Annotated in this window: 109 protein-coding genes, 1 pseudogene and 1 riboswitch (2 of these 111 only partly in view); of the genes and pseudogenes, 55 read left to right on the top strand and 55 right to left on the bottom strand. The window is 54.6% G+C overall.

Annotation, left to right across the window (positions count from 1 at the left end; all coding sequences use genetic code 11):
• Positions 1–305 carry the start of an aspartate/glutamate racemase family protein gene (locus AC5TBW_RS04820; RefSeq protein WP_495510984.1) on the bottom strand. Its footprint begins 385 nt before the window's first position, so 305 of the gene's 690 nt are visible here — the first part of the coding sequence; the start codon lies at positions 303–305; the stop codon falls past the left edge of the window.
• 106 nt (positions 306–411) lie between these two features.
• Between AC5TBW_RS04820 and yghU the strand changes: the two genes are divergently transcribed.
• Positions 412–1284, top strand: a complete 873-nt coding sequence (gene yghU / locus AC5TBW_RS04815; RefSeq protein ID WP_495510983.1) for a glutathione-dependent disulfide-bond oxidoreductase — start codon at positions 412–414, stop codon at positions 1282–1284.
• 74 nt (positions 1285–1358) lie between these two features.
• On the opposite strand, the gene AC5TBW_RS04810 is transcribed toward yghU, so the two are convergent.
• The 13 genes from AC5TBW_RS04810 to AC5TBW_RS04750 form a co-directional block, all read right to left on the bottom strand.
• Entirely contained in the window at positions 1359–1673 is a 315-nt protein-coding gene (locus AC5TBW_RS04810; protein ID WP_035559504.1) for a DUF6693 family protein, read from the bottom strand.
• Positions 1674–1774: 101 nt separating this feature from the next.
• Positions 1775–2296 (bottom strand): DUF421 domain-containing protein, encoded by a 522-nt coding sequence (locus tag AC5TBW_RS04805; RefSeq protein ID WP_495510982.1) that lies wholly within the window; start codon positions 2294–2296, stop codon positions 1775–1777.
• Positions 2297–2396: 100 nt separating this feature from the next.
• Complete coding sequence (locus AC5TBW_RS04800) at positions 2397–2717, bottom strand: hypothetical protein (protein WP_495510981.1); 321 nt, start codon at positions 2715–2717, stop codon at positions 2397–2399.
• A gap of 60 nt (positions 2718–2777) precedes the next feature.
• Positions 2778–3770 carry a lipid A deacylase LpxR family protein gene (locus AC5TBW_RS04795; protein WP_495510980.1) on the bottom strand — a complete coding sequence of 331 codons (993 nt, stop codon included), beginning with the start codon at positions 3768–3770 and terminating at the stop codon, positions 2778–2780.
• 201 nt (positions 3771–3971) lie between these two features.
• The gene (locus AC5TBW_RS04790) at positions 3972–4511 is read right to left on the bottom strand and encodes a YaeQ family protein (RefSeq protein ID WP_495510979.1); all 540 of its coding nucleotides are present in this window, start codon (positions 4509–4511) and stop codon (positions 3972–3974) included.
• Between the two features lie 69 nt (positions 4512–4580).
• On the bottom strand, positions 4581–5276 hold the full coding sequence (locus tag AC5TBW_RS04785; protein WP_495510978.1) for a glutathione S-transferase family protein: 696 nt from the start codon (positions 5274–5276) through the stop codon (positions 4581–4583).
• A 54-nt stretch (positions 5277–5330) separates the two neighbouring features.
• Positions 5331–5948, bottom strand: a complete 618-nt coding sequence (locus AC5TBW_RS04780) for a LysE family translocator (RefSeq protein ID WP_495510977.1) — start codon at positions 5946–5948, stop codon at positions 5331–5333.
• Positions 5949–6048: 100 nt separating this feature from the next.
• Entirely contained in the window at positions 6049–6822 is a 774-nt protein-coding gene (locus tag AC5TBW_RS04775; RefSeq protein ID WP_495510976.1) for an enoyl-CoA hydratase/isomerase family protein, read from the bottom strand.
• A 112-nt stretch (positions 6823–6934) separates the two neighbouring features.
• The gene (locus tag AC5TBW_RS04770; protein WP_495510975.1) at positions 6935–7783 is read right to left on the bottom strand and encodes a 3-hydroxybutyryl-CoA dehydrogenase; all 849 of its coding nucleotides are present in this window, start codon (positions 7781–7783) and stop codon (positions 6935–6937) included.
• A 70-nt stretch (positions 7784–7853) separates the two neighbouring features.
• On the bottom strand, positions 7854–9482 hold the full coding sequence (locus tag AC5TBW_RS04765) for an acyl-CoA synthetase (protein WP_495510974.1): 1629 nt from the start codon (positions 9480–9482) through the stop codon (positions 7854–7856).
• Positions 9483–9612: 130 nt separating this feature from the next.
• Complete coding sequence (locus AC5TBW_RS04760) at positions 9613–11400, bottom strand: acyl-CoA dehydrogenase (protein WP_495510973.1); 1788 nt, start codon at positions 11398–11400, stop codon at positions 9613–9615.
• A 123-nt stretch (positions 11401–11523) separates the two neighbouring features.
• Entirely contained in the window at positions 11524–12897 is a 1374-nt protein-coding gene (locus tag AC5TBW_RS04755) for an MFS transporter (RefSeq protein WP_495510972.1), read from the bottom strand.
• Between the two features lie 182 nt (positions 12898–13079).
• Positions 13080–13766, bottom strand: coding sequence for a class I SAM-dependent methyltransferase (locus AC5TBW_RS04750; protein WP_495510971.1), 687 nt, complete (start codon positions 13764–13766; stop codon positions 13080–13082).
• Between AC5TBW_RS04750 and AC5TBW_RS04745 the strand changes: the two genes are divergently transcribed.
• From AC5TBW_RS04745 to AC5TBW_RS04730, 4 genes are all read left to right on the top strand, one after another.
• Positions 13765–14148 (top strand): VOC family protein, encoded by a 384-nt coding sequence (locus tag AC5TBW_RS04745; protein ID WP_495510970.1) that lies wholly within the window; start codon positions 13765–13767, stop codon positions 14146–14148. The genes AC5TBW_RS04750 and AC5TBW_RS04745 overlap by 2 nt on opposite strands.
• A 101-nt stretch (positions 14149–14249) precedes the next feature.
• The gene (locus AC5TBW_RS04740) at positions 14250–14639 is read left to right on the top strand and encodes a DUF4870 family protein (RefSeq protein WP_495510969.1); all 390 of its coding nucleotides are present in this window, start codon (positions 14250–14252) and stop codon (positions 14637–14639) included.
• Positions 14640–14641: 2 nt separating this feature from the next.
• Positions 14642–15577 carry a lysophospholipid acyltransferase family protein gene (locus AC5TBW_RS04735; protein ID WP_495510968.1) on the top strand — a complete coding sequence of 312 codons (936 nt, stop codon included), beginning with the start codon at positions 14642–14644 and terminating at the stop codon, positions 15575–15577.
• A gap of 16 nt (positions 15578–15593) precedes the next feature.
• The gene (locus AC5TBW_RS04730; protein ID WP_495510967.1) at positions 15594–15941 is read left to right on the top strand and encodes a DUF4870 family protein; all 348 of its coding nucleotides are present in this window, start codon (positions 15594–15596) and stop codon (positions 15939–15941) included.
• Positions 15942–15959: 18 nt separating this feature from the next.
• Here AC5TBW_RS04730 and AC5TBW_RS04725 read toward each other — a convergent pair whose 3' ends face one another.
• Positions 15960–17369 carry a mannose-1-phosphate guanylyltransferase/mannose-6-phosphate isomerase gene (locus AC5TBW_RS04725; protein ID WP_495510966.1) on the bottom strand — a complete coding sequence of 470 codons (1410 nt, stop codon included), beginning with the start codon at positions 17367–17369 and terminating at the stop codon, positions 15960–15962.
• A 2-nt stretch (positions 17370–17371) separates the two neighbouring features.
• Complete coding sequence (locus AC5TBW_RS04720; RefSeq protein ID WP_495510965.1) at positions 17372–19036, bottom strand: alkaline phosphatase family protein; 1665 nt, start codon at positions 19034–19036, stop codon at positions 17372–17374.
• A gap of 319 nt (positions 19037–19355) precedes the next feature.
• On the opposite strand from AC5TBW_RS04720, the gene AC5TBW_RS04715 reads away from it, so the two are divergent.
• Genes AC5TBW_RS04715 through AC5TBW_RS04705 form a run of 3 tightly spaced genes read left to right on the top strand, consistent with a single transcriptional unit; the run spans position 19356 to position 22466 of the window.
• A complete protein-coding gene (locus tag AC5TBW_RS04715) occupies positions 19356–20840 on the top strand; it encodes an OpgD/OpgG family glucan biosynthesis protein (protein WP_495510964.1) in 1485 nt (494 codons plus the stop codon).
• A 48-nt stretch (positions 20841–20888) separates the two neighbouring features.
• Positions 20889–21671: an FkbM family methyltransferase gene (locus AC5TBW_RS04710; RefSeq protein ID WP_495510963.1), complete on the top strand. Its 783-nt coding sequence runs from the start codon at positions 20889–20891 to the stop codon at positions 21669–21671.
• 21 nt (positions 21672–21692) lie between these two features.
• A complete protein-coding gene (locus tag AC5TBW_RS04705; protein ID WP_495510962.1) occupies positions 21693–22466 on the top strand; it encodes a creatininase family protein in 774 nt (257 codons plus the stop codon).
• A gap of 48 nt (positions 22467–22514) precedes the next feature.
• On the opposite strand, the gene ribA is transcribed toward AC5TBW_RS04705, so the two are convergent.
• Positions 22515–23618 carry a GTP cyclohydrolase II RibA gene (ribA, locus tag AC5TBW_RS04700; protein ID WP_495510961.1) on the bottom strand — a complete coding sequence of 368 codons (1104 nt, stop codon included), beginning with the start codon at positions 23616–23618 and terminating at the stop codon, positions 22515–22517.
• A gap of 139 nt (positions 23619–23757) precedes the next feature.
• Here ribA and AC5TBW_RS04695 point away from each other — a divergent pair, with 139 nt between their 5' ends.
• Entirely contained in the window at positions 23758–24624 is an 867-nt protein-coding gene (locus tag AC5TBW_RS04695; RefSeq protein WP_495511913.1) for a RibD family protein, read from the top strand.
• 60 nt (positions 24625–24684) lie between these two features.
• On the opposite strand, the pseudogene AC5TBW_RS04690 reads toward AC5TBW_RS04695, so the two are convergent.
• The 4 genes and pseudogenes from AC5TBW_RS04690 to AC5TBW_RS04675 form a co-directional block, all read right to left on the bottom strand.
• A pseudogene (locus AC5TBW_RS04690) lies at positions 24685–25623 on the bottom strand (lysylphosphatidylglycerol synthase transmembrane domain-containing protein); the annotation flags it as partial.
• Between the two features lie 4 nt (positions 25624–25627).
• Entirely contained in the window at positions 25628–27592 is a 1965-nt protein-coding gene (locus AC5TBW_RS04685; RefSeq protein ID WP_495510960.1) for a glycosyltransferase, read from the bottom strand.
• Positions 27589–27987, bottom strand: a complete 399-nt coding sequence (locus AC5TBW_RS04680) for a 6-pyruvoyl trahydropterin synthase family protein (protein WP_495510959.1) — start codon at positions 27985–27987, stop codon at positions 27589–27591. The genes AC5TBW_RS04685 and AC5TBW_RS04680 overlap by 4 nt, the downstream gene beginning before the upstream one ends.
• 34 nt (positions 27988–28021) lie before the next feature.
• Positions 28022–29041 (bottom strand): zinc-dependent alcohol dehydrogenase, encoded by a 1020-nt coding sequence (locus AC5TBW_RS04675; protein WP_495510958.1) that lies wholly within the window; start codon positions 29039–29041, stop codon positions 28022–28024.
• A gap of 382 nt (positions 29042–29423) precedes the next feature.
• Here AC5TBW_RS04675 and AC5TBW_RS04670 point away from each other — a divergent pair, with 382 nt between their 5' ends.
• Positions 29424–30161, top strand: a complete 738-nt coding sequence (locus AC5TBW_RS04670) for a CDP-alcohol phosphatidyltransferase family protein (RefSeq protein ID WP_495510957.1) — start codon at positions 29424–29426, stop codon at positions 30159–30161.
• Here the strand turns inward: AC5TBW_RS04670 and AC5TBW_RS04665 are convergent.
• The 3 genes from AC5TBW_RS04665 to AC5TBW_RS04655 form a co-directional block, all read right to left on the bottom strand.
• Positions 30158–30628: a GFA family protein gene (locus AC5TBW_RS04665; RefSeq protein WP_495510956.1), complete on the bottom strand. Its 471-nt coding sequence runs from the start codon at positions 30626–30628 to the stop codon at positions 30158–30160. The genes AC5TBW_RS04670 and AC5TBW_RS04665 overlap by 4 nt on opposite strands.
• A 154-nt stretch (positions 30629–30782) precedes the next feature.
• Positions 30783–33974 (bottom strand): efflux RND transporter permease subunit, encoded by a 3192-nt coding sequence (locus AC5TBW_RS04660; protein ID WP_495510955.1) that lies wholly within the window; start codon positions 33972–33974, stop codon positions 30783–30785.
• A gap of 6 nt (positions 33975–33980) precedes the next feature.
• Positions 33981–35165, bottom strand: coding sequence for an efflux RND transporter periplasmic adaptor subunit (locus AC5TBW_RS04655; RefSeq protein WP_495510954.1), 1185 nt, complete (start codon positions 35163–35165; stop codon positions 33981–33983).
• A gap of 504 nt (positions 35166–35669) precedes the next feature.
• On the opposite strand from AC5TBW_RS04655, the gene AC5TBW_RS04650 reads away from it, so the two are divergent.
• Complete coding sequence (locus tag AC5TBW_RS04650) at positions 35670–36629, top strand: AraC family transcriptional regulator (protein WP_495510953.1); 960 nt, start codon at positions 35670–35672, stop codon at positions 36627–36629.
• Between the two features lie 16 nt (positions 36630–36645).
• Here AC5TBW_RS04650 and AC5TBW_RS04645 read toward each other — a convergent pair whose 3' ends face one another.
• Positions 36646–37989, bottom strand: coding sequence for a diguanylate cyclase domain-containing protein (locus tag AC5TBW_RS04645; protein WP_495510952.1), 1344 nt, complete (start codon positions 37987–37989; stop codon positions 36646–36648).
• Between the two features lie 590 nt (positions 37990–38579).
• Here AC5TBW_RS04645 and AC5TBW_RS04640 point away from each other — a divergent pair.
• From AC5TBW_RS04640 to AC5TBW_RS04630, 3 genes are all read left to right on the top strand, one after another.
• Complete coding sequence (locus AC5TBW_RS04640) at positions 38580–39140, top strand: manganese efflux pump MntP (protein ID WP_495510951.1); 561 nt, start codon at positions 38580–38582, stop codon at positions 39138–39140.
• A gap of 381 nt (positions 39141–39521) precedes the next feature.
• On the top strand, positions 39522–41174 hold the full coding sequence (locus AC5TBW_RS04635; RefSeq protein WP_495510950.1) for a sodium:solute symporter family protein: 1653 nt from the start codon (positions 39522–39524) through the stop codon (positions 41172–41174).
• A gap of 71 nt (positions 41175–41245) precedes the next feature.
• On the top strand, positions 41246–41377 hold the full coding sequence (locus AC5TBW_RS04630; protein ID WP_235272403.1) for a putative transporter small subunit: 132 nt from the start codon (positions 41246–41248) through the stop codon (positions 41375–41377).
• A gap of 75 nt (positions 41378–41452) precedes the next feature.
• Here the strand turns inward: AC5TBW_RS04630 and ilvY are convergent, their stop codons facing one another.
• A complete protein-coding gene (ilvY, locus tag AC5TBW_RS04625) occupies positions 41453–42331 on the bottom strand; it encodes an HTH-type transcriptional activator IlvY (protein WP_495510949.1) in 879 nt (292 codons plus the stop codon).
• A 230-nt stretch (positions 42332–42561) separates the two neighbouring features.
• On the opposite strand from ilvY, the gene ilvC reads away from it, so the two are divergent.
• Positions 42562–44034 (top strand): ketol-acid reductoisomerase, encoded by a 1473-nt coding sequence (gene ilvC / locus AC5TBW_RS04620; protein ID WP_008958262.1) that lies wholly within the window; start codon positions 42562–42564, stop codon positions 44032–44034.
• Positions 44035–44151: 117 nt separating this feature from the next.
• The gene (gene modF / locus AC5TBW_RS04615) at positions 44152–45669 is read left to right on the top strand and encodes a molybdate ABC transporter ATP-binding protein ModF (protein ID WP_495510948.1); all 1518 of its coding nucleotides are present in this window, start codon (positions 44152–44154) and stop codon (positions 45667–45669) included.
• 51 nt (positions 45670–45720) lie between these two features.
• Here modF and AC5TBW_RS04610 read toward each other — a convergent pair whose 3' ends face one another.
• The 3 genes from AC5TBW_RS04610 to AC5TBW_RS04600 form a co-directional block, all read right to left on the bottom strand.
• Positions 45721–45891: a hypothetical protein gene (locus AC5TBW_RS04610; protein WP_495510947.1), complete on the bottom strand. Its 171-nt coding sequence runs from the start codon at positions 45889–45891 to the stop codon at positions 45721–45723.
• Between the two features lie 177 nt (positions 45892–46068).
• Entirely contained in the window at positions 46069–46473 is a 405-nt protein-coding gene (locus tag AC5TBW_RS04605; protein WP_495510946.1) for a VOC family protein, read from the bottom strand.
• 102 nt (positions 46474–46575) lie between these two features.
• On the bottom strand, positions 46576–46995 hold the full coding sequence (locus AC5TBW_RS04600) for an ester cyclase (RefSeq protein WP_495510945.1): 420 nt from the start codon (positions 46993–46995) through the stop codon (positions 46576–46578).
• Positions 46996–47274: 279 nt separating this feature from the next.
• Here AC5TBW_RS04600 and AC5TBW_RS04595 point away from each other — a divergent pair, with 279 nt between their 5' ends.
• Genes AC5TBW_RS04595 through AC5TBW_RS04580 form a run of 4 tightly spaced genes read left to right on the top strand, consistent with a single transcriptional unit; the run spans position 47275 to position 50182 of the window.
• On the top strand, positions 47275–48096 hold the full coding sequence (locus AC5TBW_RS04595) for an aldo/keto reductase (RefSeq protein ID WP_495510944.1): 822 nt from the start codon (positions 47275–47277) through the stop codon (positions 48094–48096).
• 51 nt (positions 48097–48147) lie between these two features.
• A complete protein-coding gene (locus AC5TBW_RS04590; protein ID WP_495510943.1) occupies positions 48148–48561 on the top strand; it encodes a hypothetical protein in 414 nt (137 codons plus the stop codon).
• Positions 48558–49517, top strand: a complete 960-nt coding sequence (locus AC5TBW_RS04585) for an aldo/keto reductase (RefSeq protein WP_495510942.1) — start codon at positions 48558–48560, stop codon at positions 49515–49517. The genes AC5TBW_RS04590 and AC5TBW_RS04585 overlap by 4 nt, the downstream gene beginning before the upstream one ends.
• Entirely contained in the window at positions 49514–50182 is a 669-nt protein-coding gene (locus tag AC5TBW_RS04580; protein ID WP_495510941.1) for an MFS transporter permease, read from the top strand. The genes AC5TBW_RS04585 and AC5TBW_RS04580 overlap by 4 nt, the downstream gene beginning before the upstream one ends.
• Positions 50183–50250: 68 nt before the next feature.
• Here the strand turns inward: AC5TBW_RS04580 and AC5TBW_RS04575 are convergent, their stop codons facing one another.
• Together AC5TBW_RS04575 and AC5TBW_RS04570 are read right to left on the bottom strand one after the other, a co-directional pair.
• Positions 50251–50760: a hypothetical protein gene (locus AC5TBW_RS04575; RefSeq protein WP_495510940.1), complete on the bottom strand. Its 510-nt coding sequence runs from the start codon at positions 50758–50760 to the stop codon at positions 50251–50253.
• Position 50761: 1 nt separating this feature from the next.
• Entirely contained in the window at positions 50762–51847 is a 1086-nt protein-coding gene (locus AC5TBW_RS04570; RefSeq protein ID WP_495510939.1) for a DUF262 domain-containing protein, read from the bottom strand.
• 258 nt (positions 51848–52105) lie between these two features.
• Positions 52106–52262: riboswitch (TPP riboswitch) on the top strand.
• Positions 52263–52352: 90 nt separating this feature from the next.
• On the opposite strand from AC5TBW_RS04570, the gene tenA reads away from it, so the two are divergent.
• The 3 genes from tenA to AC5TBW_RS04555 all read left to right on the top strand — a co-directional run bounded on the left by tenA (position 52353) and on the right by AC5TBW_RS04555 (position 56915).
• Entirely contained in the window at positions 52353–53021 is a 669-nt protein-coding gene (gene tenA, locus AC5TBW_RS04565) for a thiaminase II (RefSeq protein ID WP_495510938.1), read from the top strand.
• A gap of 27 nt (positions 53022–53048) precedes the next feature.
• Complete coding sequence (thiC, locus tag AC5TBW_RS04560; protein ID WP_495510937.1) at positions 53049–54947, top strand: phosphomethylpyrimidine synthase ThiC; 1899 nt, start codon at positions 53049–53051, stop codon at positions 54945–54947.
• A gap of 258 nt (positions 54948–55205) precedes the next feature.
• Positions 55206–56915, top strand: a complete 1710-nt coding sequence (locus AC5TBW_RS04555; protein WP_495510936.1) for a hypothetical protein — start codon at positions 55206–55208, stop codon at positions 56913–56915.
• Between the two features lie 131 nt (positions 56916–57046).
• Here the strand turns inward: AC5TBW_RS04555 and AC5TBW_RS04550 are convergent, their stop codons facing one another.
• The 6 genes from AC5TBW_RS04550 to AC5TBW_RS04525 form a co-directional block, all read right to left on the bottom strand.
• Positions 57047–58126: an NAD(P)-dependent alcohol dehydrogenase gene (locus AC5TBW_RS04550; RefSeq protein ID WP_495510935.1), complete on the bottom strand. Its 1080-nt coding sequence runs from the start codon at positions 58124–58126 to the stop codon at positions 57047–57049.
• Positions 58127–58361: 235 nt separating this feature from the next.
• Positions 58362–58547, bottom strand: coding sequence for a CsbD family protein (locus AC5TBW_RS04545; RefSeq protein WP_495510934.1), 186 nt, complete (start codon positions 58545–58547; stop codon positions 58362–58364).
• A gap of 132 nt (positions 58548–58679) precedes the next feature.
• Complete coding sequence (locus AC5TBW_RS04540; protein ID WP_495510933.1) at positions 58680–59780, bottom strand: DUF2955 domain-containing protein; 1101 nt, start codon at positions 59778–59780, stop codon at positions 58680–58682.
• Complete coding sequence (locus AC5TBW_RS04535) at positions 59770–60831, bottom strand: HlyD family secretion protein (RefSeq protein WP_495510932.1); 1062 nt, start codon at positions 60829–60831, stop codon at positions 59770–59772. Before AC5TBW_RS04535 ends, AC5TBW_RS04540 begins: the two co-directional genes overlap by 11 nt.
• 234 nt (positions 60832–61065) lie before the next feature.
• Positions 61066–61575, bottom strand: coding sequence for an outer membrane beta-barrel protein (locus AC5TBW_RS04530; protein ID WP_495510931.1), 510 nt, complete (start codon positions 61573–61575; stop codon positions 61066–61068).
• A gap of 118 nt (positions 61576–61693) precedes the next feature.
• Positions 61694–62614, bottom strand: a complete 921-nt coding sequence (locus AC5TBW_RS04525) for an EamA family transporter (protein WP_495510930.1) — start codon at positions 62612–62614, stop codon at positions 61694–61696.
• Between the two features lie 38 nt (positions 62615–62652).
• On the opposite strand from AC5TBW_RS04525, the gene AC5TBW_RS04520 reads away from it, so the two are divergent.
• On the top strand, positions 62653–62838 hold the full coding sequence (locus tag AC5TBW_RS04520; protein ID WP_495510929.1) for a hypothetical protein: 186 nt from the start codon (positions 62653–62655) through the stop codon (positions 62836–62838).
• 46 nt (positions 62839–62884) lie between these two features.
• Here AC5TBW_RS04520 and cyoE read toward each other — a convergent pair whose 3' ends face one another.
• From cyoE to AC5TBW_RS04490, 6 genes are all read right to left on the bottom strand, one after another.
• On the bottom strand, positions 62885–63808 hold the full coding sequence (cyoE, locus tag AC5TBW_RS04515; protein WP_290696351.1) for a heme o synthase: 924 nt from the start codon (positions 63806–63808) through the stop codon (positions 62885–62887).
• Positions 63766–64095 (bottom strand): cytochrome o ubiquinol oxidase subunit IV, encoded by a 330-nt coding sequence (cyoD, locus tag AC5TBW_RS04510; RefSeq protein ID WP_495510928.1) that lies wholly within the window; start codon positions 64093–64095, stop codon positions 63766–63768. Before cyoD ends, cyoE begins: the two co-directional genes overlap by 43 nt.
• 1 nt (position 64096) lies before the next feature.
• A complete protein-coding gene (cyoC, locus tag AC5TBW_RS04505) occupies positions 64097–64708 on the bottom strand; it encodes a cytochrome o ubiquinol oxidase subunit III (protein ID WP_495510927.1) in 612 nt (203 codons plus the stop codon).
• Between the two features lie 5 nt (positions 64709–64713).
• Positions 64714–66753 carry a cytochrome o ubiquinol oxidase subunit I gene (cyoB, locus tag AC5TBW_RS04500; RefSeq protein ID WP_495510926.1) on the bottom strand — a complete coding sequence of 680 codons (2040 nt, stop codon included), beginning with the start codon at positions 66751–66753 and terminating at the stop codon, positions 64714–64716.
• Between the two features lie 3 nt (positions 66754–66756).
• Positions 66757–67782 (bottom strand): ubiquinol oxidase subunit II, encoded by a 1026-nt coding sequence (cyoA, locus tag AC5TBW_RS04495; RefSeq protein WP_495510925.1) that lies wholly within the window; start codon positions 67780–67782, stop codon positions 66757–66759.
• 302 nt (positions 67783–68084) lie between these two features.
• Positions 68085–68867 (bottom strand): DeoR/GlpR family DNA-binding transcription regulator, encoded by a 783-nt coding sequence (locus tag AC5TBW_RS04490; protein WP_495511912.1) that lies wholly within the window; start codon positions 68865–68867, stop codon positions 68085–68087.
• A gap of 311 nt (positions 68868–69178) precedes the next feature.
• On the opposite strand from AC5TBW_RS04490, the gene AC5TBW_RS04485 reads away from it, so the two are divergent.
• From AC5TBW_RS04485 to AC5TBW_RS04450, 8 genes are all read left to right on the top strand, one after another.
• Positions 69179–70045 (top strand): outer membrane protein OmpK, encoded by an 867-nt coding sequence (locus AC5TBW_RS04485; protein ID WP_495510924.1) that lies wholly within the window; start codon positions 69179–69181, stop codon positions 70043–70045.
• 168 nt (positions 70046–70213) lie between these two features.
• The gene (locus AC5TBW_RS04480; RefSeq protein ID WP_495510923.1) at positions 70214–71497 is read left to right on the top strand and encodes a NupC/NupG family nucleoside CNT transporter; all 1284 of its coding nucleotides are present in this window, start codon (positions 70214–70216) and stop codon (positions 71495–71497) included.
• A 100-nt stretch (positions 71498–71597) separates the two neighbouring features.
• Positions 71598–72392: a deoxyribose-phosphate aldolase gene (gene deoC, locus AC5TBW_RS04475; RefSeq protein ID WP_495510922.1), complete on the top strand. Its 795-nt coding sequence runs from the start codon at positions 71598–71600 to the stop codon at positions 72390–72392.
• Positions 72392–73747, top strand: a complete 1356-nt coding sequence (gene deoA, locus AC5TBW_RS04470; RefSeq protein WP_495510921.1) for a thymidine phosphorylase — start codon at positions 72392–72394, stop codon at positions 73745–73747. The genes deoC and deoA overlap by 1 nt, the downstream gene beginning before the upstream one ends.
• Positions 73744–74988, top strand: coding sequence for a phosphopentomutase (locus tag AC5TBW_RS04465; protein WP_495510920.1), 1245 nt, complete (start codon positions 73744–73746; stop codon positions 74986–74988). Before deoA ends, AC5TBW_RS04465 begins: the two co-directional genes overlap by 4 nt.
• A gap of 158 nt (positions 74989–75146) precedes the next feature.
• Entirely contained in the window at positions 75147–75872 is a 726-nt protein-coding gene (gene deoD / locus AC5TBW_RS04460) for a purine-nucleoside phosphorylase (RefSeq protein WP_495510919.1), read from the top strand.
• 56 nt (positions 75873–75928) lie between these two features.
• Positions 75929–76336, top strand: coding sequence for a cytidine deaminase (gene cdd, locus AC5TBW_RS04455; protein ID WP_495510918.1), 408 nt, complete (start codon positions 75929–75931; stop codon positions 76334–76336).
• 135 nt (positions 76337–76471) lie between these two features.
• On the top strand, positions 76472–77599 hold the full coding sequence (locus AC5TBW_RS04450) for an aminotransferase class V-fold PLP-dependent enzyme (protein WP_495510917.1): 1128 nt from the start codon (positions 76472–76474) through the stop codon (positions 77597–77599).
• A 70-nt stretch (positions 77600–77669) separates the two neighbouring features.
• Here the strand turns inward: AC5TBW_RS04450 and AC5TBW_RS04445 are convergent, their stop codons facing one another.
• Positions 77670–78359 (bottom strand): CBS domain-containing protein, encoded by a 690-nt coding sequence (locus AC5TBW_RS04445; RefSeq protein WP_495510916.1) that lies wholly within the window; start codon positions 78357–78359, stop codon positions 77670–77672.
• Between the two features lie 206 nt (positions 78360–78565).
• Positions 78566–79996 carry a hypothetical protein gene (locus AC5TBW_RS04440; protein ID WP_495510915.1) on the bottom strand — a complete coding sequence of 477 codons (1431 nt, stop codon included), beginning with the start codon at positions 79994–79996 and terminating at the stop codon, positions 78566–78568.
• A gap of 106 nt (positions 79997–80102) precedes the next feature.
• On the opposite strand from AC5TBW_RS04440, the gene AC5TBW_RS04435 reads away from it, so the two are divergent.
• On the top strand, positions 80103–81116 hold the full coding sequence (locus tag AC5TBW_RS04435; protein WP_495510914.1) for a J domain-containing protein: 1014 nt from the start codon (positions 80103–80105) through the stop codon (positions 81114–81116).
• A gap of 110 nt (positions 81117–81226) precedes the next feature.
• A complete protein-coding gene (locus AC5TBW_RS04430) occupies positions 81227–81655 on the top strand; it encodes a hypothetical protein (RefSeq protein WP_495510913.1) in 429 nt (142 codons plus the stop codon).
• Here the strand turns inward: AC5TBW_RS04430 and AC5TBW_RS04425 are convergent.
• Complete coding sequence (locus AC5TBW_RS04425; RefSeq protein ID WP_495510912.1) at positions 81575–84052, bottom strand: mechanosensitive ion channel domain-containing protein; 2478 nt, start codon at positions 84050–84052, stop codon at positions 81575–81577. The two genes, AC5TBW_RS04430 and AC5TBW_RS04425, sit on opposite strands and share 81 nt — an antisense overlap.
• Positions 84053–84212: 160 nt before the next feature.
• Between AC5TBW_RS04425 and AC5TBW_RS04420 the strand changes: the two genes are divergently transcribed.
• Positions 84213–85223: an amidoligase family protein gene (locus AC5TBW_RS04420; protein WP_495510911.1), complete on the top strand. Its 1011-nt coding sequence runs from the start codon at positions 84213–84215 to the stop codon at positions 85221–85223.
• 60 nt (positions 85224–85283) lie between these two features.
• Positions 85284–85964, top strand: a complete 681-nt coding sequence (locus AC5TBW_RS04415) for a gamma-glutamyl-gamma-aminobutyrate hydrolase family protein (RefSeq protein ID WP_495510910.1) — start codon at positions 85284–85286, stop codon at positions 85962–85964.
• Between the two features lie 46 nt (positions 85965–86010).
• Here the strand turns inward: AC5TBW_RS04415 and tpx are convergent, their stop codons facing one another.
• Positions 86011–86511 (bottom strand): thiol peroxidase, encoded by a 501-nt coding sequence (gene tpx, locus AC5TBW_RS04410; RefSeq protein ID WP_495510909.1) that lies wholly within the window; start codon positions 86509–86511, stop codon positions 86011–86013.
• A gap of 137 nt (positions 86512–86648) precedes the next feature.
• Here tpx and AC5TBW_RS04405 point away from each other — a divergent pair, with 137 nt between their 5' ends.
• Positions 86649–87365 carry a glutamine amidotransferase gene (locus tag AC5TBW_RS04405; RefSeq protein ID WP_495510908.1) on the top strand — a complete coding sequence of 239 codons (717 nt, stop codon included), beginning with the start codon at positions 86649–86651 and terminating at the stop codon, positions 87363–87365.
• A 6-nt stretch (positions 87366–87371) separates the two neighbouring features.
• On the opposite strand, the gene nfi is transcribed toward AC5TBW_RS04405, so the two are convergent.
• From nfi to AC5TBW_RS04390, 3 genes are all read right to left on the bottom strand, one after another.
• Positions 87372–88064: a deoxyribonuclease V gene (gene nfi, locus AC5TBW_RS04400; protein ID WP_495510907.1), complete on the bottom strand. Its 693-nt coding sequence runs from the start codon at positions 88062–88064 to the stop codon at positions 87372–87374.
• A gap of 119 nt (positions 88065–88183) precedes the next feature.
• Complete coding sequence (locus tag AC5TBW_RS04395; protein ID WP_495510906.1) at positions 88184–89899, bottom strand: DEAD/DEAH box helicase; 1716 nt, start codon at positions 89897–89899, stop codon at positions 88184–88186.
• A 91-nt stretch (positions 89900–89990) separates the two neighbouring features.
• Positions 89991–90179 (bottom strand): hypothetical protein, encoded by a 189-nt coding sequence (locus tag AC5TBW_RS04390; protein WP_495510905.1) that lies wholly within the window; start codon positions 90177–90179, stop codon positions 89991–89993.
• Between the two features lie 252 nt (positions 90180–90431).
• On the opposite strand from AC5TBW_RS04390, the gene AC5TBW_RS04385 reads away from it, so the two are divergent.
• Both AC5TBW_RS04385 and AC5TBW_RS04380 read left to right on the top strand, forming a co-directional pair.
• A complete protein-coding gene (locus AC5TBW_RS04385) occupies positions 90432–90629 on the top strand; it encodes a CsbD family protein (RefSeq protein WP_495510904.1) in 198 nt (65 codons plus the stop codon).
• A 153-nt stretch (positions 90630–90782) separates the two neighbouring features.
• Positions 90783–91265, top strand: coding sequence for a PRC-barrel domain-containing protein (locus AC5TBW_RS04380; protein ID WP_495510903.1), 483 nt, complete (start codon positions 90783–90785; stop codon positions 91263–91265).
• A 116-nt stretch (positions 91266–91381) separates the two neighbouring features.
• Here the strand turns inward: AC5TBW_RS04380 and AC5TBW_RS04375 are convergent, their stop codons facing one another.
• Positions 91382–92380, bottom strand: coding sequence for a glutathione S-transferase family protein (locus AC5TBW_RS04375; protein ID WP_495510902.1), 999 nt, complete (start codon positions 92378–92380; stop codon positions 91382–91384).
• 92 nt (positions 92381–92472) lie between these two features.
• Positions 92473–93396: a LysR family transcriptional regulator gene (locus tag AC5TBW_RS04370; RefSeq protein WP_495510901.1), complete on the bottom strand. Its 924-nt coding sequence runs from the start codon at positions 93394–93396 to the stop codon at positions 92473–92475.
• Positions 93397–93834: 438 nt separating this feature from the next.
• Here AC5TBW_RS04370 and AC5TBW_RS04365 point away from each other — a divergent pair, with 438 nt between their 5' ends.
• Complete coding sequence (locus AC5TBW_RS04365) at positions 93835–95562, top strand: peptidoglycan DD-metalloendopeptidase family protein (protein ID WP_495510900.1); 1728 nt, start codon at positions 93835–93837, stop codon at positions 95560–95562.
• 175 nt (positions 95563–95737) lie between these two features.
• Here AC5TBW_RS04365 and AC5TBW_RS04360 read toward each other — a convergent pair whose 3' ends face one another.
• Positions 95738–97372, bottom strand: a complete 1635-nt coding sequence (locus AC5TBW_RS04360) for a L,D-transpeptidase family protein (RefSeq protein ID WP_495510899.1) — start codon at positions 97370–97372, stop codon at positions 95738–95740.
• A gap of 107 nt (positions 97373–97479) precedes the next feature.
• Here AC5TBW_RS04360 and AC5TBW_RS04355 point away from each other — a divergent pair, with 107 nt between their 5' ends.
• From AC5TBW_RS04355 to AC5TBW_RS04315, 9 genes are all read left to right on the top strand, one after another.
• Complete coding sequence (locus AC5TBW_RS04355; protein WP_495510898.1) at positions 97480–98202, top strand: murein L,D-transpeptidase catalytic domain family protein; 723 nt, start codon at positions 97480–97482, stop codon at positions 98200–98202.
• A gap of 170 nt (positions 98203–98372) precedes the next feature.
• A complete protein-coding gene (locus AC5TBW_RS04350) occupies positions 98373–99503 on the top strand; it encodes a CZB domain-containing protein (protein ID WP_495510897.1) in 1131 nt (376 codons plus the stop codon).
• 167 nt (positions 99504–99670) lie between these two features.
• Positions 99671–100690: a patatin-like phospholipase family protein gene (locus AC5TBW_RS04345; protein WP_495510896.1), complete on the top strand. Its 1020-nt coding sequence runs from the start codon at positions 99671–99673 to the stop codon at positions 100688–100690.
• A gap of 368 nt (positions 100691–101058) precedes the next feature.
• Positions 101059–102411: an MFS transporter gene (locus AC5TBW_RS04340; protein WP_495510895.1), complete on the top strand. Its 1353-nt coding sequence runs from the start codon at positions 101059–101061 to the stop codon at positions 102409–102411.
• A gap of 94 nt (positions 102412–102505) precedes the next feature.
• Positions 102506–103789 carry a nitrate- and nitrite sensing domain-containing protein gene (locus tag AC5TBW_RS04335; RefSeq protein ID WP_495510894.1) on the top strand — a complete coding sequence of 428 codons (1284 nt, stop codon included), beginning with the start codon at positions 102506–102508 and terminating at the stop codon, positions 103787–103789.
• 109 nt (positions 103790–103898) lie between these two features.
• Entirely contained in the window at positions 103899–104585 is a 687-nt protein-coding gene (locus AC5TBW_RS04330) for an SDR family oxidoreductase (RefSeq protein WP_495510893.1), read from the top strand.
• 152 nt (positions 104586–104737) lie between these two features.
• Positions 104738–105730, top strand: a complete 993-nt coding sequence (locus AC5TBW_RS04325) for an LLM class flavin-dependent oxidoreductase (RefSeq protein WP_495510892.1) — start codon at positions 104738–104740, stop codon at positions 105728–105730.
• A gap of 23 nt (positions 105731–105753) precedes the next feature.
• Positions 105754–106248, top strand: coding sequence for a GNAT family N-acetyltransferase (locus AC5TBW_RS04320; protein WP_495510891.1), 495 nt, complete (start codon positions 105754–105756; stop codon positions 106246–106248).
• A 230-nt stretch (positions 106249–106478) separates the two neighbouring features.
• The gene (locus AC5TBW_RS04315; protein ID WP_495510890.1) at positions 106479–108134 is read left to right on the top strand and encodes a sensor domain-containing diguanylate cyclase; all 1656 of its coding nucleotides are present in this window, start codon (positions 106479–106481) and stop codon (positions 108132–108134) included.
• Here AC5TBW_RS04315 and AC5TBW_RS04310 read toward each other — a convergent pair.
• Positions 108131–108676 (bottom strand): DUF1415 domain-containing protein, encoded by a 546-nt coding sequence (locus AC5TBW_RS04310; RefSeq protein ID WP_495510889.1) that lies wholly within the window; start codon positions 108674–108676, stop codon positions 108131–108133. The genes AC5TBW_RS04315 and AC5TBW_RS04310 overlap by 4 nt on opposite strands.
• A gap of 75 nt (positions 108677–108751) precedes the next feature.
• Positions 108752–109438 carry a GntR family transcriptional regulator gene (locus tag AC5TBW_RS04305; RefSeq protein WP_495510888.1) on the bottom strand — a complete coding sequence of 229 codons (687 nt, stop codon included), beginning with the start codon at positions 109436–109438 and terminating at the stop codon, positions 108752–108754.
• 179 nt (positions 109439–109617) lie between these two features.
• Here AC5TBW_RS04305 and AC5TBW_RS04300 point away from each other — a divergent pair, with 179 nt between their 5' ends.
• The 6 genes from AC5TBW_RS04300 to AC5TBW_RS04275 form a co-directional block, all read left to right on the top strand.
• A complete protein-coding gene (locus AC5TBW_RS04300) occupies positions 109618–110187 on the top strand; it encodes a chromate transporter (protein ID WP_495510887.1) in 570 nt (189 codons plus the stop codon).
• Positions 110184–110714 (top strand): chromate transporter, encoded by a 531-nt coding sequence (locus AC5TBW_RS04295; RefSeq protein ID WP_495510886.1) that lies wholly within the window; start codon positions 110184–110186, stop codon positions 110712–110714. Before AC5TBW_RS04300 ends, AC5TBW_RS04295 begins: the two co-directional genes overlap by 4 nt.
• Positions 110715–110855: 141 nt before the next feature.
• Entirely contained in the window at positions 110856–111836 is a 981-nt protein-coding gene (locus tag AC5TBW_RS04290; protein WP_495510885.1) for a Bug family tripartite tricarboxylate transporter substrate binding protein, read from the top strand.
• Positions 111837–111893: 57 nt separating this feature from the next.
• Positions 111894–112364, top strand: a complete 471-nt coding sequence (locus AC5TBW_RS04285; RefSeq protein WP_495510884.1) for a tripartite tricarboxylate transporter TctB family protein — start codon at positions 111894–111896, stop codon at positions 112362–112364.
• Positions 112365–112377: 13 nt separating this feature from the next.
• Positions 112378–113892: a tripartite tricarboxylate transporter permease gene (locus AC5TBW_RS04280; protein ID WP_495510883.1), complete on the top strand. Its 1515-nt coding sequence runs from the start codon at positions 112378–112380 to the stop codon at positions 113890–113892.
• A 46-nt stretch (positions 113893–113938) separates the two neighbouring features.
• Positions 113939–115343, top strand: partial view of a gamma-glutamyltransferase family protein gene (locus AC5TBW_RS04275; protein ID WP_495510882.1) — the 5' portion only. 203 nt of this gene lie beyond the right edge of the window; 1405 of the gene's 1608 nt are visible here — the first part of the coding sequence; it begins with the start codon at positions 113939–113941; the stop codon falls past the right edge of the window.

Raw genomic sequence — 115343 nt, 5'->3', positions numbered from 1 at the left:
AGCAGCGGAATGGTAATCGCCTGCTCAATAGCGGGCGCCACCTTATGCATGGTGTTGGTGGCAATCAGCAGGCAGTCTGCGCCCGCTCGCTCGACGCTTTGGGCAGCGTTGGCCAGCAGTTCGCCAGCGGTCTGCCAATCGCCCTGCTGCTGTAATGCTTCAATCTCGGCAAAATCGACGCTAACCATCACAATCTTAGCCGAATGAAAACCACCTAGCGCCGCTTTTACGCCCTCGTTTAGGGCTCGGTAGTAGCCTTGGGTCGACTCCCAGCTCATACCACCTAGCACACCAATGATACGCATCCGCCACCTCAATTTAGAAAAATGGACTACTTTATTAACAGGCTAATCACCAGCCAAATCTAGTAGCCGCTTTGACACCGATAAAATATTTATAGCGAGGAAACGAATGAGCGACAACACCTATACTCCCCCGAGCGTTTGGAAATGGGAACCTGGCAACGGCGGTAAGTTTGCCAATATCAATCGCCCAATTGCTGGCCCTACTCATGACAAGGCCCTGCCGGTGGGCAAACATCCTCTTCAGCTTTACTCCCTCGCCACACCCAACGGTGTCAAAGTCACCGTGATGCTGGAAGAGTTGCTGGAGAAAGGTATAACGGGCGCCGAATACGACGCTTACCTGATTCAAATTGGCGAAGGCGATCAGTTCAGCAGCGGCTTTGTCGAGGTGAACCCCAACTCTAAAATCCCCGCGCTGATGGATCACTCGACCAATCCACCCCAGCGGGTATTTGAGTCGGGTGCGATTCTGCTCTATCTGGCTGAGAAGTTTGACGCTTTCCTACCCCATGAATCCGCGAAACGGACCGAATGCCTCTCTTGGCTATTTTGGCAAATGGGCAGCGCGCCGATGTTAGGCGGCGGTTTTGGTCATTTCTATGCCTACGCACCTGAAAAGTACCAGTACCCGATTGACCGCTACACCATGGAAGTGAAGCGTCAGCTTGATGTACTTGATCGCCATTTGGCGGATAACCGCTTTATGGCAGGCGATGAGTACACCATTGCCGATATGGCGATTCATCCATGGTACGGCGCGCTAGTGAAAAACCGCGTTTACGAAGCGGCGGAGTTTTTGGAGGCACACACCTACAAAAACGTTTTACGCTGGACCGAAGAGCTCGATGAGCGCCCCGCCGTTAAACGCGGGCGCATGGTAAATCGCACCTGGGGCGAACCTCACGAGCAGCTGCACGAACGTCATGATGCCAGCGACTTTGAGCTTCGTACTCAAGATAAACTGGCTGATAACGAGTAATTAACCGCTAAAAAAGAGCCTACGCTTGATCTCTCAGCGTAGGCTCTTGGTCGCTTTCAACTCAAAGGCTAAGATTATTCAACCCGTGAGTTATTCAAGGCGTAATTCCATACCCGGTAGAAGTAGAAAATATATCCCAGCCCAAAGGTGACCAGCGAAATCAACATCCAGAGGATAATGTGGCCGATGTTGCTGAACAGGTTGATATCGCAAACCATTTTTCGCTCTACCCCAGCAGCATCCACTACCGAAGTACGGTTAATAACAAACCGCGAAAACGAATAAGGGAAGAAAAATAGCGCTATACCAAAAGTAACGATACTGAGTACCACCCAAATAATCAGATGGCCAATAATATCAAGAATGGAAAGATCTGCTTTGATATTCACTTTGCGTCCTTAAAATTAACAGTGGCGAAGAATACCACTGCCAGGCACAAACGTGAACGTAAAAATTAATTTAACTTAGACAAATGAGTTTTGCATGGGCTTCACCGGGGGCCACGAACACCCTCTAAACTCGAATGACTGCTCTCTGCATGACGCTTAACAACGCTTAGTGAGCCATCTGTTTCTATAACAACGGCCTCTACGTCGGCTACATCACTAAGCCCACTACTACGGATAGCGGAAAGCACTTCGTCTTGGGTTACCCGCGCTTTTCGCAGTGAAGTTAATAGAAACTCACCCTGATAGAGCAGCATCAGTGGCTCACCGGTCACTAATCGACGTACCCATCGAAACCGCACACTGGTCCACGTAATTATAAATTGAAGTGAAATCAGCAGCGCTAACGCGACAGCTCCATCCGCCAATACCACATTTTTAGACAGCAGTACGGTCGCCAGCGTGGAACCCAGTGCCACCGTGACAATTAAATCGAAGGCGTTCATTTTCGACAGCGTGCGGTTGCCTGAAAGGCGTAAGAAGAGAATCAACGTGGCGTACGCCAATAATCCGATAATCAGAATACGTAACAGGCTGCCCCAGCCATTAAAAAATACCATTTCCATATGCGCTTTATCCTTGGTCACTTAGCGATAGGCAAAGAGTTTGCTTGCCGCCCTGCTTAGGCTAACAGCTCCGAGCCTATTGTGTACGCTAGAAAGATATTTAGAGTTGGCTCTCCCACCACTTGGCATAGGAACTGTTATGGGGCGCAAAGCCGCCTTCATCAGGGGCATTATCATCCCACCACACCGGGCCACGCTCACCTAATGCTTCTTTAGCAGCCTGAACCGCTTCACGGGCTTGACGAAGCGCGTCGTCATCATCGTGCTGCTGGGCCGTTCTGACGGCTCGACGTGCTTTCATCAACTCTTTGATATGAGTGCGCTTTTGCTCTTCATCTAAGCGCGGATCAGTGCAGCGCCACAGGCGATTTTTGGCCACAAAGTAGCGCCCATCAGGGGTATGGGGATATTGTTTGGCCATGAATAGTTTCCTCCCACCTACATACTTTCCTTCTGAAAGGCGCCCAAAGCTTAACTAATTTTAGAAGCGCTTAGATAGCGTGATGGAACCAAACTTATCCTGCTCTTCCTGACCGTCGAATTCACGCGAGCGCTGCACTGCGGCGTAAGTGACCTGCCAATCTTCCCACGCCAGCGCCAGGCCTGCAGAAACGTCACCTACCCACTCTTTACGATCAACCGAGTGGCGGCTATTTCTGAACGTATTGCCATCCAGCGTCAGATTTTGTGCCATGTAATAGCCGTCTACGCTCGCAAACAGATACCACTGCCAGCCATTATTTCCAGTCATGTGGTAGCGACTACTAGGGTTTGGGGTCAATGTGGGAATACCTGAGGCTTCGTCGCCCCAGCGCACGCTATACCCAGCGCTGGCATAAGTGTACAGGTTACCCAAAGCAGCCCCGACGCTAGGACCATGGGCAAATTGCTTGCCAATAAACGGGGAGCTATGCCACCACTGACGACGCATCGCGACGTTCACAATGGCTTCATCGCCAAGCTGATTATTCCAACCGTTAGGGTGATCACTTTCGGTGACGCGGTGTACTTCTCGCTGAATACTATCGGCAAGTGAGGAAGGCCCTACTAAACCAACATCCAGATGCAGGTCGGTCGCTTGGCGCCAATTACCCATCGGCACGTCTTCGTAAAGCGAAATACCACCGTAAACAAGGCCTGCATAGGGGCGATCATCTTCAATCAGCCGACTTTCTTCAATGTTATTCGGCGTATAAATCTGATGCACCAAACGATAAGCAGCCATATCGGCGCTGCCGATCAAGCTATCGGGAAGCACCTGTGCGAAGCGCTGCATCCAGTTTGCATCACTAGGCTTAAAGGTCCAGTTAACCTCAAAGCCGCTGGTAAAATGACCATCATCACTGCTGGCCATGCCATCATTTGCGTGTTTAACCGAGAGCACACTATCTTCTGCTTGGGCCAGCGTGGGCAGCCAACCAATGGCTGCGACCAGTGGGAGCAGTTTCCATCGTAAAACGGAATTCAGTTTCATTACTCGTTCCTTGAGATTGACCTTGAGGCTGCTTTTTAAGACGGCTTTTGAAAGCAGTAACAAACATTGTTGATTGTATGTAATTGTGCAAAAAAAAAGCAAGCATACTTTTAAAAATAAAGGATGGCCCATTGGCCATCCTTTTATCTATCTATCGCTTATACCTCTCGCATAAAAGGATAGGCGAAAGTCTGATGATTTCTAGCGATCGCGCAATAACCACTGCGGCGTAATTTCATGCTGACCCTGTTCATCGGTAATAAACAGCGACCCTTCACTAATCATAACGGCCCAATTGATCGCCCGTGGCAGATCTTTAGCAATGGTCGCTAAAGCCTCTTGCGGCAAACCCGCAATGTGCACGTTTTTCAGCGATGCCACACTGGGCAGTACTTTACTCTCCCAAAGGTCTACCCGACCATAGGCGAGTAACGACACGCGCTCCGCCCGCCGTGAGCACCAGGTGATGCGCTCGGCATCAGGCAAACCGACTTCAATCCAGTGTAGCAAGCGGCCGTCTAAACTCTTCTCCCACAGCGCCGGCTCGTCCACATCGGAAAGCCCGCGCCCGAAAGCCAGCGTCTCGCTATACCACAGCACATAGGCGAGTAAGCGCGAAGTCATGCGCTCTTCGGTCTCTGATGGGTGGCGAGCCACGGTAAAGCGCAGTGTTTCATACACCCCGCGATCCAAGTCCGTCAGATTAATATCAACTTTGTAAGGCGTTGCGCTAAGAGCCATGGACGTTTCCAAACGAAAATTTTCGCCAGTGTACCCGATGCCGGCTACCCCTGGTGAGTTGTCACAAGGTTAAGACGTACGGTAATCAACTTCCAGCGTGCCATTCTTTAGCGTTTCAGCTTCGTGCATAGGCTCGCGCCACGTTTCTTCCAGTGCGGATTGATACCAGGCCTGCATGGCAGGCAGCGCTAGCAAACGCTCGACATAGGCCAGGGATTTCTCACTCACCGGCAGGTTGAATGTCTGTACACGAAACGCCACGGGGGCATAAAAAGCATCTACCGCTGAGAAGAGAGCCCCCCCCAAAAACGGCCCACCAAAGCGCTCAAGCCCCTGTTGCCATAACGCATCTAAGCGAGCCACATCGGTCTTGAGATTGGCCGATAAGCCATTCAATTCCACCCGCATACCGCAGTTCATTGAACACTCGTCACGCAGTGCGCCAAAGCCGCTGTGCATTTCAGCTGTGGCTGAACGTGCCCAAGCCCGGGCGGTTTTATCACTCGGCCATACGTTGGCGTGCTGCTCGGCCAAATACTCAACGATCGCCAGCGAATCCCACACCGCCAGATCGCTCTCCCTATCCACTAAACAAGGCACTAAGCCCGATGGCGAAAAGCGGGTGTAAACGTCATGGCTAGCGCCAAAGCCGCCTTCAAACGGCATGAGATGTTCGTTGAACGGAATCTCCAATACTTTCATCAACACCCAAGGGCGCAGCGACCAAGAGGAGTAGTTCTTGTTAGCAATATAGAGATCAAACATGCAGCGCTCCTTGTGTGTGAAAGTGAAGTAGCCGAACGATATAGGCTGCCATCATTAACGTGCCGCCTGAGCCAGGGTATTGCCACCTAACCCCATTAATACACCACCGCCAATGCGCTGAATGAGCCGAGAGGAGCCGTGGGATTTTTGCAGCCATTCGCGAAGAGGACTCGCAAGTAGCACCACCATGACATCCGCAGATGAGAACAGCACATTAGTAGCGACACCTAGCCAGAGCAGTTGCCAAGCTACCGGCATTGCGCTCTCGGGTTGCACAAACTGAGGCAGAAACGCGACAAAGAAAAGTGCGGTTTTAGGGTTGAGCATCTCCACCAGAAAGCTGTCGCGCAGCACGCGTTTGGTGGTTGCCAGCGGCACCTCTTCGCCGTGAGCGCGAATACCCTGCTGCCATAGCCGCAGCCCCATCCAGAGCAGGTAGAGCCCACCGATGACTTTCATGGCGATGTAGGCAGGGGGAATAGCCGCAAACAGCAACGCTAATCCTAGCGCGGCGGCCACCACATGAACGTAGCAGCCCATGTGAACACCGATGACCGCTAACCATCCTGCTCGCCGGCCGCGCCCCAGCGTTTGCGCTGCGGTATATAACATTGCAGGTCCAGGCAAATAAGCGAAACCAAGCGCAGCTAGGATAAACGCGACCCATTGCATAGTGGCGATTCTCTTAAAGGTAACGGTTAGACTTCGAGAATAAAACGGGGGTGGCGCAAGCGCCACCCCCTAAATAAGTAAAACTGTAATTAATCCAAACCTAGAAGTTCGGTTTGCGCTTCTCGACAAATGCCGCCATGCCCTCTTTCTGCTCGTCACCGGCAAAGCAGAAGGCAAACAGGCTGGTTTCCAGCGCTAGGGCGCTATCAAGATCTTGATCCAACCCGTCGTGAACTGCCTGCTTGGCGCCGCGCACTGACTGCGGGCCGTTGCCTTTGAGTTGCTTGGTGAGCTCTTCAACGTAGCTCTCCAGCTCCGCTTGCGGCATCACGCGGTTGACTAGGCCGATACGCAGCGCTTCGTGGGCATCGATTTTGCGCCCGGTAGTGACCAGGTCAATCGCCATGGCAGGCCCGACGCGGCGTGGCAGGCGCTGGGTGCCGCCAAAGCCGGGGATAACGCCCAGCAGTACTTCCGGCTGGCCGAACACGGCGTTGTCGCTGGCTACGGCCCAGTCGCAGGCCAGCGCCAGTTCGCAGCCGCCGCCAAGGCAAAACCCGTTCACCAGCGCGACCACCGGCACGGGCAGTGTCTCTAGGCGTTTAATCGTACGCAGCGCCTGGCTGGCAAAGGCCCGGGCTTCTTCGGGTGTTTTTTCACGCATTTCGGTGATATCCGCACCCGCCACGAAGGACTTCTCGCCCGCACCGGTAATCAGCACGGCGCGTAGGTTCGGGTGGGCTTCAAGCTCAACCAAATGTGCTTCCAGCGCGGCAAGCACTTCGCTGTTAAGGGCATTCAGCGCTTTAGGACGATTGATGGTCAGTCGCACCATTCCATCGTTATCAACCTTCTCGATCACTGCTTCGCTCATGGCGGACTCCTGATTTGTTATTGAATATGAAAGTGAACGCCACTCAACCCTAGCGAACGCTTGGTTGAGTGGCAATGACTTCTTTACTCGGCGCTATTCTGCTCAGTACAAGCTAGTCGTAAGAGTAGAAACCACGACCGCTTTTACGGCCTAGATAGCCCGCAGCGACCATGCGTTTGAGCAAGGGGCAGGGACGGTATTTCGGGTCGCCAAAGCCCTCTTGAAGCACTTCCATGATCGCCAGGCACACATCCAGCCCAATCAAATCCGCCAGCGCTAGCGGCCCCATTGGGTGAGCCGCGCCTAGTTTCATGGCGTTATCAACTGCTTCCGGCGTTGCGGTGCCCTCCTGCACGATAAACGCTGCCTCATTGATCATGGGCACCAACAGTCGATTCACGGCAAAGCCCGGCGCATCACCTACCGGCACAGCGGTTTTGCCCAGCGCCTTCGCGAGCGTTTCAATCTCGGCCACGGTAGCGTCCGAGGTTTGCTCGGCGCGAATCACTTCCACCAGCTTGAGCACCGGCACCGGGTTGAAGAAATGCATGCCCACCACGCGCTCGGGGTACTCGCACACCGCTGCTAGGCGGGTGAGCGAAAGCGACGAGGTGTTGGAGGCTAAAATAGCCGTGCTGCTCATTTGGCTAAGATCGCGGAACAGCTTCTCTTTGAGTTCAGGCTGTTCGGGGGCGGCCTCGATAATGATCGCGCAGTCGCTTAGAGCATTGAGTGTGGTAGTGGTCGATAGACGCGCGAGAGCGGCGCTTTTATCCGCCTCGCTGAGCTTTTCTTTAGTGACCAATTTAGCCAAGCCTTTATCGATATTCGCCTTGGCACGGCCAAGCTGCTCTTCGGCCACATCGTAAAGGCGCACGTTAAAGCCACTGGCAGCCACTACCTGAGCGATCCCTTGCCCCATGGTACCGGCTCCCACTACACCAATTTGTTGGTCACTCATGCACGATCTCCTTTATCGGTTATCTCTACTAGCGGTTATTACAGCTAGTGCTTATACCTATCAGCAATGGTTAATGATTTTTAGCTTCTTCACGCAAGACGAATTTCTGTATCTTGCCCGTTGATGTTTTCGGTAGCTCACTGAAAATGACTGTTTTAGGGACTTTGTAGCCCGCCAAATGTTCACGGCAGTGGGCGATAATATCGGCCTCGGTGACTTCGCCGTAGCCCACTTTGAGCTTCACAAACGCACAGGGCGTTTCGCCCCACTTCTCGTCAGGCTTGGCGACCACGGCTGCCTCTTCAACGGCGGGATGACCGTAAATGGCGTCTTCCACTTCAATGGTCGAGATGTTCTCTCCACCGGAAATAATGATGTCTTTCGAGCGGTCTTTGATCTCGATATAGCCATCTGGATGCCATACCGCCAGATCGCCGGTGTGGTACCAGCCGCCCTCCAGCGCCTGCTCGGTGGCCTCAGGGTTCTTTAAATAGCCCTTCATCACGTTGTTGCCACGCATCAGTATTTCACCCATGGTTTGGCCATCCTTGGGTACTGGCTCCAAGGTGAGCGGGTCGGCAACACATAGCGCTTCGAGCATGTGGTAACGCACCCCCTGGCGGGCTTTGATTTTGGCTCGCGCTTCCAGCGGTAATTCATTCCACGCTTCGCGCCAGGCGCATACGGTCACCGGACCATACACTTCGGTTAGGCCATACACATGGGTCACTTCAATACCCAGCTTCTCGACCCCGGAAATCACTGAGGCAGGCGGCGCGGCACCGGCAGTGGTGACTTTGACGGGGTGATCGAACTGACGCTTATCTTCCGCAGACAAATTCACCAGGCTATTCAGAATAATAGGCGCCCCGCTGAAGTGAGTGACCTTCTCTTCGGCAATTAGCTGCATAATCTTTTTCGGGTCGACGCGGCGCAGGCACACGTTAACCCCGGCGTTGGCGGCAATGGTCCAGGGGAAACACCAGCCGTTGCAGTGGAACATCGGCAGCGTCCACAGATAGATCGGGTGGTGAGGCATTGCCCACTCCATGATATTGCTCACCGCGTTGAGATAAGCGCCGCGGTGGTGATAAACCACGCCTTTGGGCTTGCCGGTGGTGCCCGAAGTGTAGTTGAGCGAGATCGCGTCCCACTCATCCGCAGGCAGTTGATAGGCGAAATCGGCGTCGCCCTCGTTAAGCAGCGCTTCGTACTCAATATCACCAATGCCTTGCGTGTCGCCGAGAAACTCTACATCGGCCACATCAATGATCAGCGGCTTGTGGGTAAGCTTGGCAACGGCCTGCTGGATGACCTCAGCAAACTCGGGATCAACAAGAATGGCTTTAGCCTCGCCGTGCTCCAGCATATAGCTGATTGCGTCAGCATCCAGGCGAATATTCAGAGTGTTCAACACACAACCCGCCAGCGGCACGCCAAAGTGCGCCTCGAACATGGCGGGGATATTAGGCAGCATCGCCGCCACCGTTTGGCCCGGTTGAATTCCCCGCTGCTGAAGAGCAGAAGCAAGCTGGCGGCAGCGCGACCAGGATTGGCTCCAAGTACGCCGCGTGCTGCCATGAACCACCGCCGGGTAGTCGGGATAGACCGACGCCGAGCGTTCAATAAAGGTCAGCGGTGAAAGCGGTACGTGGTTAGCTGCGGTTTTGGGCAAGCCTTGCTCGAAAATGGTGGTCATGGTCGGCTCCTGATTTTTTTTGATGTTGTTGAAAGCATTCGTTTTAAAGGCACGTTTTAAATCGTTGTTTTGATAGTCTAGAAATAGCACCGCCGCCTCTAGGGCGGCGGTGCTGGCTGATACATTAGCGTTAATGAACCTCAAATTCGCTTAAACACTGCATGCCCGCCTCAATCACCGCACGTTGGGCGCGACCGACCGGTAGCCACTGGGTAATGGCAAATTCGGCGCTGCGCATTTTGGCAGTATAGAAGGGATCGTCGTTGCCGTTGTTAAGGGCGGCTTGGGCTTTCAGCGCGGCTTGGCCCATCTGCCAAGCGCACAGTACATGCCCTGCCAAGTTAAGGAACGGCGTGGCGTAGGCCTGCACTGCATCTGCCCCTTTTTCAGGGTCAGAGCCTTGTTCCAGCACAATGGCCTGGACGGCTTTCATATCCTCCAAGCCTGCGGCCAAGCCACGGCCCAACGCATTAAGTGCGGGATCAGCGTTCAGCTGTTCCACGGTGGCAGCAACGTCATGAAGGAGTGCGGTGAATGCTTCGCCGTTATCACGCTGAAGCTTACGGCCCGCTAAATCGAGCGCCTGAATACCGTTGGTACCTTCGTAGATGGGGGCAATGCGGGCATCGCGCAGTAACTGCGCTGCCCCGGTCTCTTCCACGTAGCCCATCCCGCCATGGATCTGAATGCCCATGGAAGCAATATCCACTGCTTGATCGGTAGAAAAGCTTTTGATCACCGGAATCAGTATATCGGCACGGGCCTGGGCGGTTTGACGGGCTTCATTACTTTCAGCGTGGCGGGCGGTATCCAGCTCAGCGGCGCAGCACAGTGCCAGGGCGCGCAGCGCATCGGTACGCGCTCGCATCGAAAGCAGCATACGACGCACGTCCAAGTGATCGCTAATGCTGCACTCAGCGCCGCCGCGCGGTTTCGGAGAGCGCCCCTGGCGACGTTCAAGCGCATAGGCAAAGGCATGCTGGCAGGCACGTTCGGCCACGCCAATGCCCTGAATACCGACTTTATGGCGCGCCTCGTTCATCATGGTGAACATGTGATTAAGACCACGCCCCTCTTCACCAATCAAGTAGCCAATGGCGCCCCCGTTTTCGCCAAAACTTAGGGTGCATGTCGGCGAGCCATGAATGCCCAGCTTATGCTCAATAGAGGCGCAGGTGACATCGTTGCGTTCGCCCAGTGAGCCATCTTCGTTAACCAGGAACTTGGGCACTAAAAACAGAGAGATGCCTTTGTTGCCTGCCGGGGCATCGGGCTTACGGGCCAGAACCAAGTGGATGATGTTCTCGGCGGCGTCGTGCTCGCCCCAGGTGATATAGATCTTCTGACCACTGATGCGGTAGTGGTCATTTTCAGGGGTCGCGCGGGTGCGCACTTGGGAGAGATCCGACCCCGCTTGGGATTCGGTAAGGTTCATGGTGCCCGTCCAGGTGCCTTCCACCAGCTTGGGCAAATAGGTCGCTTTGAGTGCATCGCTGCCGTGATGGGCCAGCGCTTCGATAGCACCAGCGGTCAGCATGGGGCAGAGTCCCAGCGCCATATTGGCACCGTGAAGCATCTCCTGGACCGCGCTGGCAACCACTTCGGGCAGGTTCTGTCCGCCTAGCGCTTCTGATACACCAATACCGTTCCAGCCACCCTCGACATACGCCTGGTAAGCCGCTGCGAAGCCTTCTGGAGTCGTTACACTACCGTCAGAGTGGCGCTTGGCCCCCTGCTGATCGCCAATTTTGTTAAGTGGCCCCCAGACGTCACCGGCCAGTTTTGCGGCCTCTTCGAGTACCGCCTCTACCAAGTCTGGCGTGGCTTCTTCAAAGCCCGGTAGGCTAAGCGAGCGGTGCGCTAGCAGCTCTTCGAGCACAAAGCGCAAATCGCGTACTGGCGCGGCGTAAACATTCATAGCGAACCTCGGGCTGAGAGTTAAACAATTGTTTGAAAGTCTGCCTACGATAGTAGTAATACTCTCCCACCGACACCATTAGCCCAAGGTATCACCCGTCATGAATAGCGTCTTCAACCGTATTTAGTTTCGCTGACTTACTTGCTCTACATCATCATAATAAGTGATATGGCTCTCATCTTCTGCAGGCGGCCCTACCATCGGCTCGGCGGCGTCGACATCCCAAACGGCAGCGGAGAGGTCTTCCAGGTGCTCATGCTCCAGCGCCCCCTGCATTAGCTCTTCGGTAACCACCAGTTCGGCACCGGCAGCGGTCATTGGCGTAGTCGGTGTAAACGGAGCCACGGGCACCGGTGCTGGGCGCACATGACGACGCCAGGAGAAGAACATCACAAAGAACAGGCTTAGCGAGCCGAAGGCCCAGAACAGACCCGCGTCTCCCATTGCCGTCATCACCGGGGAAATCATCAGTGGGCTGATGGTCGCGCCAATCGAGTTGATCAACAGCAAGCCTTGGCTCATCCGCACCAGAGCCCCGGCAGGCGCACGGTCGGCGGCGTGGCTTACGGCCACTGGATAAAGAGCAAACACGCCGCCACCGAGTAGGAACAGCAACACTGCCAATAGCGGTGTCGAAAGCGGTAGCCAGAGCATCGCCGCGGAGATAAGCACACAGAAGCCGCTGATGGCGATCAACACCATTTGCCGGTCATGGCGATCCGACCAGCGGCCAATCGGGTATTGCAGCAACATGGCCCCCATGATGAGTACCGCCATCATCTGCCCTACTTGGCTCACGCTCATACCATTACGCTGCAGGTAGAGTGGCAACAGCGTGTAGGCCGCCGCGACGACCATGCCCGAGCCTAAACTGCCCATCACGCCGGTCGGTGTCAGGGTAATCAAACGGTGGGGGGGCAGCGGCTCGGCGTGCTCGATAATCGGCGATACGCGGGGAATCATCGCCATGGGTAGCACAGAGAGCGAAGCCAGAAGGCCAATCACCATAAAGGGCGCAGTAACACCCATGGCATTCGTCACGCCTAGTAGCAACTGACCCAGTACCCCGGCGGCGTAAAGCGAAATCATATACAGCGCCAACAGGCGGCCGCGGACTCTTTGATCACCGGAGGTCAATAGCCAGCTTTCAATGACCAGATAAACCCCTACCGTGGCCCAGCCGCCGACCAAGCGCAGCGCAAACCACGCCCAGGGGTCGAAAAACAAGCCTTGCAGTAACACGGTGACAGCCACTAACGAGGCAAAACTGCCGTAAGCACGAATATGACCAATGCGCAGCAACAGACGATCATTCACCATTGCGCCCAACGCCAAACCGATGAAATAAGCTGACGAGACAATACCGATCACCGTCGCCGATTCACCGGCGGCATCGAGGCGCACGGTAATTAAGGTGGCAAGAAAACCGTTGCCTATCCCGAGAATGAATAGCCCTAATAGGGGCGCCAGCGCCATGGCTAGGAGTTGCCGCGACATTAAAACCTCGTCTTGACTGAAAGTGGTGACAAACAGGGGCGAACAACAGGCGTGAAAAACCCGGCTGAGCGATTTCACAAAGACCATTATCTCACCTGGCACATCGAGTCAGGCAGGGATAGCGGCGCGCAATTATTGCCCCCAAGGGGGCAAAGTCAATGCTTTTCTAGGGTTACAATTCTTCACCTTAGCGATTTATGTAGAATAACCGTGTCTGGCCCAGGAAATTCCACTACTAAATTATTCTTTTGAGCCCACCAACGAAAGGTCTCTTCACTAAAAAAGCTGATATGTGTGGGGTCGCTAATATAGTGCCAGCGAGCAAATGTGTCCGGGGTAGAAACACGCTTAGTCATTACCCCAAGATAACCGCCTGGCGCGAGCTGCCCGGCCAGTTGCATCAGCACTCGGCCAGGCTGTGACAAGTGCTCCACCACTTCTGTGGCAGTGATAAAATCGAACGTCTGGGAGAGAACCGCTGCATCAGGGGCATAAAAAGGGTCGTAGATGGCCACCTGAAAACCATGCTCGGCGAACATGACGGATAGCGTCGGCCCCGGCCCGGAACCAAAATCGAGCCCGCGCGCATTGGGCGCGAGCTTCGCTGACAGCGGGGTAAATAAACGCCCTAGAAAGCGTCGATATCCCGTATCATGCGGCGAGTTTTGATGCTTATCATATTCGGCCTTTTCTGCAGCAGCGCTCAAATGCTGTTCAGGGGGAACAAATACCAGTTTGCACGTGGCACACTGGTAGTAGTCACGACGCCGATCCCGGTGGTAGAGCGCAATAGTGGATTCCGCGCAGAGTGGACAGCGGCGCATCATCGCATTCTCTGGTTTATCGTTACGAATTAAGGAAAGTGGCATGCTATCAGGTCTGGATCATCTTGTAGTTACCGTGACCGACATGGGTCGCGCCGTCGATTTTTACTCGCGGGTATTAGGATTAGACGTACGTTACCGCGATGCCCAACGGGTCGATTTAATGCTCGGTGATACAGCGCTACGCCTGCATCAAACCGATACCGACATCGCCCCCATCTCAGCGACGCCCACGCCGGGCAGCCTGGATTTATGCCTGCGCTGCCAATTGCCGCTTGATGAGTTCAAACAGCACTTAGAGGCGCTGGCCATTGACGTTGAGCTAGGCCCCGTTGCTCGCCAAGGCGCTAATGGGCCAATCGAGTCAATCTACCTGCGCGACCCGGACGGTAACCTGCTGGAAATATGTCGCCCCGCAGCGCGTTAATGCCCAGTGCCCACTAGTGATAAGGCAGCGCCTGCTGAGCGTCTCCCTCCATTCAGCAACGACGACTCAGCACTTATACGGATTTATCGAAAGGAAACATTATGCGTGATAACGCCCATGATGCGCCGTTAAAAGGCGACGTTGTCAGCGAAGAGCGAAGCCAACAGCCAGACACCACAATGGCGATGGTGATTTATGCGCTTTATCTGGCCAGTTTTATCCTCGGCTTTACGTCGATTATCGGTGTGGTCATCGCCTACGTTTATAAAGGCAAAGGCCCCACATGGTTAGACGAACACTACCGCTATCAGATCCGTACGTTCTGGATAGGATTGGTCTACGGCATCGTATTTTCGATATTGACCTTGATACTTATTGGTTTTCCGCTGCTACTGGCCCTCGCCGTTTGGCTGATTATCCGCTGCGTTAAAGGCTTCAAAGGGCTGCAAGAGAAACGCGCGCCTTCCAACGTAGATTCCTGGTTGTTTTAGTTATGACGCAACCAACGGATAACACCAGCGGCCGTTTTTCCAAGGCCAGTGCCATCAGTTGGCTATGGCGTCAGCTGTCACGCTGGCCGCTCTCCCGGCTATGGCGCATTTCCTCGGCGCTTGGGCCGCTGGTCTACCGCACCAATAAACGCGAGCGCTGGGTAACCGAGCGTAATCTGACTGTCGTTTATCCCAGCCTTTCTCATGCTGAACGTAAAGCCCTTGCCCAGCATAGCCTGCGCCACTCAACGGCCACGATGTTAGAGCTGGGTCATGCCTGGATGGCAAAGCCGCATAAAGTAGAAGCCAGCATTTTAGCGGTATATGGTCGCGATAAACTCGATAACGCCCGCTCCGATGGCCGCGGCGTGATTGTACTCGCCCCGCACTTTGGCAACTGGGAAGTGCTTAACTTCTGGCTATCGAGCCACTTCCCGTTTACCGCCATGTACGAACCACCCAAAATCATCGATCTCGATCCTGTGATTCGCCATGGCCGTGAGCGCATGGGGGCGAGTCTGGTGCCCACCAACCCTCGCGGGGTGGCGGCCCTGCTCAAAGCGCTTAAACGCAGCGAAGCGATTGGCATACTGCCTGACCAGGAGCCCGACTGGGGCAGCGGTGTTTTCGCGCCCTTCTTTGGTCGTGACGCTTATACCGCCACACTACTGCCGAAACTGGTAGCCCGAACCCAGGCAAGGGTGGTCACCGGCATTGCACTGCGGGTACCTGGCAAAGGGTTCGAGATTCATTTCCTGGAAGCCGATGAGCGCGTCTATAGCGATGATGATGTGCAGTCAGCGACAGGGGTCAATGCCAGTGTAGAGGCCGCGATCAACTTGGCTCCCGCTCAGTATCAGTGGGAGTACAAGCGCTATCGTAAAGTGGTGCAAGAGCAGCAGAAATTAGCTAATTACCGCGACTATCGGCTTTATTAACAAGAGTTTACCTATCATGCAAAAAAACCTAAACGGGGATGAGACCCGTCCGCCGCAAATTATTTACGCGCTGTATCTGGCGGGCATCGTTACGGCCAATATCACCCTGCTAATTGGCGTGGTGATTGCCTATGTCTACCGCAAAGATGCAGCGCCGTGGCTACAGCCGCACTACCGGTACCTAATCCGCACGTTCTGGATCGGCACCCTGTATGCCTGCATCGCCTTTTTGCTCAGTATTGTCATCGTTGGCACCCTGCTCTGGCCGCTGCTAGCGGTATGGTTGGGCGTGCGCTGCGTGCTAGGCTGGATCGATGTACGTAAAGGCCGCCCCCCGGCACGCCCTGCTAGCTGGCTCTGGTAAGCGACGGTGAGCTAGGCGTCATTCACGGCTATGTCGGGCGTAAACATCATCTAAACGCTCGATGTCGTCTTCACCCAGGTAGCTCCCCGACTGCACTTCAATCAGTTCAAGAGGAATCTTGCCGGTATTTTCCAGGCGATGGAGCGCGCCAATGGGAATATAGGTCGACTGATTTTCACTCACCAGGAAGCTTCGCTCCTCAAGCGTTACGCGCGCGGTTCCCCTTACTACAATCCAGTGCTCAGCACGGTGATGATGGCGCTGCAGCGATAGCCGCCCGCCAGGCTTCACGGTAATGTGTTTGACCTGATAGCGTTCGCCGCTGTCCATCGCCTGAAAGCTGCCCCAAGGGCGCTGCACCTGAGGTGCCGAGCAGGGCTCGCTGCGTCCCGCCTGGGCAAGCGACGCCACCAGTTGCTTTACCTGCTGAGCCTGATCACGGTGGGCCACCAGCACGCTATCCGATGTCTCCACTACGATTAGATTTTGCACACCCAGCGTGGCCACGAGCCGGTGCTCCGCAAAAACCAGCGAATCCTGCGTATCGGTCAGCCACGCATCGCCTTTAGCAGCATTGCCCGCCGTATCAGGCTCAACGGTTGCCCACAGCGCGTCGAAACTGCCGATATCACTCCACGCGGCGGCCAAAGGCACCACGGCGGCGCGATCACAGTGCTCCATCACTGCATAGTCGATGGAGTCTGGCGGGCAACGGCCAAACGCTGCTTCGCCCAGGCGCAGAAAATCCAAGTCACGGTGCGCGCTGTTAACCGCCTCCTGGCAGGCTTCCAGCATTGTCGGCTGTAGCCGCTGTAACTGATCCAGGTAGCTTGAAGCGCGCAGCAAAAACATCCCGCTGTTCCACAGATAATCGCCGCTTTCGACTAACGCTGCAGCACGTTTGGCGTCCGGTTTTTCAATAAAAGCCGCAAGGTGATGGCCTCCTTCCAGCGGCTCGCCGCAGGCAATATAGCCGTAACCTGTTTCAGGCTGCGTCGGAACCACCCCAAATGTGACGAGGTAACCCGCTTCGGCCAACGGCCTGGCGACTGAAACGCTGTGCTGGAACGCCACAACATCCCCAATAGCATGGTCTGCGGGAAGCACCAACAGTAGTGGATCCTCTCCCGAGAGCCGGGCCAACAGCGCCGCACAGGCAATGGCCGGTGCCGTATTACGACCTTCGGGTTCGAGTACAATGGTGGCATCTTGACCGATTTCACGTAGCTGCTCAGCCATTAAAAAGCGATGGCTATGGTGGCCCATCAGCATGGGCGCTGTGTCGGTTAATCCGGTAAGCCGACTGAGGGTTTGCTGCAACAGGCTCTGAGACGAGGTTAAGCGCAAAAACTGTTTAGGCATCTGCTCACGCGAGAGCGGCCAGAGCCGTGTGCCGCTACCGCCGCTTAAAATCACTGGCTGAATCATTGCTACGTCCTTGTCCTTGTCGTTGCCCTTAAATCAACGGGAATCTCTGTCTCAAGCATCGTCCCCGTTGGCTCATCAGCGCTTAGTTCAGACGCTAACTCGCCAAAATCCTCCTGCAGCCAGTGGCGCAGTTGGCTCATCCTGGGTGCGTTCGGCGCTTGGGCTAACGTTGGCAGCGTGCCATGAACAAAACCGCGGGCCAAAAATGGTGTCAGTAGAGCTGGATCACCACTGATAATATGCACTGGCACCGCCGCACTGGCATTATCGCCAGTGATCAACGGCGCAGGCTGATGTTCGCCAAGCACTATCAATAGCGTATTGTCATCCACTACGCGCTCAGCCCAGCGTCCCGTTACCTTAACAGCGTAGTCCACCGACCATGCATAGTGATCGCGAATGCGCTCAATGTCCTGCCACAACACCTCTGGCGGGTCCCCGGCCTCTTGCCAAGGCGCAAAAATTCGCCCATCGCCGATGGATGACCAATCATCCAACACAGGCAGAATAGGCGTCCAGGGGGCATGACTGGAGATTAGCGCTAACTGGGCAAACAGGGGGGAATCACCGATCAAATGACGCTGAGTGTAATCGAGAGTGAATTGATCGGGCATGGTCACCCAGTTGAGTGCAGGCCCGGCGTAATCGATATCGTTGGCAGCGGCTATCTCATCGAAACCGTAGGCCTCGCCTTCTGGCCATGCCAGGGTGATGGCGGGCATCACCGCCAACGTCCGCTGCCCGGTGGCGCTGAAATCGTTGATCAACGTGGAGTGGCCGCTGTCTAGCATCAATTGGTACCACAGCTGATTATCGATCCATCGCCCGCTTAGCGCCGTTGCGTGGGCCAACCAGGATTGGCCGCCCCGGATCGGCGATTGCAACATACCGGATACCACGTGAAGATCGCGCGCTGCCAGCCGCTGCTGCATATCGGCCAGCGTGGGCTGGAGGATGCTTGCATAACGCGCATCATCCAGTGCCGAGACACCGTAGGACTCAACAAAGGTTAGCAACACATTGCGTCCTTCAAGCCCCGGTAGCGGCTGACGCTCTATTGGCACTTCCTCCAACTGAGCGGTAAAGGCAAGGCGTGCGGCGTGGGTATCAGTAATTTGCTGCCACTGAAAACGCGTGCTGTTCACCATTGGCAAGCGGGCACTATCCACCCACCGAACGCCGTTAAGTTCGAGCACCGCGCACGTAGTGGCAACGACCAACAGCGTGAAAGCCGCTATGCCCAGTAGCCGTTTGAGCGAGTAGCTGACAGGGGGGAGCAGCAGTCGCGTTAAACCCAGGATTATGCCGAGCAGTAAGGCAACGCCTGCCAACATGACGCAGACGGCCAATAACTGGCCGACATTACCTGCTAACAGGTGATAAATGGAGCGCAGCAACGGTACGTCGAGATAGAGATTGAGTGGCCGGGCAAACGCCATATGTGTCGCCGCTGACCCAAGGTTAACGGCGGTTGCCAGCATGATCCAACTGACTAATCCAATACCCACTAAGCGGCGCACTTGGCCGACAGGAAGCAGCAGCATAAGGGGCGCAATGATAAACGCCTCCCAAGCTATCAAATGCGCACTCACCTCTCCAAACCGCCACCATAGCGGCGCGACGAGCAGAAAATTCAGCAGTAGCAACGTTGATAATAATCGACTCATCGCATTCTCATTTGTACCGGCTTTAGCTTACAGTGTCTTAGGTAAAGCCTGTCAGTGCTCAGTCTCGAAGAGAGGCTATTCGAGTTTTAAAGAGAAAAGAGCAAGGAATAAGGCTGCTGAAAAACGCAACAATCATGTACTTTAATGATCAATCGTATAGCTATTGTTTTAAAATTTCACGCTTTGCCTGGCCTATTGCCATGCGATTAGCAGGTCTTCACTCGAAAGGGTCTCGCCCATGCGTTTCAACTATTTCAACAGAGGGCATGCCAACAAAAGGCATGCTGGTAGGTGGATGGTTTTCCTTGGTTGTTCGATAATGGTCTCTACCGCCTTTGCTGAAGACGATAAACATTTCAATGAGGTCATTGAACGCGCCCAACAGCTTGCTGAAGCGTCTTATCAAGCCCCTGAAGAATCACTGCCAGAAGTATTACGTGAGCTCAACTACGATACCTATCGTCAAATTCGCTTTGACCCCGATCATGCCTATTGGCGCAATGAGAGCCCCTTTAGTCTCCAGCTATTTCACAGCGGCTTTCTCTTTCAAACCCCGGTTGCACTAAACGTTATTGAAAACGACACAGCCTCCCCGCTGCCCTTTTCGGCGGAAGACTACTCCTATGATGGCAATGCCGAAAAGCTGAAAGAGTACGACTTATCCGGTAGTAATCACGCCGGATTTCGCCTCCACTACCCACTCAACAATGAAGAGTATGCTGATGAGTTTGCCGTTTTTCTCGGCGCCAGCTACTTCCGTATTGTGGGACGCGACCAGGCATACGGTTTATCCACCCGAGGGCTGGCGATCGACACCGCCTCGCCCGATGGCGAGGAGTTCCCGGCGTTTCGCGAATTCTGGATATATAAACCCGAGGCAAATGCCGAACAGATTGAGCTGTTAGCGCTGATGGACAGCCCCTCTGTCAGCGGCGCTTATCGCTTTATCATCCAACCCGGCGAAAATACTGAGGTTGAAGTAGAAGCCCAACTATTTGCACGGGAAGATATTGCCAAGCTGGGCGTCGCACCGCTTACCAGCATGTTCACCTACGGTGAGGCAAGCCGCCAGCGTCCAGACGATTTCCGCCCCCAAGTGCACGACTCAGACGGTCTGTTAATGCACACCGGCAGCGGCGAATGGGTCTGGCGTCCATTAACCAACCCGCAACATCTGCGCACATCAGCGTTTACGGACAGCTCCCCTCAGGGCTTTGGCTTGATGCAACGAGAGCGTGACTTTAACCGTTATCTTGATACCGAAGCCCAATACCACCGGCGCCCAAGTCAGTGGGTGGTCCCGTTAGATGAGTGGGGCCCAGGCCACGTAGAGCTTGTCGAAATCCCTACCCCCGATGAAACTCACGACAATATCGTCGCCTACTGGGTAGCGGATGATGCTTTAGACGCTGGCGAGTCCCGCCGCCTCCATTACCTCACCCATACCCTGAACACTGACCCAGAAGGACATACGCTGGGGCGAGTGATTCGTACCCGGCATGGCAGTGCAGCGGGTCCAGGGCAAACGGATTCATCGGCCAGCGAGCAACGTCAATTTATTGTCGATTTCCAGGGCGGCGCGTTAGATGATATCGCCGCGGATCAACCCGTCGAATTAGAGATTAACGCTCAACTGGGCGAGGTACTGCTGCCCCAGGTCACCGCACTGCCCAATAATGGCTGGCGGGCGAGCTTCCGGGTGCCCGCTAACAATCAACCCAGCGATGTTCGGCTTAGACTCATCTTGAACAATGAACCGGTGAGTGAAACCTGGAATTACGTATGGTATCCCGATGCCGAGTAACGCTGATCCAGCCAAGCATTTTACGCCAGCGTCAAGGAAACCCAATTAATGCGGCGCATGGCGTTACAACGACTGCGTAGCGTGGGCGGGCTTGCCCGCTCACTGTTCATCTATTGGCGACCAGGTCGCCAGCGTGGGCTCCAGCGACTTTACCAGCCGTTTATTCAGCCCGGTGCTGTCGCGTTCGATATTGGCGCCCACTTAGGTGATCGCAGCGCAGCTTTTCATGCGCTAGGCGCAAAAGTGATAGCCCTTGAGCCCCAGCCCGATCTCGCCAAGTGGTTTAAACGATTGGTCCGGCCCACCAGCATCACGCTGCTTCCCATGGCAGCAGGCCCTACGGAGGGCTTTGCCGAGATCGCCATTAGCCCCGGCAACCCGACGCTATCGACCCTGGCAATCGAATGGTGCGAGCAGATTGGCGAGCGAAATGCAGGCTTTAGCCAAGTGCGCTGGGAACAGCGCTTGCGGGTACCAGTCACCACGCTGGATACGTTAATTGAAGAGTATGGCGAGCCCAGCTTTATCAAAATTGACGTTGAGGGCTTTGAAGCAGAGGTGCTGGCGGGGCTAAGCAGCCCGGTAGCCGCGCTTTCGGTAGAGTTTGTGTCCGGCGCGTTAGAGGTTAATCACACTTGCATCCACCATTTAAGTCGCCTGGGCGAGTATCGCTACAATGTCGTCGCTGGTGAACAGCGCCATTTCCGTTGGGCCGAGTGGCAAACGCCACAGGTGATGACCGAATGGCTGAATGCGGGTGCCGAAGCGTTACCTTCAGGCGACCTTTACGCCTGCCGCTCGGATCACCAGCTGCTTCAAAACAATGTTTAAACCCTAAAGGCTTATCACCTCATGATTTACCACTGGCAAACGCTCACCGCACCGCAGTTAGCCGATTTCGCCCAACGCGACCCGGTAGCAGTGCTGGTACTTGGTGCCATTGAACAACACGGCACTCACCTTCCTTTGGCGACCGACCTTACGATTGGTGAAGGCCTGCAAGCCGCCATGCTGGAGGCGCTTGATCCGAACCTTAATGTCATCTGCCTGCCTGCCATTGCCGTCGGAGCAAGCGATGAGCACGCCAGCTTCCCCGGCACGCTTAGCCTGCCAGCACCGCTGGCCATTGCCACGTTAGAGGCTTATGGCGATAGCTTGGCTCGCGCCGGCATACGTCGACTGGTGCTGCTCAACAGTCACGGCGGTAATAAAGCGGTGATGGATTTAGCCGGGCTAACCCTTCGGCGACGCCACGGGATGCGAGTGGTCAAAGCCACTTATACGCGGCTACCCGCACTGGAAGGCGCCATCGAGGCTGATGAGCTGCGTTATGGGTTGCACGGTGGGCTGCTTGAAACGGCGATGATGCGCTATTTAGCGCCTGCGCTGGTACAGCTGGATGATTATCAAGCCACGCCGCCCGCAGCGCCTCGTGGAGACGATTTAGTGAGTGCAGAGGGAGTGGCAGCGTTTGCCTGGTTAGCGGAGGATTTGAGCGCCCATGGCGTTGCAGGAGATGCTAGCGACGCCAGTGCTGAACTGGGTGAGCAGTTGGTGAAGCACTATGCGCGTCAGTTAGCGGCAGTGGTGACAGAAACCGCCCACCTACCCCCGCTAACCAACTAAACTCGCCGCACGGCCATAAGGCAGCGTTAGCCCGCGACCGTTTTGCGTTTAACGCTGGCCACTGAGCACGTCTTCCAGCAGATGGCCGCCGCGCGTGGCCTTGGCATTAAGATAGCGCTGGTTGTGATCGGTAACGCTGCCGTACAGCGCTTGACGTGAGACTACCTCGATACCGCCCTGGCGCAGCGCTTCCATCTTCAAGGGGTTATTGGTCAGCAGTTGCACCTGATCGATATCGAGTGCGTTAAGCATATCCACCGCTACCGCGTACTGGCGCTCATCGTCACCAAAGCCGAGCACTTGATCCGCGTCTACGGTGTCTAGGCCTCCATCCTGCAAGGTGTAGGCACGCAGCTTATTGGCGAGGCCAATGCCCCGTCCCTCTTGAGCCAAATAGAGCAGCACGCCGCCGCCCATCCCCTGAATATCAGCGACCGCGTTGCGTAGCTGCTCACCGCAGTCGCAGCGCAGGCTGCCAAATAGATCACCGGTCAAACACGCCGAATGCAGTCGCAGTGGCACCGTGCTTTCCCAGCTTTCAGGTTTACCGATCACCACCGCAACGTGTTCGCGCAGACCGTCCGGCTCACGAAAAAGTACAAAGCGGCTGTCAGCCGCATCTTCCAAGGGAATATGCGCCTCACTAACGCGCTTCAGCATGCCCGGCGCACCGGCCAAGCAGTCCTCAGCGTCTTTAGCGGTGACTTGCAGCAACCGCCCTTCTGCTAGCTGCTGCTCTATGTTCGCGGCGGCCTCTTTGCTGACAAAAGCACATAGCGCTGCGGGGATTAACAGGGCACGACGCATCAGAGTCACAGCCCCTAGCTCGGCGAGCCCGGCGGGTTTTAAACCGCTTAAAAGCCCACCCGCAGACTGCGAAAGCGTTTCCGCGGTCGCTAAACCATGCAGCTCGTTAGTGCTGATGTTGGCCGCTAACGGCAAGCTGGCGGCTTCAGCGGTCAACGTTACCCCCATGGCAGCTAGCCGGTGACGGGTAAGCACCAATGAAGGCCGCTCGCCTGCTAAGCGAGTAAGGGCTTCTACTGACTCGCTGCCCTCCAATGCCTGGACTAGCAGACGCTGCTCACCGGCTTTCACCACCACTGGCAATCCACGACGGATATCGAAAATAGCTCGTTCAATCTGGTACATGTAGGCCTCCTGGCTTCCTGGCGTGGGGGATGTACGCGCCTGCGCTGAACAACGTGCTGCTGACTACTTGCTCTGAACTACTTGCTCTTACCCAAGCAGCGCCCGCATGATGAAGCGGTTTTTTTAGCACGGAGGCGTCATGCCCGACTCCCATGTCAATACTGGTGTTAACAGCGGTGTTGTAAATTCTAGCGACGGTATTGCGCTGTCCGATGCCTGGGAATGGCTTTCGGCGCTGCGTCATCGGCGTCCTTGCGATGTGGCGATTACGTTGACGCCCACCGGCGAGTGGCAAACGGCACAGGCCGTGACCCGTGAGGCGCGTGAGCTGCTCGACTGCCTGACCCCGTTGGCCGGTTGCCCAGCTTGGGTAGTAGCGCAACTGGGTCAAAGTCTGGATGGCCGCATTGCAACGGAAAGTGGCCACTCCCACTACATCAACGGTCATGAAAGCTTGGTTCACCTGCACCGCCTGCGCGCCCTGGTTGACGCGGTGGTCGTTGGTGCGGGAACCGCCAGCGCCGACAATCCCCAGTTGACCGTGCGCCACGTTAGCGGCAGTCACCCGACGCGGGTGGTGCTGGACCCACGAGGCCGCATTCCTCACGACTTGGCGCTGCTGCACGACGGCTGCGCGCCGACGCTGCTGATCGTTGGGCCCGGAGCCGCGGAGGCAATCAACCCTCCCCACGTTCAGCGCTGCGTACTGCCACTGAATGCCAGCGGTCAGTTCAACCCTGACGATGTCATTGCCCTGCTGGCCCAAAAAGGCTTGCCCCGCATATTGATTGAAGGCGGCGGCATCACGGTGTCTCAGTTTATCGAAGCAGGCGCCGTTGATCGGTTGCACCTTCTGGTCGCGCCACTGCTGATCGGCTCCGGCAGGCCAGGCCTTAAAATGACGCCCATTGAGACCCTTGAGAGTGCCCTGCGTCCGCCCACGCGCGCTTTCCGCTGCGGTGACGACACGCTGTTCGACATGCGGCTGCGGGAACCCGCCACTTGAAGGGTGCGCTTTATCGCGATGGCTCAGCGCAACCCAGATACCCGGCAAACTCGCCAATAGCACCAGTACACCGTAGGCCAACGACACCGCCACCCCCTGGGCGGGCGGTAGACCTACCAATGCCCAGACACCGGCGGCGGCCCCTTCACGCAACCCCCAACCAGCCACCGAAAACGGAATCAGCATGGCCAGCAGCAGTACCGGTGTCAGCGCCAGCACTTGCAGCGCCGGTAGCTCAACCCCAATCGCCCGAGCCGCACAGACCATGACCAGGCCATAGCTCAGCACAATCACCAGCGACGATAGCAACTGCTGGGGCCACACACCGTGGCGCAATAAGCCACGGCGTACATCGCGGGCAAGGGCTTGGCACCAGTGCGGCAAACGTGCCAGCCAATGGCTAATACGTTGGCGTATCAACAGAACGCTGGTGATCACCGCCGCCAGAGCGGCCACTACGCCTAATCCAATCGCAGTGACCACGGATACACCTAGGGCGGCATGCCAGAGTGGTGACAGCAGTAGCGCCGTCAGCGTTAGCACGGCTACCGCTACCTGTCCCGAGGCTCGCTCGATAATGACCGCCCGCCAGGCGCGGCCGCGGGACTGTGCCTGAGTGGCATGACGATGCGCGCGCCCGGCATCGCCTAATACACCGCCGGGCAGCAGTTGATTTACTAACAGCGACAGATAGTACTCACGCAGGGCGTAGACAAACCGCAGCGGTACATCAATCAGCCCAGCGGTAAACTTCCAGCGCCATGCACATAGCATGACCTGCAGGGTGCTGATAACTAACGCCAGCACTACCCAACCGGCCGAGAAACGCTGCACTTCCGCCATGATGGCCTTAGGCTCGACCCACAGCGCCACCGCACCGAGTAACGCTGCACTAATGACTACGCGACGTAGCCATGGGTTTTGTAAGCCCGGTTTGGGTAAACCCCGCTTTTTAAAACCAGTGCAGAGTCGGGTAAGCAGCCCCTTATCAAGCCCCATAGGCTTAGGCCTCTTCCTGGGGTGTGGTAAACAGCGGCGTAGCGAATAAGTCACGGTGCCCGACCCAAATGCCTAGCTCGCCACTTGCCACGGCCTGTTGACGATGCTGCAGCCAAGCGGCAATTCGCGCCGCAGCTTCGGGGGCCTGCTCTGTCGCGGCCTCGGCCCAACCCTCCAATAACGCCATCATCAACGGCTGCTGATCGTGGCTGCCAGCGGCAAGCTGCCACGGGGTTTCGTCTTGCTCTACCCGGTAATTAGCCTTTTCAAGTGCCGCCACTAATGCCTCATGGGCCTGACCGCCTAACGCATCGCCCAAGCCTTTATCACGCTGCTGATGAGCAATAAACATGGCCAGCAGCCAGTGGTCTTCATCATCCAGCACCGGCGCGCCCTGGGAATCAATAAAACGCCACTCGCCGGTCACACTTAACGCTATCAATAGCGCTTGCTGCTGGTCGGCACAACGACCTACCAAGGCATCAATCCACTGCTGGGAAACCAGGTCAAGCAGAGCCGACGCCGTCACTAGGTGCGCATCGTCCAGCGGCACATAGGTAATCGGCTCCAGCGATACGCAGTGCGTTTCAACGGCCACAGGCTGCCCATGAATATTGCTTAGCCCGGCGGCACGCTGGCGGGCCTGGGCCAACAAAATAGCGTCGTGATCAATTAATTCCCAGCGCTGATGGCCGCTTAAACGCGGGGCGAGAAAGCGCATGTTGCTACCCCGGCCACAGCCAAGGTCCGCTATTACTTGCGTTGAGCCATGAGCGCTAAGCCATTCAGCGGCGAACGTGGCTAACCGCTGACTGCGAGAAGCAAAATCAGCGGCCTCACGCAGGGTCAGCCAATCAGACTCAAACTGACTTCCTGCGCGCAGGCTTGCCGAATCGCTGGGCGCACTACCTTGGACTTCTAACGCTTCCGCGAAGGCGACACCCGCCGCCGACCAATCACTCAACTGGCTACGAGCTTGGGCAGCCCCATGGCGCAGCTGGTGGCGCAGTTCTGAGTCATTACAAAAGCTGCTCAAGGCCTCTTGAAGCGCCGCAACGTCGCCCGGTTCAACGCTCAAACCGGCACCTTCTGGCAGGGTGTCGCGTAGCGCGCCACCGGTGGTGGTAATCACCGGCAGACCATGGGCCAGGGCCTCGGTGACGACCATTCCATAGCCTTCATACCAAGAGGGCAGCACCAGCGCATGAGCATGCCGATAAGCCGCTTCCAGCGTTTCGTTGTCACATTCGCCGTGCAACTGCACGCTGCTCTGCAAGCCATTCTGATCAATGAGCCGTTGCACGCGCTGGGTGAACGCTGAGTCCCGCGCTCCGCCATAGCAGTCACACTGCCAGTGATCACCGCCCACCCCCGCCAGCGCTTGAACAAGAATATCCTGCCCTTTGCGCGGCGTTAGCGTTGCTACACACAGTAGGCGCAGCGTTTCCCCTGGCTCTGCCGCCGGGCTAATCGGTGCCTGGGCCACGCCTGGCTCTACCACAGTGACACTCGCGACGAGGGGCATGGCGTAACGGGCCGCCAGTTCCGGCAAGCGCCGAGCCGTAAAATGACTGGTGACAATGATGCGCGCCACAGGGGCAAGCGCCGTTAACTCGCTGCGATGAAAACGCTGCTGATCGTTCTCATTCAGGCCCAGCTCATCGCCTAAGGGGTGGTGCAGCAGCGCAGTGATTTCCAGCCGCTTTGCATGCTCTGCCACTATCTCCGGCAGTGCGCCCATGGCCAAGCCATCGATCACCACAGCTGCATGGTCGGGTAGTGACTCAAGCGCCTGGGCGAGTGCTGCTGCCGCTTCTGCATCCGCATCAGGAAACCGTCCCGCCAGACCCACAACGTCAATCTCCCAGCCCTGGTTGCGCAAGGCTGAGACAATATGAGCATCGTAGATATAGCCGCCGGTACGCTGAGCAGGGTCACCGGCAACCATCAGGGTAAACCGCTGACTCATAGGCCGCCTTCATAGCTTGCCCACGCCACATGGGATTCATGTAATTTGATCTCCATATGGCTGATACCTTTAGCGGTGATACCCATTTTGCCCTCACCAATGGCTTTAGCGAGCTGGTCAAAAATCACCTTGGCCATAAACTCGGTGGTGGTGTTTTTACCCGCAAACTCGGGCACTTCGTCCAAATTACAGAAGTTGTATCCCGCCAGTACGGATTTCACCGTTTCACTGGCAAGGCCAATATCGATCACTAGGCCATCCTCATCCAGCTCAGGACGCTGAAAAACCACATCCACCACATAGGTGGCGCCATGGGTACGCTGGGCGGGGCCAAAGATTTCACCGTTAAAACTATGGGCGATCATAAAGTGGTCACGGACACATAAACGAAACATAAAAACTCCTGATTAAATAATTAAAAACATAAGATTAATGGGCATATCGAAGACGATGGCAAAGCTCCACGCTGCCACGGCCAAACAGCGTATTGGCCAATGTAGGCAGCTGTGTAAAGTCGCTTTCACCACTGATAAGGACGTCTAGTCGCTCATCCACCAGTAGACTCAGCGCTAAGCGAAGGCGGCGCTGGTAGTCCCAACGCGGGCGAAGTTTTGGTGGCAGCTGACCCACTTGGCTGGCCTTGAGCGTTAACCGCTGAGAATGGAAAGCCCCGCCCAACGGAATCGAGACGTCTCCCTCGCCAAACCAGCTCATTTCGACAATGCGCCCTTCGCTACCGACTAACTCAAGGGCTTGGCGTAAGCCAGCCGACTGGCCACTGGCGTGGATCACACAATCTTGATCATGGGGGGCTTGTTCGGGCGTTGCAAAAGCGACGCCTAGCTGTTCGGCCAGATGGCGGCGCTGGGGGTTGATATCGACCAAATGTACGTCGACGCCAGGCACCTGGGCACATAGGTAGGCAACTAACGCACCAACGACCCCGGCGCCTATCACGCAAATCCGCTCGCCCAACATTGGCTCGGCATCCCACACACCGTTAATGGCGGTTTCCATGTTAGCGGCCAATACAGCGCGTTTAGCGGGTACGTTTGCAGGCACTTCCAGCACCGCTGAAGCAGGTACGATGTAGTGATCTTGATGAGGAAATAGACAAAAAACGGTTTTATTCAAGAGCGCGTCGGGCCCTTGTTCGACGCAGCCAACGCTGCAATAGCCGTATTTGACCGGGGCGGGAAAGTCACCCGACTGGAAGGGAGCCCGCATGCGTGAAAATTCGCTTTCAGGCACACGACCATTGAACACCAGCGATTCGGTGCCACGGCTGATACCGCTGTACAAGGCACGTACGTGCACCTCATCCTCGGCGGGGGTAGCAAGCGGCTCACATCGCAGCTCGCCTTCTGTGGGATTGATGACCCAAAAGGCAGTGGCGGTGGTCTTTTTGGCAACGTCTATATGTTTGCCAACATCGTCAGGTGCCGACATAAGCGTTCCTTTTTGTGACGAGCTCACATAATTCGAACTCTCTTTCATTCCGTTGAATAGTACTTAGCACCATCGAACTGCAAACTAAGACTAACGCCCTGACAGCTGAGACTGAGTAGCACGTTAAGTGACTCGGCTCTTTGCCAATGGGGTTGGACACATACTGATCGGGTCCATGGAGAACAGTTTACAATAGCTCACTATCTTCAGCGTAGCGGTTGAAAGAAAATATTCGATTAACTACTAGGAATACTTGAAACTACCTAGCCTATTTTTTTGGATCACATAGACAACCCTACCTTCTTCTACAAGAATGGTACATATAAAAATATTTGCATCATTTATTTCAACTGCTGATAGCGACGCCGCTTCGTGAGCCACCATGCCGCTTTTTTCAAATGCCTCGTCTTACGCTTTACCCAAACGGCTATACAGCTCCACAGAGCTACTGCTGGGCGGATTATTGCTGTTCGGCGTGGGAAAATGCTTTCCGCTTCTGATGGCGGCCCCGGCTAACTGGTGGGTAGCCTATGGGTTGTACATATTGATAACCGTCATGGTCATTCTCTTCTGGCCCTACGGCTCTTTGGGTTGGGCAAACCGGGTCACGTTGGGCCGTTCGGTATTAGTTGCGCTGGTGGCCGGTTCACTCGCCGCCAATGCGTTTGTTGACGCCATCTGGCAATGGCTGGCAATGGCGGTCATCGCCCTGCTGTTGGATGGCGTTGACGGCTGGATTGCCAGACGCACCAAAAGTCACTCGCTGTTCGGCGCGCGCTTTGATATGGAACTGGATGCCCTGCTGATATTGCTGCTTTGCGCGGGATTGCTGCGGCAGGAGTCTTTAGGTCTTTGGGTGCTGATGATTGGCGCTATGCGCTACCTGTTTGTGGGCGCCAGCTGGCCGTTTCCCTGGCTTTCAAAGCCGCTGTTTGAAAGCTTTCGCCGTAAGGCCGTGTGTGTCTGGCAAGTGGTGGCGCTGCTATTGGCGTTAACGCCACTCACCTCCCACCTAATGGCCAGCCTGCTGGCCATTAGCGCATTGATCTCTTTAACGTATTCGTTTGGGTTCGATGTGTGGTGGCTTTACCGAAACGCCAAACAGAGCGCGATGCATTAGCGCTCCAACCCCAGGCGCTGGTGCCACTCGGCAAGGCTTTCATCCGGATATTCATCAAAGCATTTGTCTTGGAACTGCGCATTGACCTCGACCCAGTCTGCCCGGCTTCCCAGCATCATGTGTGTTTTCCTCGGCGGGGTCGGCAAGTCCGTATCAATCGCAGAGGCGAAAGGGTGTACAAGCTCGGGCCAGTCAGGATCGTAAACCCATAGCGACGAAGCGCAGTGTTTGCAGAAATGCCGCTCTCCCATGCTCTGCTCACCCTTAATGAAGGCGCGGTAGACAGTAATATGCTCTCCGCCACTAACGTTGAGCGTTTTGCTGTTGCCACTGAGATTGATGGCATAGCCTCCACCACCCGCCGTTTTACGGCAGATTGAGCAGTAACAGCGATTGAAAGGATAAGGGTGGTGTGACTTCACACTGAAGGTTACGGCCTGGCAATGGCATGATCCTTTAAGCAGCATAGTCGCCTCCATTGCTTGCTTGAATACTCTTTAACTATAGCCAAACCTGCGTAAGCCCCGCATTTTTCTGCGGGGCTGTGCATCCTTTTTCAATCTAACGGGGCATTTTCAACTGACCGCTAACGATAGCCAATAAGCATTGAAACAAACCTCGCTAACTTTTGGCAGGCACCTCTCCCTGGTTAGTATTCTCCTCGATGGCCAAGGTAGAAGTGTGATGGCTGACCAACGGGCCTGCCAGCTTGCGCAGCGCCACGTAGAACACCGGCGTTAGGAACAGGCCGAACAGTGTGACGCCGATCATGCCGGCAAACACGGCGGTACCCAGCGCCGCCCGTACCTCGGCACCTGCACCGGTGGCAAGCATTGAAGGCAACACCGCCGCCGTGAAGGCGATCGAGGTCATGATGATCGGCCGCAGCCGCAATCGACAGGCTTCCAGGGCCGCGTCCACTACGCCCTTGCCCTGCAGTTCCAACTCGCGAGCGAATTCCACGATCAGGATGGCGTTCTTGCACGCCAGGCCAATCAGCACCACCAGCCCCACCTGCACGAAAATGTTGTTGTCGCCCCCGCCAAACCACACACCGATCAGCGCTGCCAGCATCGACATGGGCACGATCAGAATCACCGCCAGCGGTAGTGTCCAGCTCTCGTAGAGGGCCGCTAACACCAGAAATACCAGCAGGATCGACAGTGGGAAGACCACCAGCGCCGCATTACCCTGGGTGGATTGCTGGTAGCTCAGGTCGGTCCACTCCAACGCCATGCCCGGAGGCAGCACCTCTTCCGCCAGAGCGTTGATGGCGTCCATCGCCTGGGCGGACGAAAGCACGCGGGGATCAAATTCGCCGGCCAAGTCTGCTGCCGGATAGCCGTTGTAGCGCAACACCGGGTCTGGGCCGAAGGTTTGCCTGATATCCACCATCGTGCCGATAGGTACCATTTCCCCCTGGTCATTACGGGTACGCAGCCGGGCGATATCTTCGACGCTGGCCCGGTAAGGCGCATCCGCCTGGGCGATCACCTGCCAAGTCCGCCCAAAACGGTTGAAGTCATTCACATAGGTCGAACCCAGATAGGTCTGCAGGGTGTCGAACAGTTCGGTCAAGGGTACGCCCTGGGCCTTCGCTCTCAACCGATCCACCTCGGCATCCAGCTGCGGCACGTTGGATTGATAGCTGCTGATCGGAAACCCCATACCCGGCGTCTGCGCAATCGCGCCCTGGAGTTGATTGACCGCCTGCTGCAGCGCCCCATAGCCAAGATTGCCGCGATCCTCGATGAACAGCTGAAACCCCGAACCATTGCCTAGCCCCAGAATTGGCGGAGGCATAAAGGAGAACGCAAAGCCCTCTTTCAAGCCGCCAATGCCCTGGTTGATCCGTGCATTTATTTCCGCTGCGCTAAGACTGCGATCACCAAAGGCGCTGAGGGTAAGAAAGGCTACCCCGGTGTTGGAGGTGTTGGTGAACTGCAGCGCGTTCAGACCCGGAAAAGCAATGGCGTGCTCCACGCCCTCGGTCTCCATGGCAATATCCACCACGTCCTGAAGCATCTGATCGGTTCGCTCCAAAGAGGCCCCTTCCGGCAGAATGACGCCCGCGATCAGATAAAGCTTGTCCTGCACCGGAATAAACCCAGGCGGCACCGCTTTGAACATCACCCCAGTGCCCAGCAGTAACAGCGCGTAGACCACAAACACCGCGCCGCGATGTTTCAGGGATCGGGCCACGCCTCCTTGGTACTTATTGGAGCTGGCGTTGAAAAAGCGATTGAAGGGACGGAAAATCCAGCCGAACAGCTTATCGATCACTCGGGTGAGTCGATCTTTAGGCGCGCCATGGGGCTTGAGCAGCATTGCCGCTAGCGCGGGCGACAGGGTCAGCGAGTTGATGGTGGAGATCACCGTGGAGATGGCAATCGTTACCGCAAACTGGCTATAGAATTGACCGGTCACTCCCGACAGGAAAGCCATGGGAATAAACACCGCACACAGCACCAAGCCCACGGCGATGATAGGGCCGGATACTTCCCGCATAGCCTGATGCGCGGCGGCCTGGGGCTTCAGGCCCTCCTCGATGTTCCGCTCCACGTTTTCCACCACCACGATGGCGTCGTCCACCACAATGCCGATGGCCAACACCAGCCCAAACAGCGTCAACGTGTTGATGGAGTACCCCAGCAGGTAAAGCGCCCCAAAGGTACCGATCACCGATACCGGCACCGCCAGCAATGGGATAATGGAGGCACGCCAGGTCTGCAGGAACAGTGTCACCACCAACACCACCAGTAGCACGGCTTCCAGCAGCGTCTTCACCACGGATTCAATCGAGTCATTAACGAAGATCGTGGTGTCGTAGACCGCTTCATACTCCACCCCTTCCGGGAACTGTTCGGACAGCTCGTCCATGGTGGCGATAACCTGCTCGCGAATCTCCAGCGCATTGGCCCCCGGTGCCTGAAATATCCCCACACCGACCGCGTTGTTGCTGTCCAACTGCGAGCGCAGCGTATAGTCCCCGGCGCCCATTTCCAGCCGGGCCACATCCGAAAGTCTGAGGATCTCGCCGCCCTCGCCGCGCTTCAGCACGATGTCGCCGAACTCCTCCACCGTTTCCAGCCGCCCTCGGGCGTTGATCAGCGTGAGGAAATCACTATCTTCAATGGGTTCTGCCCCCAACTGCCCGGCGGAAACCTGCACATTCTGTTCGCGCATGGCGCCGACCACATCGCCAGCCGTGAGGCCACGGGCGGCTATTCGATCAGGATCAAGCCACGCCCGCATGGCGTAGTCACCCCCGCCGAAGATTTGCGCATCACCTACCCCTTCGAGCCGGGCCAGACGATCTCGGACATTCAGCCGCACATAGTTGCGTAGGTAGAGGGTGTCGTATTCACCGCTGGGCGAGGTCAGGTGAACGACCATTAGAAACGTAGGCGACTGCTTCTGGGTGGTAACGCCTTGACGGCGCACGGCTTCCGGCAGCCGGGCCTGGGCCTGACTAACGCGGTTCTGCACCCGAACGGCAGCCTGCTCAGCATCGGTACCAGGGCGGAAAGTAACAGTCATCTGCAGCACGCCATCGGAGCCCGCGACGGACTTGAGGTACATCATGTCCTCGACGCCATTGATGGCTTCTTCCAGCGGCGTCGCCACGGTCTCGGCAATCTCCTTCGGGTTCGCGCCGGGGTAAACCGTGCGAACCACCACGGAGGGTGGCACCACGTCTGGGTACTCGCTAATCGGCAGGTTAGGAATGGAGATCAGCCCCACCGCCAGAATAATGATCGACAGCACAGCCGCAAAAATCGGTCGGTCCACGAAAAAACGAGAGAAATTCATGGCGGTTTAGTCTTCTCTGGCAGCAATAGTGGGTTGAGCGTCAGCAGCCGGGGTGGCAGCTACGCTTTGCGGGCTCACTTCCATTCCGGGAAAGAACACTTTTTGCACACCGTTAACAATGACTCGATCACCGGGACTGAGCCCCTCGGTGATCACCCACTGGTCCCCCATCTGACGCCCGGTAGCAACCGGTTGACGATTTGCCCGATTGTCGCCATCCACGACATAGACGTAGCGACGATCCTGATCGGTCAAAATCGCTTTACGATCCAGTAGCAGCGCCTGCTCCAAATGAGCAACCGGCATCTCGACACGGGCAAATTCTCCCGGCCGGATGCGACCATCAGGGTTGGCCAATAGTGCCCGGAACTGCAGCGTTCCCGTATTGGGATTCAAACGGTTGTCGATAAAGTCCAGCGTGCCACTGTATTGACGCTGCGGATCTCCGCCCAGCTCAATCCTCAGGCTGCTCTCTTCGTCGGATAGAAGGGTTTGGCTGGCGAAGGCAGCCTGCTCGTCGGCTTCGAAATAGACATGAATCGGATCGATGGTAACGAGGGTCGTCAGCAGGCTTTGGTCAGCGCTGGCCAAATTGCCTCTGGTCACCATTGCCCGACCGGCTCGGCCACTGATCGGCGCTATAATGCGGGTGTACTCAAGATCAAGCTCGGCGGTCTGCAACGCTGCCTCAGCGGCATCGACCATGGCACGCGAATTACTCAGGGCCGATTGACGCTGGTCATGCACTTCTTGGGAAATGGCCTGACGCCCCAGCAACACCCGGGCGCGCTCGGCTTCACTGCCCGCCTGGGCCTGCTGGCTCCTGGCCTGAGCAAGATCCGCCTGGGCGGCACTCACACGGGCCTGATAGGGACGTGGATCGATCAGGAACAGCAGATCCCCCTGCTCTACCAGTTCACCCTCTTCGAAGGCGACTTCCTGGATATAGCCGCTCACTCGCGACCTTAGTTCCACCGTTTCCGCGGCTTCCACCCGCCCGGTGAATGACTCACTCAACACCACCGGCTGAGCGGTCACTTCTGCCACCTCGACTTCAGGAGGTGGCGGTGGCGACGCAGAAGCCGCTTCCTCACTCTTGGCTTCACAGCCGGTAAGCAAGGCCATCAGCAGCAGGAACAGTAATATCGTTCGACTGCTTGCAAAGCGGGTTGTTTGAGACAGACTTCCCATGATTACTTGCTCCAGTGGCTATCGTAGATCGATAACAACGTTCGTTATATAACCCCTCACCGCGTTGGCGGTTGGCGTTTTTTAATGAGTCGGTTCAGCACGAACCATTTCGACAGTGCACTAAGGCTTCCCCCGTGAGGGCAGCCTCGGCAGCATTCTTGAATGACGCTCAGTTCATACGGAGGACAGGCAAGCCCGCAGCACTAGGCTGCGCGCTCCGCGCCCATCAGACGCTACTTACAATAGGCGACACGAGCGCATGGAAGGTATCGCGTTCCTGCGGAAAGCTTGCCTGTTTCTGTCGCGGGCAGAAGTCGGTCCGATAAGCAGACCCAATCAAACGCTCGAGCTATTTTCGGGCTCGCGCAGCATGACGACCAGGTAGCAGCTGGTGCGAGTTGTCGATTTCTACGGGGTACTTGCCTGATCCTGCAAAAACAAATGAAAAGGCCTACGATTCATGAAGCGGAGGCATATACTGCGAGCTAATAGGGAGGAGAGCCATTGACCACTATTTTGCCTGAGCAGATCGTCCAGCTCAGCGACAACCTGTCGCAACAGTTAATCAGTGTTGCCCGTCGATGGAGTCCGCTTGAGGAGCTTCAGGATACGGCGATTGCCGAAGTGCAATTGGTGCGCGCTGACGTCCCCACCAGCTTTCACTGTGCGGTATACGAGCCGTGCCTGTGCTTTGTCATTCAAGGCAGCAAGACGGTGCTACTGGGTGACAAGGAGATCGTCTACACCGGGCCCAGCTACATGGGTAGCGCCATTCACCTACCGGTGGTAGGCAGGATTGACCATGCCACCCCAGAAAAACCCTACTTGGCGGTAAAGGTCTCGGTGGATCCTCAGGAGGTAGCTGGACTAATACTGGAACTGGGCGAAACAGCGCCGCCCGCGGGAAATGATACTATCTGCCCCGAGATGGACTGCGGATTAAAATCAGCTCCTATGGATACACGTATGCAGGGCGCGCTCTATCGACTCTTAAGCCTGCTCGACTCCCCAGAAGATATTAAAGTGCTTTCGCCCCTGGCCCGTCGTGAGTTGATTTACCGGGCACTCATGGGCGAAATGGGGCCTCACATGCGCCGGTTTGCCGCTTCGGACTCACAGGCCAACCGGATTGCGCGGGTCATCTACGCCCTTAAAGAGCGCTACACACAACCGCTCAAGATCCGTGAACTGGCAGCCGCCGCCAACATGAGCGAATCGACGCTTTATCATAGTTTCCGGCAAGTCACACGCATGTCGCCTCTGCAGTACCAGAAGAAACTTCGCCTGCACGAGGCCCGACGCCTGATGCTGGCCGAGGGGCTAGAGGCAGCCACCGCCAGCTACCGGGTAGGTTATGAAAGTCCTTCCCACTTCAGCCGCGAATACAGCCGCATGTTCGGTGCCCCGCCCCGGGCGGACGTTAGCCAATTACGTGGGGCAAGGGCAGCACCACAACCTGCCTAATCATCAGACGATAAGCTTAGGCCAACGATGCTCCCGCTTTGTCGAGCGCGTCCTGAAAACACATCTGATTAGAACCGGCTTTTTTAGCTTTATACATCGCCTTATCCGCCGCTTCTAATAGCGAATCTGGTGTGGAAGCGGCCTCCGGGTAGAACGCTATCCCAATACTGACGGAAATCTGAATGCGCTGCTGCCCCATGTGAAATGGCATCGCCACGGCATCAATTATCGTCTGCGCCACATGCTCGACATCTTTGCGCTGCTCGGCGCCGGTGAGAATCACGGTAAATTCATCCCCGCCTAAACGGGCCACCGTATCGTTCGCTCGGACACAGCCAGCAAGGCGCTCCGCCACATCAGACAGTATGCGGTCTCCCGCTTCATGGCCGAGCGAATCATTAACGTCTTTAAAACCGTCGAGGTCCATAAAGAGGAGCGCAAGAGGCCGGCTACGGCGCTTTGCATGTTTGATTTCCTGTTCCAGTCGGTCCAGAAAAAGACGCCGGTTTGGTAGCCCCGTCAAAAGGTCATAGTGGGCGTTATGCCATACTTTCTCTTCCGCAATGGCCTGCTCAGTGATATCGCGGGAAATACAGACCATCGCTTCGGTGCCTTGCTGCTCATCAAGCACGGGTGCAAGCAGATATTCAAATTTCTCGCCCCGGCCAGAAGCAAAAGTATGCACAAACTTACCCCGAAAGGTGGATTGGTCAGCAATGATCTTATCCAAATTACGCTGAAAATCAGAAGCGAACGAGAAACCAAGGTCAAACGTCGATTTGCCGATGATGGCCTCAGGTTCCATGGCGAAGAGATCGGCGGTAGCCTTATTGGCGTATATAAACCGGCCTTCAAGATCGAGAACATAAATCGGGTCTGGGGAGGCAAGCAGAATGGCACCAAATAGCCGGGTCTCCATCTCCTTGACGGTGGCGTACTGCTCCAGTGACTCAGCGACCGCTTGATCTATTGCCTCATGGAAACGGGTAAGATCTTCAAGCCGTTGGCCAGCCAGGGTTGGGTGGGCTTTACTCCAGTGCGACACCACGCTTGCGCGCAGTGCCCGAAACTCAGATACCGTTTCAATAACGGTGAAGCCACTACTCTGCCGTTCCTCGCCATGCACTTCTGCCCAGGTCTCTTCCGGCCCCTTCGGCGCGCCGTCTTTTGATTTAGCCGCCTGCTCGGACTCACCCTGCTGTGCATTGAGACCCGCGGCAATCTCCAACAGCATTTCTTTGGCATGGTCACGTAGACTGCTTTTGTTCATATCCTTTGCGTGATAGAGAGTTCTGGAAAACTCTTCCCAATCGGCAAGAATCGACTCTATCTCAGCTTGAATAAACGCCGCTAATCGCATATCAAACCCTACTTGTTTAACTAAAATTGATAATAGAAGGGAGCAAGGGAAACGTCCGCCTCATGCGGCCTTTCTCTTTTTAGACACTGTTTCAACCATGCCCAATATGCTAGCGAATACCGGCGGAAATTCAGTGCGAACATACTGTAACACGAGCACCGAATGTCGAAGCATGATTTTGTCTGCCCGGCGGTGACGGCCAAGTGTTCGAACAGCAAGCACCTAAATAATAATGCTTAACTTTATCAACTTAAAAACCAACATGGCCAACTATCCAAGCATTTAAACTATGATTTAAAACCCACGTAATAATTAACAGTATCTTAAATATTACAAATAACCGCTCCAAACAACCAGAACACATACAAGATTGAAAAGGCAACAAAATCAGCTAGAACACACATTGTTAGCCATGGCTATGTTAGTTCACTCTTACAAACTTTATTTTTAAAACACTGCCTTGTTTGTTTAATAAAACATGATAGGATTCACCGCTATTCAGCATCCCACTTTAATACTCAGGCAGCGTATTTATTACTCTGCTTCCGGGTTTTTATGCACGGCATGTTCAGCAAGAGAGCTCATATTTTATGGCACCCATCACCCTGCTATTCCTGGCTGTTTCCATGTCAGCAGATGCCTTCGCCGCCTCCATCAGCAAAGGCGCCGAGCTGCAAAAGCCCCGTTTTCGTCATGCTATCGGTATTGGTTTAGTATTTGGTGTGATTGAAGCAATAACACCGGTGCTTGGCTGGGCAGCGGGTAAGGTATCGCAACAGTATGTGCAGGCCTGGGATCACTGGGTGGCCTTTACGCTGCTCTCAATTATTGGCCTGCATATGGTTTATGCCGGGCTCAAAAAAGACGACAAGATAGAACAGCGCAAACAAACACTGTGGTTATTAGTCCTCACCGCCACCGCGACCAGTATTGATGCCATGGCCGTGGGCGCAAGCCTTGCGTTTATCGATGCCAATATCATCGCCACCAGCTTAGCCATTGGTTTAGCCACTACCGTTATGGCTTCCATGGGCACTTTTCTGGGCCACAAACTCGGCAAATTTGTTGGCCACTGGGCAGAGTTAATTGGTGGTGTAGTGCTGATCGGCATTGGCTTAGCGGTTCTGGCAGAGCACACGGCGATTTTTTGAATCTTCGCCCGGCTTTCCCTTAAGAGTCATCAACACTTTTCTAGCATTAATGACCTAAACTTCGCCCACTCCAACCTCCCCACTCCCTCTGTCCATTTGGTAACAACCTGTACTGTTCATGCTTTAGGGAGTAGTGTAGCCAACCGGATCGACCTTCCCAGCGCTTTGTTGCAGTTCACTGTGTGCGTCAATCCGGCCCCCTTACCACGGCGTCTCCAACGCCGGATATTGCACGACCAGACTGCCAACCGCGGTCTTATCTCGCTACAGACATAACTAGGATGTTGATCTGTTTTTTGCTTTCGTCCTCTGGCGACCGCTCCGTAATGGAACTCTGGTTGCTATTTAGGATGCTAAGGCTGCAAAGCCTATGGATATTCAATGAACGAAGAAAACTTCTATCAATTCTCGACGATGACTGTCCTCGCTTTGTTGGTGTTTTTTTACGGCGGCACGTATCTGCTAACCCTGCTGATTAAGAAGAAAAAGGAAAATACTGACGCCTTTATGGTGTCCAATCATCAAATTGGCTTTGGTCTTGGCGCTGCCAGCATGACCGCCACATGGATCTGGGCTGCCTCGTTCTACGGCGCGGCCACCTCGGGTTACACCTACGGCATTTCCGGCCCTTTGCACTACGGGCTGTGGGGTGCATTGATGATTCTGTTCATCTATCCCTTTGGTCGTCGCTTTCGCAAACTGGCGCCCAACGCCCACACCCTCGGTGAGCTAATCCACGCCCGCCATGGCTCTTCCAGCCAACTGATACTCGCCTCCTCCAACATTCTGGGTAGCATCATAAGCCTGATGGTGAACTTCACGGCTTCCGGCGCGCTGGTCTCGGTGCTTTCACCCCTCTCGTTCCAGGCCGGTGTGGTTATTGCCGGGGTCGGGGTGCTCTCCTATACGCTGTGGTCAGGTTTCCGCGCCTCGGTGCTGACGGATTTCGCCCAGCTAATGGCGATGATGGCCGTGGCCATTCTGATTATTCCAGCGGTGATGTTCGCTCTCGGTGGGCCGCAAACGTTGTCAGATGGCATGAGCCTCCTTACGCCAGAACAAGCCAATCTGTTCTCGATGGACGCGATTCTCAATCAAGGTGCGCCCTTCTTTGTGGCGGTGCTGGCTTACGCGATTGGTAACCAGACCATTTCCCAGCGGCTATTTGCCGTGCGAGAAGACCACATCAAGCCGACCTTTATCACCGCGACCATTGGTTACGGTGCGATTGTGATTGGCCTTGGCATGATTGGCTTGATGGCATTGATGACCGGCATGGAGCCGATTGATGGAGACATGAACAACCTGATCCCGCAGATGGTTTCGATGTACCTCTCGCCGGTGTTTATCGGGCTGTTCTTTATTCTGGTAATCGGTTCACTCTCCTCTACCGCTGACTCGGATCTCTCCGCCATGTCCGCGATTGTGATGGCCGATGTGTACGGCAAAAATATCGCCAAAAACAAGCCCGACCCGACCAAAATGCTGTTTATCGGCAGGCTAACTATGATCGTCGCGACGCTGATCGGGGTGATTCTCGCCAGCTTCTCGATGGATATTCTGATCATGCTGGTCTTCGTCGGTGCACTCTGGGGCGCGATTGTGTTCCCGGTCATCGCCAGCTGCTTCTGGGACCGAGTCACCAATACGGCCTTCACATCCGCGGTCATCGCGGGCCTGGTGATGTTCTGCGTCGCACGATTTGAGTTGCTGCCCTTGGTTGGCGCAGTCGGCGGGCTGTTCGAATTACTCGCCGCCGTAGGCGGTGGTGTAGTGCTCGGGCTGATGGCCTTTGGGTTCTGCGGACGTCGCGTCGGCTTAGTCGTCGGCGCTCTATGTGCCATTGCGCTTGCTTACTTCAGTCTTGGATTCCTGCGCGACTACACGGTGCTGTTGGCCTCACTGATGGCCTACGGCGTCAGCACCATCGTCTGCATTGCGGTCAGCCTGATGAGTTCGAGCAAGTTCGACTTCTCGCAGATCGATCAGAAAGTGATCAACTACGATCCTGCCAAGCCTGCTACACAAGGCTAAGCCCGACGTTACGTTCGAGTCACTTCATCCGCTGGTGCGCCAAGCGCACCAGCCAGACAATAGGAAAGCACATGCAAACCTTTATCTTGGCGTTATACGTACTGATCTGGCCGTTAATATCCCTCGCCATTTTCGCGATCATCGGCATCGCCACCGTCAAAGACATTCGCATTGCACGGCGTGATAAGCGTGAACTGGTGTGACGTAGCTCTTCATAGAGGAACGGCAACCGGGTTAAGGGGAATGAGTGCGGCAAAGGATTGCCGTGGCTTACACGCCTATATCAAGCTCCAAAAGGCATCGACCAGCGGATTTTTTAAGTTTTTCTTCAACGTAAACAAGCCAACATCGTAGGGTTCCAGCTCCGGCGTCACGTCGAGCACCCGAATACGATCCTTCAATGGGCTGTTATCGAGCACAATTTTTGGCACCACGCCAATGCCAAATCCCAAGCTCACCATACTCACAATCGCCTCATTTCCCGTCACCTGTGCATAAATGCGCGGGGCGATATCGCGTTGGCGAAACCATTCGTCCACACGCGCTCTTGAGACACCGCTCTCGGATAAAATCATCGGGATACTCGCCCACTCTTCCGATGCGGTTGGCGAGGTCGTGGGAACATTCGGCACTTGCTGCTCAAGCGGCGCAATAAATAACAGCGGCGACGTCGCAATGGGCTTAAAGGCTAACCCGCGAGGTAGGTTGGCGGGACGTGCCGCGATGCTGAGGTCTTCCTTACCGTCCAGCACATGCGCAATCGCGTGTTCGGGATCCCCCGTGCGTAGCTTTATTTCAATCGCAGGATAGGCAATACGAAAGCGGCGCAGCAGCTCGTATAGAAAGCTGTAGCTCGCGGTGACGGAACCGTACAAGCTGATTTCACCGCTTAATTGATCAGCGTTGTCGGTTAACTCATGGCGGATCAAGTTCCACTGGCTGCTGGTATCGCGCGCGTATTTAAGAAACTTCTGGCCTTCCTGGGTCAACGCTACGGTCCGGTTGTCGCGATTAAACAGCGGCACACCCAGCTCGTCTTCTAAATGACGAATGTTGCGCGACAGCGCAGAAATGCTGACATGGCACTCATCGCTGGCGCGCCCGAAATGCAGCGTTTCTGCCAGGGCGAGGAACTGCTTTAACAGTTTAATATTCATAATAACGTCGGCGCTCCGCGACTGCGTTCATGGCGGTGTCCGAATACTAACCGACCGTTGCGAAAAATGGGACGTGATATTGCAAATATATCAATTTAAGAAAGAGTCACACTTGTATACATTACCTCTCATCACATACCGCTAGCGCTCACCACTAGCGACGGTGTCACCCTTTTTAATATCGGTGTACCTTACATCGACACATTGATCACAAAATTAGGATGTTAACGATGGCTAATTATTTCAATACGTTACCACTACGCGAGCAATTGGCTCAGCTTGCGCAATGCCGTTTCATGCACACCGTCGAGTTTGCTGATGGCGTCGAAGCGCTAAAAGGCAAAAAAATGGTGGTGATCGGCTGTGGCGCACAAGGCCTTAACCAAGGTTTGAACCTACGCGACAGCGGCCTGGACGTTTCTTACGCACTGCGCCCGGAAGCCATTGAGCAAAAGCGCCAGTCCTGGAAAAACGCTTCTGAAAACGGTTTTGTAGTAGGGACTTACCAAGAGTTGATCCCCACTGCAGACGTTGTGTTGAACCTCACACCCGATAAGCAGCACACCTCGGTAGTGAACGCAGTGATGCCGCTGATGAAGGAAGGCGCCTGCCTGTCTTACTCTCACGGTTTCAACATCGTAGAAGAAGGCATGAAAATTCGCGATGACCTAACCGTCATCATGGTGGCACCGAAATGCCCAGGGTCTGAAGTTCGCGCTGAATACGTACGTGGTTTCGGTGTTCCCACCTTGATCGCTGTTCACGAAGACAACGACCCCAAAGGCGAAGGCCTTGCGCTCGCCAAAGCCTACGCGGTCGGTACTGGCGGCCACAAAGCGGGCGTACTGATGTCCTCTTTCATCGCGGAAGTGAAATCAGACCTGATGGGTGAGCAAACGATCCTTTGCGGCATGCTGCAAACGGGCTCACTGCTGTGCTTCGACAAGATGATCGAAGAAGGTATCGACCCGGGCTACGCCTCACGTTTGATTCAATACGGCTGGGAAACAGTCACCGAAGCGCTGAAGTACGGCGGCGTAACGAACATGCTAGACCGTCTTTCTAACCCAGCGAAGATCAAAGCGTTCGATCTTTCTGAAGAGCTAAAGGTCATCATGCGTCCGCTGTACAACAAGCACCAAGACGACATCATGAGCGGCCACTTCTCTAAAACGATGATGGAAGACTGGGCGAACGATGACGCGAACCTGCTAAAATGGCGCGCCGAAACAGCTGAAACCAACTTCGAGAAAACCCCCGCTGGTGATGTCGAAATCACTGAGCAAGAGTTCTTCGACAACGGCATTTTGATGGTAGCAATGGTGAAAGCGGGCGTTGAGCTTGCTTTCGAAACCATGACAGCGGCGGGCATCATCGCTGAGTCTGCTTACTACGAGTCGCTACACGAAACGCCGCTTATCGCGAACACCATCGCGCGTAAGAAGTTGTACGAAATGAACGCGACTATCTCGGATACCGCAGAATATGGTTGCTACCTTTACAACCACGCCTGCGTACCGCTATTGGCAGACTTTATGAAAGGCATCAAGTCCGACGTCATCGGCAAAGGGCTTTCGCTGGACGACAACGGCGTTGATAACGCACGGTTGATCGAAGTTAACACCGCCCTTCGTTCACACCCCGTAGAAGCCGTTGGCTCGGTTCTTCGCGGCTACATGGCTGACATGAAAAAAATCGTTTAATCGTCTGATTAATCGATAGACGTTCAGGTCTTCAACACCTAGGCCATCAAAAAAGCCGAGATATCATCACGATATGCTCGGCTTTTTGGTTCCTCGAACAGTGCAAGGAAGAGAGTAATGGATTCGTTAACCCGCCTAGACGATATTCACCAAAACCGTATCCGCCTATCAAAAGCGACGGTCAGCTTTGATGATCGTTTCACGCTACGCGAGATTGACTGGACCATTACGCCAGAACAACATTGGGTGATCACCGGCCCCAATGGCTCAGGAAAATCCGCCCTTGCGGCTGCGCTTGCGGGTATTGGTGACATTCAGAGCGGAAGCATTCAAGGCATTCCCAACAATGTGGAAATCGTCTCTTTTGAAGTCCAGGCGGAGCTCATCGCCCAAGAGTTGAAGAAAGACGACGCCGACATTATGGACGTCATTTCACTCGGCACCCCCGTCAGTGAAATGATTTTCGATCATTGCCAAGACCTCGAACTTGCCCAATCCCTGGTCGACAAATTTGGCCTAAGCAAACTGCTTGATCGTGCGTTTCGCAAACTTTCCACCGGCGAAACCCGTAAAGTCATGCTGATTCGCGCACTGGCCAACAAGCCTGATTTACTGATTTTAGACGAGCCGTTTGATGGGTTGGATGTCGACACGCTCGCCATGCTGCAAGCCCACCTAGCCTCTATCATCGACACCGTACCCATGGTCATGGTGCTGAATCGCTTTGATGAAATGCCGGATTTCATCACCCATGTGGCCTACTTAGATAAAGAGCGTGGGGATAAAGAGCATGGGGAGATAAAGAGAGGTGATAAGCAGAGTGGCGATAAGGGGCGCTTAACGCTCACGGTAGATCGTCAGGACGACGCCGCCTTCAATGAGCTCTACCAGTTAATGCATTTGAAAACCACCGACCTAAGCGTGCCGGAGGCCGACCCCGCCAACAGGCTCCCTCCTCTCGACCCGAGCCAGCCATTAGTAAAATTAACCCAAGCGACCATCCAGTACGGCGACACGGTGATTGTCGATAAGCTCGATTGGACGATAGAACAAGGCCAGCATTGGCAGCTGAGTGGGCCTAACGGTAGCGGCAAAACCTGCGTTTTATCGTTGATCACCGGCGACCATCCGCAGTGCTATACCAACGATATTTTTGTGTTTGGTTTCCAGCGCGGTAACGGCGAAAGCATCTGGCAGATTAAACAGTTTATCGGCTATGTCTCCACTAACCTGCAGTGGGAATACCGGGTTAGCACCAGCTGCAAAAACGTGATTATTTCCGGCTTCTACGACAGCATCGGCATGTACACCAAGTCCACCGACAGCCAGAAAAAAATTGCCGACCAGTGGCTCGAACTACTCGGCATGCAAGACCGCGCCGACCAGCCGTTTAACAAGCTCTCTTACGGCGACCAGCGCCTGCTGCTGATTGCCCGCGCCATGGTCAAACATCCGCCGTTGTTGATTCTAGACGAACCCTGCCTTGGCCTGGACGATATCAACCGCCAACTCGTCCTCGCCCTGATCGAAAAAATCTGCCAGGGCTCAGAAACCACCGTGCTCTACGTCAACCACCACGCGGAAGATCAGATTTCAGGCATAGAGCATTATTTAGCGCTTAAGAAAAATAACTAATTTTTCAGATAGTTAAGAACAGTAACGATATTTAAAAAAATGGCCAGCCAGCTAGCCTTTTTTGTCTATCGTTACTTCAATAGATTTGCTATCGCCAGCAAACCATTTTTGAACATACAAAGTTCCCACGATAGGCGCCGTTCCTTCATCAGGCACTTCCTTATAGCGAACGCTGTTTTTAGTTTCTTTCTCGTATTCAAACTTAACTACTTTTTTCGACATGAAATGTACCCGATAACTAATGATTAGAACCTGGGCGGCTACCCCCGCTCAGTAGGCTTGTTAGATTTTAGAGTTAATACCCTGATCTCGACTCATCCATAGCATCACCTTGGAGCATAACGCCACAATGCACTGGCAAATTGACAGGTAGAAGCTGTGGCTGTCCATGTTAGAAGATTACTCAGCATGATCGTAACCGCCTTCAGCCAACGCTAGTAGGCAAAACCCGTTACCAAAGGGATCGCTCATTGTCGCAAGCATCCCCCAGGCAAAAGACTTGGTTTCTCCTTCCTGGACAGCACCCGCCGAAACTGACTGTTTTACGGCTGCGTCAATATCTTCAACAATAAAATCCAGATGCACTGGCGTCCAGTGTCGCTGGAAGTCACGTTGGATAGCGGTGCCGGGAGCAGCAGCGCTCGCCTCAGTCTGCTCGATCAAGTAAAGGAGTGCAGGCCCTCCGCCCATCTCGGCAACCGTACCGCCAAATAGCCGTCGAATAAGCTGCAAACCGAGCCCGCTCTCGTAGAAGGAAATAGCGTTCTCAATCTCCTTTACATCAATGTTTACGGTGAATTGCATAAACATCCTTCACGGACCAACGCTGCGCGCTATATACCGGTCTCAACAGTACGGTTAAATGGCACTTTAATATCACAATAATGCATCCCTGAACGCCATCGTTCAGGGCGCGCCAGGTAACGCCCCAAGCTGCTGCATCAATCCCATCGTGTCCATGAGGATACGAGTGGACTTCACCTTTGGCCCTTCAAATTGGTCAATGACCATGCCCCACACGCTGACGGCGCGGTGCGTCGGTGGTATTCCAAGAAAATCCCCTCGCTGAGTTCCCTCCCAAACGAAGCGTGTTAAGACGCGACTATCTTCTGCAATCTGTTCCTGGACGCTCCAGCGCATATCGGGGAAGGCTGTTCGCAGTTCGACTAACGTTTCCATGAGCCCAGCAAGGCCAGGCCCCTGGCCCGGAAACGGAACCTCTTCCACCATGTCGTCATGGAAGTACTCGCCAGTAGCGGAAATCTCACCTGATGTGAGAACGCGGTCAAGAAACGCTGCAATGTGGGCTTTATGTTGTTCTGACACGTGAGCCTCCTTTGAGGATCAGCGGGCTATGCACCCTCTGTCACGCTTCCAACGGGTCGTTATTCGCCAACGTTTAATAGGAGTATTTGGCAGTATAGCGGCCCGTTTCGATAATACCGCTGGAGATCTACGACGCGTAATAGCGCCAGCAAGATCACCGATGTGCTGCCCAAATAGGGCGGCTTTCGATACAGATCGTCTACGCTTGGTCCATGAACGACGATTGCCTTGGGCAGTCAGACCACCATCACAGCAGGAAATACACTAGGAGAGCGAGATATGCAGACGATTGAGCTAGGCGGAGACAGCGTACCCCGTATCGGCCAGGGCACCTGGCATATGGGCGAGGATGCCGGGCAACGGCAGGCTGAGGTCAGGGCGCTGCGGGAAGGTCTGGACCTGGGCATGACGCTGATTGATACCGCAGAGATGTATGCCGAGGGCGGTTCTGAAGAAGTCGTTGGCCAAGCGATTCGTGACCGGCGCGATGAGGTGTATCTGGTCAGCAAGGTCTACCCGCACAATGCCAGCACAAAGGGTGTTCAAGCCGCCTGCGAGCGCAGCTTGCGCCGACTGGGCACCGATACGATCGATCTCTACCTGCTGCACTGGCGCGGCCAGTACCCGCTGAGCGAAACAGTGGAAGCGTTTGAGCGGCTGCGCGAGCAGGGCAAGATTCTGCGCTGGGGCGTGTCGAACTTCGACGTTGACGACTTGGCCGAGCTCGACGCGCCCGCTTGCGCCACCAACCAGGTGCTCTACAACCCCGAAGCCCGCGGCATTGAATACGACCTGCTGCCCTGGCAAGCACAACACAACATGCCACTCATGGCCTATTGCCCGATAGGGCAAGGCGGCGCGCTACTGCATGACGCCGCCCTGCAACGCATCGCCGACAAACACAGCGCCACCCCCGCGCAAGTCGCCCTCGCCTGGGCACTGCGTAACCCCGGCGTGATCGCTATTCCTAAAGCCGTGAATCTGGAGCACCTTAAACAGAACGCTGATGCAGATAAGGTCAGACTCGACAAAGATGACCTGGCACAAATCGACGCCGCCTATCCCCCGCCAACGCGCAAGCACTCTTTGCAGATGGTGTGAGGGCGAGCCATTAACGGCCCAGAATTAACGGACTAGGACAGGAGCGCTGTCATGTCACTGCCCGCCCCACAACCCAACGCCTGGATCAGCTTCCTCGCCCACCTGCTGTTTATACTCGCCGCGTGGACGCTGTTCATCAAATACCTGTTTCCCGTGGGTTACGCGCTGGCGTACGGCGAGCCCTGGGCACGCTATATCTATTGGGATCTATGGCCACTGGCGCACGTCTGGCTGGGCTGGGCGCTGCTCACAAGGCCTCGCTATACGCGCGCATTGGCGGTAGGCATGTCCGTCATTGAAATCCTCATCATCTGTACCCTGTTCGGCGGTTTTCTCGCCGACCCAGAGTGGACGATCTGGCGTACTAACTGGTTTGTGAATAAGGTGTTTGTGCTGACATGTTTTGTGCTGGTGTTGGCTGCCACGGTGCCGATTCAAAAAAACCGGAAGGAGCGACCGCTATGAACCTTCCCATCAAACATCACATCAAGCATCGCATCACGCGCAGACAAAGCCTTATGCTTATCGGTACTACGCTCGCCACCATGACGTTCCCAACCGCATCGCTTCTTGCCAGCACGGGAGGGATGCGTCAGAAGGCTTTTGCGGGCACTGATAAAAAGCTGCCCGTGATTGGCATGGGCACTTGGCGTACCTTCAACGTTGGCAGCGACCCACAATTGCTCGATGCCCGCACCGAGGTGGTTAAAGCATTCTTTGAGCATGGCGGTGGCCTGATCGATTCTTCTCCCATGTATGGCTCGGCGCCGGACGTGATGGGCTATGCCCTGCAGCAGCTTGGCACGCCCGAAAGCCTGTTTGCCGCCGAGAAGGTCTGGAGCCCCGCTGGTGGTTCAGCCCGCGAGCAGGTAGCGGAGCTTAAAGAGCGCTGGAAGGTGGAGCACTTCGACCTAGTGCAGGTGCATAATCTGACCGACTGGCGTGCACACCTGGCAGCGCTGCAGGAGATGAAAGCCGAAGGCCTCATCCGCCATGTCGGCATCACTACCTCGCACGGGCGCCGCCACAGCGAGATGGAGCAGATCATGATGTCAGAGGACATCGACTTCGTTCAGCTCACCTACAACATCACCCACCGCGAAGCAGAAAACAGGCTACTGCCCTTGGCAGAAGAACGGGGCATCGGCGTGATCGCCAATCGCCCTTACGATGGCGGCAGCCTGATCAAGAACTTCAAGCGCCGTGACGTGCCATTGCCCGAGTGGGCGCAGACGGAATGCGGCTGCACAACCTGGGCGGACTTTCTGCTGAAGTTTATCGTTAGCCACCCGGCGATCACCTGCGCGATACCCGCCACCACCCAGGTCGAGCACCTGCGCGAGAATATGCGTGCCGGCCACACCCCCACGCCCACGGCCGACGCCCGGCAGCGGATGGCCGCCTATATCGAGTCGCTATGAACGAGTGGACAAGCTACCAACTGCAGGACTTTATTCCTTTCACGGCAGATGTTTACTTTCGCCTGCTGGAACGCATGGGAGAAACCTTCTGGCCGCTGCACCTGCTTACCCTCACCTTGGGCGCCGCCACCCTTGTGCTGGCGCTGAAACACCGCACGCGAATCACCTGCCTGCTACCCGCCCCTCTCTGGGCCTTTGTCGCCGTCGCGTTTTTCATTCAGCGCTATGCAGAACTCAACTGGGCCGGGGGCTATGTTGGCTACGCTTTCATCTTCCAAGCCGTGCTATTGGCATTGATAGCGCTAACGGGATGGGGAATGGATAACGCGCCACGCTCAACAACCCCACCGGTTGCTATAGGTATAGCCATCACCTTCTTTGGCCTGATAATGATGCCGCTGGTGGCGCCGCTAAGCGGCGGCTCCTGGTATCAGGCAGAAGTGTTCGGCATTCATGCCGACCCCACGGCGGTTACCACGCTGGGCTTGGTGCTAATCATGTTGCGGGGTTTCGCTCTCTGGATCGCCATCATCATTCCAGCGCTATGGCTAGTGGTTTCAGGCCTAACGTTGCAAGCGCTGGATTCGGGGGGCGTTGCCGTACTGTTCGCTATACTGGTGATCTCACTGGTTGGGCTGATCTGGAAAAGCATTGAGTTCAAGTGATGATGCCCAGCGCTGACTCAGCCAGTGCGGAGTATTGGCTGTCGTGCTGCCGCTGTTTGTTAGCTGCATTAAAGCTTAGCGACATATGAATAAATCTCTTTCGCAATGGGATGGATTTCTTCTAATCTAGATCGAGTAATAGAGGGCGCAGGATATGTTCGAGTCGCATTCTGAGCCCATGTATGTGCCGCACTATCACGATCCCGTTTAACTGCTTCCAACTCACTAATTAGAATTGAAAGATTTCCGGTTTTATCAAGTTCTTTTTCTATTTTTTCCATAGCTACTAAGCCAATTGCTCTAATTAGCATTGGCCTAAAGTTTTCCTTATACTGGAATCCATGATTATTTCCAATAACCGAATTTTCAAGCATTTGCTTATAGGGATGGCTTTTTAACTTTGTTTTTACAGCTCGCCTCACAATGTTATCAAATGCCTCTTCGATCCATCCACAGTATTCTAGTATTGCCAACTTTGAGTAATAAATTGATTCATCAACACTCGAACAAAGCATGGCACCATTGTACCTATCATCTAAGTCCTTAAGTGTTCGATAAATATGTTTTTTAACAATCATATCAGCTAAATAACTCAATTGACTTAGATATTCTGGCTTTAACTTTATCTGTCGCGGCCAACCCCTCGCTTAAGCTTTCTATTGAGAAATTTTCATCCTCCCTTAATGTCTTATAACGAGCAGATAGCTCCTCATTTGATTCATCTTCTAACGCATCTATATTTCTATATATACCTACAAATAGCGCTTCAACTGTTGACTTGCTCAATTTTGGAAGCTGCACTCCATCAAGTATTTTCCTATATAAAAGGGCAATAGAGCGGTTAATTCTATCGAATTTTGACTCTATTTCGTTTTCAGTAATTTTTTTCTTAGAATCCATATATTCATTAAGATACTTCGCTAGCCGACCATTATATTTTTCGAACGTATCAGCAAACGTGAATATTCTTAGGAATAACTCTTCGTATGCATATCGGTATGTTTTTTCTTCTTCGAGGCCAAATAGATCTCTAGTCTCTTTTTGTGAAACAATTTCTTTCAGCATTTCATTAAATGCACCTGCATATATGCAGTTACGGATTTCTTGGTTACTGAGCTTATTACCTCCGGTATTAAGGCGATGAAAAATCGTAAACAAATAATTTAAATGCGACTTTTTAGAATAATCACATCTTAGAACAGTCACAGGGATAGTTAGGTTCTCTATACGACTGTATATCTCAAAATGTTTATCTTTTAAATAACCAGACGTCCTTCCTGATATTCTCGAGTCAATATCTTCTAGTTTGGAAAGCCTCCACTGCTCGTCTGTCAAAAACTTGATAATGCTAGAAATTCTTTGTAATCCATCAATCATAAGCCTTTTTTCAGTTTTATAATCAAGGCTTAGACACATACTAGGAATCGGGAGCTGTTTAACTAGTGAGTCGATAAATCTTGTCTGGGCAGGGTTCGACCAAACAACATCACGCTGGAAGTCTGGTTTAATAATTAGTTGCCCTGCTTTATGCATTCTAACAAGGTCCGCACAAGACCTTAGCTCGTTGAAAGCTACAATGTCAGAAGGCGGAGTTTCAGAGTAGTCCTCTGACTCCTCTTGCTCGGCTTCTGCTCTTTCGATTTTTTCATTGTATTCTTCAGCCATGTAAAATTCTCCACCTCAATATTCGAAAATCGGTCTCTATTAGCTAATATCAATTATAAACCCCGCTACCAAACCCCAATAAACGAGTCGGCACATTTATTGGGGTTTGGTATCCGCCTAATTTGACTCTACCCCATTGATTCCATTGAGAGCAAAGCCAATTTTGGCAGAATACCTAAAACTCTTGTTCTGCGCGCATTGCCATCTCTAATCAAGCCCCTTGCATCTCCCCCACCCGCCTCCTACACTCCACCAACGAACAGCTTGACGGGGTGCCGGTGATATCCGGCTGAGATGGCGCAGGGTTAGCATTTTTGCTACCGAGCGCTGGTCCCGCTGAACCTGATCCGGCTAATGCGCTGCTTAGATAATATGCAGCGCGGGTACCGGCGTAGGGATCAAGCGATGGCCTTGGCTAGCTCTCTTTCACGATCGCACGCCACCTTCCGCGCCATTTCCTCGATCTTATTCGCCTGCCCTCCAGATCATTACCACCGGAGGCATCATGGGCTACCGCTTTACTGATCTCACCACCGCCTGCCAGCAAGATTGGCGTGCCTATATTGAGCACGATTTTGTGCGCCAGTTGGGCAATGCCACGCTGCCTGAGGCGTCGTTTCGCCACTACTTAAAGCAGGACTACCTGTTTTTAATTCACTTCGCCCGCGCCTACGCGCTGGCTGTCTATAAAAGCCCCACCCTTGCCGATCTTCGCCAAGCCCATGAAGGCTTAAAAGCCATCGTGGATGTGGAGTTGGGCCTGCACGTGGGGTTTTGTCAGGAGTGGGGGATTTCCGAGCAAGAACTGGCGGAGCTTCCCGAAGCCAGGGCCACTCTGGCCTACACCCGCTATGTGTTGGATACCGGCAACCGCGGCGACTTGCTCGATTTGCACGTGGCGTTGGCCCCCTGCCTGGTTGGCTACGGCGAAATCGCCAACTGGCTGAACGCCCAGCCTTCTACCCTGCGCGGTAGCCAAAACCCGTTTGACGCCTGGATTGCCATGTACGAAGGCGACGAGTTTCAGGCCGCCATGCAGGCGGAGCTTGAATGGCTAAACGCTCGCCTTGCCGACGTTACCCCTGCCCGCTTTACCGAGCTGAGCAAGATCTTCCGCGATGCCACCCGCCTGGAAATCGACTTCTGGCAGATGGGCCTAGACCTCTCTGAATAGTGGTCAACAACTACAAGGAACCGATACATGAGCAAGACTAGCCACTTTTTAGCCGAAACCGCCCAAGTCGATGCCGCCGCCATTCAGCCACTGCCCGGCTCGCGGAAGGTTTACATCGAAGGCTCCCAGCCGGATATTCGCGTCCCGTTTAGGGAGATCACCCTGTCACCGACCAAAACCACCGGTATCGATGAAGAGAACCCGCCGCTGCTGGTGTACGACACTTCCGGCCCTTACACCGACCCCGATGCCCAGATTGATCTGCGCCGCGGGCTGCCGGAACTACGCCGCGCCTGGATTGAGGCGCGGGACGACACCGAATTTCTCTCAGGCCCTACGTCTGATTACGGCAACCGCCGCGCCAACGACCCGATGCTTGCCCAGCTGCGCTTTGATTTAACCCGCACGCCGCGCCGCGCAAAAGCAGGCAAGAACGTCACCCAGCTGCACTACGCCCGCCAGGGCATTATTACGCCAGAAATGGAGTTTATTGCCCTGCGGGAAAACCAGCGTCGCCAAACGCTGGGTACCGCTGAAGTTGAGCGGATTCTGGGCCACCAGCACAAAGGCCAGAGCTTTGGCGCCAGCCTGCCGGAAGAGATCACCCCTGAATTCGTGCGTGATGAAGTCGCCCGCGGGCGGGCGATCATTCCCAATAACATCAACCACCCAGAAAGCGAGCCGATGATTATTGGCCGCAACTTTCTGGTCAAGATTAACGGCAACTTGGGTAACTCGGCTGTCACGTCTTCCATTGAGGAGGAAGTGGATAAGATGACCTGGGGTATCCGCTGGGGCGCGGATACCATCATGGATCTCTCCACCGGGCAGAACATCCACGAAACCCGCGAGTGGATTCTGCGCAACTCTCCGGTGCCGATTGGCACGGTGCCTATCTATCAGGCGCTGGAGAAGGTTAAAGGCGTGGCCGAAGACCTCACCTGGGAAGTCTTCCGCGATACGCTGATCGAGCAGGCCGAACAGGGTGTGGACTACTTCACCATTCATGCGGGGGTGCTGCTGCGCTATGTGCCGCTCACCGCCAAGCGGGTCACCGGCATTGTCAGCCGCGGCGGCTCGATCATGGCCAAGTGGTGTTTGTACCATCACCAGGAGAGCTTTCTGTACACCCACTTCGAGGAGATCTGCGAGATCTGCAAGCAGTACGATGTCGCGTTCTCCCTCGGCGATGGCCTACGCCCTGGCTCAGTGGCCGATGCCAACGACGAAGCACAAATGGCGGAGCTGAAAACCCTGGGCGAGCTGACCCACATTGCCTGGAAGCACGATGTGCAGGTGATGATCGAAGGCCCCGGCCATGTGCCCATGCATCTTGTGAAAGAGAACATGGATAAGCAGCTGGAGTACTGCGACGAAGCGCCTTTCTATACGCTTGGGCCGCTAGTCACGGATATCGCCCCCGGCTACGACCACATTACTTCCGGCATTGGGGCGGCGATGATCGGCTGGTTTGGCTGCGCCATGCTCTGCTACGTCACCCCGAAAGAGCATTTGGGTCTGCCAAACAAAGATGATGTCAAAACGGGCATCATTACCTACAAAATTGCTGCTCATGCGGCGGATCTCGCCAAGGGTCACCCGGCGGCGCAGCGGCGTGATAATGCGCTCTCCAAGGCGCGCTTCGAGTTCCGCTGGGAAGACCAGTTCAACCTGGGGCTAGACCCGGATACCGCCCGTGAGTACCACGACGAAACCCTGCCGAAAGACTCCGCCAAGGTGGCGCACTTCTGCTCCATGTGCGGGCCGAAGTTCTGCTCCATGAAGATCAGCCAGGAAGTGCGTGACACTTACAAAGACCGGGCCAACGAGCACGGCCTAAACGACGCAGAAGCGGTAAAACGTGGTATGGAAGAGCAGGCGGAGAAGTTTCGCAATAAAGGCAGCGAGCTCTATCAGGAAGTTTAAAAACAACGGGTGAAACATCCCTGATGCTGACAGTGGCGCCTGAGTGAAACCTCAGGCGCCATTTGCGTACCAAGCCTAGACTTGCCGTTTAATCGTCAATTTCACGTTAGCCTTTAGAATCTGCGCTTAACGTGTGGAAAGCATTTCCCACTCAAGCTTAAATTAATTATACATTGCCCGTGTATGATTCTCATTTGCATAGTATTCTATTCGCCACGCTTGATTTAAAACCACCTACTTGCAAAGAACTGACTTCAGATGAAAACCAAACTTTCCCTGGCGGTATCCCTTGCCCTGTTAAGCACTGGCTTGCTAAGTGCCTGCAGCGAGGATAACGGACCAACGGCAGCCGCCACAGAGCAGGAAGCGCCGAAAACTATCACAGCCCCCATGCTGAAATATATTCCGGCTGACTCTCCCTACTTCATGGCCACACGTGACGCCCTGCCGGAACAGGATATCTTTGATATTTTTCAGCGCACACAGCCCAACAATAACCTCGAAGCTGATCTGGATGAGCTGCGCCGCACACTGCCCGATATAGAAGACGACGTGCAGCGTTCGATGATGACGCTGTTAATCGCCATGGGTGAAGAGTTGGTCGGTGTTGAAACGCTGGAGGATGTTCACGCACTAGGCCTCAAGATGGGCCCTCAGGCTGCCTTTTATGGGCTGGGCATCCTGCCTGTTTTGCGCTTTGAGTTACACGATGAAGATGCCTTTCGAGACACGCTACAGCGCGTCCTAACCAAGGCAGAGATCAACCCGAGCACGGCCACTACCAACGGCAACGACTATTGGGAACTGACGCAAGAAGGGCCTATCAAGGCGATTCTCGCGATTATCGATCAGCAATTGTTGGTATCAGTAGTGCCGCAGGATGCCAACGACGAGTTGCTGGCCCAGGTACTGGGTAACAGCCTGCCCGACAGCAGCATCGGTGATACCGGCGCACTGGCGGAAATTGAACAGCGCCATGGTTTTACCCCTTACGGCGCTGGTCAGGTTTACTCTTCACGGTTGCTGAATGAGTTGAGCACTCCCACCCACTCAGGTACTCAGGCACTGATGGACGCGGTGGATCTAGCGCCGCTGGATCTCTCCTCCTGTCAGGCAGATATCGACCGTATCACTAGCCGCTTTCCTGGCTTGGCAATGGGCGCGCGTGAGTACAGTCTTGAGCGCATGGAGATGAACCTCATCCTGGAAACCGATGAAGGGATCGTCAGCGACCTGCGTGCCCTAACGACTCAGGTTCCAGGCCTGGGCAGCACAGAGGGAATGGCCAGCTTTGGATTGGGCCTGGACCTGCCTGTATTGACGCAGACCATTCAGAAGTATGCTCGGCAAGTGCGCGAGAATCCCTTCAGCTGTAATGAGCTACAGGATTTGAACCGCTCTTGGAACGAGATCAACACAGCGGTCAATAACCCGATCACCCAGATGATTGGTTCGTCGCTTTCGGGCTTCAATGCACGTATCGACAGCCTGACAATGAAGAACGGCGATCCTATCGCTAACGGCATCCTTGCCCTCGCCTCACAAAACCCTATGAGCCTGCTGTCTACAGCAAGCGCCTTCTTGCCTGAGCTTGGGGCTCTTGGCCTTGAACCCGGCGGGGAGACCAAGAAAATCAAAAGCATGCTGCTACCACCGGACATGCCAGCGCTTTATGCCGCTATGTCTGACACCGCCATCGTCTTGGGCGCGGGCATCAGCGATTCAGCGACACTAAAACAAGAGCTGAACGCCCCCACTTCAGATCGCGACCTGTTGCTACATGGCCACATAACGGGTGAGTTTTATCATTCGCTGGCTGATGTCATGGAGCAAGTAGAAATGGAGGAACTGACCGAATCTGATATTGAAATGTTCAAGCAGTATGCAGAGATCTACGACAACATGGCGTACTGGTTAGCAGTGGATGACGCGGGCGTTGAAATGAGCTTTTCGCTGGAACTTAAATGAGCTGAGCTAAGCTAACGTAAGTTCTGACGACTCAGATCATCCAATAAACCCGCTACTTATAAACGGCTACTTATAAACGACAGTAGCGGGTTTTGGTTGATAGCCTCGCTATTAAAGGCGGCGCTTGAGTTTTAGGAGACTTGGAGCGCCACTTTTAATACACCGTCGCGCTGGTGGGAGAAGAGATCATAGGCTTCGACGATATTTTCCAGCGCGTAGCGGTGGGTGACCAGGGGGCCAAGATCTAGCCGACCGGCGGCAATAATGCTCATCAACCGACGCATGCGCTCTTTGCCGCCAGGGCATAGCGAGGTAATGATCTTGTGGTCGCCCAGGCCCGCACAGAAAGCACCCAGCGGAATCGTCAGGTCTTGGGAGTAAACACCCAGGCTTGATAGCGTTCCGCCGGGCTTTAGTACCCGTAAAGCAGACTCGAATGTCTGCTGTAGGCCGAGCGCTTCAATGGCGCAATCAGCCCCGCGCCCGCCAGTGAGTTTGAGGATTTCTTCAACCACATCGACCTTACGAAAATCGATCGTGACATCCGCGCCCATCTGCTTGGCCATGGTTAGGCGCTCATCTATTCCGTCTACCGCAATAATCATCCCTGCCCCGCGTAGCTTTGCACCTGCGGTTGCGCATAAACCAATCGGGCCTTGGGCAAACACGACCACGATGTCGCCAATTTTGATACCGGCAGATTCCGCACCAGCAAAACCGGTGGACATAATGTCCGGGCACATCAGCACCTGTTCGTCGGTCAGGCCATCCGGCACGGGTGAGAGGTTGGCCTGGGCATCCGGCACCAGCAGGTACTCCGCTTGGGCGCCGTCGATAGTGTTACCAAAGCGCCAACCGCCCATCGGTTTGTAGCCGTGGCTGTGGTGGCCGCCATCCTGCGAACAGCAGTCATCCTGGCAGGCGTAGGAGGTAAAGCTGGGGCAGATCGCCCCGGCGATTACCCGCTGGCCTTCCTGATAGCCTTTTACGTTGGCGCCCAGTTTTTCGATCACGCCCACCGGCTCGTGACCAATGGTTAAGCCGCGCTCAACCGGGTATTCGCCTTTTAAGATATGGATATCGGTGCCGCAGATCGTTGTCGTGGTTACGCGCATCAGTGCGTCGTTGGGGCCGATCTCGGGAATGGGTTTGTCGTCTATCTCGATGCGGCCGGGCTCAACGAAGATGGCCGCTTTCATCATGGTAGGCATGGGTCGCTTCCTCAGTGAGGGGAGTCATGACACTTCACCATTAATGCATAGCTGACTGCAGGCAGGATTGCGCTAGATCAAGCGTTGCGAGAGTAAGACATCGCTATAATGCTGACCATTATCAAGAGAAATGGTTGTGGCGGGAGTCGTTCGTGGGCTTTAACCATTGGTTTTAGTTAAGCCCTTGAACGCCAACAGGGGGCCGTAGCCCCCTGTTGGAATCACTGTTAAGTAACTAGCGCTGTTTCTTGTGGCTATCCTTGGCTTCGCCTTTGCCTTTTTGCAGTTCGCCTTTCGCCTGTTGGGCTTTACCTTTAGCTTCTGTTTTATGACTACCAGTCGCCTTGCCCGCCGCTTCTTTGACTTTTCCCGCAGCTTTGTTAGCCGAACCTTTTGCTTTGTCTTCGGTACCAGTTGCCATGACAAACACCTCTAATCCGTTAGTAGGGAACATGCCATATGTGAAGGTGCAAATAGCACTACAATCACACGCTGACACTTCATCAGAGTAGTCTTTATTAAAAAAGTTGCGCTACTTTAATTTATGGTCGGTTTATTTTTTTAAACGCGTGGGTTCCCAGCGGTTTAATAAAAAATGTAGACAGGCCATCACTAATACGGTGAGGGTGAGCGCAACACTCATCGACGAGAATCGATAGAGCGCGCTGTATACCAGGTCTTGTTGTGGGCCTAACGACTGACCGAACAGAATTCCCAAGGTCGTTAACCCGCCAAAACCAATGCCTGAACCGCCGCCCTCATGAACATGCTCTCTTGCGAACAGCATCAGCCCCAGCCAATAGAGCAGAATCACCAGCAAAAAATGGTGGCTTTGGGTATACAGCAGTAACTGCATGACGAGCGCCATGTTGCAGCCTAACAATGTTCCAATGGCCCGCTTTCCTGCCGACACTTTCGCACCGGCGTAACCCATCGCAAACAGAACCAGAATGGTCGCCATCTGCGCGGAAAGGGATCCCTGTAAATCGAACATCTGAAACACCACAAACGAGAGCGTAGCGGTCACGCCGCCAATCAGGGTTTCATGGCGAATCTGCGCGGCTGATTTGGTCGCTCGTGGTGGTGGCTTGCGCGCTTCAACATCGGGAAAAAGGGTATGCATCAGCATGGCAATAAATACCGCCAGACCGCTGGCAACGAGATTGCTGGCCAATAGGTCGCTTAAATCGACATTCGGGTAGCTGGCGAAGTGAAGCAGAATGCTTAACGTCAGCACGCCGTTGGCACCGAACAAAAACATCGGCCCTTTCGCCATCAGGTTAAAGCGAAATAGAAACATCGCCAGCACCACGAGCGTCATCACCACCGGCATATGCTTCAGCAGGCCAACCACCAGGCTCACCTCAATTACGTTGAGCGATACGTTGGTTAAAAACTGGCGAATGATATGGCCATTGAGAATGGGCACCATGCCGAGCAGAAACATCGGAAAAACGGTGAAAAACACCCCGTAGTTCCAGCCCATTAACTGGCTGACCACAAACCCCAGTGCGCCTCCCCCTGCTACTCGTAGGCACTGGCGTAAACCGTTGTGTGTTAACGCTGGGCGAGTCGTACGCTGTGGGCTCGCCGTATCGCTCTTAAGCAACCAGCGCTTAGTCAACCAACCCTTAGCCAACCCGCTAATAGACATAGTGCAGCCAACTGATTAAATGCGACTGCAGCCAAACAAAGGGTTTGGCCAATACCGCATCACCAGGCTGAAGCTGCACCGTAGCGCGGGCGCCACTGGCGAGGGCTGTGGCGACCGGCTCTGTCAGCGCGATGTGGACGCGCATGCGCTGGGCGTCGCGTACCCAGCGGTCAGTGGTGGGAATATCGGCCAGTTGACCATCCGCCGCTAGCTGACCTTCGCGCACGCCAGCATCCATGGCGAGGACTTGGGCATCAAACACCTCACCCGGCCATGCATCAAACACGACCCGCGCGGCATCGCCTGGCGCCACATGGCGCAGGCTCTTTTCACGGAAGTCGGCGATGATATCTGTCTCATCTGCCACCACTGCAACAGCGGGCTGGCCCGCTTGTACATAGTCGCCAACATTCAACTGCAGATTGGTAACGTTACCCGCCTGGGCCGCCCGTACCTGAGTATGAGCAAGATCCAATCGGGCCTGGGAGAGCGCATTGTCGGCCTGGCGCAAGCGCAGGTTGGTCTCGCCTGAATCGCCTAACTGCACTTCTAGGCTCACGATTTTAGCCTTGGCCGCCGCCACGCTGGCCTGCGCAGTGCGCTCTGCAGCCACCTGCTGTTCGTACTGCTGGCGCGATACACTTTGGTGCGACATGAGCGTTTCAGCCCGACGAAGCTCACCCTGCCGCTCCGAGGCCGTGGCTTCAGCAGATGCTAATTCCGCTTGCGCGGAGGTGAGTTCTGCTTCCAAACGGGCATTCTCCCGCTCGGCTTGCTCGCGGTTCAACTGCGCTTGATCTACGGCTAAACGAAACGGCTCTGGGTCTATCTCAAACAGCACATCGTCTTTGGCAACGTGTTGGTGATCACTCACTAGCACCGCTTTCACTGGACCGCTGAGTTCGGGGGCAATCCGTGTGACTGGCCGCATCACCCTCGCCTCTGGCGTCATGGGCATAAAGCTATCGGCTAGCAGAAAGTAGATAAATAGCAGTACAAAGGCGGCAATAGCCACCTTTACCCATCGGGCAAATGTTTGATCAGGGGTCATGCAGAGCTCACTTGTTAGCTGCCAGGTAGACACCCTGGCAAACGCCTCTCGGCGGGCGCATATTATGTAGGAAAAGTATCAAGACTTTAGTCTAACAATTAATTAGCGCGCTAACAATGTGCACACCCCATCAGCCTTGCCATGGGCATCGTTAAAAACTTATAAATGCAAAAAGCCCCATGCCGTTAACAACGCCATGGGGCTGGATGTTTTACTTCGCTTTTTAACTAGCGGTTAGAACCGGTAGCGCAGGCCAACACTGGCCGCATCAAAGGTATAGTTGGACTTGTCCAGGTAGCGCATGTAGTCCGCTCCCACCGACAGATTGGGGGCAATATCCATTTCCGCACCGCCACCGTAGGAGAAGCCGCTCTCCCGGTTGTTTCTAACCTCAACTTCCGTGAAGCCTGCTAGGCCGTATAGGCGTACTTCACGCGCCACCGGGAAAATACCCTTGGCATAGGCGCCAGCGAGATGATCTAAATCCGCGCCGCCGTCCGAGCCGCCCGTACCTAAATGGCCTTCAAGGGCAAAGTAGTCGTTGAATTGAGCACCACCACGCAGGCGCAGGCCTACGGCGTCGCGGGATGGGCCTTGCTCTGGATCCAGGTTCCAGAACATCGCGTCACCGCCTACGTACCCCTGTGGGTAGGTGAAGGATTGCTGGGCTTGTGCAGACGCAGCAAAGGCGCTTGCGCCAACCAGGAGTGCCGCCGATGTAAGTGATACTAGGGACATCTTCATAGGTTGTACCTCAGTTAAAAAACAGCGTTTCCTTACTCAACTGCATTGTGGTCCATTACCTTGAAGAACGCAATTCGTCCGCCCTGCGTGCATGTAATTTCCTTTTTTCCTCCCCTGCTTACCTACCTTTTGAAAGGCTGAGCACGATAATACCACCGACTACCACGGCTCCCCCCACCAGTTGGCCGGGGCTGAGCATCTGTCCCAGCACGAAATAGCCCAGCACCAGGGAAGCTACCGGCTCGATATTCATTACGGGCGCATTGCGTGCCATATCAAGTCGCGGCACGAAAATGAACAGCGTCGAAAATGCCGAGCCATAGAGCAGCCCCAGTAGACCTAACCCTATCCAACCTGCGCTGTTGTCCGGCAGGCTCATGCCTCCTGGCACTACACCGGCGATGCCGCCAATAATCATGACGATAAACACCGTTTGCATGGTCAGCAGGCTGCGCAATGTGCTGCCTACCCCGGCCAGGCGGTGCTCGGTAATCCATAGCGCACAGGCAAATACAAAGGCAGCGGTTAAGCCAAACCCAATTCCCGCGATCCAGCCGGGCCCCATGCCATCTGCACTGGCAAGCCAGGAAGGGATATCCAGTACCACCAGCAGGCCGATCAGGATAGTGCCCATAATGAGGCAACTACGCAGTGTTGGGCGCGGGCCACCCAGCGCCCAGCTCAATAACGCCAATTGAATAGGAAAGGTATTGACCAACAGCAACGCAATCACCACCGGCAACCTTGCCACCGCCGAGTAGAGGCTGACGCTTTGGATCGCGATCAGCAGCCCCACGCCGAGTTGCCACGGCCAGGAGCCTGCGGGCAGCCACAGCCGCTTTCTCTGCACGATGACTAGCGCTACTAAAATCAAGCAGGCAACTCCCGAGCGGGTTAATACTGCCAGCAACAGCCCGGTGCCATTATCAAACGCCAGCCGTGCAGAGACGTGGTTGGCGGCGAACATGGTGGCCACGGTCATCATCAATAGAATCGCCAGATGGCGCGGCAATAGCTTGGGCAGAGTGGACGCTGACATAAGGACGTAAAGGCTCGTTAAGGAAGGAGAAGGCTCTCGTGGAAGAAGAAGAAGACCAAAGGGCAACCAAGGATAGTGAAGCACACCTGGCATTGAAAAACAGGCTAATGAAAAAGTGCGCGCTGCTTTCCGCACTGCAGCATTTTATACCAAAGTCTAAGACTTTTCTTCCCCTATCCGACGCTGGCCGTTCAAGAGGCAACAAAAAAGCCCCGAGCAGATGACTGTTCGGGGCTTTTTACTTAACACTTATGGCATGAACTGGTTATGTCACGCCAGCATGGGCACCATCGCCTCCAGCACCATCACTAAGCTCATCGCGGTGATGGTCAAAATAGAGACACCGAATACTTTCTTGGCCCAGCGCACATCATCGTCTAAGCGGTAACCGCGCAGCGCCAAGTAGAGCCAGTAGCCGCCCATGGTCAGCGCCACGCAGAGATACCCGGCACCCGCTTGGCTGGCCAGCCCCAGCGCCAGCGAGGCGGGAATAAACGCCACGATGTAGCCCAGGATATGGTGTTTGGCCATTTTGACCCCACGCACCACCGGCAGCACCGGAATCGAGGCACGGCGATAATCGGCATAGCGGAAAATCGCAATGGCGTAGGAGTGCGGCATCTGCCATAGGCAGAAAATCACCAGTAGCATGATGGCGCCGCTGTCGAACTGCCCGGTGACGGCACAGTAGCCTACCACTGGCGGCATGGCACCTGAGAGGCTGCCCACCAGCGTGCCGTACTCCGAGCGACGCTTCATATAGAGGCTATAAAGCCCTACATACACGCCCCAGCCAATCACAGCCAAGGCAACGGTTAACCCGTTGGTCCCCAGCGCCAGGCACACCACCCCCGACACGCCCAGCAGCGCCGAAACGCCCAGAGCCTGGGTGATGGAGATACTGCCCCTTACCAGTGGGCGATGGCGCGTGCGCGCCATCAGTGCATCAATATCGCGGTCGATGACGTTGTTACATGCACAACCCGACGCGATGATTAATGCAATCCCCACCATGACCGAGACAAAGCTGAGCCACTCAAACTGCCCCTGAGCGGCCAGGAAATAGCCACCCAGGGTAGCAATCAAGTTGCCGCCGATAATACCCGGCTTGGTCAGTTCAAGCAGATCCCGCCAACGGCTAGGTGCCGTGATCAGCCGATCATCATGTTGAGATGCAGATGCTGCATGATCCACAGCGAGCCTCCTACCACTAAGACGAGAATCGTCAGTGTGAAGACGAAGGACATCACGTTCCAGCCTTCGTCGGCTTTGGTACTCATATGCATGAACATGACCAGTTGCACCAGTATCTGCAACACGGCGGTCACGGCCACCACGATAACAGTGGTCAGCACGCTAAGTGAGCCACTCATCACCACCCCAAAGGGGATAATGGTCAGTATCAGCGACAATACCAGTCCTGTCACATACGACTTTACGCTGCCATGGTTATTAGTGGGGCTAGTCGGAGAATGACTCATCTCACAGCACTCCCATCAGATAGACGAATGAGAAGACACAGATCCAGACAATATCAAGGAAGTGCCAGAACAGACTTAGGCACAAAATCCTTGGTCGGGTCATGTCGTTCAGGCCTTTGGTGAAGAGCTGCACCAGCATGACTAAAATCCAGATCAAACCAAAGGTCACGTGGAGGCCATGGGTGCCCACTAGCGTGAAGAATGACGAAAGAAACGCGCTTTTATCCGGCCCATAGCCTTCATGAATCAAGTGCTGGAATTCGTAGATTTCCATACCCACGAAGCCAGCACCCAGCACGAACGTAATGGCCAGCCACGCCTTCACTTGACCCAGGCGCTGGGCGTTCATCGCCAGCACGCCCATGCCAAAGGTAAAGCTACTTAACAGCAGCAGGAAGGTTTCGACCAGTACGAACGGTAGCTCAAAAATGTCGGCCGCGGTTGGGCCCGCCGCCGTGCCCTTCATCAGCACGGCGTAGGTGGCGAACAGTGACCCGAAGATCACCAAGTCGCTCATTAAGTAGACCCAAAACCCAAATAGCTTGGTGCCCGTAGCATCGTGATGCTCGTGGGGCTCGGCTGATGCGTCGTGATGTAACGTATCCGTTGCCATTATGCTTACACCTCCACGTACTGTTGATGCTCACGTTTGCTATCTTCATCGTCAGCAGACGGCTTGTAGGGATCAGATTTTTTAATGCGTTGCTGGTGTGCACGTTCGATACGCTCAACTTCAGCCGCAGGTACGTAGTAGTCGATATCGTCGTTGAACACCCGCGCCATAAAGCTCACGAACACACCTAACGCGCCTACAGCGGCCAACCACCAGATATGCCACACCAGCGCGAAACCAATCACTAAGGCGAACAGACTCATCACCGGGCCTGCTACGGTGTTGCGCGGCATATGAATATCGGTATAGGGCGCTTCTTCAAGCTGCTCCTCGCCACGCTGCTTCTGCGACCAGAAGCTGTCGATATCGCCCACTTCCGGCAAGCGTGCAAAGTTGTAGAACGGCGCGGGAGAAGAGGTAGACCATTCCAGGGTACGGCCATCCCAGGGATCACCGGTGACATCCGCGTTCAGCTTGCGGTCACGGATACTCACCCAGAACTGGATGATGGTGCAGGCAATGCCCAGCATAATAATCACTGCGCCCACCCAGGCCAGAATCATCCAAGGCTGCCATTCGGTATTGGCATAGGACTGCATACGGCGAACGGCGCCGTAGAAGCTCAGCACATACAGCGGCATAAAGGCGACATAGAAGCCGACAAACCAGCACCAGAACGAGCGCTTGCCCCATTTTTCGTCGAGCTTGAAGCCGAACGCTTTGGGGAACCAAAAGGTAAGCCCCGCCATCATGCCAAACACCACACCGCCAATGATCACGTTGTGGAAGTGGGCAATCACGAACAGGCTGTTATGCAGTACAAAGTTAGCCGCAGGCACCGCCAGCATCACGCCTGTCATACCGCCCAAGGTAAAGGTGATAATAAAGCCTAAGGTCCACAGCACTGGCGACGTTAGCTCTAAGCTGCCACGGTAAATGGTGAACAGCCAGTTGAATACTTTTACCCCGGTAGGGATAGCAATAATCATGGTCATAATGCCGAAGAAGGCATTAACGTTGGCGCCCGCGCCCATGGTGAAGAAGTGGTGCAACCAAACAATAAACGACAGCAAGGTGATCGCAATCGTTGCCCAGACCATGGTCATATAACCAAACAGCCGCTTACGGGCAAAGGTCGAGATGACTTCAGAGAACACGCCAAAGGCAGGCAGAATCAGGATATAAACTTCTGGGTGACCCCACGCCCAGATGAGATTGACGTACATCATCATGTTGCCGCCAAAATCATTGGTAAAGAAGTGCATACCTAGGTATCGATCCAGCGTTAGCAGTGCAATTGTCGCGGTCAGAATCGGGAACGAGGCGATGATCAACACATTGGCGCACAGCGATGTCCAGGTGAAGATCGGCATGCGGAACATGGTCATGCCTTTGGTGCGCATTTTTAAAATGGTGACGAAGAAGTTGATACCGGTGAGCGTCGTGCCTATCCCGGATATCTGTAATGCCCATATCCAGTAATCGACCCCCACCCCGGGACTAAACTCGATCCCCGATAAGGGCGCATAGGCAAGCCAGCCGGTTTTGGCGAATTCGCCCACCACCAAAGAGATATTGACCAATATTGCCGCCACGGCAAACAGCCAAAAACTTAAGTTATTCAGGAAGGGAAAAGCGACGTCGCGGGCACCAATTTGTAGTGGCACCACCAAGTTCATCAGGCCGATGACCATGGGCATGGCGACAAAGAAGATCATGATCACGCCGTGGGCGGTAAAGATCTGGTCGTAGTGTTCGGGCGGCAAATAGCCCGCTGCATCCCCGGCGGCCATGGCCAACTGGGTACGCATCATAATCGCATCAGAGAAGCCGCGTAGCAGCATGACCAGCGCGACGACGAAGTACATGATACCGAGCTTTTTATGGTCGACGGAGGTAAACCACTCGTTCCATAGCCAGCCCCATTTACGGTAATAGGTTAACAAACCAAACAGTGCGATCCCGCCAATGGCCATAACGGCCGCCACGACCATAATGATCGGCTCGTGGTAGGGAATTGACTCTAAACTGAGTTTTCCAAACACGGCTTAACCTCCCGCTTCAACGCTAGAGGAGTGACTGCGCATGGCATTATCCTGACTAGCATGGTTGTTGGTGACATGGCCTGATTGGGCCGCATGATCAGTCGCTTGAGCGCTCTCGCTATCGTGGGAATCAGCATGGTCGCTGCCCATCTGATGGTCATCGCCCATAGCGTGCTCGCCACCGGTGTGGAAGCTTTTCACAATGCTTTCATAGAGCGACGGCGAAATAGCCGAGAAGTACTCCACCGGATTCGATTCGCTGGGCTCGGCCAGTGCTTCGTAGCCTTCGGGGTAGGTCAGCGTATCTGAAGCGTCGCGTACCGTTTCGACCCAGGCATCAAATTCAGCTGGGGTGGTCACTTTGGCTTCAAAGGTCATGCCCGAGAAGCCCGCACCACTGTAGTTGGTGGAACGTCCTGGGTAGCTGCCAATTTCATCGGCGATAAGATGGACATCGTTATCCATGCCCGCCATGGCGTAGATTTGGCTGCCAAGATGCGGAATGAAGAAGGCATTCATTACCGAGCCGGAACTCACCCGAAAGCGCACCGGGGTATCCACCGGGAAGGCCAGTTCATTAACGCTGGCAACGCCTTGCTCGGGATAGATAAACAGCCACTTCCAGTCTAGCGATACGGCCTGAATCTCGATCGGCGTCACGTCGCTTTCCAGCGGCTTGTGCGGGTCAAGGCTGTGGGACGTTTTGTAGGTCAACAAAGCAAGAACCGCGATGATGGCGCAGGGTACGATCCAGATCACCGCTTCAATCGCATTGGAGTGAGCCCAATCGGGCAAGTATTTAGCGGCGTTATTACTGCGCCGATAGCGCCAGCCAAACAGTAGCGTCATGGCAATGACAGGAATAACCACAATCAACATCAGGCCAAAGGAGGTCAGAATCAGCGTGCGCTGCTCAGCGCCAACCTGGCCTTTCGGGTCTAGCAGCGCTGAACTACAGCCTGCCAGAAACAGACACAGCGCAAGCAGCACTAGTGTGCCTCGCCTGCGCCATAGTGAGCGTCGTTGCATGGTGTGATCTCGTAAGAGGTTCAATAAAAACTAACCAGTCACGCCATCAAAAGCGTAGCAGGCTAACTAACACCCCATACTTTTCCCAAAACACGCTCAAAAATGGCTAACGATAGCGCTGAGCGTCATTGCTCCGGGAAAAATATGCGCCACCGAGTGGGGGTTGGCGACGGATCTCACTGGCTTAAGCCTTGAAGGCTTAAGCCAGTGAGACGAAAGCATTTTCTATTGATCGAGATCATGAAAGAAGTGGCGCATTGCCGCACCCTAGATATTGACGACTCAGAGTACCGGGCAAACAATCACGCCACTGTTATTTCAGGCACGACTATTTCAGGGACAGCGCGTCCGTTGTCGTTAAGCAATTGCGGCGCGCCCTCTTCATCGGTGACAACTACATCAAAGTCGTCCAGTGCGGCGAAATAGGCAGGACGCACCACGCCAAACTTGCTGGCATCCACCACGAGCAGGCGTTGCATGGCGGTGGCAATAGCGGCTTGTTTCGGGGCGACTTCATGAAAGTGGAAACAGCTCACACCTCTTTCCAGGTCTACCCCTGCCGCGGAGATTAGTGCTTTATTAATGCCTAAGCGCTCAATAGCTGCCGCCATATTATCACTGCCAAACGACTGCGAGGCGGCATAAAATAGCCCGCCCAATAGCACCAAGCGTACGTTCGGAAGCGCGGAAACCGCATTGGCGACGTTAAGCGCATAGGTCACCACCGTCAGCTCACGAAAATGACTTAACTGGCTCAATAAGGGAATCAGCGTTGAGCCACAATCGATAAACAGCGTATCGCCCTCTTCGATAAAGGCCAGCACACGTTGGCAGAGGCGATACTTCGCCTGATAGTGGCTAGCCTGTTGCTCAGTTAAATCATAAATCGGCGTTACGCCCGGATAGTTTGCCATCACCAAGCGCCCACCCAGCAGGGTCATCGCAGTAGGCTGGGTAGTGAGATCGCGACGGATCGTCATTTCTGACACATCGCACAGTTCTGCAGCATCGCGCAAATGCAGGGTGCCGCCACTGGCTAGCGCTTCCTGAAGTTTGGCTAGGCGCTGAGCGCTGCGGCCATTCATGGTGGGCATCTTCTGGCAAACCCTCTTGTTGTGATTAGCGCAACGTAAGCCTTGTCAGTTGCGTCAATGCTAGTTTCTATGCTGCGCGAGTAGGGTCGGAATTTCCACTGCCATGACGGCTAAAACTGCTCATAGCGAAAATTACGATAGCTATATGACATTTAAATAGCGTTGATGTGACAACACTTGCAAATCAACGTTAGAAAAATAACACTAAATGTTATAATTTTAACATTAGCGCCAGCCCGCACGACTAAAACCTCGGATAGCCAATCTCAAATGGCTCCGCGATAACCATTGTTGAGGCTTACATGACTGCTCGTACACTCTTGCGTACCCCACTTCGTACGCTGACTCGCTCTTCGTCTCTTATCGCGCTTGGCGCTGGCGTATTAGGGGCGACGATTGCCACACCGCTAATGGCAGATGAGGCTGCTCAGCCGCACCCCCTTGATCGGCTGTGGTCATTCGCCAACGTCTCGGTTAACTACCTTGACTGGTCGAACGGAACCGAAGCACGCACCGCCTCCAACGCGGCGAAAAGTGACTTTATGTTTCTCGAAATCGAAGGCGGCGCAGGCTTTAGCTGGGGCGAATTTTACGGCTTCTTTGATTTCGAGAACCCCACCAACGACCAGTTCGATGAATCCAGCGGCGGCAAAGACAACTTTCGCACCGCGGGTAAAATAACCTCGCACATTTATCTGGGCGACAGCCCGCTGTCGATTTATGCCCACCTTTACGACTTCCGCGATTACGGTTTTGAAAGCCGTGAGCAGGATCAGATTTTGGGCTTGGGCTACCGCACCACCTTTGACAACGGTCTTTGGTTCAAACCGTTTATTGGTGCCGCGCGGGTGCAAAGTAACAGCTACTCCGGCATGAATGGCTATATGGCAGGTTGGGTCGCGGGTTATGATTTCACTGCGCTCAACCAGAATTTCAGCGTCACCAACTGGCACGAGCAGACGTTTGGCCGTGACGATGAGTACCTGGAACAGAACTATGTAGGCGAAAAAGCAGGCAGTGTAGGCACCAACGGTGCACTGAGCCTGTGGTGGCATCCGAGCGACTTGATCACCACCGGCGTTCAGTATCGCTACTCTGACAATAAGTTGGGCACCCCCAACAATTACCAGAACGCGATGATCTACTCCGTCAAGCTCAACTTACTTTAATCGATTTAGGAGCCTCTGATTAACGTGATGAGCGCAGGCTAGACAAGGCAAAAATCAACGAAAAGGCGGAGTTTACTAGCAGTAAATGAGCACTTTGAGGCGATTTTTAACGCCGTATAGGCAAGCGCAATAGTTAATCAGAGGTTCCAGGACTCGAAGGATCCACTTATGACACTCCTTATGAGCTTGGTGGGTATGGTCACTCTGGTGGCCATTGCCCTAATCTTCTCTTACGACCGTAAATCTATCCGGCTACGTACTGTGCTGGGGGCCTTTGCCATTCAAGCGGGTATCGGCGCCTTTGTACTGTATGTACCGTTTGGCCAAGCGGTGCTGCAGGCCATTTCTTCAGGCGTTAGCCAAATATTGGTATATGCCAACGACGGTATCGGCTTTCTGTTCGGCGGCTTAGCCGACGTTGAAAACGTTGGCTTTGTGTTTGCTATCAAAGTACTGCCGGTCATCATCTTTTTCTCCTCACTGATTGCCGTGCTCTATTACATCGGCATTATGCAGTGGGTGATTCGTATCCTGGGTGGTGCTCTGCAGAAAGCGCTGGGCACCTCTCGGACAGAATCGCTCTCTGCGACCGCGAATATCTTCGTCGGCCAGACCGAAGCGCCGCTGGTAGTACGCCCATTTATCGCCCGTATGACGCCTTCACAGCTATTTGCCGTTATGTGTGGTGGTTTGGCGTCTGTCGCCGGTTCGGTGTTGGCGGGTTACGCAGCGCTGGGTATTCCCATGGAGTACCTGGTAGCCGCCTCCTTTATGGCGGCGCCGGGCGGGTTGCTGTTCGCCAAGCTGATCATGCCGGAAACCCAAGACGTTACCGACAGCGACAGCGTTACCAAGGTGGAAGAAGAGATTGAGGCCCAGGAAGATAAGCCCGCCAACGTGCTGGACGCCGCGGCATCGGGCGCTACGTCGGGTCTAATGCTGGCCGCTAACGTGGGCGCGATGCTACTCGCCTTTATCGCCCTAATTGCGCTGGTCAATGGCATTCTCGGCGGCGTTGGTGGCTGGGTGGGCTTTGACTCGCTGAGCCTGGAGCTGATCTTGGGCTGGCTGTTTGCCCCACTCGCGTTCCTGTTGGGTGTACCCTGGGAAGAAGCGACTCTGGCAGGCTCGTTCATTGGCCAGAAACTGGTGGTTAACGAATTTGTCGCCTACATCAACCTGGCGCCCTACATTGATGGGGAACAGGTGGTGGCTGCCACGGGTCAAATGATGACACCGCACACCATGGCGATTTTGTCTTTCGCGCTGTGTGGCTTTGCTAACCTCTCCTCCATTGCGATTCTGCTGGGCGGTCTGGGAAGCATTGCACCTACTCGTCGTAAAGAGATTGCCCGCTTTGGTGTCAAAGCCGTATTGGCCGGTACACTGTCCAACTTGATGTCGGCTTCGATTGCTGGCTTCTTTATTGCGCTGAGTGGCGCGTCTGCATAGCGCCTGTATGCTGAGTGCAATAACGGCAACTTAACGCATCGGGCACTGCGGTTTCATCCGCAGTGCCCGTTTTTATCTTTTACTGATTTGTGAGAATTCCATGACCGCGACTGTCTCCCCTCATATCGTCCAAGCCGCCCGCCAGGCACTCACCCTCATGGACCTGACGAGTCTGAACGACAGCGACACGGACAGCTCCATTGAAGCCCTCTGCCAGCAGGTCAAAACGCCCTTTGGCACCCCTGCCGCTGTTTGTGTCTATTCGCAGTTTATTGTCACGGCCCAACGCGCGCTGACTGCTCACACTCTCAATGACCAGGTAAAGATTGCCACGGTTACCAACTTCCCCGACGGTGGTGACGATATCATGGGCGCTGCCCGTGAAACCCGCGACGCCGTTGCATCCGGTGCCCATGAAGTCGATGTCGTATTTCCGTACCGCACCCTGATGGCGGGCGATGAAGAGACTGGCCTTGAACTGGTCGAGATGTGCAAGGCCGCCTGTGCTGGTCAAGCGCTGCTCAAAGTGATCATTGAATCCGGCGAGCTTAAAGAGCCTGCGCTGATCAAACGCGCTAGCGAACTCGCCATTGAAGGCGGTGCTGATTTCATTAAAACGTCGACAGGTAAAGTGCCCGTTAACGCTACGCTGGAAGCCGCCGAGATTATGCTCAACGCCATCAAGGCCAGCGGCAAAGACGTTGGTTTTAAAGCGGCGGGTGGCGTTAAAACAGCCGAGGATGCAGCGGAATATTTGGCCCTTGCCAATGACATTATGGGCCCCGGTTGGGTAACCCCCGCGCACTTCCGCTTTGGTGCCTCTAGCCTGCTGGGTAATCTTCTGGCGACGTTGACCGGCAACACCAACGCCGCCCCTACTGACGGAGGTTATTAATGTCTGCCAACGCGACGAAACATACCCTGCTCCCCCAGGAGCTGATTCGCCTTAAGCGTGATAACCAGCCGCTGCCCGCGGAAGAGATCAAGGCGTTTGTGCAGGGCATTGCCGATGACCGCATCAGCGACGCCCAAATCGGCGCCTTCACCATGGCGGTATTTCTCAACGGCATGAGCCGTGAAGAAGTCGTGGCGCTGACCACCGCGACACGCGATTCTGGCCATGTGATGCAGTGGAGCGACCTGAACCTACCCGGCCCGATTGTCGATAAACACTCCACCGGCGGCGTGGGCGATTTGGTTTCCCTGGTGCTCGGCCCCTGGGTCGCCGCCTGCGGCGCTTTTGTACCGATGATTTCCGGGCGCGGTCTGGGCCATACCGGCGGCACGCTGGACAAGCTCGAATCTATCCCCGGCTACGACCCTTACCCCGCGCCTGAGCGTTTCCGCGAGGTGGTAAAATCCACCGGCGTAGCGATTATCGGTCAAACGGCTGATCTCGCCCCCGCCGATAAGCGTATTTACGGCGTGCGTGACGTGACGGCCACCGTCGAATCGATTCCATTGATTACCGCCTCTATTCTAGGCAAGAAGCTGGCCTCCGGCCTCGATGCGCTGGTGATGGACGTTAAAGTGGGCAGCGGTGCCTTTATGCCCACGCCGGAAAAATCCCGAGAACTTGCCAAAAGCATCGCCAATGTGGCGACCCAGGCAGGCACGCCGACGACCGCCCTGCTCACCGACATGAGTCAGCCGCTGGCCCCTTGCGCCGGTAACGCGGTGGAAATCGTCGAGACGCTGGCGCTGTTGCGCGGCGACCGCCCCAACAGCCGTGTCATGCAAGTCACCCGCGAGCTGGCGGTAGAGATGTTGATTGCAGGCAAACTGGCAAGCTCTCGTGAAGACGCATTGGCTCAGCTCGAGAAGGCACTGACTTCCGGCGCCGCTGCTGAAGTGTTCGCACGTATGGTGCGTGAGCTCGGTGGCCCCAGCGACTTTATGGAGCGCTCAGAGCACTACCTGGCCAAAGCTGAAGTGATTAAGCCGGTATATGCCGAGCAAGCAGGGATCGTCCAGCGTATTGATACCCGCGCCGTAGGCATGAGTGTGGTGGAACTGGGCGGTGGTCGCTTGCGTAACGATGCCAGCGTCGACCACAGCGTCGGCTTCACCGACATCGTCGAGATTGGCGAGAGCGTGGATAGCCAGCGCCCCATTGCCATAGTACATGCCCGTAGTGAAGACGCCGCCGAGCATGCCGCCGAGCAGCTGCGCGCGGCGTTTACGATTGGCGAAGGCGCTGCCAGCGCCGATACCCTGCTACAAGACACTTTCCGTGGAGAATCCTTATGAGCCGCGCGATTGTATTAGTACTCGATTCGTTTGGCATTGGCGCCGCCCCGGATGCCGCAACCTTCGGAGATGAAGGCTCCGACACTCTGGGCCATATCGCCGCCGCCTGCGCCCGTGGCGAAGCCGATAACGCCAACCGTTCCGGCCCGCTTAAGCTACCCAATATGGCCAAACTAGGGCTGTTTCACGCCCACCGCGACGCCACGGGCAGCGTGGCCGAAGGCGTCACGCTACCGGAAAGCTTGGAAGGTGCTTACGCCCACGCCAAAGAGATTTCCAGCGGCAAAGATACCCCTTCCGGCCACTGGGAAATTGCCGGCGTGCCTGTACGCTTTGATTGGGGCTACTTTCTGGATAAAACCGACAGTTTCCCCCTTGAGCTGCTCGACGCCATCGTCCAGGAAGCTGACCTCACCGGGGTGATTGGCAACTGTCACGCATCGGGCACCGAGATCATCGCCCGCCTGGGTGAAGAGCACATCGCTACCGGCAAACCCATCGTTTATACCTCGGCGGACTCGGTGTTCCAAATTGCCGCCCACGAAGAGCATTTCGGCCTTGAACGGCTTTATAAGCTGTGCGAAACCGTCCGCGAGCTGCTGGAGCCTTACAACATCGGTCGCGTGATTGCGCGTCCGTTTATCGGCGAGGACAGCAACACGTTCGCCCGTACCGGCAACCGCCGGGACTACAGCGTTGAGCCACCGGCCCCCACCGTGCTGCAGAAGCTTGACGATGCCGGTGGCGAAGTGGTCTCGATTGGCAAAATTGCCGATATCTACGCCCACTGCGGCATTACCCACAAGGTCAAAGCCAGCGGTCACGATGCGCTGATGGACGCGACGCTCAACGAGATCGCGCGCACCAGCCAACGCGAAGAAGGCGAGCGTGCCATGATCATGACCAACTTTGTCGATTTTGACTCGGTTTACGGTCACCGCCGGGACGTGCCGGGCTATGCCGCCGCGCTGGAAGATTTCGACGCCAAGCTGCCTAAGCTGCTGACTGCGTTAAGCGAAGATGACCTGCTGATTCTCACCGCCGATCACGGCTGCGACCCCAGCTGGCACGGCACCGAGCACACCCGCGAGTACATCCCCATTCTGATACATGGCCCCGGCTTTACCCCCGGCCCGCTGGGCGAGCGCGGCACCTTTGCCGATATTGGCCAAACCCTGGCTGACTTTTTCCTGCTACCGGCCATGGCCGATGGCAAAAGCTTTCTACCTGACGCTGCTTAAAGGCAAATAACCAACCTCTAGCACAAAAGCGTGCAAGGTCTGAATCAGCCCGTAGCGGGGGTCTTTCGCCATGGATGGCGAAAGTAGCGCCCAGGGAAGGGTTCACAGCGCCCCCGCGAAGGGTTGATTCAGACCGTTAAATTATATGGGAGCGTGACATGGCTACACCGCATATTAATGCCGAGATGGGTGATTTCGCTGATACCGTACTGATGCCCGGCGACCCGCTGCGCGCCAAATACATCGCCGACACCTACCTGGAGAACGTGCGCCAGGTGAACGACGTGCGCAATATGTTCGGCTACACCGGCACCTACAAAGGCCGCGAAATTTCCGTGATGGGCCACGGCATGGGTATTCCGTCGGCCTCCATCTACGCCAAAGAGCTGATCACCGACTACGGCGTTAAATCGCTGATTCGTGTGGGCTCTTGCGGCGCGGTGCGTGACGACGTCAACGTTCGCGATGTCGTCATTGGCATGGGCGCCAGCACCGACTCCAAGGTCAATCGCATGCGCTTTAACGACCACGACTTCGCCGCCATTGCAGATTTTGAACTGACTCAGCACGCGGTCGCTGCCGCCAAGGCCAAGAACGTGCCGGTCAAAGTGGGCAACATTTTCTCTGCGGACTTGTTCTACAACCCGCAAACCGAAATGGCTGAAATGCTCAAGCGCTACGGCATTGTCGGCGTCGAGATGGAAGCCGCTGGCCTTTACGGCGTCGCCGCTGAATTTGGCGCCCGCGCCATGACGATCTGTACCGTATCGGATCACATCCTGAAAGGCGACTCGCTCTCCAGCGCCGACCGTCAAACCACCTTTGACGACATGATGCTGATTGCGCTGGACACCGTACTTCGCGACGACGCTGCCCGCGCCTAGCACGTTGAAAAGAGAACGTTGAAAAGAGCGCGTTGAAGCGGCCAAAAGGAAAAATGATGGAACAGGTATCAGAAGAGATCGTTCAGAAACTATTCAGCGCACGCGCGAACGCCTATGTGCCCTACTCCGCGCACCCGGTGGCGTCAGTCATGGTAACTCCTGACGGTCATCAGTTTGCGGGCACCAACGTGGAAGTAGCGCACTACAAAGGCCTGTGTGCCGAAGCATCGGCCATTTCCGCCATGATTACTGCCGGGCAGCGCCAGTTGGCGACCGTGTACGTGATGGGGCCTGGCGATCACCTCTGCACGCCCTGCGGTGACTGCCGCCAGCGGATTCGCGAATTTGCCACGCCAGAGACGCAGATCAAGGTGCTCTCCGGTAGCGGCGAATTGATGAAAACCTACACCATGGAAACGCTGCTGCCTGACGCCTTTGGGCCAGAGCAGTTGCCGCCGCGCTAAGCCAGCCCCCTGTGCAATCAAAACCAGCCCCACGTGGGCTGGTTTTGTGCTTTTATTGCTCGTACTCTTAGAAACATCTTTTTGCTTACGACGCAATGTGCCGAATAGAGCACAGCACCTATTTAGGAGAACGCCATGGCTGGTTTACTGCCCAACGTCGACCCCGACGGCTTGCTTGAGTACTCAGTGGTCTACACGGACCGCTCGCTGAACCATATGTCCCAACAGTTTCAATCGGTGATGCGCGATATTTCAGCCACGCTGAAAGAGGTGTACAACGCCCACGCAGCGGTAATTGTGCCCGGCAGCGGCACCTTTGGTATGGAAGCAGTGGCGCGTCAGTTTGCCGTTGATCAGAAAACCCTGGTGATCCGCAACGGCTGGTTCAGCTACCGCTGGACACAGATTATAGAGATGGGCCGTTTAACCGACCAGCACTCAGTGCTTAAGGCGCGACGCCTAAATGCCGATGACCCGCGCTCGCCTTTTCAGCCGGTGCCCATTGACGAGGCCGTGGCGCAAATTCGTAGCGAAAAACCTGCCCTTGTGTTCGCCCCGCAGGTGGAAACCTCTGCTGGCTTGCTACTTCCAGATGACTATATTCAAGCGCTCGCCAAGGCCACTCACGAGGTAGGCGGCCTGTTTGTGTTAGACGCCATCGCCGCTGGCACCCTGTGGGTGGATATGCAGGCGCTGGGTATTGATGTGGTGGTAAGCGCACCGCAAAAAGGTTGGAGCGGTTCGCCCTGCTGCGCCATGGTCATGCTCTCCGAGCGGGCTACGCAGCGCTTGAGCGACACTCAGAGTAACAGCTTTGCCTGCGACCTAGGCAAGTGGCACAGCATCATGCAAGCCTATGAGAACGGCGGGCATGCCTACCACGCTACTATGCCTACCGATGCACTGCGGCAGTTGCGGGATATTATGCAGGAGACCCGCGCCTATGGCTTTGCCAAGGTAAAAGAGGAGCAGCAAGCGATTGGTCGTGAAGTCCGTGTCATGCTGAATCGCCACGGGTTTGTCAGCGTTGCTGCGGAAGGCTTTGAAGCCCCAGGCGTGGTGGTGTGCTACAGCGAGGATAGCGGACTGGTGGGCAAACTTGCCCAAGCAGGTGTCCAGGTGGCAGGCGGTGTGCCGCTGATGTGTGATGAAGGTGATAACTTCCAGACCTTCCGCATTGGCCTGTTTGGTTTAGATAAGCTGCACCACACTGAGCGCAGTGTAGAAAACTTAGAAAAAGCGATTAAGGCCGTCGTTGTATAAAAAGCCCAAAAAAGCCCGCTACAAAATAATAGCGGGCATTGATTCAGGTGAGACACGCACTGGGTAACACTTAAATATATCCGACGCCCCGCGGCATCATACCCAGGTGGTTTTCGACCTTAAGAACGCCAGACACATTTTCCGCGGCGACGGTGACCGCCTGCTTCTGCTCATGGGATTCGACCAGCCCCCAAATTTCAACCACACCACCATCCACTATTACGCTAATCCCTTCGGTTCGAACGCCGGTATTGTCCTCAACCTCTTTTAGGATGGCTTGGCGAATTTTGCGATCATCCATGGGTGACTGCGTCGGCGCTACCACTGCATTGGCCATCCCTTGGAGTAAGTTAGCGCGGCTAACAATGCCAACCAACTTGCCATCACGCACCACGGGCACGCGCTTGATACGGTGCTTTTCTAACAAGCGAGCAATGGTATGTAGCGGCGTGTTCTCTTCAACGGTCATTGGATTGGGGGTCATCACCTCATGAGCTTTACGACCATGCGATTTCACATAGTCACTAGCACTCTTACCGCCAGCAAATAACGTTAACCACCATGAACGGCCGTGGCCCTCGTCATCTTCTACCCGGCGCATTAAATCCCCTTCGCTGACGATCCCTACCACTCTATGCTCGGCATCAACCACGGGTACGGCACTAATACGGTGGTGGAGCAACAGTCGAGCAATTTCACTCACTTCAGCGTCAGGCCCCACACTCACCACTTTGGGTGTCATAATATCGATAGCTTGCATGGTAATCCTCCTTGCGCCCAGCCCTTGAGACGGGCTTTTAAAACAGCTGCTTGTGACTGTTTTTTTAAGCTGAGCCGCAGTGCCCATTCTTTGAGCCTAGTTCGCTGGTGGCCATTTGCCTATGCTGTATGGCTATCTAAAAGCGCCCACTGATACTGTTTTGATCTAGCGCAGCTTATTGGGACTTTTTGTTATTTTTTCCTCTCTTATTTGCTCTCCTGAACGGTACTGTTCTCTTCCACTTTTTCAATATCGACAATGCCCGAACGGCTTACAACGACCTTCCAGCGGGCGAGATAGGGCGTGTCTTCACTGCCCGTCTCACGAATCACCAGATTGAACAGGTGACGGCGTTCAACGCTTTCACGCACCGCCTGACCATCTTTAAGTCGGTAGATATGATGTTTACCTTTGCTCATTAGCCGCGTGAGCATGGAGATATCCAGATTGAGCGTTTCACGGGTGTGCTCATAACCACTTAAGAAGCGCGTGGGCGACATCCTTGAGCTCGAGCGGTAGTGAAGGACCATTTCCTCGCGCTGAGCCACCGTGCGGCGACGCATCTGCTGAATATCGCTTTTCAGAGAAGCAAAGCGCTTGTAGTCGAACCACTCCAGTTGGCGACCCACCACGGCATTGCGCGTGGGGTCTAAATACTGGCGGCGCCATTTAGGTCGGCCTTTGCGCAGCAATCGCCATAGGGTGTTGCGCAAATCATCCTTAAACACTTCACGCATGGCGTAGAGCAGCGCCATGGCTAATACAAATAACGCCGAAAGATCCCCTAACGCGCTGCGTAATTGCAGCACGCTTAACGTCACAATCCCCATTACTACCGCCGTGGCCAGCGCTTTGACCGCTTTCTGCTCGCCGCTACCCAGCTCCAATGCCTCTTGCTTCAGCGTAATCGGGTACTCGATCAAACGCCGCAGCAGGCGCATTTTGTTCGACATGCGGGTGGGGTCGGCCATCACTCGCTCAGCGTTGTATTGCTGTTCGCGGCGATACTCACTTTCTCGGTGACACACGCTGATAAAACGGCGACGAATATCGGTAAACTCTCCTCCGCGCGGCATATGCGCCACCAGCGCCAGCAGCTGTTGTTCGGTGAACCATGAGAGGTAGTTATCAATATTGGCAAAATATTTAATGAGGCTTTCATCATCCGGCTGATTGCGCCGCAAACGCTTAAGAATACTGTCACTTAAATCAATCATTTCATGCAGTTGGTCGCGTAACGCCACGGCATTTTCTTGCCCTTCACTGCTCTCTTCCCGCTGTTCTTGACGGGCATGGCGCAATTTATTGGCACTGACCAGCATCGTTTGCGTAGTGCGCTCCATTGCTTCCACGTATTGATAGGCATACAGGCTCAAACTTAACCGATACGAGTCGCTGCCCAGTCGATTACGGCTGGCCAATCGACTATGTACTAGCGGCAGAAGGTATTCATCACTGTAGTAGGTACGCGAGACGTTGATGGCCGAATGATAAAAGGCCTCCTCTGAGATAAGCTGGGTCCTTAGCCCCAACTCGCCTGGCACAAAGAGATAGACGTCGAGGTTATGCGATGTCTCTTCCTTGAGCCGTCGGGTAAGACGCAGCTGAAAGCTGTTTTTACGCTCAACGTTGATCAACTCACCAATCTCCTACTCCTTTGCCTAACGTGATGATATACCATGGCTGAAATAATCATGGCGCTGTAGAAGACCACTGCCGCCTCTTCATCTGTGGAGCCAGGAAATGTCCATTGCCCGTTTTTCACCCTTTGAGCTGCTGCTATTAAAGAGCCGTAGCCAAGTGGATACGGCAACCCTACTGCTGTTGGCATGGGTGCTGGTGCATCGCCAACACGTTTCTGAAGGTCAGCGACGCCGTCGCTTGGCTCAGGTTACCGCTCAGTTTCGTCATGGTCATGAGCTCGCTCCAGTCTTAAGCATTGCCCACAGTCAGGATTTACAGGCGATTCAGCTTGCCGCTGAAGTCGTGCGTAAAGAGTGCGGTAAAGAGCGCAGCCTGAGCGTTATTCATCAAGCGATCACCGTTGCCACTGATGATGGCGAACTGTCGCTCGCCAACCACTACGTTTTGCGCTTTTTAGCTGACTTGCTAGGCGTTGCTCCGATGACCTTAAACACTCTGTTTAAGGAGCTGACGGGGACAACGCTTACCAACCCTGAAGATCCTAGCCGGGACACTTATTGGCAAACCCACGACCCAGATTACCATGCCCGTAAAGCCCGTGATGCCGCAGCGGCTGAGCAGCAACACCAGCAGGCCAACGCGCGGGCAGAGCAGCAGCAACGACAGAAAGAGCAACGCGACTATCAGAAGCAGCAAAAGCAGCAGGAAAAACAGCAGCGCCAAGAGGAAGCCCGCAAAACACGGGAACAAGAGCAGCGTCGCCAACAGGAGCGAGAGCGCCAACGTCAGCGAGAACAAGCCGAAAGGGAACAGCAGCGCTCTCGACGACAGGACTCCCGCCAGCAAGGTTCGTATCAGGAAGAGCGACGCAATAACCACTCACGCCAGCAGCGCGCCTCGACGCCGCCTCCCGATCGCACTACCCGGGCACTTTCAATTCTAGGACTTAACCCAGGCGCTACACGGATAGAGGTTCGGCACGCTTACCGGCGAATGGCACAATTACACCACCCCGACCGTTTCTATTCAGAAAGCGAGCAACAGGTAGCCCTGGCGTCCGCACGCTTTCAGCGTATCAAAAACGCCTATGATTATTTGATGCAAACTTATTGAGGCCGTGAAGCGTTAACCCTTATGCGCGATGCACCGGCCCGCTAAAATCGAGTGCTAAGTGAAACGATAGCCCAAGAGAAACGCTAGCCTAAGAGAAACCATAGCTTCCTATGCGCGATTTGTACCAGCGCCTCGCGATTTCCCCCGAGGCTAATGAACAAGCAATCAAACACGCCGTGGCTAGTTGCCAGCATAGCGCGCTACGCCAGGATGCCGAGGCGATATTTAGCGTTGCTGAGCGCCGCGAGGCCTACGATACGCTGCACAACACCGTTAGCGATATCAGCAGGTTACGCGCACGCCTGGGCCTCAGCCATGGGGCCCACTGGCAAGGCGATGTGGCCAACGACTTTTCGCTGCCCGCCGATCATGCAATCTCACGCCACGACGAACTGGTGGACCGCGTTAGCCACGCGGTCTCGCTATATAACCGCTACCGCCGTTTGCGCGGACCGTGGCTATTCATCGCCATGTTCACCACCGGAGCTGGCATAGGACTCGCTCTGGGGCTTGCCCTGTGCGGGTTGCTGCCGATGTGAGGCAGCACGGTTAGTCGGCTCATCGTGTTGACGCGCCTGCTCATCGCGACGAATTTCTGCCTTGGTCGGACGTGGGGCGGGCTTGGGCGGCGCGGGTTTCTTATGATCGTCTGTGTTTGATTCGCTTTCTTGCCCAGCGTCTGAATTAACCTGGTTACTTTCTGCTGCGTCATTGTCTAGCGAGAACGAGGTACCCGCGGTGGCCTCCATACGGTCTTCTGAGCGCGACTCCATATTGATACTGAGACGCGGCACGCCCAGGTCAATCTCTTGAGCTTCCATGCGTTGTTTGAGCAGCAGGTTAAATGCACGCGAGACATCCCATTGCATCTCTGGCGCGGTGCGAAAGCGCATTCGCAAGATGGGACAGCCGTCTTCAAATCCCTGAACTCCCTGCATTTCAAGCGGTGACCAGATGTAGTGGCGCATCATCGGGTCGCGACGCAGTTCCTGCGCGGTCTCCTGCATCAGGGTAATGGCATCGTCGATTTTCATATCAAACGGAATGCGGATACGCATCAGCGCGATGCCGAATTGACGAGACATATTATGAATCGACTCAATGCGGCTAAAGGTGATGATATGCACGACCCCATCCAAATCGCGAAGGCGAACCGTGCGCAGTGTTAGTCCTTCAACGGTGCCCATATGGTTATTGATCTGAACAAAGTCATCTACTGCCAGGGAGTCCTCGATCAAAATAAAGATACCGGTGATCAAATCCTGAACCAGGGTTTGTGCACCAAAACCAATCGCCAAACCAATGACACCAGCACCGGCTAGCAGCGGCGTGACATTAACGCCCAAATTGGCCAACCCGGCGATCACGGCAATAATCAAAATGGTCACAAAAATGACGTTGCGGATCATCGGCGTGATGGTTTGCGCCCGGGCCTGATTGACCCGCCGCCCCCGCGATCGTGCCGACGATGTCAGGGCGCGCTGAATAGCGGTATCAGCAAAAATCCAAACCAGCCACGCCAACAGTACCGTGGCGCCCAAACTAACCAACGCTTGGCCAATGCGCGCACTGGCCACCGCTTGCTGACCCAAGCCAAAGAACGAACTGCCCCACACCTGCATCGAAAGCTCAGCAAACACCATCCATGCGCAAATGTGAGCGAGCACAAAGCCAAAGCGCTCAAGACGTTTACGATACTGGCTGTAACGATGACGGTGACGACGCTTGCCCATCCGTTCCGCTTGGCGGCGCAGCAACCCGGTGACGACCAGCGTGAGCACCAGGAGGCTGGCTGAAATAATCGAGCGCGCCAGCGCAGTGCCCACATCGCCAACGGTGATAAAAATTGCCAGCAGCGAACCGCTGACCAGAAGTAGCGCAGGGATATGCCACAGCCCGCCCAGCGAGCGAATCATCTCGACCGCGGTGCTGGCATCCCGGCGCTGCTTGAAGGGACGGTTGCAAATCAAATGCCGCACGGGGCGTTTGTACTTAAGAATAAACCGCGCGGAGAGGAGCGCCGCCAGCATATTGGAGAGAACCGATACCAGGCTCGATAGTTCGCTGCCCAGCATTTCAACCAAGCGGGTTGAGTTGACCGCGTCACCCAATGCAATCAGAGCGCCAATCACAAACATACCGCGCAGGGCATGCTGTTGAAGCAGTTGAACCGCCGTAAATCGGTGGCCGCGACTAAAGAAGGCGATGACCGTTTCAAATACCACCGAGAGCGCCCGACCACACAGGCAGATATAGGCCACTACCAGCACCAGCGTTCGCCCAGGGCTATCGGGAAGCATTTGGCCAATCCCTAATGCGATCGCAAACGCCAACGCCCAGGGCAGCATACGGCGTAAAAAGTGAACCGCCATCAGCCAGCCTTTGGGATCTCGGGGCAGATCCAGCGGCCACTCACGGCGGGTAGCAACCATGCGACCAAAGGCAATCATCATCACCAACAGCACGATCCAAATGACGGCAAGTACCGCCCCTTCAGCGACGGCACGAATTGCCTCGCCTTGGTCAGCATCATCATTGAGCGCACGCAAATCCTCTGCGCCTTGAACAAGCTGGCGTGACCACTGATCAACCGGTGAGTCGCCTGCCTGGGCCTGATCGCCAAGGTCGCTTAATGTGTCGGCAAGTGCGCCTAACAGCCCTTGACGAGCCACGCCCTCATCCTCTCTGGCCGCATCTGCCGTCGCCTGCAGCTCACGCAGCGACGTAAGCAGCTCGGTACGACGCTCTTCGTTTTCAAGCATGGTGATGACATCATTGAGCGAGGTTTGGAACTCTTCGTCACTAACTTCGACCGTTTCCTCCTCGCCCCCACCGCCCAAACTGGGTAGCGACACCGTTTGCGCCTGTGCCTGCGTCATTGCCAACACAAACAAAACGACGCCTATTACCGAGTTGATTAACCAGTGCTGTCGCACGCCTTACTCCTAAAAATTAGCCTAGATAGCACCTTGCTTACCATTTGCCGCCGCCCTGGTTACTGAGTCCAATAATTTTACTGAACCCGGTAATACGCCCAGCCTCAACGCCTGACTATGATAGGCTAGATACCTAAACGTTCACCTCAAGGATGCCGAGATGACGCTACAAGCTCCACCTAACCGCTTAAACAGCGATGGGACTATCAGGCACGTTGGCGTCGAAATTGAGTTCGCTGGCCTACCACCCCGCGACACGGCGATGGTCGTACGTGAGCTGTTTGGCGGGGAGCTTAACGTGGTAAGCCCCCATCGGCTACTAGTAGAGAATACCCGCTGGGGCGAATTTGGTATTGAACTCGACACGCAGTACGCCCATCCGGACAAATCGCTCGTTGATGACCCTCATGCAGAAGACAGCGAATGGGCGCGTCACCAGCACCAACGACGGGTCGAGTTTCACCAAAAAACCCGCGAACTCATCGGTGACATGGTCACAGGCCTCGTGCCTACCGAAATCGTTTGCCCACCAGTGCCCTGGAATGAGCTGGAAGCACTGGACGCGCTGTTTGAAGCATTGCGCGAGCATGGTGCCAAGGGCACCGATGCCAGCTTGCTGTATGGGTTTGGGCTTCACCTAAACCCTGAAGTTGAGCGCTTTGACGTCGACTATTTGCTCGCCATGCTGCGCGCGTATTTATTGCTTGCCGGGTGGCTACGCGATGAAATCAAAGTCGATATTACCCGCGAAATGCTGCCCCACGCCAATCCGTTTCACAAAGCATACGCGCTAAAAGTGCTGGATAGCCGCTACTCGCCGGACCTCGACACACTGATAGACGACTACCTGCACTACAATCCAACCCGCAATCGCGAGCTGGATATGCTGCCGCTGTTTGCCTATTTGCGTCCCAACCATGGTCATGAATTGCTTCATTCTCAGCTCACCAAGCCGCGCCCTACCTTTCATTATCGATTGCCTAATGCCCAGCTTTCTCAGCCAGGTTGGGGCTCAGTCATCGAGTGGAATCGCTGGGTAGAAGTTGAGAAGCTTGCCGCAAATTCTGAGGTATTGCTCGCTCGCTGCGCTGAGTATATTGCCGACCATAACCGACCAATGCTGATCCGCGTCAAAGAGAAGCTGGTTCGTTGGCTTCGTCGTGAGCGCTAGCATTTGTACAGCGCCTCGTTTTGCCTCTTTCATTTCCTGTCACAGTGAGTAACCACCTGCATGTCTCGGCCGCTTATCGGAATTACTACCTCTGACCAAAAAAGCCACTTAGCGTGGTGGTTTGATTGGTTTGCCGTTTGGCGGCACGGTGGAAAACCACTACGGCTATCGCCTTCACGCGACCAGCCGGAAAGTCTGGATGGGCTAATCATTGGTGGTGGCGACGATATACAGGCCCATCTGTATGGTGGCGAAGTGCAGTTGGATGTACGCCTTGATCCTGCTAGGGATGAACTGGAACTTGCTTTACTGGAGCGGTTTATTCCGCTAAATACCCCTGTGCTTGGCATTTGCCGGGGCGCTCAATTAATCAATGTGCACCTTGGCGGCACCCTGGACCCCGATATCTACACCACCCATGAAGGGCTAAAACGGCGCCGGACGGTACTGCCCCGCAAAACCGTCGATATTGTCGGGGCGAGTAAACTGCACCGCTTGCTTGGCGTCACCTGGTGTCGGGTCAACAGTCTGCATCACCAGGCCGTTTATGACGCTGGTAGAGGAATTGAGATCGTCGCCAGAGACAGAGACGGCTTGGTGCAGGGCATAGAGTCCCGCGAGCACGACTTTTTGATTGGCGTACAGTGGCACCCGGAGTGGCTGATTTTCAACCGCCCCCAGCAGCGCCTCATTCGCGCACTGGTGAGGGCTTCGAAACGTCACGCTACACGGCGTGGCTAACGGTACAAACAACAATAAACAGTACAAACATCAATAGCAGTGCGAACTAGTTTAATACCGCCAAGGCGGCTTCGTAGTCCGGTTCGTTTTTCAGTTCGCTGACGAGCTCGCTATGCAGCACGCGGTTATCTGCATCTAGCACGACCACTGCGCGGGCACACAACCCCTCCATTGGGTTATTACACAGTGCCACGCCCCAGGCTTCACGAAATTCTGGATGACGGAAAGTCGACAACGTTTCGACGTTATCCAGCCCCTCCGCCCCACAAAAGCGTTTGGCTGCAAAAGGCAAGTCCGCCGAGACCACCAATACAACGGTGTCAGCCAGATTCGATGCCAGCTCGTTAAAGTGGCGCGTTGACATAGCGCAGGTAGGCGTATCCACGCTGGGGATGATATTCAGCACCTTACGCTTGCCCGCATAAGTCTCAAGCGTGACGTCCTGGAGATCAGTGTTGGTAAGGGTCATCTCAGGTGCCGCCTGACCTTTAGCAGGTAGAGTACCAGCGACATCCAGCGGCTCGCCCGCACGGGTAATTTGTTGCATTATCGTCTCCTTATCATCGTTAATAGTGAATGCGTTCTTACCATCAGAGAAGCCATGATAGGCTATCTTCACGCCTTTACGCTCTTCCTGAAAGGCCCTTGTTCAACGTTTGCGTTTCATCCTACCGAGGGAGTGATATGGCCTGTGTATTAATCGTTAAAACCGGCGACGCTTATCCAGAAATTGTCGACCAGCACGGTGATTTTGAAACGCTATTTGAGAAGCAACTTAGCGCGGCTCTGCCAGCGCATTTACACGTTCAGGTGTGGGATGCGAGACACAATCTTACCGCGCCAGCGCTCGACACCTTAGCAGGCATACTCATCACCGGTTCACATAGCATGGTCAGTGATGCCGAGCCCTGGAGTGAAGCACTTAAACCGTGGCTACAAGAGGCGTTGGAAAACGATACGCCCATGCTAGGCGTTTGCTACGGCCACCAGCTCATGGCGGCCGCCTTCGGTGGCGTCAGCGACTATCACCCCGCCGGCCGCGAATCGGGCACGCATACGGTACGGCTAACGCAGGCTGGCCAACAAGACCCGCTGTTTAGCCAACTACCAGACAGCTTTCCTGCTCATCTTTCCCATGCCCAATCGGTGATGCAGGCTCCTCATGATTGCACCGTGCTGGCCCACAACAGTCACGATGCCCATCAAGCACTGCGCTACGGCCCACGCCAGTGGAGCGTACAGTTTCATCCAGAGTTTAATGAACCCGTTATGCGCGCCTATATCGAACGCCAACGCGCCGCGTTACGCGACCAGGGTGATAACCCTGAAAGCCTGTCGGCCGAGGTGACGAGTGCACCTGACGCGGCTAGCCTGCTGCAGCGCTTCCTCGCGTTTGTATAGCCCCGACTAACGCTGATCGCGCCGCGATGCTAAGCGATCGGCAAGCCGCGTTGGCTCAGGTAGTTTGGTGCTTCCCAAGCACCGCATCACCCAGGTAAGCGATGTCTCCAGGGTGATGCGGTGCCCTGGTGAGACATACACAGGTTTAACCTTGGCACGAGAGCGCAGCACCACGCCGATGGTTTCATTGCCGGCACTGCCGGCGTAAAGCGGCACCCAATCGCCGCGCCGATCACCCACCTCAGTGTGTTTTCCATATAGGCGTGACTTGGCAACCCCGATAGTCGGTAGATCCAGCCATAAACCTAAGTGAGCCGCTACGCCTAATCTGCGCGGATGGGCAATGCCCTGTCCATCAACCATGACCAATTCGGGCATCACGCTGAGTTTTTCAAACGCACCCAACGCCGCAGGAATTTCACGAAACGATAGCAAACCGGGAATGTAAGGCATTCGGGTGGGCTCACGGTGAACCACTTGCTCAGCCACGCTTAAATCGGGTGCGGTGGCAGGATCCCACTTCAATACGACCACCGCTGCCCGAGTGACTTCGCCGCCCTCTTCGAATCCAATATCCACCCCGGCAATATGCATTACCGGCGCCAGGCGATCAGTAAGCTCCAATCGCTTCGCCAACTGCGACTGCAGCGCCCGCGCCTCTCGTGGGGCCAAATTCCATTCATGAAGCGGTGCGAACATGGTTTCCTCCTTGAAACGGTGAATGATAAATAAGGTAGCAAAAAAACGCCCCCGCACCAGTAAAGGTGCGGGGGCGTTGAGATCTTCTCAGTTGCCGCTTGGCGGCAGCTAATTAATCCTTATGCACGTTCGCGACGACGAACCGGCGCATCGCCTTCGTCACGACGGCGGCGCGGTGCGCGCTCAGCCGGTGCGCTGTCTTCGCTGATTTCCAGCGGACGACCGGCCACTCGGGCACGTGCCATCTTATCTAGAATTGTCGAGGGCAAACCGCTCGGCAGTTCAACAACAGAGAACGCGTTGCGAATATCGATACGTCCGATACGCGCGCCTTCAATGCCGCCTTCATTGGCAAGAGCACCCACTAACTGGCCCGGCTTAACGCCATCTTTATGACCTACGGAGACGCGATAACGCGTCATGCCTTCGGTCGGGCCGCTAGTGCGTTCGCGACGAGCACCCGGCTTACCGGCCGGAGCGCCATCACGTGAAGGCTTCTCTTTACGCGGCGCCTGTAGGCGACCAATCGGCGCTTCGTCAGCGCGCGCCATAGCGGCAAACGCACAGGTCAGCTCGATCGGGTCATGCCCCTCTTCGACCAGACGCTCAATCAGAGCACGCTGCTCTTCTGCGCCTTTGGTCAACGAGGCAATCACGCGCTGATGGAAGACTTCATCGCGGTGGGCACGAATAGCGGCTTCATCGGGCAGCGCCATTTCAGTCATTTTCTGACCGGTAGCCTGCTCCATCCAGCCCACTTTGCGGCCTTCACGGAAGCCAGCAAAGGTGATCGCAATACCGCTACGACCCGCACGACCGGTACGGCCGATACGGTGGGTGTAAGCTTCCGCATCCTGTGGCAGATCGTAGTTGATGACGTGCGTAATGCGCGACACGTCAAGACCACGCGCTGCGACGTCGGTGGCGATCAGGACGTCGACTTTGCCACGCTTCAAGCGCGTAATGGTACGCTCACGCAGGCTCTGATCCAGATCACCGGACAGACCAGCGGCGTTAACACCACGAGCGGTCAATTGCTCAACTAGCGTGGTACAAGCAGCACGGGTACGTACAAAGACGATGGCCCCATCGACCGGCTCGACTTCGAGGATACGCGCAACGGCTTCAAGCTTAGCGCCACCATCAACGCGCACAATACGCTGTTCGATGTTTTCGCCAGTGGTCGTACCTGACTCAATCGCGACTTTAACCGGATTAACCAAGTAACGGTTAACGATGCGTTCAATTTCAGCCGGGAGAGTGGCTGAGAAGAACACACGCTGAGCATCTTTCGGGGTATCGGCAACCACGCGTTTTACGTCGTCGATAAAGCCCATGCGCAGCATTTCATCAGCTTCGTCCAACACAAGAGCAGATAGGCCATCAAGCTTGAGGCTACCGCGATCCAGGTGGTCGATAATACGGCCAGGCGTACCCACAACCACTTGTGCGCCACGCTTAAGGGCGCCTAGCTGTTCACGGTACTCTTGACCGCCACAAAGGGTCGCAACTTCGAGACCTTTGAGGTTTTGGCCATACTTACTGAACGAGGCAGCTACCTGCTGAGCCAATTCGCGGGTTGGCGCCATCACCAACACTTGCGGCTCGCGGCGAGTCAGTTCTAAACGTGACAGTAACGGTAATGCAAACGCTGCAGTTTTGCCGGTGCCGGTTTGTGCTTGGCCCAGCATATCGCGGCCTTCAAGTAGCGCAGGGATGGTTTGCGCTTGAATCGGCGAAGGAACTAAATAGCCCTGAGATTCAACAGCAGACAGAACGGCAGGCAAAAGAGCCAGATCGCCGAAGCTCGGCGAGGCGACAGAAGTCGAGGTCATTAATCACACCTTGGTAGGCCGGTAAGCACCGGCAAAAAACATCATAAGCGTCCCTGACTCAGTCAGCGCATAACGACATAAAATGTGGTCGTTATCGATAACAGGCACCGCCGTAGCGGTCAAAGCCATCAATGGAGTCGGAGACGCCGGTCGCACCTAGCATCCGGTTGGCAAACACCGCGTTAGCGGGCCAACCGTTGTGGCGACCTTCTGCGCCGATTTCACCCGTGTGGTGAAATACTGGAGGCGCGCCATCTACACAGCAATGAACATCTAGCAATTGGCGAGATGTTCCCGCAAGCGAAACTACGAATAACCATTAACAATGACGCATTAATAACTACGTAGACAAACGCTCACCGTCGTGATGGAGGGGTCAGCACATGCGAGGAGCGCGCATCCTAACATTGCATGTGGCTCCTGACCAGCACTTTTAACTTACACCACATTGGATCAAAGACTTGCACTTGTGCATATATGGTCTAATCTAGGAAATGCCTAATTAAGTTCACTATACTCAAGGAGTGATGCTATGAACTGGGATCAAATTGAAGGCAAATGGACAGAGATGAAAGGAAAGGCACGCTCTAGCTGGGGCGAACTTACCGACGATGAGCTGGATCAGATTGCTGGCAAGAAAGACCAGCTGGTCGGCAAGCTTCAGCAGAAATACGGCCTTGAGCGCGAAGAAGCTGAGCGCAGAGCCGATGAATGGGCTGAAAAGCAGTAACTCGCTTTCAAACCAATCTGTTGAGTCAAAAGACATTTATTATCTTCGTTATTAAGTAGCCGCTATTTACGTAAACAGTCACTGATGTCGTCAATATTTACTCAGTGCCTGCTAGTGAGACCTACTATTATCGTAGCCACATGGAGAGATGCTATGCGTAAGACAATCCTTACAACCGTAATCGGTACCGTCCTGATGGGCAGCGTTGCTATGAGTGCTCATGCGCAGAACGAGCCACAAGGAATGTATTCTGCCGATGACATTCTCGATGCAGAGGTCTACTTTGCCGGCGGTTCCGGCGAAGAAATTGGTGAAGTAGACGACATCTTGTTTGATGAAGAGATGCGCATCACAGCGCTGGTCATTGAAAGTGGTTCAGTACTGGGTCTAGGCGGTCGCGAAATTGTCGTTGATACCGATTTCTTTACCCTTGAAACCAATATGGATGACGATGGTGATACCGAGCACCGCATCATGGTCGAAGCCAGCCAGGAAGAAGTAGAAGCCTTCCCTGCTTATAACAACGATTGGTGGGAGCAGACCAAAGCCAACGCCCGCGATGCTTGGGAAACTACCCAGGAAGGCGCGCAAAGCGCTTGGCAAAAAACTCGCGAAGCGGTTAACGCCGACGAGTAATCAAGTATATGCCACTATTAATGTGGCATAGAGATTAAGCTGAGCTGAGCTTAACGAAAAGGGCCGCCCATTGGGCGGCCCTTTTGATTTTAAAGCTGCTTAATATTGGTGCTGGCTTAAGCTTTACGACGGCGCACACCTTTGCCAGACAAACGATTGCGATCGTGAGGCTGCTCAAAATCGAGCAACGGGCCAGCAGGAACAATACGTGTCGGATTAATCGTGCCGTGGCTGTAATAGTAGTGGCGTTTGATGTGATCCATATTGACGGTCTCTGCTACGCCCGGCCACTGGTAGATTTCTCTCACATAATTGGAGAGATTGGGGTAATCCTCTATACGCTTAAAATTGCATTTGAAATGGCCGTAGTAAACCGCATCGAACCGGATCAGCGTTGTGAAAAGACGAATATCTGCCTCGGTGAACCACTCCCCGGCCAAATAGCGATGCTCTGCTAAGCGCTCTTCCATGCGCTCTAGCGCGTCAAACAACGCCTTTACATGTTTTTCGTAAACCGCTTGCTCAGTTGCGAAACCGGACTTGTAGACCCCATTATTAATGTGATCGTATACATCGGCATTCACCTCATCAATCACGCCGCGCAGATCGTCTGGATAAAAGTCCAAATCATTGCCAGTGAGCTCATCGAAGGCATGGTTAAGCATGCGCAGTAAATCAGCAGACTCATTATTGATAATCGCACTGCGCTGCTTGTCCCAAAGGACGGGCACGGTGACACGGCCGGTATAGCGCGGATCGGTCATGGTATAAAGCTGATGGTGAAAGTCGACGCCGTTAATGGGATCGCCACTGGCACCTTCGTCCTGCCGATACGTCCAGCCATGATCAAGCATCAAAGGGCTGACATGTGAGGTGCCCATTAACGGTTCCAGCCCTTTAAGCTTACGCATAATCAGGACGCGGTGTGCCCAAGGGCAGGCGAGCGATACATATAAATGGTAGCGGTCTTTTTCTGCAGGGTAGCTATCGCCGTCGGTTTCTGACTGGGCGCCCACCCAGTCGCGTAGCTGGGCTGACTCGCGCACAAACTCGCCACCGTGCTTTTTAGTGTCGTACCACTGATCTTGCCATTCGCCGTCTACAAGTAATCCCATGGGGCATCTCCTGAAAAGTCATTGAGAGTGTTTGGCTGGGTGCCTTTCGATTTTCAGCATACGCCCGCTTCAAGGATGCTCAAGCGGATGTTTTACGGCCTTTCATTCGAGTGAATCGAATCATGCAATGCACACTCGCTGATGACGGCCTGTTTCAGCGCGGCTGCCATCGCATGAGCCGCAGGCCCCGCACGATCGCGATCACGAAAAATAATCTGGATGGGCACTTCTCGAATGCCTCCTGCGGGCAGTGGCAGCGGCTTTAATTGGCCGTTTTTCAACTCCTCACCAATACGCGTTTCAGGCATCCACGCAAACCCTAAGCCACGACGAAGCATATCAAGCGACGTATTAAGGTGAGTCACGGTCCACCGCTGTTCCGCTTTCAACCAGCCCGCATTGGTTGACTGACGCAACGCTGAGTCGCGCACCACCAACTGCCGATGCTGCGCCAGGTCGCGTAGATCCAACGGGCGCCCCAGTTGGTGAAGGGCATGCTTAGGATGCGCGACCGCAACAAAACGAACCGTGACCAGCGGTTCGCCTAAGAAGCCCTGCGCCTCAATACCAGACACCACTAGGTCTGCACGGCCATCGTAAAGCATCTCAATGCCACCATTGAGCACACTCTCGTGCAACTGAACACGCACCTGAGGGTATGCTTCAGAAAAACGCTCCAGCGCTTTAGCCTGAGCGGCAGTTGGGAAAATCTGGTCGATGGCCAACACTACTTCCGCTTCCAGACCCGCGGCGAGCCGAGTCGCCACATCTTCAAGCGAAGCAGCGCTCTCAATTAACTGGCGAGCGCGGCGAAGCAGCAGCTCCCCCGCTTCGGTCAAACGCACTTGGCGACCAATGGGCTCCAGCACCTGAACCCCTAGCTGTTCTTCTAATTTATGGACGGCATGGTTTAGCGTAGAAGGACTTTTATGTACAGCTTCCGCCGCACGCGCGAATCCGCCATGATCAACGACGGCGGCCAACATTTGCCATTGTGAAAGTGTTACCCGGGACATTTCGATTTCCTCAACGCAATACAGCGAAACAATGCGCTTAATATTCGAAAAAACACGACTAGAATGCCAGGAAACGACCAGCAGTGCCGCCCGTGTGTACAAAAACCCTGTTAATACTTATAAATAACGGGCATTGAAAGGGTCACTCAAACATAATGAGTCTATAAATTTTAGACATTCATTGTATTTGTGCTTTAAAAAAATCAGTTATCGTCTATGGTTAGTGCAGGTTATTTAATTAGCATGCTTAATCTGTTACATTTGTTAGCAAACGGTGTTTATAAATAGTAATCTTTAGATATTCTTGCCATATTCATGTTTAATTATCCTTTATGTATGGACATACAGTCTATGCACCCCTTCCCTCATGGGGTATGGTCTCTGGGTTTATGCTCTTAAGTGTCACTTTTAATCACGAACTCGGCGGTCCATTTACCCATGTTGCGAATCCTCCATTCGCTGCCCCGCACGCACAAATTATTACTGTTACCCGTGGCCACTATGGTCACTGTGCTGGGCACACAGAAGTTACTGACGACATACCAAGATTTGAACCAATCGTATACACCGCTTGAAAGCGTGCTGGTACCGCTTCCTAGCGATTCTGCTCCGGGTGTTCCCTCCCTGCGTCAAGAACGCACCCCGGTGGCAGAAGCGATCGACCGCGCTTCTCGCGCCCTCGACGCCACCCGCGAACACATCCCCCTCAGCGAGTTAACCGCTACCGAGATCGTTGATCTCGACATGAACGTCATTTCAGCTGCAAAAGCGGATATGGCAGGGCAAAGTGCCCTGGAAAACGAAGTGACGGTCTTGAATGCCTCAGCCGTGAATACACCAGCACTGAATAACGCCATGTTAAGTAGCGCTGGGCTAGATGGCGGCGCGCTGCATATGGCAATTGTTCTAGGTACCCTTTCCAGCGGCATGCTAGATGTCGACGATGCTTCGTCCGTTGAAATTGCCGATGCCACTTCCTACGAAGATTATGGCGCTGAGTTATTCGATGACATCTCATTTCTGAATCTAGAGCTGGCGGCCGAAGAACCCTTTGTGCCTGAGTGGGAAACGCACATTGTTGAATCTGGCGAAACGTTCGCGATGCTCGCGCAAGATGAACTAGGCCTTGGTTACAGCGAAGTGCTGGCCCTGCTTGACGATTTACCCGACCAGCGCATGCTCACTAACTGGCGTGCCGGCCATAGCTTTGACTATCAGCTGGATGAAGATGGGCGCTTGCTGTCATTGCGTATGATGCAAAACACCCGCGACGGCATTTTGTTGGAGAAAGATGCAGAGCATTTCGCTGTCACTACCATTGAGCGTCAGGGCGAGCCTGTTCAGCGCCTTTACGCAGGTAGCGTCAGCGGTAGTTTCGCACGCTCAGCCCAGGCGACCGGCTTAAACAGTGGGTCAGTCACGGAACTGACAAAGCTACTTGAGAAAAAACTCGATTTCCGTCGTGATAGCCGCCGGGGCGATCGCTTCCAGGTGCTGGTTGAGTCGGACATGATCGACGGGGAAACGCTTGACTCACGCGTACTAGCGGTTCAATACGACGGCGAGCGCATGGACCTCACCGTTGTTCGTAACACTACCGACGATAATTTTTATACGCCTGAGGGCGGCAGCCTGGATCCAGCATTTTCCCGCCACCCCTTTGAAGGCAGCTATCGTTTAAGCTCCAACTACAACCCGCGCCGCAAACACCCTGTGACGGGTCGGATTAGCCCGCATAACGGTACTGACTTTGCTATGCCCATTGGCACACCCGTAACGGCACCTGCTAATGGCGTCGTTGAGCGCGTGAGCAATCATCATGCGGCAGGGCGCTATATCGTCATTCGTCACGACAATGGCTACCGTACCCGCTACTTGCACCTCTCCCGTCCGCTGGTAAGCCAAGGTGAGCGTGTCACGATGGGCGAGCGTATTGCGCTGTCAGGTAACACTGGTCGAAGCACCGGCCCTCACCTGCACTATGAAGTCATCGTCAACAACTCCCCGGTGAATGCGATGACAGTTGCCCTTCCCGAAAATACCAGCTTAAGCGGCGATACGCTGGTGGCATTCCAAAACCAAGCTAGGCCTATTTTAGCCGCGCTTGAAAGTGGCGAAACTGGCCCGGTTAGCGTGGCTAACTATCAACAGCAAAGCGACGACTAGCGTTCTGTTATCATTAGTCTTTAAACAGCAAAACACCGCCATTGGGCGGTGTTTTGCGTTAGTGGTCTCTATTCCTGCTCTTGAGACCACTTAGCTTCAAGTGCTTAGTTTCAAGTGCTTAGTTTCAACACGGCACTTAAGTGAGGTGCTTAAATTAGGTGCTGGGGCTAAGTATTTAAACAGGGCGCTGTAACGCCGCCAATAGTGCTGAATCACGGCGGTAAATGTCAGGCCTAAACTCTACCTCTCCTAGTGCATTGGGCCATGCGGTTAAATAGTGAAGCGCCACGGGAATACGCTGGGTCAGTCTTATGTTGCGGTCACTCCCGCCACTTAGCAGAGTACTCATTTGGTATTGGCTACCCGTATCTTGAAGCAACATTTGCGCAAGCTCCGCGACACCTTCGACCCGAATACAGCCCGAGCTAAGCGCACGCTGATCACGCTGGAACAGCCCTCGCGCGGGAGTGTCGTGCAAGTAGATCATGTCATCGTTGGGGAACCGCACCACCACCTGTCCCAGCGGATTTCCCGCACCCGCTACTTGGCGCAACATCACGCTGCCAGGGCGCTGCCAATCGATCTCTTCTGCGACAAGCGGCTCGCCAGAAGTGCTAATCACCTGAATATTTTTACGCGCCAAGTAATCGATATCCGCCCGCACACGGGGTAGCACATCCTCGCGCATGATCGTAGGCGGGATAGTCCAGGAGGGGTTAATCGTCAAATGGCTAATAGTGGAGTGAATGATCGGTGTTGCCCGACGTGGCGAACCTACTACTACTCGGGCATCCCAATGCTGACCGTTAGGGCGTACATAGTGCATACGGTAGCCGGCAATATCGACCCATACCCGTGGCTCGACAGACTGCATCGACCGGATCCACCGCGCGCGTTCTAAATTGACGCGTAGTTGATCAATTCGTGATGCCACGGTGGCATTCAGCGCTAGCCGAGTTTGTTCACCCACCACTCCGTCTTCTTGAAGCAAATGCCGCCGCTGAAAACGCTTTACGGCGGATTCAAGTGAGGCATCAAAAGTGTGCTGATTGGACGCCGTCTGTACGCCGATCATCGGGTAAGCGCTACTATCGGCCACCATCACATCAGCCTCACCCCATAAGGCCAATCGCTGACGCAGCACGACAACATCGTCGGCTTCGTCGCCTGGGCGAAGTGATTCATCTCTGGCGGCTAGATAGGGCACGCTTCCCAGCGTCGCCAGTTGATAATGCTGCTTTAAGGCTTCTCGCAACTGCTGATATTCAGTGGAAGAAGGTCTGGCTAACGCGATAGCGTCATCAATCTCACGATCCTCCACGGCATGCACAACACGCAGCATTGAGTAGCTGGTTTCCGAGCGTGGCGCATCCCACTGGGGTTCGACATCACGGGGGTTTACCTTGCCGCGCTGTAAATGATCCAGCGCCAGCAATAGCGAACGAGTGGCTTTAATATCGAACGATGCCTTCGCTGACTCACCGCTTGCCTGGCTGCGCTGAAACTCATCGAGCAACGTGTCAGCGTCATAATCGCTCGGCTCCAAGCCATCGTTTTCTAAGCTATTTAACGCCGTAATCAGTGACTCAACCACGCTCAGTTCTTGCCAAGCCGCCTGCTCATCGCGCAGCTGATAAAACTCAGCAATGGGCAGGCGATCCCCTTCTGCAACGCTTAGCTGCTGGGCCAGCGCCTGTTGCAATGGAACTGAATCAGCATATACATTGCTAACGCCTATAGAGCCGTGGGTAAACGTTAGACACAGGGCAACCCCTATCGCCCATCGTCTTAATGGCTGTAGCTCGTTCATTGCCCTCTCCTTGCGTTACTATAGACTTCCACACCAGCTGGCCTCTCTTTTAATCTTAGCCAGCTACTCTTTATCATGACTTATTATGACTTGCGGGACCGATTTATATGGCTCTTAAATTAAATCTTGCCAGGTTACTATTTTCCCTGCCTTTACTATTATTTACATTACCCCTGCATGCTGCCAGCTTCTTTTCCCAAGTGGCTTCAACGCCACCTCCGGGCGTGCTGACTTTGCAGCATCAATTGCAGCAGCTAGCCCCCCAAGCAACCCCTATTGCACTGCGTTTAGCTGCTCAGGCCCTTAACTGTGCCGACCCCAATGCAGAGCGCCTCGCGGTGATCGATTACTCACTGCCATCTACCGAGCCGCGCCTATGGGTATTTGATTTGGGCCAGCATAAGCTACTCTTCGAAGAACTGGTCTCCCACGGCCAGGGGTCTGGTGACACCCAAGCAGAAACGTTTTCCAATATCCCTGATAGCCATCAATCCAGCATTGGCCTATTTCGCACCATGAACAGCTACTATGGGCGTAACGGCTATTCACTGCGCCTGGAGGGTCTGGAACCCAACGTCAATGACCTAGCGTTTGAGCGTGCCATTGTGATCCATGGAGCAGACTATGTAAGCGACGCGTTCATCACCCAAACAGGCAGATTGGGGCGCAGTCATGGTTGCCCGGCGGTTCGTGAAGATGTGACTTATCCGCTGATCGATAGCCTTAAAGAAGATCAATATGTGTTTGCTTATTATCCCGACGCCGAGTGGCTCGCCACCTCTGCGTTTTTAGGTTGTTCAACTGCCGCCGCACAGCTTGCTCGCCGTTAATGTTATCCAGACTCTTAATAAAGGAAACGTTAACAACCTCATTCTTGCAGGCAATCGGCGGCTGAATTTCATCATTTAGGGCAGCTAAATCAGGCAAAACAGGGAATCCTCTGCAATACTTCGTGACAAATTAACACAAAGTATTGCTATCTGCTGTAGGTGCCTCTGCCATGTTCACCTTTATGCACCCTTATCAAAAAATTCGCCGCCTGGAACAGGAAGTCGCCGACTTACGCACTCAGCTTGAAGCCGCAAACCCCTCCCCCAGCAGTCGGCTATTAAGTATGATGAAGCCATCGCAATCCATCGGTATGATGCAAGCGAGAGGGGCGGATATGCTGGCCTCGCTTAATCACGGCATTCAAGAGTATGCCGACCAGCTTGCCGGTGAGCGAGCCACCCTCACGGAGACGTTTAACCTGATTGCCGCTGCCGAGCACGCGGTGAATACCCTTGATCAGCGCTGCCACGACCCAGAGTATGCCGAAGCGCCATCCACCTCGCCGCTAGTACTCGCTAAAACTCTGCACTCTCTCAGCCAGCTTCAGGTAGCACTTTCACGTAATGCTGGTCACGCCCAATCGTTAGCGGTGAGCACCGCGCTCGAAACAGCGCATAGCCAAGGGCTGCTTGGAAGGGCTGACTCAGCGAATCAGCAGTCACCAGGCTTAGCAGCCATCGCCGATGACGTTCACCGCCTAGCGCTTAATATGCATCAACTCAGCCATCAGCTCAGTCTGCTGATGGAGCAAGTTAATAGCCAAGTAAGAGCGCACTCGCAAGCGACAGTGAAAAAACGCCAGGTCGACGATGAAACCGCCCTAAAGGTGCATACCACCAAGCAGGCCTTGCATAAACTCGCTGATCAAACCCAGCATATGCACAAGGTGATCCATCACAGTGCCACGGCGGCGTTTTTACACTCGGCGAAGCTTGATCATGCGGTGTGGAAATGCCGACTTTATAAACAGCTACTGTCTGCGAACACAGATTCACCGCTGGAAGATCAGCATCAATGCCGCCTAGGCCGCTGGCACCATCAAGGCGAGGGTTACCAGCGCTATGCCCGCACCGATGCTTATCGGGCGTTAATAGCTCCCCATCGCCGCATGCATGAAAGCGGTGCTGAAGCGCTTAAGTTTGCCCGTTTAGGCGACCGAAATGGGCAATTGGCTGCTTTAGGCATCATGGAAGAAGCCAGTCAGCAGCTAGCGTTACAGTTGGACAACCTGATGGAACACGCCATGTATGAGGCACCCTACTCAACCAGCCATCACTCACCACTCGCGGGGGCTCCCTGAAAAAATAGCGCGCACTTCGTTGTTGAGATTTAACTCTCCGTTATCAGGCACCTTGAGTGCCCACCGCTGCTCTGTCGTCTAAATAGCCTTTCGTCTTCTCTAGCTGCCTATGCCATGCTGATTTTACTGCAACGACTCTTCTTACCAGTCGCAATGGGATAAAGCATATGGCACAGGTCAAAAAACTAGACCTCGCGTTACAAGGCGGCGGCGCTCATGGAGCCTATACCTGGGGTGTGATTGATCGCCTATTGGCGGATGATCGCATTGAAATTGAAGGTATCAGTGGCACCAGCGCTGGGGCAATGAACGGGGTAGTGATGGCAGATGCGTTGACTCGGGGTGATAAAGACACTGCGCGACAAGCACTGCACGACTTTTGGCAAGCGGTCAGCCGAGCGGGCATGGCAAGCCCTATTCGTCGTTCACCCATGGATATATTGACCGGCAACTGGAGTTTGGATAATTCCCCCGGCTTTATTGCCATGGATCTATTGAGCCGGGTGGCTTCGCCTTATCAACTCAACCCGCTTAACATTAATCCACTGCGCGATATCGTAGCCAACCATATCGATTTCGAGCGGGTTCGAAAATGCCGACAGCTGAAGCTGTTTGTAACAGCCACAAATGTGCGCACGGGCAAACAACGCGTCTTCCGCCGCGAAGAGATGAGTGTTGACGCGGTAATGGCGTCGGCCTGCTTACCCTTCATGTTCCAAGCGGTGGAAATCGATGGCGAGGCGTATTGGGACGGCGGCTATATGGGCAATCCAGCGCTGTTTCCCCTCATGGAAGAGTGCAGCGCAAGAGATATTCTGCTGATACAAATTAATCCTATCAGCCGAAGTGACGTCCCTACCTCGGCATCCGCCATCATGAACCGCCTCAATGAGATCACCTTTAATTCAGCGCTGATTAAAGAGATCCGGATGATCGCACTGCTTAAGAATGCCTTCGATGAGCAAGGTATTGAAAACTGCTACCAGCAAGCCCTGTTTCACCGCATTAGCGGAGAGCAGGCGCTTGAAGAGCTTTCAGTCTCCAGTAAATCCAATTCTGAGTGGCCTTTTTTATGCCATCTATTCGAACAGGGCCAAGCCGCAGCAGAACGCTGGCTAGATGAACATTTCTATGCCCTTGGCGAATACTCCTCGCTCGATATAGACGCTGTTTATCTTCATGAATAACGATCAGCACGGACAGCGGTAACGGGCAAACGTAAACCTTATGCCCCTATTTAGTTAGCACCAATATGCCGCAGAGTATGAACTGGCTGCCCAATTATGCAGCATGCTCGCGGCTTACATACGCTCAGCAACACTGTAAAAATAAATTAAGATTATGATTTTTAAAATTAAAAAATCAACTGGCAAACTATCTGCATAAGTCCTACCAGTGGTGGTAGGCGTGGACCAGGCCCAACCGGGTACGAGTGCGTCGAACCTGACCTTCAATGGTGAAGGCATGTTCTCGTCAATGGTTTGCGCGACGCGCTGGATGCTCTGTTCTGCGTTGCGTAACGATCAACTCGTTTTATGCCCCGTGAGGCCATCCCATGGACATACGCAATAAAGCCAATCGTATTCGGCTATTCAATTTCTCTACTCCGCAAATGCGCGCTTTCCACTTCTCGTGGTTCGCGTTTCATATCTGTTTCTTTGGCTGGTTCGGCATCGCCCCCCTAATGGCGATCGTTCGCGAAGACCTTTCACTGACCCAAACACAAATCGGCAATACCATTATTGCGTCGGTGGCGATCACGGTGATTGTGCGTCTTGCGATTGGCGTATTGTGCGATCGTATCGGTCCGCGTAAAACCTATACCGGGCTACTGTTGCTGGGCGCTATACCGGTGATGGGCATTGGCTTGGCCGATAGCTTTGAAACCTTTCTATTGGCGCGCTTAGCCATTGGCGCCATTGGCGCCTCCTTCGTTATTACCCAGTACCATACATCTATTATGTTCGCCTCCAATGTGGTCGGTACTGCCAACGCCACCAGCGCGGGATGGGGTAATTTGGGCGGTGGCACTACCCAAATTCTGATGCCGTTGATCTTCTCAGGCATGCTGATGTTGGGCGTTAACGAGGCCTTTGGCTGGCGCTTGGCGATGATGGTCCCCGGCGTCGTTATGTTCTTTACCGGTATTGGCTACTGGTTCTTCACCCAGGATGCACCCAACGGTAATTTCAGCGAGCTACGTGCGCGCGGTGAGTTGCCCGAAGCGACCGGTGAAAATGGCGCAAAGCAGAGTTTTCTAGCTGCTGCCAAGGATATCCGCGTTTGGGCACTGTTTGTTGTCTATGGCCTCTGTTTTGGCGTAGAGCTGACCATCAACAATATCGCGGCCATTTACTTCTTTGATAAATTTTCTCTCACCTTGGCCACCGCAGGCCTAATCGCGGGCTTATTTGGGTTAATGAATATTTTTGCCCGCACCCTGGGCGGCGTTTTCTCAGACCTTTTTGCTAAACAAGGCGGCTTAAAGGGCCGCGTCCGGTGGCTGTTTATTGCCCTGATTTGTGAAGGGATTGCCTTGGTGGCGTTCTCGCAAATGCATGTATTAAGCCTCGCGATTGGCATCATGCTGGTATTTAGCCTGTTTGTGCAGATGGCGGAAGGCGCGACCTATGGGGTTGTCCCGTTTATCAACAAAAAAGCCTTGGGCGCAGTTGCTGGCATTGTCGGCGCTGGCGGTAACGTAGGCGCGGTGGGCGCTGCATTTCTATTTCGCAGCGAAAGCCTGAGCTATCAGCAGGGCTTGTTCTACCTAGGCCTCACGGTGTTGGTACTGGCCTCGTGCGTATTGCTGGTACGCTTTAGCGATGCCACCGAAGCCGAAGAGGCCAAAGCTTACCGCGATGCGGTGGGTGATGACGTAGGCGCGGGAGCCCTGTCGTTACGCTAAGCGCTTTCCAGTACACTCCAGTGCACTCCCATCCCGCTAAGTCGCAGTATGGGAGTGTGGATTTTTAGGCGGCTAGTCACTCAAGGAAATTTCTATGTCCTCAGCGCAGCAACTGCTCCTAACCGCCATTCGTTGCGATATAGACAACTTGACCCACCTTGCCACCACTGCCGATATCGTTGGCGATATCAGCCGCTTCATTCATATGCTCCAGCGTGAACGGGGCGCCTCGACCATATACCTTGCCTCTCAGGGGCAGCGCTTCAAAACCCGCCGCGACACTTATCGGCAGCACAGCCAGCAGGCGGAAACGTTAATGCGCCAACGTCTCGAAGCGCTTAGCCAAGAGGCCCGCCCTCAGGCAGCTGCGCGCTTACTGCGCAGGATTGCCGCCGTTTGGTATGCCCTTGATGAACTAGGCGAGCTGCGCCAAGCCATTGATACTTTTGCCATCTCCCCCGACGCGGCAACTCAGGCCTTTAATCAACTGACCAGTGGACTCCTGGCCATTGTATTTGAAGCCGCTGACACCTCGATCGACCCCGATATTACGCGTACCTTGGTTGCCATTTTCCATTTGATGCAAGGCAAAGAGCTGGCTGGTCAGGAGCGTGCCTGTGGCGCGTTTGGCTTTACCCATGGCCACTTCGATGAAGCCCACCGCGGTTTGTTGAATCAATTGGTCTCGGACCAGCAGCGCTGCTTTGATACGTTTGTGGAGTTCGCCACGCCTGAGGCGCAGCAAGCATGGAATAGGGAGCTTTCACCGCGAACTCTGGACGGTATTTGCCACCTTCGCGACATCGCCTGCCAGCGCAGTTCAACGTCACAATCCCCGCCTAGCGATACGTCTGATAAGCTTGGTGAAACGTGGTATGAGCTGACCACGCTGCGTATCGACGCGATGAAAACGGTTGAGGACGCTCTGATTTCCCACCTGAGTGCGCTTTGTCACCGCAAAATCACTCAGGCCGAAGATGGATTGGAAAAAGCTAAAGCGGGCCCCTCCCACCTTACGCCGCCCCCTTGCGAACATCTGCTAACGCTGGCAAGTGCGCAGCCATTGGGTGATTTAACCGCCAACGCCCTAACATCTCCGTTAGGGCGCTCGCTGATTGAGCTTACTCAGGCGCAGGCCAGCCGCCTGCAGGGGTTGAGCGATGAGCTTGAAAACACCCGCAAAGCGCTCCGCGAACGCAAATTAATAGAGCGTGCCAAGGGCCTTATCATGGCTCATCAAGATATGAGCGAAGAAGAGGCCTACCGGTTTCTGCGTAAAACCTCGATGGATCAAAGCAAAAGCATGGCAGATATGGCCCAAGCGATTTTGGATCTTTCAGCAATGCTGAAACGCAAAGAAGATAACCACTCCCGCTAGCGATAAATAAGCTGAGCCGTAGCACGTGGGTTGGGTGTATGTTTGCAGGATGTCATCACCTTAGCCATGCTAAAGGCTTATCTCATTTAACGAACAAGGAGTGCAACCCATGCATAAAGGCGTGCTATTAATTACCGGCGCATCCAGCGGTATCGGCGCAGCCACCGCCCGAGCAGCCTCTCGAGAAGGCTATAAACTGGTACTGGCTGCCCGTTCCAGCGAGAAACTCACCGCTCTGGCGCAAGAATTGGGACCGGAAAACGTATTGACCTGCGAGCTGGACGTGACCAATTTAGAGCAGCAGCAAGCGATGGTGGAGCAGGCACTCGAAACCTTTGGCCGCCTTGATGCCATTTTTGCCAACGCCGGTCGTGGCGGCTCACCCGGTGGGTTTAGTAGTGCCGACCACGAAGCATGGCGTGAAATGATTCTGACCAATATTTATGGCGTTGGTCTTACTATTCAAGCCTGCTTGCCCGCCTTAAAGCGAAGCAAAGGCCATGTGTTATTAACCGGCTCGGCAGCAGGTCGCACGACGATCCCTGGATCGATGTATAGCGCCACTAAGTGGGCGGTCACCGGCATCGGCTATAACCTGCGCGAAGAACTACGTGGCACCGGCATGCGCGTGACGCTGATAGAGCCGGGAATGGTCGACACGCCCTTCTTTGATGAACCACCCGAGCATGCCCTAGAAGACCGGGACATCGCCAACGCGGTGGTCTATGCGCTTTCACAGCCAGCGCATGTCGACGTTAATGAAATCCTTATTCGCCCTACTCCCCCACTTGAGTAACGGTTAATCGAACCATCACCCCATGCCCGCACAGTCACATCTAAATGGCCGACACCTTGCAATTTATCTGCACTGACCGCATAACGTGTAATTACCAAGCGCGCTAAGTAATTTTTCACGATAGCGCCAACGAATTAACTTGCAGGTGAACCATGAGCCAACTCGCTTCCACGGCGCTTTCCGTCCTTGATCTGGCCCCTATCCGTCAGGGCGGTAGCGCCGCTGAGACTTTTCGCGACAGCGTCTCGCTTGCGCAATTAACCGAGCGGCTCGGCTATACCCGTTACTGGCTGGCCGAGCATCACAACATTGCTGGCATCGCCAGCGCTGCAACTGCAGTGCTGATCGGCCATGTGGCCGGGCAAACGTCGACGATCCGGGTCGGCAGTGGTGGCATCATGCTGCCTAACCATCCGCCGTTGGTCATTGCTGAGCAGTTCGGCACGCTGGAAACGCTTTATCCTGATCGCATAGACCTGGGATTAGGCCGCGCACCCGGTTCTGACGGCGCTACGATGCAGGCTATGCGGCGCAACGCGCACGCTGGTGTCGACGACTTCCCGCAACTACTGAATGAGCTGCGCAGCTATTTAGCTGATGCAGACCCTCAGCAGCGGGTAAAAGCCGTCCCTGGTCAGGGCACTCATGTGCCCATTTGGCTGCTGGGTTCCAGCGGCTACAGTGCGCAACTGGCGGCCAAACTAGGCTTGCCCTTTGCGTTTGCTGCCCAGTTTGCGCCAGGCTACTTATTCGAGGCACTGCGCTTATATCGCGACAACTTCCGCCCCTCTGAGCACCTGGACAAACCCCATGCCATGGTCGGCCTACCGGTGATGGCCGCTGAAAGCGATGCCATGGCTCACTACTTGGCAACAACCGCACAACAGAAATTTCTTAATCTTATTCGCGGTAAGCCAACGCGGTCTCAGCCACCGGTTGAACAGCTGGATTGGTCGCCGGTTGAGCAGGCCCAAGTCAGCCAGTTCTTAGGCGCAGCCATTATTGGCGGACCTGAAACGGTTAAAGCAGAGCTTGAGGAGTTCCAGGCGCGAACCGGTGCTGATGAGTTAATGATTAATAGCGATTTTTATAATCATGCCGACCGGCTACGCAGCTACGAAATTGTGGCAGAGGTCGCCCGATAAGCCCTTAGCTGCACAGGATACTTATGACCACACTCGCTTTCTCTCCGATAACGGATGACGATTTTGCTGTCTTTTGGCCCACCTTCCAAGCCATTGTCTCAGCACAAGAGACCTATGCGTTTGACCCCGATATCAGTTTTGACGCTGCTCACCAGCTATGGTGTAAAGCGCCGAACGCCAGCGTGGTTGCCAAGGATGAAAATGGACATTTGCTTGGCGCTTACTACCTAAAAACCAACGCGGCAGGCCCCGGTAATCATATCTGCAACTGTGGTTATATGGTAACGCCCGCCGCGCGCGGCAAAGGGGTAGCGCGCGCCATGTGCGAGCACTCCCAGCAGCAAGCACGGGAACTGGGGTTTTTAGCCATGCAGTACAACGCCGTTGTGGCTACTAATGAAGTGGCCGTCGCGTTATGGCAGAAGCTTGGGTTTCGCATTGTGGGTACTGTTCCAAACGCATACCGCCATGCGAACCTGGGTTTTGTCGATACCTATGTGATGTATAAGGCGCTCTAGCGCCTTTGATACATAGCCCGTTCGTAAATGTAGAGGCTTACTCTATTGCGACGCAAGGTTGCAATAAGAAACGTTTGCCTCACAAATCCATTGCAGCAAACGTCGCGCAAATTGTGTTTTTTTCCGGTAAAGTTATTTTAATAACATAAGTTAAGCAGTTTGGACGTTAAGTATCCCTTGGATCCTTTCGCCCTTCGCACATGACACTTTTCATGGAATAGCCTCTAGTAATGTCTTTTAGATCCGCGTTTTTCTCACGCTTCTCACTGCGCTCGCGTTTTATCGCCCTGATTGTCACTTTGGTATTTGCGACGACGCTACTGCTTGGCTGGGTGGCATCCCGGGAATCGGCGCAGCAAATGGAAGCCACTATTGGCAATGCGGCGTCTGAAGCAGCCTACCAAATGGTGGATAAACTGGACCGCAGCATGGATGCGCGGATTAAGGAAGTTAAGCTACTGCTGGGTATTCAAGCTTTTACAAATGATGCTGACCCTAGCCTACTGCGTGAGCAGCTGGAGCTACTACAGAGCAACCATAACGTTGTGTCGTGGATTGGTTTTACCGATTCAGAGGGGACTGTTCTAGCTGCTACGGGTGGGATTTTAGAAGGGGTTTCAATCGCACAACGCCCGGTATTTATTGAGGGCCGGGAAGCGATGTGGGTAGGTGATGTTCATGAGGCAGTGATGCTAGCCCAATTGCTGCCCAACCCCAATGGAGAGGCTCTGAAGTTCGTCGACATTGCCACCCCAGTATATGACGCCAACGAGCAGTTAAAGGGCGTTCTGGCAGTGCATTTAAGCTGGCAATGGGCTGAATATGTACAGCAATCGATGCTTGCGCCTACCAAGCACCAGCAAGATACAGAGATGTTGCTGCTGTCAGCGAACGGCACGGTGCTGCTAGGCCCGGCGGCGCTAATGGGTCAATCATTAGACAGCATGAAGCATATACCAGGCCCCACCAATACATCCCCGCAATGGGCCATTGAAACGTGGCCTAATGGCGAGCGCTTCATGACAGGCTATGCCCGCAGCAGCGGCTTTGAAGACTTTCCTGGCTTAGGCTGGATTGCCGTTAGCCGTAAACCCGTGACTTCCGCCCTTGCGCCTGTTGAAGCACTACAGGCGGCCATTATGGGCACTGGGGTCTTATTGGCATTGCTCTTTGCGATGATTGGATGGGTAATTGCATCGCGCCTAGTTGCCCCGCTCACCCGCTTAGCGAAAGCCGCCGATAAAATGCAGGATGGCGAACACGCCGATAGCATTCCTATGGAAAGTGGCTCTCCAGAGCTTAAGCACCTATCGACCTCTATGCGCAACATGGTCACTCGCTTACGGGATCAACGCAGCACCATCAACCGTTTAGAAGATCTGGCCAATACCGACCCGTTAACGGGTCTGCCGAATCGTGCGTTTTTAAATCAGTACCTGCAGCTTGCGATACCAGAGGCGGAAAGAAACCAACAAAGCATGGCCGTTATCTTTATTGACCTGGACGGGTTTAAGCAGGTCAACGATGAGCTAGGCCATCATGCGGGCGACCTGCTGTTGATTGAGATCACCCATCGGTTGAAAAGCGCGTTACGCAGCGGCGATGTGGTTGCACGAATGGGCGGTGATGAGTTCGTCATGGTACTTAAAACCAAGGAAGAGCATCTGGAAATGCTCACCCATGAGATTAGCAGACGGTTACTGAGCTCCATCGACCAACCCGTTTTATTACCTGACAACGAGCAGGCAAGTGTTGGGAGCAGCTTAGGTGCCGCCTGGTGGCCCCATCACGGGCATCATATCAACACCGTACTGCAGCTTGCTGACGACGCACTGTATGCAGCTAAAGCGAAAGGCAAGCATCAGCTCGTGATTCACTCGGTCTAATCAAAACAACGCTGAAGCTGTTGCTCAGCGGCCTCGCTACCCATTGCCGTTAACTTGGCAATATTACGCTCTGGAATAGCGTCAGTATCGCCATAAAATTCGATCGCCTTTTCGACACTCTCTTCGCGGAGCAGGTGCACCATGGCGTAAGGGGAGCGGTTGGTATAGTTCGAAGCATCATCAGGCTCAGCGTCTTCAAAGCAGTAGTCCGGATGAAAAGTCGCTAGCTGATAAATGCCTTCGTAACCCTGATCAACCAAGATACTTTCGGCCAGCTCGACAAAATCCAGATAGTGATCAAAGCTTTTGAAAAGCGTTGGAAATACCAGCAGCGTGGTTTCAGTGTCGGGGTGCTCATCCAACCACTGCACCTCGACCATCAGCTCCTCAAGCGCCACTTCGATTTTTTTAGACCGAACCACTTCTACGCGAATAGACGCTCGCTCCAGCTCCCGCTGTGCAAACGGGCAAATATCATGTGCCACAATAAAGGTGCGCACCCAATTCAGCGTTTGCTCTACTACTTGATTATCTGTGTGCATAGCACCCTCACGATCATCGTCAGGTCGGCGACGCCAACGCTTTGTACGGGGAGTTTACCAACTGTTCCTGGCTAACTACACGTGCTCTTGATAGCGTTTCAGGGCAACTTCATAAGATTTATGAATGTGATCATCCATTAATTCACGCGCTGCCTTAGCATCCCGCAGCAGCGCCAGTTCCACGAGTTGATGATGCTGATCATCTAACTCTTGACGAATCGTGGGCATTTTTGGCCCTAAGCGGCGGTAGCGGTCAAACTGATCATGCAACTGCTCAATAAAACGTAATAACCAGACTGAACCACACGGGGCGACCAGCGTGCGGTGAAACTGGGTATGCAGATGTTCCCATCCCTCGCCTTTATCCAAGGTGATATCAGCACGCTTAAGGCGATGAGCGGCTGCCAATAAATCGGCCTCCCAGAGTGAATCACCGTTCGCAATTGCCCGCTCTAACGCCATTCCCTCCATCTCTAGGCGCATGTGGGCAATATCATCAAGTTCTTCCCGCGACAACTTCGGCACACGAAAACCGCGTTGGTTCTCCTGCACTAATAATCCATAAGCCGCTAATTTATTGAGCGCTTCCCGGAGCGGACTCAAACCAACTTGGTAATGCTCCTTGAGCGCATTAATGGCGAGTTTTTCACCCGCTACAAAGCGTCCACCCACAAGGTCCTTACGTAAATTATCAAACACACGACTTGATGCAGTACCTGCTGGTCCTGCTGGCGTCACTACCTTCGGTAAGGAATTATTCATGACGATGTCCTTTATTCATCTCAGCTCCCGCTGTCCATTTAATTTTTCACTGTTGACGTCGGATCGGGTACTACCTATATTCTATTTTAGACAAGATAATCGATTTTTTAACCTACAAACGATAAATAAGGCCTGGATATGCTTCTGATCTCCTCGTTGGCTCTGCGGGATGCGCGTCCATGAATCCACCCGCCGCCTCCTGGCAACTCTTCTGGGCTTTTTTCCGCGTTGGCATCTTTGGTTTCGGCGGAGGCCCCGCGATGATTCCCTTAGTGCGCGCCGAGGTCGTCACCCGCCACCATTGGTTAACCGACGAAGAGTTTGCAGACGTCCTGGCGATCGGCAATACCTTACCCGGTCCTATTGCCACCAAAATGCCCGGTTATATTGGCTATCGCGTGGGCGGTGTGTCTGGCTGTATCGCCGCCGTCATTGCCATTATCTTGCCCATGATTGTGGCGATGATTGTCATGTTAAGCATTTTTAGCCGATATCGCGATGTGGCCTGGATTCGCGGGATGGGCCAAGCGGTTGTGCCGGTGGTAATGGTAATGATGGCACAACTTACCTGGGACTTTTTTGATAAATCCCAGGCTGCTCTTGGCTGGCTGGTAAGCGCAATAATGGCCACTGTTGCCGCCGGGCTGATCTACTGGCTTGGTATTCACCCCGGCTGGGTCATTGGCGCCATTCTACTTGCCGCCCTCCTGCGCCCTACCGGCAAGAAAAAAGCGGAGGGGACGGCATGATTTATTGGGATCTCTTCTTAGCTTTTTTTGTTCCGAACATTATCGGCTATGGCGGCGGCCCGGCCATTATTCCACTGATTGAGGCCGAAGTGGTTGGCCGTTATGGCTGGATGACCGCACAAACCTTCGCGGAAACATTAGCCCTCGGCAATGCATTACCTAGCCCTATCGCGACCAAAATGGCCGGCTATGTGGGTTATGAAGTAGCAGGTATTGGCGGTGCCTTCATCGCCGTGGCCGCTACGGTGATTCCAACGTTGCTTTTGATGCTTGGCGCACTAGGGCTGTTGTATCGTCATCGTGATTCCCCCCGGGTCAAGCGCATGAGCCAGTGGGTTCGCCCGGTCATTGCCATGATGATGGCTTGGCTAACGTTGGGGTTCCTGCTCGAAAGCCTCAACACCAGCGGCGCGCTCCATACTGCGATTATTGGCATCGTCGCGGCTATCGCACTCATTCGCTTCAACACGCATCCCGCGTTTGTGGTCATGGGCGCTCTGATTTATGGAGGGCTCTTTCTCGGCTAACACTCACTAACACACGATCTCGCAGATAGACGATTGTGTGGTGACAACAAGAACCCGATAACGGGACCACGCGCTCACCACGCCGCTGCCATTAGAGCGGCATCCCACAACACCAAACTCAATCTATAAAGGTGTACAAGAATGACGCGTTCAACATTTACTCTAAGCACTACCCTCGCCGCCATCGGACTTGCGTCTAGTATGGCAATCGCATCCACCGCGCATGCTGATTATCCTGAGCAGGATATCCGTTTGATCATCCCTTATGGCCCGGGCGGAGCAACCGATATACTGTTCCGGCTCATTTCCCAAGAGGCTGAAAAGACGCTGGGTGAATCCATTGTTCCCGTCAATATGGCGGGTGCAGGGGCGACCCTGGGTTCGCGTAATGTGAAAGACGCGGATCCCGATGGCTATACGCTGCTTGGCAGCCACGACACCATTGCGCTTTCGAAGCTCGCCGGTACCGTCGATTATTCATTTGATGCCTTTGAACCCATCGCACTGCTCACCCAAACCATCAACATTCCGACTACGCACGCCAATCACCCCGTCCAGAGCGCAGACGAAATCGCTGACTATGTAAGCGAGCACCCCGGACAAGTCCGCTTTAGCATGATCCCTAGCTCTACCGACCATTTCTTCTGGGCACAGTTTTTCCAGGAAGCAGGTATCGATATGGCTGATGTACGCCTAGTAGGTTATCCAGATACCGGCCAACAGGTATCGGCGCTGTTGGCGGAAGAAATTGATTTCGCGATGTTCAACCTGCCTTCGGGCGGTGCGTTCTTTGAAGATGGTACCTTCCGCCCACTAGGTATTGCCCATCCCGAGCGCCTCGACAGCATGCCGGACGTGCCAACCCTGCGCGAGCAAGGCATCGAAATGGATCACTCCACCAGCCGTGGCATTTTCGCACCCAAAGGTACTCCGCAGGAGGTCCTCGACACCATCGCTGATGCATACGGACAGGCGCTTGAAAATGAAGAAGTAAGCAGCCGCATCGAGAATGAATTCGGCTCTGTTGTGCGCTTCCTGGCCGGTGATGATTATCAAGCGTTCTTGGATGAAAACGAAGCTGCGCTAAGCGCTGCTGCCGAAAACATCGATTTCCAGAACTAAGAACGCACCCTCTAGCCCACGTAGCTGCGTGGGCTAGAGGTACCGGAGGCATCGCTAATGCTAACGCTAACTAAAGACCGCGCCTTGGCGCTGGCGCTGCTCTTGATTGTGGCTGTCATGTGGAGGGAATCAGGCAGTATTGCCCCACCCACCAGTTGGCAGCCATATGGGTCAGCGCTGTTCCCACGTATTTTATTGGTAGTGATCGGCGTTTTTTCGCTGTTAATTCTGGTGCGTTCCTTATGGGTAAAAGTGCCTGAACGGGCTGGCGCAAAGCAGCTCATTCAAGAGTGGTTTCAAAGCCGGCGCATCATACTCGCTCTGTTTGTACTGTTTGGGCTGTATGCCGCATTACTTCCCGTGGTGGGTTATATCGCAGCCACCATAGGCTTCTTAGTCGCTTCTCTTGCGCTACTAATGGGTATCAATACGCGACGTAAATGGATGATCAATCTCACCCTTAGCTGCACCCTGGCTATCGTGATATTTGTCGTTTTTCGCTATGGCCTGAATGTTTGGCTGCCTTAACCTGGAGTAAATAATGACGAACTTTTTTCTCCAAGCGCTCGCTGAGGTCGGCACGCCATCAGTCTTGGGCCTGATTACTATTGGCGTACTGTTTGGGATTGTCGGCGGCAGCATCCCCGGCTTCACCGTCACCATGGCCATTTTGGTGGTCTTCCCTTTCACATTTTCAATGGATCCGGTAAGCGGTGTCTCATTGATGGTCGGTGTGTTTGTAGGGGGTTACTCAGGCGGCATTGTGTCTGGCGTCATGTTAGGCATCCCCGGCACCCCCTCTTCTATTACTACCGTTTATGACGGCTACCCGATGGCACAGAAAGGCGAACCTGGCCGTGCCCTGGGCATTGGCGTCGCTTCATCTTTTTTAGGCACCATCATTAGCGTGGCGGTATTGGTATTCTTCGGCCCGCTAATTGCCAGCTTCAGCATGAACTTCCGGCCTTGGGAAATCACTGCGTTAATCGTTTTCGCGCTGACGCTTGTGGCAGGACTTTCCAGCGGCGCTCTACTCAAAGGGCTGATGGCCGCTGCGTTGGGGCTTTTGATTACAACCGTTGGCTATGACCGCAACAGTAATCTGCGCTTTGACTTTGACCTTCCAGTGATGGGTTCTGGGTTCGAAATTCTGCCTGTGATGATCGGCATATTTGCCTTCTCCCAACTGCTTGGCAATATCGAAAAGCTTAAGGACGAGAAAAGCGAAGCCAAGAAAATCGATACCAATGTCACCATCCCCTACGGCCAGATACTCAAAGATATGGCAGGGCAAAAGCTCAACACGCTGCGCTCCTCTCTCATTGGCAGCTTGGTGGGTGCGCTACCGGGCACAGGTGGCACCGTCGCGAACTTCTTGAGTTACGATCAGGCTAAAAAATTCTCCCGACGCCCTGAAGAGTTCGGTACCGGCACCCCTAGCGGTATCGTGGCATCTGAAGCCTCTAACAGTGCAGTGGCAGGCGGCGCGTTTGTTCCCACACTGGCACTGGGGATACCTGGCGATTTGCCCATGGCGATCATGATGGGCGTACTGATTTTGCACGGCATTACGCCGGGCCCAATGATGTTTGAACAAAACCCAGTATTAGTCGGCGCTATTTATGCCAGCCTGCTCATTGGTGCAGTGGTCATGGTGTTATGCAACCTGCTGCTGGTGCGTTGGTTTGCCAAAATATCGTTAATCCCACAGCAGATTCTCGTTCCCGTCGTATTGATGCTGTGTGCGATTGGCGCCTATGCCCTGAATAACAACCTGTTCGACATTTGGGTGCTATTCATCTTCGGGATCATTGGCTACCTGCTTTGGAAGGCCGAAGTCCCGCTGACGCCGCTAATACTGGGTGTGGTGCTTGGCGACAATCTTGAGCGCCAGCTATTCCGTGCTCTTGAGCTTAATGAAAGCTGGATGACCTTTTTAACTCGGCCACTCTCAGCACTTTTCCTCGCGTTAGCCGTCGCTTCCATTCTGTTTTCGCTCTATCAGGATCGAAAGATTCAGCGTTTAAAGAATGCCGCTCTACGCGAAAACATTTGATTTACAAATAATTTAGATCGACAACACTGCTTAAAAGGAAATTGGTATGCATCAAGGTGCACTTTTTTACCCCAGCGCCTCGCGCCGGATGGCAACGTTCGGCAAACGTGGCATGGTTGCTACTTCACAGCCATTGGCGGCGCAAGTGGGTATTAGCATACTGCAGCAAGGCGGGAATGCGATTGATGCAGCGATTGCTGCTGCCGCTGCATTAACCGTGGTGGAACCCACGTCGAATGGGATCGGCAGCGATGCCTTTGCCATTGTCTGGGTCGACGGCAAACTGCACGGCCTCAATGCCAGCGGCCCTGCCCCGCAAGCGGCGACCATTGAAGCACTGAAAGCACTTGGCCACGACACCGTACCAAACCATGGCATGCTGCCTGTCACGGTACCCGGTGCCCCTGCCGCGTGGGCGGCACTGTCTGAGCGTTTTGGCAAGCTGCCGTTTGCAGAGCTGCTAGCCCCTGCCATTGCGCTGGCAGAAGAAGGTTTCCCCGTTTCCCCCGTTATTCATCAAATGTGGAAGGACGCCTTCACCAACTATTCGGCCTATAGCGAGGCTTCTTTCAAACCCTGGTTTGATACGTTTGCCCCCGAAGGTCGAGCACCGGAAGCTGGTGAACTGTGGCGCTCGGAAGGCCATGCGAAAAGCCTAAAAGCGATTGCCGATACCCACGCCAAGGCATTTTATGAGGGCGAACTGGCCGAAGCTATCGATGCGTTTTCCCGCGAGCACGGCGGCCTATTACGCAAAGAAGATCTGGCGGCTTACCAACCGGAGTGGGTCGACCCGATTAGTGTGCGCTATAAAGGCCATGATATTTGGGAAATCCCTCCCAACGGCAGTGGAATGATCGTACTTCAAGCGCTGGGTATGCTAGAGCACTTAGGCGAAGAAGGGCGAGATCCGGTGGAAACGCTACACCGTCGTATTGAAGCCACCAAACTGGCCTATGTCGATGGCTTCGCACATGTGACCGACCTGAATGCTATGCGCCCCACCATTGACCAGATGCTGGCCGACGACTATTTGAAATCGCGGGCTGCACTGATTGGCGAAAAGGCGGTTGACCCAGTACACGGCAACCCGATTCAGGGCGGCACGGTGTATCTCGCGACGGCTGACAGCGATGGCAATATGGTGTCACTGATTCAAAGTAACTTTAAAGGCTTTGGCTCGGGCATGGTCGTTCCCGGCACTGGCATCAGCCTGCAAAACCGTGGTTGGTCGTTCTCACTCGACCCGCAGCACCCTAATGCTTTGGCGCCCGGCAAACGCACCTATCACACCATCATCCCCGGCTTTATCACCAAAGATAACCAAGCCGTTGGGCCGTTTGGTGTGATGGGCGGCTATATGCAGCCCCAAGGTCATGTGCAGGTGGTAACGGCGATGCTAGAAGATCAGCTTAACCCCCAAGCTGCCCTTGATATGCCACGTTGGAAGT

It is taken from the genome of Vreelandella sp. ssv (assembly GCF_059448525.1).
Note: the sequence above shows the minus strand (reverse complement) of the source record. Positions and strands in the feature narration are given on the sequence as shown.

Bases quoted from the DNA above. Each gene is read 5' to 3' on its own strand.
- AC5TBW_RS04735 (WP_495510968.1), top strand. From the start codon at position 14,642: ATGACGCAACCAACGGATAACACCAGCGGCCGTTTTTCCAAGGCCAGT.
- AC5TBW_RS04355 (WP_495510898.1), top strand. From the start codon at position 97,480: ATGGCTCTTAAATTAAATCTTGCCAGGTTACTATTTTCCCTGCCTTTA.
- AC5TBW_RS04610 (WP_495510947.1), bottom strand. From the start codon at position 45,891: ATGTCGAAAAAAGTAGTTAAGTTTGAATACGAGAAAGAAACTAAAAAC.
- AC5TBW_RS04640 (WP_495510951.1), top strand. From the start codon at position 38,580: ATGGCACCCATCACCCTGCTATTCCTGGCTGTTTCCATGTCAGCAGAT.
- AC5TBW_RS04570 (WP_495510939.1), bottom strand. From the start codon at position 51,847: ATGGCTGAAGAATACAATGAAAAAATCGAAAGAGCAGAAGCCGAGCAA.
- AC5TBW_RS04345 (WP_495510896.1), top strand. From the start codon at position 99,671: ATGGCACAGGTCAAAAAACTAGACCTCGCGTTACAAGGCGGCGGCGCT.
- AC5TBW_RS04675 (WP_495510958.1), bottom strand. From the start codon at position 29,041: ATGTCGGCACCTGACGATGTTGGCAAACATATAGACGTTGCCAAAAAG.
- AC5TBW_RS04550 (WP_495510935.1), bottom strand. From the start codon at position 58,126: ATGCCTACCATGATGAAAGCGGCCATCTTCGTTGAGCCCGGCCGCATC.
- ribA (WP_495510961.1), bottom strand. From the start codon at position 23,618: ATGTACCAGATTGAACGAGCTATTTTCGATATCCGTCGTGGATTGCCA.
- AC5TBW_RS04445 (WP_495510916.1), bottom strand. From the start codon at position 78,359: ATGCAAGCTATCGATATTATGACACCCAAAGTGGTGAGTGTGGGGCCT.
- AC5TBW_RS04300 (WP_495510887.1), top strand. From the start codon at position 109,618: ATGAATCCACCCGCCGCCTCCTGGCAACTCTTCTGGGCTTTTTTCCGC.
- tenA (WP_495510938.1), top strand. From the start codon at position 52,353: ATGGGCTACCGCTTTACTGATCTCACCACCGCCTGCCAGCAAGATTGG.
- AC5TBW_RS04465 (WP_495510920.1), top strand. From the start codon at position 73,744: ATGAGCCGCGCGATTGTATTAGTACTCGATTCGTTTGGCATTGGCGCC.
- modF (WP_495510948.1), top strand. From the start codon at position 44,152: ATGGATTCGTTAACCCGCCTAGACGATATTCACCAAAACCGTATCCGC.
- AC5TBW_RS04680 (WP_495510959.1), bottom strand. From the start codon at position 27,987: ATGTTTCGTTTATGTGTCCGTGACCACTTTATGATCGCCCATAGTTTT.
- AC5TBW_RS04430 (WP_495510913.1), top strand. From the start codon at position 81,227: ATGCGCGATTTGTACCAGCGCCTCGCGATTTCCCCCGAGGCTAATGAA.
- AC5TBW_RS04765 (WP_495510974.1), bottom strand. From the start codon at position 9,482: ATGACCACCATTTTCGAGCAAGGCTTGCCCAAAACCGCAGCTAACCAC.
- nfi (WP_495510907.1), bottom strand. From the start codon at position 88,064: ATGTTCGCACCGCTTCATGAATGGAATTTGGCCCCACGAGAGGCGCGG.
- AC5TBW_RS04330 (WP_495510893.1), top strand. From the start codon at position 103,899: ATGCATAAAGGCGTGCTATTAATTACCGGCGCATCCAGCGGTATCGGC.
- AC5TBW_RS04285 (WP_495510884.1), top strand. From the start codon at position 111,894: ATGCTAACGCTAACTAAAGACCGCGCCTTGGCGCTGGCGCTGCTCTTG.
- AC5TBW_RS04800 (WP_495510981.1), bottom strand. From the start codon at position 2,717: ATGGCCAAACAATATCCCCATACCCCTGATGGGCGCTACTTTGTGGCC.
- AC5TBW_RS04545 (WP_495510934.1), bottom strand. From the start codon at position 58,547: ATGGCAACTGGTACCGAAGACAAAGCAAAAGGTTCGGCTAACAAAGCT.
- AC5TBW_RS04670 (WP_495510957.1), top strand. From the start codon at position 29,424: ATGCCGCTTTTTTCAAATGCCTCGTCTTACGCTTTACCCAAACGGCTA.
- AC5TBW_RS04790 (WP_495510979.1), bottom strand. From the start codon at position 4,511: ATGGCTCTTAGCGCAACGCCTTACAAAGTTGATATTAATCTGACGGAC.
- AC5TBW_RS04575 (WP_495510940.1), bottom strand. From the start codon at position 50,760: ATGATTGTTAAAAAACATATTTATCGAACACTTAAGGACTTAGATGAT.
- AC5TBW_RS04745 (WP_495510970.1), top strand. From the start codon at position 13,765: ATGCTATCAGGTCTGGATCATCTTGTAGTTACCGTGACCGACATGGGT.
- AC5TBW_RS04785 (WP_495510978.1), bottom strand. From the start codon at position 5,276: ATGTTTGATCTCTATATTGCTAACAAGAACTACTCCTCTTGGTCGCTG.
- deoA (WP_495510921.1), top strand. From the start codon at position 72,392: ATGTCTGCCAACGCGACGAAACATACCCTGCTCCCCCAGGAGCTGATT.
- AC5TBW_RS04715 (WP_495510964.1), top strand. From the start codon at position 19,356: ATGGTCTCTACCGCCTTTGCTGAAGACGATAAACATTTCAATGAGGTC.
- AC5TBW_RS04490 (WP_495511912.1), bottom strand. From the start codon at position 68,867: ATGAATGGCCGCAGCGCTCAGCGCCTAGCCAAACTTCAGGAAGCGCTA.
- deoD (WP_495510919.1), top strand. From the start codon at position 75,147: ATGGCTACACCGCATATTAATGCCGAGATGGGTGATTTCGCTGATACC.
- AC5TBW_RS04750 (WP_495510971.1), bottom strand. From the start codon at position 13,766: ATGCCACTTTCCTTAATTCGTAACGATAAACCAGAGAATGCGATGATG.
- AC5TBW_RS04805 (WP_495510982.1), bottom strand. From the start codon at position 2,296: ATGGAAATGGTATTTTTTAATGGCTGGGGCAGCCTGTTACGTATTCTG.
- AC5TBW_RS04710 (WP_495510963.1), top strand. From the start codon at position 20,889: ATGCGGCGCATGGCGTTACAACGACTGCGTAGCGTGGGCGGGCTTGCC.
- AC5TBW_RS04660 (WP_495510955.1), bottom strand. From the start codon at position 33,974: ATGAATTTCTCTCGTTTTTTCGTGGACCGACCGATTTTTGCGGCTGTG.
- AC5TBW_RS04685 (WP_495510960.1), bottom strand. From the start codon at position 27,592: ATGAGTCAGCGGTTTACCCTGATGGTTGCCGGTGACCCTGCTCAGCGT.
- AC5TBW_RS04295 (WP_495510886.1), top strand. From the start codon at position 110,184: ATGATTTATTGGGATCTCTTCTTAGCTTTTTTTGTTCCGAACATTATC.
- AC5TBW_RS04420 (WP_495510911.1), top strand. From the start codon at position 84,213: ATGACGCTACAAGCTCCACCTAACCGCTTAAACAGCGATGGGACTATC.
- AC5TBW_RS04770 (WP_495510975.1), bottom strand. From the start codon at position 7,783: ATGAGTGACCAACAAATTGGTGTAGTGGGAGCCGGTACCATGGGGCAA.
- AC5TBW_RS04380 (WP_495510903.1), top strand. From the start codon at position 90,783: ATGCGTAAGACAATCCTTACAACCGTAATCGGTACCGTCCTGATGGGC.
- AC5TBW_RS04535 (WP_495510932.1), bottom strand. From the start codon at position 60,831: ATGACCCCTGATCAAACATTTGCCCGATGGGTAAAGGTGGCTATTGCC.
- AC5TBW_RS04405 (WP_495510908.1), top strand. From the start codon at position 86,649: ATGGCCTGTGTATTAATCGTTAAAACCGGCGACGCTTATCCAGAAATT.
- AC5TBW_RS04480 (WP_495510923.1), top strand. From the start codon at position 70,214: ATGACACTCCTTATGAGCTTGGTGGGTATGGTCACTCTGGTGGCCATT.
- tpx (WP_495510909.1), bottom strand. From the start codon at position 86,511: ATGCAACAAATTACCCGTGCGGGCGAGCCGCTGGATGTCGCTGGTACT.
- AC5TBW_RS04450 (WP_495510917.1), top strand. From the start codon at position 76,472: ATGGCTGGTTTACTGCCCAACGTCGACCCCGACGGCTTGCTTGAGTAC.
- AC5TBW_RS04775 (WP_495510976.1), bottom strand. From the start codon at position 6,822: ATGAGCGAAGCAGTGATCGAGAAGGTTGATAACGATGGAATGGTGCGA.
- AC5TBW_RS04595 (WP_495510944.1), top strand. From the start codon at position 47,275: ATGCAGACGATTGAGCTAGGCGGAGACAGCGTACCCCGTATCGGCCAG.
- AC5TBW_RS04665 (WP_495510956.1), bottom strand. From the start codon at position 30,628: ATGCTGCTTAAAGGATCATGCCATTGCCAGGCCGTAACCTTCAGTGTG.
- thiC (WP_495510937.1), top strand. From the start codon at position 53,049: ATGAGCAAGACTAGCCACTTTTTAGCCGAAACCGCCCAAGTCGATGCC.
- AC5TBW_RS04645 (WP_495510952.1), bottom strand. From the start codon at position 37,989: ATGCGATTAGCGGCGTTTATTCAAGCTGAGATAGAGTCGATTCTTGCC.
- AC5TBW_RS04395 (WP_495510906.1), bottom strand. From the start codon at position 89,899: ATGACCTCGACTTCTGTCGCCTCGCCGAGCTTCGGCGATCTGGCTCTT.
- AC5TBW_RS04530 (WP_495510931.1), bottom strand. From the start codon at position 61,575: ATGAAGATGTCCCTAGTATCACTTACATCGGCGGCACTCCTGGTTGGC.
- AC5TBW_RS04780 (WP_495510977.1), bottom strand. From the start codon at position 5,948: ATGCAATGGGTCGCGTTTATCCTAGCTGCGCTTGGTTTCGCTTATTTG.
- AC5TBW_RS04350 (WP_495510897.1), top strand. From the start codon at position 98,373: ATGTTCACCTTTATGCACCCTTATCAAAAAATTCGCCGCCTGGAACAG.
- AC5TBW_RS04630 (WP_235272403.1), top strand. From the start codon at position 41,246: ATGCAAACCTTTATCTTGGCGTTATACGTACTGATCTGGCCGTTAATA.
- AC5TBW_RS04415 (WP_495510910.1), top strand. From the start codon at position 85,284: ATGTCTCGGCCGCTTATCGGAATTACTACCTCTGACCAAAAAAGCCAC.
- AC5TBW_RS04540 (WP_495510933.1), bottom strand. From the start codon at position 59,780: ATGTCTATTAGCGGGTTGGCTAAGGGTTGGTTGACTAAGCGCTGGTTG.
- AC5TBW_RS04485 (WP_495510924.1), top strand. From the start codon at position 69,179: ATGACTGCTCGTACACTCTTGCGTACCCCACTTCGTACGCTGACTCGC.
- AC5TBW_RS04590 (WP_495510943.1), top strand. From the start codon at position 48,148: ATGTCACTGCCCGCCCCACAACCCAACGCCTGGATCAGCTTCCTCGCC.
- yghU (WP_495510983.1), top strand. From the start codon at position 412: ATGAGCGACAACACCTATACTCCCCCGAGCGTTTGGAAATGGGAACCT.
- AC5TBW_RS04580 (WP_495510941.1), top strand. From the start codon at position 49,514: ATGAACGAGTGGACAAGCTACCAACTGCAGGACTTTATTCCTTTCACG.
- AC5TBW_RS04655 (WP_495510954.1), bottom strand. From the start codon at position 35,165: ATGGGAAGTCTGTCTCAAACAACCCGCTTTGCAAGCAGTCGAACGATA.
- AC5TBW_RS04335 (WP_495510894.1), top strand. From the start codon at position 102,506: ATGTCCTCAGCGCAGCAACTGCTCCTAACCGCCATTCGTTGCGATATA.
- AC5TBW_RS04385 (WP_495510904.1), top strand. From the start codon at position 90,432: ATGAACTGGGATCAAATTGAAGGCAAATGGACAGAGATGAAAGGAAAG.
- AC5TBW_RS04795 (WP_495510980.1), bottom strand. From the start codon at position 3,770: ATGAAACTGAATTCCGTTTTACGATGGAAACTGCTCCCACTGGTCGCA.
- AC5TBW_RS04720 (WP_495510965.1), bottom strand. From the start codon at position 19,036: ATGAGTCGATTATTATCAACGTTGCTACTGCTGAATTTTCTGCTCGTC.
- AC5TBW_RS04605 (WP_495510946.1), bottom strand. From the start codon at position 46,473: ATGCAATTCACCGTAAACATTGATGTAAAGGAGATTGAGAACGCTATT.
- AC5TBW_RS04290 (WP_495510885.1), top strand. From the start codon at position 110,856: ATGACGCGTTCAACATTTACTCTAAGCACTACCCTCGCCGCCATCGGA.
- AC5TBW_RS04755 (WP_495510972.1), bottom strand. From the start codon at position 12,897: ATGTCGCGGCAACTCCTAGCCATGGCGCTGGCGCCCCTATTAGGGCTA.
- AC5TBW_RS04585 (WP_495510942.1), top strand. From the start codon at position 48,558: ATGAACCTTCCCATCAAACATCACATCAAGCATCGCATCACGCGCAGA.
- cyoD (WP_495510928.1), bottom strand. From the start codon at position 64,095: ATGAGTCATTCTCCGACTAGCCCCACTAATAACCATGGCAGCGTAAAG.
- AC5TBW_RS04695 (WP_495511913.1), top strand. From the start codon at position 23,758: ATGCCCGACTCCCATGTCAATACTGGTGTTAACAGCGGTGTTGTAAAT.
- AC5TBW_RS04705 (WP_495510962.1), top strand. From the start codon at position 21,693: ATGATTTACCACTGGCAAACGCTCACCGCACCGCAGTTAGCCGATTTC.
- ilvY (WP_495510949.1), bottom strand. From the start codon at position 42,331: ATGAATATTAAACTGTTAAAGCAGTTCCTCGCCCTGGCAGAAACGCTG.
- cyoA (WP_495510925.1), bottom strand. From the start codon at position 67,782: ATGCAACGACGCTCACTATGGCGCAGGCGAGGCACACTAGTGCTGCTT.
- deoC (WP_495510922.1), top strand. From the start codon at position 71,598: ATGACCGCGACTGTCTCCCCTCATATCGTCCAAGCCGCCCGCCAGGCA.
- AC5TBW_RS04310 (WP_495510889.1), bottom strand. From the start codon at position 108,676: ATGCACACAGATAATCAAGTAGTAGAGCAAACGCTGAATTGGGTGCGC.
- AC5TBW_RS04435 (WP_495510914.1), top strand. From the start codon at position 80,103: ATGTCCATTGCCCGTTTTTCACCCTTTGAGCTGCTGCTATTAAAGAGC.
- AC5TBW_RS04365 (WP_495510900.1), top strand. From the start codon at position 93,835: ATGTTGCGAATCCTCCATTCGCTGCCCCGCACGCACAAATTATTACTG.
- AC5TBW_RS04340 (WP_495510895.1), top strand. From the start codon at position 101,059: ATGGACATACGCAATAAAGCCAATCGTATTCGGCTATTCAATTTCTCT.
- AC5TBW_RS04740 (WP_495510969.1), top strand. From the start codon at position 14,250: ATGCGTGATAACGCCCATGATGCGCCGTTAAAAGGCGACGTTGTCAGC.
- AC5TBW_RS04725 (WP_495510966.1), bottom strand. From the start codon at position 17,369: ATGATTCAGCCAGTGATTTTAAGCGGCGGTAGCGGCACACGGCTCTGG.
- AC5TBW_RS04320 (WP_495510891.1), top strand. From the start codon at position 105,754: ATGACCACACTCGCTTTCTCTCCGATAACGGATGACGATTTTGCTGTC.
- AC5TBW_RS04280 (WP_495510883.1), top strand. From the start codon at position 112,378: ATGACGAACTTTTTTCTCCAAGCGCTCGCTGAGGTCGGCACGCCATCA.
- ilvC (WP_008958262.1), top strand. From the start codon at position 42,562: ATGGCTAATTATTTCAATACGTTACCACTACGCGAGCAATTGGCTCAG.
- AC5TBW_RS04305 (WP_495510888.1), bottom strand. From the start codon at position 109,438: ATGAATAATTCCTTACCGAAGGTAGTGACGCCAGCAGGACCAGCAGGT.
- cdd (WP_495510918.1), top strand. From the start codon at position 75,929: ATGGAACAGGTATCAGAAGAGATCGTTCAGAAACTATTCAGCGCACGC.
- AC5TBW_RS04370 (WP_495510901.1), bottom strand. From the start codon at position 93,396: ATGTCCCGGGTAACACTTTCACAATGGCAAATGTTGGCCGCCGTCGTT.
- AC5TBW_RS04555 (WP_495510936.1), top strand. From the start codon at position 55,206: ATGAAAACCAAACTTTCCCTGGCGGTATCCCTTGCCCTGTTAAGCACT.
- AC5TBW_RS04730 (WP_495510967.1), top strand. From the start codon at position 15,594: ATGCAAAAAAACCTAAACGGGGATGAGACCCGTCCGCCGCAAATTATT.
- AC5TBW_RS04325 (WP_495510892.1), top strand. From the start codon at position 104,738: ATGAGCCAACTCGCTTCCACGGCGCTTTCCGTCCTTGATCTGGCCCCT.
- AC5TBW_RS04760 (WP_495510973.1), bottom strand. From the start codon at position 11,400: ATGAATGTTTACGCCGCGCCAGTACGCGATTTGCGCTTTGTGCTCGAA.
- AC5TBW_RS04360 (WP_495510899.1), bottom strand. From the start codon at position 97,372: ATGAACGAGCTACAGCCATTAAGACGATGGGCGATAGGGGTTGCCCTG.
- AC5TBW_RS04315 (WP_495510890.1), top strand. From the start codon at position 106,479: ATGTCTTTTAGATCCGCGTTTTTCTCACGCTTCTCACTGCGCTCGCGT.
- AC5TBW_RS04375 (WP_495510902.1), bottom strand. From the start codon at position 92,380: ATGGGATTACTTGTAGACGGCGAATGGCAAGATCAGTGGTACGACACT.
- AC5TBW_RS04525 (WP_495510930.1), bottom strand. From the start codon at position 62,614: ATGTCAGCGTCCACTCTGCCCAAGCTATTGCCGCGCCATCTGGCGATT.
- AC5TBW_RS04635 (WP_495510950.1), top strand. From the start codon at position 39,522: ATGAACGAAGAAAACTTCTATCAATTCTCGACGATGACTGTCCTCGCT.
- cyoC (WP_495510927.1), bottom strand. From the start codon at position 64,708: ATGGCAACGGATACGTTACATCACGACGCATCAGCCGAGCCCCACGAG.